The organism is Arthrobacter roseus, assembly GCF_016907875.1.
Classification (GTDB): Bacteria; Actinomycetota; Actinomycetes; order Actinomycetales; family Micrococcaceae; genus Arthrobacter_J; species Arthrobacter_J roseus.
The window spans coordinates 1,247,604-1,362,946 of record NZ_JAFBCU010000001.1; the positions used below are offsets into that span (position 1 = coordinate 1,247,604).

General features: G+C 60.7%; 98 protein-coding genes and 1 pseudogene (2 of these 99 cut by a window edge). 65 read left to right on the top strand and 34 right to left on the bottom strand.

Features of this window, described 5'->3' with window-relative positions:
* The 5 genes in view from JOE65_RS06265 to JOE65_RS06285 are tightly spaced (at most 14 nt apart) and all read left to right on the top strand, a layout consistent with a single transcriptional unit that may run on beyond the window.
* Positions 1-1,780: the 3' end of a PKD domain-containing protein gene (locus JOE65_RS06265; protein ID WP_205162408.1), read on the top strand. 3,677 nt of this gene lie to the left of the window's left edge; the window shows 1,780 of its 5,457 coding nt (coding positions 3,678-5,457); the start codon falls outside the window, past its left edge; its stop codon occupies positions 1,778-1,780.
* A 14-nt stretch (positions 1,781-1,794) separates the two neighbouring features.
* Complete coding sequence (locus tag JOE65_RS06270) at positions 1,795-3,078, top strand: DUF1972 domain-containing protein (protein WP_205162409.1); 1,284 nt, start codon at positions 1,795-1,797, stop codon at positions 3,076-3,078.
* A 2-nt stretch (positions 3,079-3,080) separates the two neighbouring features.
* Positions 3,081-3,824, top strand: a complete 744-nt coding sequence (locus tag JOE65_RS06275; RefSeq protein ID WP_205162410.1) for a CDP-alcohol phosphatidyltransferase family protein — start codon at positions 3,081-3,083, stop codon at positions 3,822-3,824.
* Positions 3,815-5,155, top strand: coding sequence for a Wzz/FepE/Etk N-terminal domain-containing protein (locus JOE65_RS06280; protein ID WP_205162411.1), 1,341 nt, complete (start codon positions 3,815-3,817; stop codon positions 5,153-5,155). The genes JOE65_RS06275 and JOE65_RS06280 overlap by 10 nt, the downstream gene beginning before the upstream one ends.
* On the top strand, positions 5,155-6,435 hold the full coding sequence (locus JOE65_RS06285) for an O-antigen ligase family protein (RefSeq protein WP_205162412.1): 1,281 nt from the start codon (positions 5,155-5,157) through the stop codon (positions 6,433-6,435). The genes JOE65_RS06280 and JOE65_RS06285 overlap by 1 nt, the downstream gene beginning before the upstream one ends.
* Here the strand turns inward: JOE65_RS06285 and JOE65_RS15460 are convergent.
* Entirely contained in the window at positions 6,411-8,942 is a 2,532-nt protein-coding gene (locus JOE65_RS15460) for a right-handed parallel beta-helix repeat-containing protein (RefSeq protein WP_205162413.1), read from the bottom strand. The genes JOE65_RS06285 and JOE65_RS15460 overlap by 25 nt on opposite strands.
* 148 nt (positions 8,943-9,090) lie before the next feature.
* Between JOE65_RS15460 and JOE65_RS06295 the strand changes: the two genes are divergently transcribed.
* The 7 genes from JOE65_RS06295 (at position 9,091) to sufU (ending at position 15,070) form a co-directional block, all read left to right on the top strand.
* On the top strand, positions 9,091-9,555 hold the full coding sequence (locus tag JOE65_RS06295) for an FAD synthase family protein (protein WP_205162414.1): 465 nt from the start codon (positions 9,091-9,093) through the stop codon (positions 9,553-9,555).
* On the top strand, positions 9,552-10,736 hold the full coding sequence (locus tag JOE65_RS06300) for a glycosyltransferase family 4 protein (protein ID WP_205162415.1): 1,185 nt from the start codon (positions 9,552-9,554) through the stop codon (positions 10,734-10,736). The genes JOE65_RS06295 and JOE65_RS06300 overlap by 4 nt, the downstream gene beginning before the upstream one ends.
* Entirely contained in the window at positions 10,733-11,002 is a 270-nt protein-coding gene (locus tag JOE65_RS06305; RefSeq protein ID WP_205162416.1) for an acyltransferase family protein, read from the top strand. The genes JOE65_RS06300 and JOE65_RS06305 overlap by 4 nt, the downstream gene beginning before the upstream one ends.
* 101 nt (positions 11,003-11,103) lie before the next feature.
* A complete protein-coding gene (locus JOE65_RS06310) occupies positions 11,104-12,153 on the top strand; it encodes an SGNH hydrolase domain-containing protein (protein WP_205162417.1) in 1,050 nt (349 codons plus the stop codon).
* Positions 12,150-13,061, top strand: a complete 912-nt coding sequence (rfbA, locus tag JOE65_RS06315; RefSeq protein ID WP_205162418.1) for a glucose-1-phosphate thymidylyltransferase RfbA — start codon at positions 12,150-12,152, stop codon at positions 13,059-13,061. Before JOE65_RS06310 ends, rfbA begins: the two co-directional genes overlap by 4 nt.
* Positions 13,062-13,301: 240 nt before the next feature.
* The gene (locus JOE65_RS06320) at positions 13,302-14,618 is read left to right on the top strand and encodes a SufS family cysteine desulfurase (RefSeq protein ID WP_205162419.1); all 1,317 of its coding nucleotides are present in this window, start codon (positions 13,302-13,304) and stop codon (positions 14,616-14,618) included.
* Between the two features lie 5 nt (positions 14,619-14,623).
* Entirely contained in the window at positions 14,624-15,070 is a 447-nt protein-coding gene (sufU, locus tag JOE65_RS06325) for a Fe-S cluster assembly sulfur transfer protein SufU (RefSeq protein ID WP_205162420.1), read from the top strand.
* Here the strand turns inward: sufU and JOE65_RS06330 are convergent.
* The 4 genes from JOE65_RS06330 to JOE65_RS06345 all read right to left on the bottom strand — a co-directional run bounded on the left by JOE65_RS06330 (position 15,067) and on the right by JOE65_RS06345 (position 17,798).
* On the bottom strand, positions 15,067-15,528 hold the full coding sequence (locus JOE65_RS06330) for a VanZ family protein (RefSeq protein WP_205162421.1): 462 nt from the start codon (positions 15,526-15,528) through the stop codon (positions 15,067-15,069). The two genes, sufU and JOE65_RS06330, sit on opposite strands and share 4 nt — an antisense overlap.
* A gap of 6 nt (positions 15,529-15,534) precedes the next feature.
* Positions 15,535-16,893: a Na+/H+ antiporter NhaA gene (gene nhaA / locus JOE65_RS06335; RefSeq protein ID WP_205162422.1), complete on the bottom strand. Its 1,359-nt coding sequence runs from the start codon at positions 16,891-16,893 to the stop codon at positions 15,535-15,537.
* A 146-nt stretch (positions 16,894-17,039) separates the two neighbouring features.
* The gene (locus JOE65_RS06340; protein ID WP_205162423.1) at positions 17,040-17,261 is read right to left on the bottom strand and encodes an SCO4848 family membrane protein; all 222 of its coding nucleotides are present in this window, start codon (positions 17,259-17,261) and stop codon (positions 17,040-17,042) included.
* Positions 17,262-17,300: 39 nt separating this feature from the next.
* Complete coding sequence (locus JOE65_RS06345) at positions 17,301-17,798, bottom strand: DUF2505 domain-containing protein (RefSeq protein WP_205162424.1); 498 nt, start codon at positions 17,796-17,798, stop codon at positions 17,301-17,303.
* Positions 17,799-18,069: 271 nt separating this feature from the next.
* Here JOE65_RS06345 and mfd point away from each other — a divergent pair, with 271 nt between their 5' ends.
* On the top strand, positions 18,070-21,669 hold the full coding sequence (gene mfd, locus JOE65_RS06350) for a transcription-repair coupling factor (protein ID WP_205162425.1): 3,600 nt from the start codon (positions 18,070-18,072) through the stop codon (positions 21,667-21,669).
* A 7-nt stretch (positions 21,670-21,676) separates the two neighbouring features.
* On the opposite strand, the gene JOE65_RS06355 is transcribed toward mfd, so the two are convergent.
* Genes JOE65_RS06355 through JOE65_RS06370 form a run of 4 tightly spaced genes read right to left on the bottom strand, consistent with a single transcriptional unit; the run spans position 21,677 to position 25,252 of the window.
* Positions 21,677-21,931, bottom strand: a complete 255-nt coding sequence (locus JOE65_RS06355; protein WP_205162426.1) for a hypothetical protein — start codon at positions 21,929-21,931, stop codon at positions 21,677-21,679.
* A 26-nt stretch (positions 21,932-21,957) separates the two neighbouring features.
* The gene (gene deoC / locus JOE65_RS06360; protein WP_205162427.1) at positions 21,958-22,635 is read right to left on the bottom strand and encodes a deoxyribose-phosphate aldolase; all 678 of its coding nucleotides are present in this window, start codon (positions 22,633-22,635) and stop codon (positions 21,958-21,960) included.
* A gap of 28 nt (positions 22,636-22,663) precedes the next feature.
* Positions 22,664-24,415 (bottom strand): phospho-sugar mutase, encoded by a 1,752-nt coding sequence (locus tag JOE65_RS06365; RefSeq protein ID WP_205162428.1) that lies wholly within the window; start codon positions 24,413-24,415, stop codon positions 22,664-22,666.
* 36 nt (positions 24,416-24,451) lie between these two features.
* Positions 24,452-25,252, bottom strand: a complete 801-nt coding sequence (locus tag JOE65_RS06370; RefSeq protein ID WP_338021562.1) for a purine-nucleoside phosphorylase — start codon at positions 25,250-25,252, stop codon at positions 24,452-24,454.
* 57 nt (positions 25,253-25,309) lie between these two features.
* Here JOE65_RS06370 and JOE65_RS06375 point away from each other — a divergent pair, with 57 nt between their 5' ends.
* On the top strand, positions 25,310-26,710 hold the full coding sequence (locus JOE65_RS06375) for an NAD(P)H-quinone dehydrogenase (protein ID WP_205162430.1): 1,401 nt from the start codon (positions 25,310-25,312) through the stop codon (positions 26,708-26,710).
* Positions 26,711-26,764: 54 nt separating this feature from the next.
* Here the strand turns inward: JOE65_RS06375 and JOE65_RS06380 are convergent, their stop codons facing one another.
* Positions 26,765-28,534, bottom strand: coding sequence for an acetyl/propionyl/methylcrotonyl-CoA carboxylase subunit alpha (locus JOE65_RS06380; RefSeq protein WP_205162431.1), 1,770 nt, complete (start codon positions 28,532-28,534; stop codon positions 26,765-26,767).
* Positions 28,535-28,875: 341 nt separating this feature from the next.
* Here JOE65_RS06380 and JOE65_RS06385 point away from each other — a divergent pair, with 341 nt between their 5' ends.
* Positions 28,876-29,808: a hypothetical protein gene (locus tag JOE65_RS06385; RefSeq protein WP_239536637.1), complete on the top strand. Its 933-nt coding sequence runs from the start codon at positions 28,876-28,878 to the stop codon at positions 29,806-29,808.
* A 237-nt stretch (positions 29,809-30,045) separates the two neighbouring features.
* Here JOE65_RS06385 and JOE65_RS06390 read toward each other — a convergent pair whose 3' ends face one another.
* The 5 genes from JOE65_RS06390 to JOE65_RS06410 form a co-directional block, all read right to left on the bottom strand.
* Positions 30,046-30,696: a Maf family protein gene (locus JOE65_RS06390; RefSeq protein ID WP_205162432.1), complete on the bottom strand. Its 651-nt coding sequence runs from the start codon at positions 30,694-30,696 to the stop codon at positions 30,046-30,048.
* A 68-nt stretch (positions 30,697-30,764) separates the two neighbouring features.
* Positions 30,765-32,150: a dicarboxylate/amino acid:cation symporter gene (locus tag JOE65_RS06395; RefSeq protein WP_205164057.1), complete on the bottom strand. Its 1,386-nt coding sequence runs from the start codon at positions 32,148-32,150 to the stop codon at positions 30,765-30,767.
* 199 nt (positions 32,151-32,349) lie between these two features.
* Positions 32,350-34,068 carry a DUF885 domain-containing protein gene (locus tag JOE65_RS06400; RefSeq protein ID WP_338021563.1) on the bottom strand — a complete coding sequence of 573 codons (1,719 nt, stop codon included), beginning with the start codon at positions 34,066-34,068 and terminating at the stop codon, positions 32,350-32,352.
* Positions 34,069-34,145: 77 nt separating this feature from the next.
* Positions 34,146-34,373, bottom strand: a complete 228-nt coding sequence (locus tag JOE65_RS06405; RefSeq protein WP_205162433.1) for an acyl-CoA carboxylase subunit epsilon — start codon at positions 34,371-34,373, stop codon at positions 34,146-34,148.
* Complete coding sequence (locus tag JOE65_RS06410) at positions 34,370-35,965, bottom strand: acyl-CoA carboxylase subunit beta (protein WP_205162434.1); 1,596 nt, start codon at positions 35,963-35,965, stop codon at positions 34,370-34,372. Before JOE65_RS06410 ends, JOE65_RS06405 begins: the two co-directional genes overlap by 4 nt.
* 196 nt (positions 35,966-36,161) lie before the next feature.
* On the opposite strand from JOE65_RS06410, the gene JOE65_RS06415 reads away from it, so the two are divergent.
* From JOE65_RS06415 to JOE65_RS06490, 16 genes are all read left to right on the top strand, one after another.
* Positions 36,162-37,028: an SDR family oxidoreductase gene (locus JOE65_RS06415; RefSeq protein ID WP_205162435.1), complete on the top strand. Its 867-nt coding sequence runs from the start codon at positions 36,162-36,164 to the stop codon at positions 37,026-37,028.
* A gap of 22 nt (positions 37,029-37,050) precedes the next feature.
* A complete protein-coding gene (locus JOE65_RS06420; protein ID WP_205162436.1) occupies positions 37,051-37,935 on the top strand; it encodes a biotin--[acetyl-CoA-carboxylase] ligase in 885 nt (294 codons plus the stop codon).
* Between the two features lie 64 nt (positions 37,936-37,999).
* Complete coding sequence (locus JOE65_RS06425) at positions 38,000-38,575, top strand: PH domain-containing protein (protein ID WP_205162437.1); 576 nt, start codon at positions 38,000-38,002, stop codon at positions 38,573-38,575.
* Positions 38,559-39,692 (top strand): adenylate/guanylate cyclase domain-containing protein, encoded by a 1,134-nt coding sequence (locus tag JOE65_RS06430; protein ID WP_205162438.1) that lies wholly within the window; start codon positions 38,559-38,561, stop codon positions 39,690-39,692. The genes JOE65_RS06425 and JOE65_RS06430 overlap by 17 nt, the downstream gene beginning before the upstream one ends.
* 65 nt (positions 39,693-39,757) lie before the next feature.
* A complete protein-coding gene (locus tag JOE65_RS06435; RefSeq protein ID WP_205162439.1) occupies positions 39,758-45,946 on the top strand; it encodes an Ig-like domain-containing protein in 6,189 nt (2,062 codons plus the stop codon).
* A gap of 105 nt (positions 45,947-46,051) precedes the next feature.
* Positions 46,052-52,162, top strand: a complete 6,111-nt coding sequence (locus JOE65_RS06440; protein ID WP_205162440.1) for an Ig-like domain-containing protein — start codon at positions 46,052-46,054, stop codon at positions 52,160-52,162.
* A 108-nt stretch (positions 52,163-52,270) separates the two neighbouring features.
* Positions 52,271-53,242: an AAA family ATPase gene (locus tag JOE65_RS06445; RefSeq protein WP_205162441.1), complete on the top strand. Its 972-nt coding sequence runs from the start codon at positions 52,271-52,273 to the stop codon at positions 53,240-53,242.
* Positions 53,243-53,260: 18 nt separating this feature from the next.
* Entirely contained in the window at positions 53,261-54,544 is a 1,284-nt protein-coding gene (locus JOE65_RS06450; protein ID WP_205162442.1) for a DUF58 domain-containing protein, read from the top strand.
* Positions 54,541-56,994: a transglutaminaseTgpA domain-containing protein gene (locus tag JOE65_RS06455; RefSeq protein ID WP_205162443.1), complete on the top strand. Its 2,454-nt coding sequence runs from the start codon at positions 54,541-54,543 to the stop codon at positions 56,992-56,994. Before JOE65_RS06450 ends, JOE65_RS06455 begins: the two co-directional genes overlap by 4 nt.
* A 101-nt stretch (positions 56,995-57,095) precedes the next feature.
* Positions 57,096-58,280, top strand: a complete 1,185-nt coding sequence (locus JOE65_RS06460) for an RDD family protein (protein WP_205162444.1) — start codon at positions 57,096-57,098, stop codon at positions 58,278-58,280.
* The gene (locus JOE65_RS06465) at positions 58,277-59,173 is read left to right on the top strand and encodes a PP2C family protein-serine/threonine phosphatase (RefSeq protein WP_205162445.1); all 897 of its coding nucleotides are present in this window, start codon (positions 58,277-58,279) and stop codon (positions 59,171-59,173) included. The genes JOE65_RS06460 and JOE65_RS06465 overlap by 4 nt, the downstream gene beginning before the upstream one ends.
* Positions 59,170-60,669 carry an FHA domain-containing protein gene (locus tag JOE65_RS06470; protein WP_205162446.1) on the top strand — a complete coding sequence of 500 codons (1,500 nt, stop codon included), beginning with the start codon at positions 59,170-59,172 and terminating at the stop codon, positions 60,667-60,669. The genes JOE65_RS06465 and JOE65_RS06470 overlap by 4 nt, the downstream gene beginning before the upstream one ends.
* Positions 60,666-62,306, top strand: a complete 1,641-nt coding sequence (locus tag JOE65_RS06475) for a serine/threonine-protein kinase (RefSeq protein WP_205162447.1) — start codon at positions 60,666-60,668, stop codon at positions 62,304-62,306. The genes JOE65_RS06470 and JOE65_RS06475 overlap by 4 nt, the downstream gene beginning before the upstream one ends.
* A 58-nt stretch (positions 62,307-62,364) precedes the next feature.
* On the top strand, positions 62,365-63,069 hold the full coding sequence (locus JOE65_RS06480) for a hypothetical protein (protein WP_205162448.1): 705 nt from the start codon (positions 62,365-62,367) through the stop codon (positions 63,067-63,069).
* Positions 63,066-67,499 carry an FtsK/SpoIIIE domain-containing protein gene (locus JOE65_RS06485; RefSeq protein WP_205162449.1) on the top strand — a complete coding sequence of 1,478 codons (4,434 nt, stop codon included), beginning with the start codon at positions 63,066-63,068 and terminating at the stop codon, positions 67,497-67,499. Before JOE65_RS06480 ends, JOE65_RS06485 begins: the two co-directional genes overlap by 4 nt.
* Before the next feature lie 141 nt (positions 67,500-67,640).
* A complete protein-coding gene (locus JOE65_RS06490; RefSeq protein ID WP_205162450.1) occupies positions 67,641-67,910 on the top strand; it encodes a WXG100 family type VII secretion target in 270 nt (89 codons plus the stop codon).
* A 55-nt stretch (positions 67,911-67,965) separates the two neighbouring features.
* Here JOE65_RS06490 and JOE65_RS06495 read toward each other — a convergent pair whose 3' ends face one another.
* Together JOE65_RS06495 and JOE65_RS06500 are read right to left on the bottom strand one after the other, a co-directional pair.
* Positions 67,966-68,505, bottom strand: coding sequence for a GNAT family N-acetyltransferase (locus JOE65_RS06495; protein ID WP_205162451.1), 540 nt, complete (start codon positions 68,503-68,505; stop codon positions 67,966-67,968).
* Between the two features lie 275 nt (positions 68,506-68,780).
* Entirely contained in the window at positions 68,781-69,284 is a 504-nt protein-coding gene (locus JOE65_RS06500; protein ID WP_338021564.1) for a formylglycine-generating enzyme family protein, read from the bottom strand.
* Between the two features lie 493 nt (positions 69,285-69,777).
* On the opposite strand from JOE65_RS06500, the gene JOE65_RS06505 reads away from it, so the two are divergent.
* Both JOE65_RS06505 and JOE65_RS06510 read left to right on the top strand, forming a co-directional pair.
* Complete coding sequence (locus tag JOE65_RS06505) at positions 69,778-70,662, top strand: ABC transporter ATP-binding protein (RefSeq protein ID WP_239536638.1); 885 nt, start codon at positions 69,778-69,780, stop codon at positions 70,660-70,662.
* The gene (locus JOE65_RS06510; RefSeq protein ID WP_205162453.1) at positions 70,659-71,537 is read left to right on the top strand and encodes an ABC transporter permease; all 879 of its coding nucleotides are present in this window, start codon (positions 70,659-70,661) and stop codon (positions 71,535-71,537) included. Before JOE65_RS06505 ends, JOE65_RS06510 begins: the two co-directional genes overlap by 4 nt.
* Here JOE65_RS06510 and JOE65_RS06515 read toward each other — a convergent pair whose 3' ends face one another.
* Positions 71,538-72,470, bottom strand: coding sequence for a cupin domain-containing protein (locus JOE65_RS06515; RefSeq protein ID WP_205162454.1), 933 nt, complete (start codon positions 72,468-72,470; stop codon positions 71,538-71,540).
* An 81-nt stretch (positions 72,471-72,551) separates the two neighbouring features.
* Between JOE65_RS06515 and JOE65_RS06520 the strand changes: the two genes are divergently transcribed.
* The 3 genes from JOE65_RS06520 to JOE65_RS06530 are packed head-to-tail and all read left to right on the top strand — an operon-like array spanning position 72,552 to position 74,674.
* Positions 72,552-73,358, top strand: coding sequence for a Rossmann-fold NAD(P)-binding domain-containing protein (locus tag JOE65_RS06520; protein ID WP_205162455.1), 807 nt, complete (start codon positions 72,552-72,554; stop codon positions 73,356-73,358).
* Positions 73,355-73,774: an anthrone oxygenase family protein gene (locus tag JOE65_RS06525; protein ID WP_205162456.1), complete on the top strand. Its 420-nt coding sequence runs from the start codon at positions 73,355-73,357 to the stop codon at positions 73,772-73,774. The genes JOE65_RS06520 and JOE65_RS06525 overlap by 4 nt, the downstream gene beginning before the upstream one ends.
* A gap of 42 nt (positions 73,775-73,816) precedes the next feature.
* Complete coding sequence (locus tag JOE65_RS06530) at positions 73,817-74,674, top strand: GNAT family protein (RefSeq protein WP_205162457.1); 858 nt, start codon at positions 73,817-73,819, stop codon at positions 74,672-74,674.
* Here the strand turns inward: JOE65_RS06530 and JOE65_RS06535 are convergent.
* Positions 74,643-75,389 (bottom strand): WYL domain-containing protein, encoded by a 747-nt coding sequence (locus tag JOE65_RS06535; protein ID WP_205162458.1) that lies wholly within the window; start codon positions 75,387-75,389, stop codon positions 74,643-74,645. The genes JOE65_RS06530 and JOE65_RS06535 overlap by 32 nt on opposite strands.
* 29 nt (positions 75,390-75,418) lie before the next feature.
* On the bottom strand, positions 75,419-75,631 hold the full coding sequence (locus tag JOE65_RS06540) for an HTH domain-containing protein (RefSeq protein WP_205162459.1): 213 nt from the start codon (positions 75,629-75,631) through the stop codon (positions 75,419-75,421).
* Between the two features lie 92 nt (positions 75,632-75,723).
* Between JOE65_RS06540 and JOE65_RS06545 the strand changes: the two genes are divergently transcribed.
* The 5 genes from JOE65_RS06545 (at position 75,724) to JOE65_RS06565 (ending at position 79,635) form a co-directional block, all read left to right on the top strand.
* Positions 75,724-76,725, top strand: a complete 1,002-nt coding sequence (locus tag JOE65_RS06545) for an MDR family NADP-dependent oxidoreductase (protein WP_205162460.1) — start codon at positions 75,724-75,726, stop codon at positions 76,723-76,725.
* Positions 76,726-76,822: 97 nt separating this feature from the next.
* Positions 76,823-77,863, top strand: coding sequence for a hypothetical protein (locus JOE65_RS06550; RefSeq protein WP_205162461.1), 1,041 nt, complete (start codon positions 76,823-76,825; stop codon positions 77,861-77,863).
* Positions 77,864-77,940: 77 nt separating this feature from the next.
* Positions 77,941-78,522: a hypothetical protein gene (locus tag JOE65_RS06555; protein WP_205162462.1), complete on the top strand. Its 582-nt coding sequence runs from the start codon at positions 77,941-77,943 to the stop codon at positions 78,520-78,522.
* Between the two features lie 50 nt (positions 78,523-78,572).
* Complete coding sequence (locus JOE65_RS06560) at positions 78,573-79,067, top strand: GNAT family N-acetyltransferase (RefSeq protein ID WP_205162463.1); 495 nt, start codon at positions 78,573-78,575, stop codon at positions 79,065-79,067.
* A gap of 211 nt (positions 79,068-79,278) precedes the next feature.
* Complete coding sequence (locus JOE65_RS06565) at positions 79,279-79,635, top strand: GrpB family protein (RefSeq protein WP_205162464.1); 357 nt, start codon at positions 79,279-79,281, stop codon at positions 79,633-79,635.
* A 41-nt stretch (positions 79,636-79,676) separates the two neighbouring features.
* Here the strand turns inward: JOE65_RS06565 and JOE65_RS06570 are convergent, their stop codons facing one another.
* Entirely contained in the window at positions 79,677-80,267 is a 591-nt protein-coding gene (locus JOE65_RS06570) for a DinB family protein (RefSeq protein WP_205162465.1), read from the bottom strand.
* Positions 80,268-80,633: 366 nt separating this feature from the next.
* Between JOE65_RS06570 and JOE65_RS06575 the strand changes: the two genes are divergently transcribed.
* The 5 genes and pseudogenes from JOE65_RS06575 to JOE65_RS06590 all read left to right on the top strand — a co-directional run bounded on the left by JOE65_RS06575 (position 80,634) and on the right by JOE65_RS06590 (position 84,419).
* Positions 80,634-80,888, top strand: a complete 255-nt coding sequence (locus JOE65_RS06575) for a VOC family protein (protein ID WP_205162466.1) — start codon at positions 80,634-80,636, stop codon at positions 80,886-80,888.
* 109 nt (positions 80,889-80,997) lie between these two features.
* Complete coding sequence (locus JOE65_RS15105) at positions 80,998-81,252, top strand: VanW family protein (protein ID WP_239536641.1); 255 nt, start codon at positions 80,998-81,000, stop codon at positions 81,250-81,252.
* Positions 81,253-81,270: 18 nt separating this feature from the next.
* Positions 81,271-81,804 (top strand): annotated as a pseudogene (locus JOE65_RS15110) (VanW family protein); the annotation flags it as partial.
* 652 nt (positions 81,805-82,456) lie between these two features.
* Entirely contained in the window at positions 82,457-82,876 is a 420-nt protein-coding gene (locus tag JOE65_RS06585; RefSeq protein WP_205162467.1) for a hypothetical protein, read from the top strand.
* 148 nt (positions 82,877-83,024) lie between these two features.
* Positions 83,025-84,419, top strand: coding sequence for an IS1380 family transposase (locus JOE65_RS06590; RefSeq protein ID WP_205162468.1), 1,395 nt, complete (start codon positions 83,025-83,027; stop codon positions 84,417-84,419).
* Positions 84,420-84,631: 212 nt separating this feature from the next.
* On the opposite strand, the gene JOE65_RS06595 is transcribed toward JOE65_RS06590, so the two are convergent.
* Positions 84,632-85,936, bottom strand: coding sequence for a hypothetical protein (locus JOE65_RS06595; protein WP_205162469.1), 1,305 nt, complete (start codon positions 85,934-85,936; stop codon positions 84,632-84,634).
* A gap of 249 nt (positions 85,937-86,185) precedes the next feature.
* Complete coding sequence (locus tag JOE65_RS06600) at positions 86,186-86,698, bottom strand: GNAT family N-acetyltransferase (protein WP_205162470.1); 513 nt, start codon at positions 86,696-86,698, stop codon at positions 86,186-86,188.
* Between the two features lie 139 nt (positions 86,699-86,837).
* Between JOE65_RS06600 and JOE65_RS15605 the strand changes: the two genes are divergently transcribed.
* A complete protein-coding gene (locus JOE65_RS15605; RefSeq protein WP_420827519.1) occupies positions 86,838-87,083 on the top strand; it encodes a maltokinase N-terminal cap-like domain-containing protein in 246 nt (81 codons plus the stop codon).
* A gap of 757 nt (positions 87,084-87,840) precedes the next feature.
* Here JOE65_RS15605 and JOE65_RS06610 read toward each other — a convergent pair.
* On the bottom strand, positions 87,841-88,479 hold the full coding sequence (locus tag JOE65_RS06610; RefSeq protein WP_205162472.1) for a hypothetical protein: 639 nt from the start codon (positions 88,477-88,479) through the stop codon (positions 87,841-87,843).
* A 250-nt stretch (positions 88,480-88,729) separates the two neighbouring features.
* On the opposite strand from JOE65_RS06610, the gene JOE65_RS06615 reads away from it, so the two are divergent.
* A complete protein-coding gene (locus JOE65_RS06615) occupies positions 88,730-89,065 on the top strand; it encodes a hypothetical protein (protein WP_205162473.1) in 336 nt (111 codons plus the stop codon).
* 109 nt (positions 89,066-89,174) lie between these two features.
* On the opposite strand, the gene JOE65_RS06620 is transcribed toward JOE65_RS06615, so the two are convergent.
* The 4 genes from JOE65_RS06620 to JOE65_RS06635 form a co-directional block, all read right to left on the bottom strand.
* Positions 89,175-89,558, bottom strand: coding sequence for a hypothetical protein (locus JOE65_RS06620; protein WP_205162474.1), 384 nt, complete (start codon positions 89,556-89,558; stop codon positions 89,175-89,177).
* A 227-nt stretch (positions 89,559-89,785) separates the two neighbouring features.
* On the bottom strand, positions 89,786-90,211 hold the full coding sequence (locus JOE65_RS06625) for a hypothetical protein (protein ID WP_205162475.1): 426 nt from the start codon (positions 90,209-90,211) through the stop codon (positions 89,786-89,788).
* 119 nt (positions 90,212-90,330) lie between these two features.
* Positions 90,331-90,771, bottom strand: coding sequence for an MFS transporter (locus JOE65_RS06630; RefSeq protein WP_205162476.1), 441 nt, complete (start codon positions 90,769-90,771; stop codon positions 90,331-90,333).
* Positions 90,772-90,795: 24 nt separating this feature from the next.
* Positions 90,796-91,425, bottom strand: a complete 630-nt coding sequence (locus JOE65_RS06635) for a hypothetical protein (RefSeq protein ID WP_205162477.1) — start codon at positions 91,423-91,425, stop codon at positions 90,796-90,798.
* A gap of 84 nt (positions 91,426-91,509) precedes the next feature.
* Between JOE65_RS06635 and JOE65_RS06640 the strand changes: the two genes are divergently transcribed.
* From JOE65_RS06640 to JOE65_RS06655, 4 genes are all read left to right on the top strand, one after another.
* Positions 91,510-92,403 carry a CPBP family intramembrane glutamic endopeptidase gene (locus tag JOE65_RS06640; protein ID WP_420827490.1) on the top strand — a complete coding sequence of 298 codons (894 nt, stop codon included), beginning with the start codon at positions 91,510-91,512 and terminating at the stop codon, positions 92,401-92,403.
* 22 nt (positions 92,404-92,425) lie between these two features.
* Entirely contained in the window at positions 92,426-94,216 is a 1,791-nt protein-coding gene (locus JOE65_RS06645) for a glycoside hydrolase family 15 protein (protein ID WP_239536643.1), read from the top strand.
* A 144-nt stretch (positions 94,217-94,360) separates the two neighbouring features.
* Positions 94,361-95,161 carry an SDR family NAD(P)-dependent oxidoreductase gene (locus JOE65_RS06650; protein WP_205162478.1) on the top strand — a complete coding sequence of 267 codons (801 nt, stop codon included), beginning with the start codon at positions 94,361-94,363 and terminating at the stop codon, positions 95,159-95,161.
* An 11-nt stretch (positions 95,162-95,172) separates the two neighbouring features.
* Complete coding sequence (locus tag JOE65_RS06655; protein WP_205162479.1) at positions 95,173-96,069, top strand: SDR family oxidoreductase; 897 nt, start codon at positions 95,173-95,175, stop codon at positions 96,067-96,069.
* A gap of 303 nt (positions 96,070-96,372) precedes the next feature.
* Here the strand turns inward: JOE65_RS06655 and JOE65_RS06665 are convergent, their stop codons facing one another.
* Positions 96,373-96,702 (bottom strand): hypothetical protein, encoded by a 330-nt coding sequence (locus JOE65_RS06665; RefSeq protein ID WP_205162481.1) that lies wholly within the window; start codon positions 96,700-96,702, stop codon positions 96,373-96,375.
* A 130-nt stretch (positions 96,703-96,832) separates the two neighbouring features.
* On the opposite strand from JOE65_RS06665, the gene JOE65_RS06670 reads away from it, so the two are divergent.
* Both JOE65_RS06670 and JOE65_RS06675 read left to right on the top strand, forming a co-directional pair.
* Positions 96,833-98,050, top strand: a complete 1,218-nt coding sequence (locus JOE65_RS06670; RefSeq protein ID WP_205162482.1) for an integrase catalytic domain-containing protein — start codon at positions 96,833-96,835, stop codon at positions 98,048-98,050.
* Between the two features lie 40 nt (positions 98,051-98,090).
* Entirely contained in the window at positions 98,091-98,663 is a 573-nt protein-coding gene (locus JOE65_RS06675) for a hypothetical protein (RefSeq protein WP_338021565.1), read from the top strand.
* Positions 98,664-98,665: 2 nt separating this feature from the next.
* Here JOE65_RS06675 and JOE65_RS06680 read toward each other — a convergent pair whose 3' ends face one another.
* From JOE65_RS06680 to JOE65_RS06695, 4 genes are all read right to left on the bottom strand, one after another.
* Positions 98,666-99,208: a putative immunity protein gene (locus JOE65_RS06680; RefSeq protein ID WP_205162483.1), complete on the bottom strand. Its 543-nt coding sequence runs from the start codon at positions 99,206-99,208 to the stop codon at positions 98,666-98,668.
* A gap of 82 nt (positions 99,209-99,290) precedes the next feature.
* Positions 99,291-99,644 (bottom strand): VOC family protein, encoded by a 354-nt coding sequence (locus tag JOE65_RS06685; protein WP_205162484.1) that lies wholly within the window; start codon positions 99,642-99,644, stop codon positions 99,291-99,293.
* 29 nt (positions 99,645-99,673) lie between these two features.
* Complete coding sequence (locus tag JOE65_RS06690; RefSeq protein ID WP_205162485.1) at positions 99,674-99,979, bottom strand: NUDIX hydrolase; 306 nt, start codon at positions 99,977-99,979, stop codon at positions 99,674-99,676.
* A 66-nt stretch (positions 99,980-100,045) separates the two neighbouring features.
* A complete protein-coding gene (locus JOE65_RS06695) occupies positions 100,046-101,107 on the bottom strand; it encodes a S66 family peptidase (protein ID WP_338021566.1) in 1,062 nt (353 codons plus the stop codon).
* A 105-nt stretch (positions 101,108-101,212) separates the two neighbouring features.
* On the opposite strand from JOE65_RS06695, the gene ligA reads away from it, so the two are divergent.
* From ligA to JOE65_RS06735, 8 genes are all read left to right on the top strand, one after another.
* Complete coding sequence (gene ligA / locus JOE65_RS06700; protein WP_205162486.1) at positions 101,213-103,438, top strand: NAD-dependent DNA ligase LigA; 2,226 nt, start codon at positions 101,213-101,215, stop codon at positions 103,436-103,438.
* Between the two features lie 64 nt (positions 103,439-103,502).
* Positions 103,503-104,000 carry a GNAT family N-acetyltransferase gene (locus JOE65_RS06705; protein WP_205162487.1) on the top strand — a complete coding sequence of 166 codons (498 nt, stop codon included), beginning with the start codon at positions 103,503-103,505 and terminating at the stop codon, positions 103,998-104,000.
* A gap of 77 nt (positions 104,001-104,077) precedes the next feature.
* Positions 104,078-104,374: an Asp-tRNA(Asn)/Glu-tRNA(Gln) amidotransferase subunit GatC gene (gene gatC, locus JOE65_RS06710; protein ID WP_205162488.1), complete on the top strand. Its 297-nt coding sequence runs from the start codon at positions 104,078-104,080 to the stop codon at positions 104,372-104,374.
* 4 nt (positions 104,375-104,378) lie between these two features.
* The gene (gene gatA, locus JOE65_RS06715) at positions 104,379-105,917 is read left to right on the top strand and encodes an Asp-tRNA(Asn)/Glu-tRNA(Gln) amidotransferase subunit GatA (RefSeq protein WP_205162489.1); all 1,539 of its coding nucleotides are present in this window, start codon (positions 104,379-104,381) and stop codon (positions 105,915-105,917) included.
* Positions 105,914-107,416 carry an Asp-tRNA(Asn)/Glu-tRNA(Gln) amidotransferase subunit GatB gene (gene gatB / locus JOE65_RS06720; RefSeq protein WP_205162490.1) on the top strand — a complete coding sequence of 501 codons (1,503 nt, stop codon included), beginning with the start codon at positions 105,914-105,916 and terminating at the stop codon, positions 107,414-107,416. Before gatA ends, gatB begins: the two co-directional genes overlap by 4 nt.
* An 80-nt stretch (positions 107,417-107,496) precedes the next feature.
* On the top strand, positions 107,497-108,543 hold the full coding sequence (gene tdh, locus JOE65_RS06725; RefSeq protein ID WP_205162491.1) for an L-threonine 3-dehydrogenase: 1,047 nt from the start codon (positions 107,497-107,499) through the stop codon (positions 108,541-108,543).
* Between the two features lie 9 nt (positions 108,544-108,552).
* On the top strand, positions 108,553-109,749 hold the full coding sequence (locus JOE65_RS06730) for a glycine C-acetyltransferase (RefSeq protein WP_205162492.1): 1,197 nt from the start codon (positions 108,553-108,555) through the stop codon (positions 109,747-109,749).
* A gap of 29 nt (positions 109,750-109,778) precedes the next feature.
* A complete protein-coding gene (locus JOE65_RS06735; RefSeq protein ID WP_205162493.1) occupies positions 109,779-110,825 on the top strand; it encodes an NAD(P)/FAD-dependent oxidoreductase in 1,047 nt (348 codons plus the stop codon).
* A 51-nt stretch (positions 110,826-110,876) separates the two neighbouring features.
* On the opposite strand, the gene hutH is transcribed toward JOE65_RS06735, so the two are convergent.
* Positions 110,877-112,439 (bottom strand): histidine ammonia-lyase, encoded by a 1,563-nt coding sequence (hutH, locus tag JOE65_RS06740; RefSeq protein WP_205162494.1) that lies wholly within the window; start codon positions 112,437-112,439, stop codon positions 110,877-110,879.
* Positions 112,440-112,539: 100 nt separating this feature from the next.
* On the opposite strand from hutH, the gene JOE65_RS06745 reads away from it, so the two are divergent.
* The 3 genes from JOE65_RS06745 to JOE65_RS06755 form a co-directional block, all read left to right on the top strand.
* The gene (locus JOE65_RS06745; protein ID WP_205162495.1) at positions 112,540-113,217 is read left to right on the top strand and encodes an IclR family transcriptional regulator; all 678 of its coding nucleotides are present in this window, start codon (positions 112,540-112,542) and stop codon (positions 113,215-113,217) included.
* Between the two features lie 50 nt (positions 113,218-113,267).
* Positions 113,268-114,956 carry a urocanate hydratase gene (gene hutU, locus JOE65_RS06750; protein WP_205162496.1) on the top strand — a complete coding sequence of 563 codons (1,689 nt, stop codon included), beginning with the start codon at positions 113,268-113,270 and terminating at the stop codon, positions 114,954-114,956.
* Between the two features lie 109 nt (positions 114,957-115,065).
* On the top strand, positions 115,066-115,343 hold the 5' portion of the coding sequence (locus JOE65_RS06755; RefSeq protein WP_205162497.1) for an allantoate amidohydrolase. 997 nt of this gene lie beyond the right edge of the window; the window shows 278 of its 1,275 coding nt (coding positions 1-278); it begins with the start codon at positions 115,066-115,068; its stop codon lies beyond the right edge, outside the window.

A 115,343-nucleotide genomic window follows, 5' to 3' on the forward strand; every position in this document is an offset into this window, starting at 1 on the left:
AACCACGGGCACGGGTAAGACAGCGAATCATGTGTACGCGGCTGCCGGAACGTATGAGGTCGCCCTGACGGTCACAGATGCACTGGGGGCCACGGGCTCAACGACCACCAGTATCACTGTTGACGCCGCCAACCAGGGGCCGGCAGCAGCATTCACGTCGGAGGTTCAGGATCTGGCCGTTACCGTGGATGCGGCGGGGTCGACCGATCCTGACGGAACGATCGAAAGTTACGCCTGGAACTTCGGTGATGGGGCAACGGCTACGTCGGTAACGGCGTCGCACACCTACGCTGACGCCGGAACCTTTTCAGTGACCCTGACGGTAACGGACAACCGAGGCGCTTCGGCAACCAACACTGTTGACGTCACGGTGACCGCCCCTGCGCCTGAGCTACCTTCAGCGGCATTCACTTCTTCGGTGAATGGCACTACAGCCGTATTCGATGCCAGCGGTTCTAGTGCACCAGCAGGCAATATCGCCGCTTACGAATGGGATTTCGGTGATGGGACTGCCGGCACCGGCGTCACACCATCGCATGCGTACGCGGAAGCTGGCCAGTTCACCGTCACTCTGACGGTCACCGATAACGTTGGTGGCAAGGGGACAGTCAGCCAGGAAGTGGTGGTGGAGAGCGTCAGCGCACCAGTAGCCAGCATCGAAACCGTCGTCACTGGACGATCCATCGCTGTCGACGGTAGCGGATCCACCTCCGGCAACGGCAACATCACCTCCTACGAGTGGGACTTCGGCGACGGCACCACAGCATCGGGCGCGACGGCGGACCACACCTATGGTGAGGACGGAACCTACACGGTGCAACTCACCGTGACTGACGCCAGTGGAGCGACATCAACAACAAGTTCGCCCATCGAAATCAGCAATGCACTACCGGCTGCGGAATTTACCTCCACCGTCAACGGACTCAAGGTCACCTTCGATGCTGCGGCTAGTAGTGATCCGGACGGCACAGTAACCGGATATACCTGGAGCTTCGGTGACGGGGCTACCGCCACGGGAGCAACGGCAGCACATACATATGCGGGAGCCGGAGACCAAGAAGTAAGCCTCACCGTCACCGATAACTCCGGTGGTACCAACTCCATCACTCGAACCGTCACAGTGGCAGACCCCGATCCGGAGCCGTTGGCCTACGTGAAGGACTCCTTTACGAGAACGGCTACAAACGGCTGGGCGTCGGCGGAAACGGGCGGCGCATACGGCTACTTCGGATCGTCGTCGACGTTCACAGTAGACGGCGGCGTGGGCCGAATCCGCATGGCCAGTCCAGGATCCGGACCATCGGCGTACCTGAACTCGGTCTCTTCGACGGACACCGAAATTCGGGTGGGGCTGGGCAATGACAAGGCGGCCACCGGAGGCGGAATTTACGATTACGTGATGGTCCGCGATGTGACCGGAGAGGGTGCCTATCTAGCCAAAGTTCGTTTTCGGGCCAACGGCGACATTGCGATCAGCCTCAATCGGGGCGAGACGTACCTGACCAACGAGACGGTCATCTCCGGTCTGGGCTACCAGCCGGGCGACCAGCTGACTCTTCGGGTCCAGGCCGTGGGCACTTCACCAACAACGCTGCGCGCAAAGATCTGGAAAGCAGGAGCCGCAGAGCCTGTTCAATGGCAGCTGACAGCCTCGGATAACACATCTGCAATGCAGGCTCCTGGCCGGATTCGTTTCAAGTCATATCTGTCCGGCAGCTCAACCAACGCCCCCGTGCACTCCCTCTGGGACAACGTGTGGGCCGGTCGGACGCAACCATGAACAGGGGACACACAATGAAGAATATCCTTCTGCGAAGGAGAGCCCGTCAGGCAAAAGCCAGTCCGCTGCGGATTGCCATGGTGGGCACCCGAGGGGTGCCCGCGCAGTATGGCGGATTCGAAACCGCCGTGGAGGAGATCGGGCAGCGCCTTGTCTCTCAAGGGGCAGAGGTCACCGTCTACTGCCGCAACGCTTCGGGGCAACGAAGCCGTGAATATCTGGGCATGACGTTGGTGCACCTGCCTGCTCTTCGCTTCAAAGCAGCTGAAACGCTGAGTCACACAGCGCTCTCGGTTCTGCATCTGCTTGTCGGACGCCGCTATGACGCAATTTTCATGTTCAATGCGGCGAATGCTCCTTTCATCCCGCTGTGCCGGCTTCGGCGTACCCCGGTGGCTGTGCACGTCGACGGGTTGGAATGGCGCCGGACTAAATGGGGCGGAAAGGGACGCAAGTACTACCGGAAGGCCGAGGAACTAGCGGTGCGTTGGGCTGACTCCCTGATAGCCGACGCCACTGGAATCGCCGACTACTACTCGAGCGAATTCGGAGCGGGCACAACACTGCTCACGTACGGGGCGCCAGTACTGCCCCCGCAGTCCTCGCACAAGCTCCAGGAACACGGGCTGGAAGCCGATAGCTTCCACTTGGTCGTGGCCCGATTCGAACCAGAGAATCACGTTGACGTGATTCTCGAAGGATACATTCGCAGCGAAGCCACGCTGCCCCTGGTCGTCGTGGGGTCAGCGCCCTACGCCGAGGAACACAGCGCCCGTATCAGGGCGCTAGCGGAACAGGATTCGCGTGTGCGGCTCCTGGGTGGTGTATGGGATCAAGAGCTGCTCAACCAGCTTTACGGCCATGCACGTACGTACCTTCACGGCCATTCAGTTGGGGGAACCAATCCCTCGCTGCTGAGGGCCATGGGTGCCGGGACTGCCGTTATTGCCTATGACGTGGTGTTCAACCGGGAAGTTTTGGGCAAGGGCTCCGGAGCGTACTTCCGGGATGCGGCAACGGTTGTTGGGCCGCTCGAAGCGTTGGACGCCGACCCGCAGCTGGCCGCCGATCGCGGACTGAAGCTGCAGGAACGGGCGCGTGAGACGTACCGCTGGGACGAGGTCGCCGCAGGCTACCTCCAGCTGGCCAAATCATTGGTCAGTGGCACCTCCACTCGAAACCCGTCCGCGCGCAGGCGCCCAGAATCCGCATGGTCAGCGGAACCAGTCATCGAACCGTCACCGGTTGCCGTCCCCGTAAAGGGTCGGCAGCTGGCAGGAAATCAACGAAAGGAATAACCATGTCCACGAGAGCTGGGGCTCCGCCAATGTACCGACAGGCACTACTGGATCTTGGCGGTTCGCAAAAGACTTCCAAGGGCGCGCCTGCATACTCACGGTACGTTAATCGAAGGCTGGGCCGGTATCTTGCCGCAGCGGCCTACGCCCGCGGGATGACACCAAACCAGGTGACGTTCCTTAGTGCGGTGTGTACGTTCTCAGCGATCCTCCTACTCGCGCTGCACACCCCTGAACTCTGGACGGGCCTCGTCATCGCGGTGTTGTTGGCCCTCGGCTACGCTTTGGATTCAGCGGACGGACAACTCGCCCGGCTCACCGGGACTGGATCTCCGGCTGGTGAGTGGCTGGACCACGTGGTGGACGCCGTGAAAATCGCCACGCTCCATGTGGCTGTGCTGCTGTGCTGGTGGCAGCACTACGACGTCGGGGACCTGTGGCTACTGGTTCCGCTGCTCTTTCAGTCCGTGGTCACAGTCCAATTCTTCGCCATGATTCTCACCGATCAGCTGCGGCGTGGCCGACGGCGCGATCATGGGACGCTGCTGCAGGGCGACGGAAATTCATCGCCCCTCTACGCGCTCACAGTGCTCCCGACGGACTTTGGCCTCATGTGCCTACTATTTGTGTTGCTCTGGCTTCCGCCAGCCTTCATCACCGTCTACACATTGCTTGCTCTCGCGAACACGGCATTCCTGGTTCTGGCGCTTGGCAAGTGGTACAGGGAGGTGCGGGCATGGAACTAACTGACTACCTTCAGGCCTTCCGCAGGCACTGGCTCCTGATTGCTTTCATCATTTTTCTCGCCGTGGATGCAGCTGCGCTGGTGAATTGGAAGATGCCTAAAATCTACGAAGCCAACGCCATGGTTTTCATCACGGCGGATTCGCGCACCAGCTCATCCTACGAGAACTCGCAGTTCAGCATGCAGCGGGTGAAGTCTTACCCTGACCTCGTCTATAGTCCTGAAGTTCTGAATCCGGTGGAAGCCAACCGTGAGTTGAACATGTCGCAGAGCGAGATCCGGGCAAGCGTCAGTGCCACCAACCCCACGGAAACCGTTTATGTCAAGGTGACAGCAGACGCCAACGACGCCGACAAAGCAGCGCTGCTTGCCAATCTTGTCGCCAGCAGCCTGGTTAACCACATCAAGGATGTAGAGTCCTCGGGCTCGTCGCAGACCACCGCGGTACTGCCCGTGGTCGCTGTCCCCGCGGTTGCCTCCAGCTGGGCTAAATCTCCGAACATCGCTGTCAATCTGGCGCTCGGTGCTCTGGCTGGATTGTCCGTAGGCATGCTAGTGGCACTTGCACGTTCGCGGTATAGCAGGCGAATTTGCTCACCCTCAGATGTAGAGAGTGCCACTGGGCTACCGGTTCTGGCACAAATAGCTGAAGAGCCGGTTAATCGCAGAGTTACTAAACATCAAGACACCAACGAACTGGCCTATCGGGAGCTGTGGACTTCCGTCCTCTTGCGGACATCGGGTCAGCTGCCGCGGGTGATGCTGCTGACCTCGGCGGGAGACAGTCCTTCGGACGGGAGCGGCCCGGTGCTGCGCGGTGCGTCACGGTTCCTTGCCTCGACTGGACGCAGTGTATGCGCTTTGGATCTGGATTCGACCGGAGAGCCAGCCTTTCCCGGACATGTTGACCACTTGGGCTTCACTGAAGTTCTTGCCGAGAAGGCGGCACTACCCGAGGCCTCCTACAAGGTCGACGACGGACCGTTGACCGTGGTCCCCAGGGGAATCCACACCATCAGCCCAGGAGACACCCACATCACACGACGGGCCGGCACCGTCGTCAAAGAAATTGCCGACAACTTTGAAATCGTTATCACTCACGCTGGCTACTACCCGAACCCCATCGGCATGGCGCTGGTGGCCCCAGTGGCCGACGGCGTATTGATTCTTGCCAGTTACGGGGTCACAACATCCACCCAACTGGGCCGGGCATCCCTGGAGCTCAAAGCCCTCGGGGTAACTCCCCTTGGCGTCGTCCTCATCGACGTGCCCCTGCGGCAGCGGACCTACGGAATGCCGCCGGTCGGACAGCACAAGCAGGCGGCGCACTAATGAGTACGGGGGAAAGTAGAACACCGGCGAGGCTGTACGTGGTGTGGCTGCTCATTGTCGCGAGTCTTGTTTCGTGGCGACAGGGCGTCTTCTACGATGGCGGTGCTGATCTTGTGGTGATCGCGAAAGCGGCATGCCAGATGACTGCCCTGTACCTTGCGGTTCGAGCACTGCTGCGAAGCCCGGTACGCCAGCCCATGGGCGGTGCTGTCCTGTTGCTTATCGGTGCGATCATCGCCATCTCCTGCGTCGGAGCCCTAGCGGCCGGAGACACCGGAGCCTCCTGGGTGCTTTCCGTCCGCGTAGTGCTGCTGACCCTGACAACAGCAGCACTCATTCGGACCTATCCGGCGGACCTGGTCATCCGGGCGCTGCTCACCATCATGGGCGGCATTGGGCTCCTTTCCGCGACAAGCGGGATCGGAGAGTGGGCTGCAGGAGGCAGATTGGCCGGCGTCGTGCCTCCGTTGAGTCCCAATGCAATTGCCATGCTTTGTGCACTGCCAGCACTGGCGTGCCTGCATTCGATCCTGCTCGGACGGATGCGTTTACGGACCACTGTGGCGTTCGCTCTGCTGACACTAATTTTACTGGCCACAGGCTCCAGAACGGCTTTAGCGGCAACGTTGGTGGCTTCCCTTATGGTGTTCCTGCATATGCGGCGATTGAAAGTATCCGTGGCGGTATGGCTCATCACTCTGGCTCCGGTGCTGTTCGCGGTCCTCATGTTCAGCAACGTGGTGCAGGATCTAGCCATCCGGCAGGACGGCGCGTCCATCAGCACCCTGAACTCACGCACCATCGCCTGGTCTGCCGTACTGAACACACCTGGAGACACCTGGCAGTGGTGGATCGGTGCCGGTCTCGCCGTCAAAACGGTGGCAGTGAAAGGTCAGTACTGGGAGGAACAGGTTCTCGATTCGAGCTGGATTTCCATGCTTGCGCAATCTGGCGCACTTGGAGCCTCGCTGCTTGTCCTGCTGTGCCTGTTGGTGGTCCTGCGCAGCCTCGGGGCTCGAGACTTACGATCACTGACGACACCAATTCTGGTGTTCGTGTTGGCCCGCAGCGTCCTTGAGAACGGACTGATCGGCGACAACGTGATGTTCGTCGTGTTCCTCACGGTTGCCCTCGCCGTCGAACGCCCGCCGGCGGCCAGATACGGTTTAGGGACTCATGAAGACAGCCAACTGGCGGCGCACTCTGAACCGGCCGCTTCCGGCCGTCTCGGCCCGTGGGCCGAGACGGATATGTCCTACCGGGAGAAGGCCCCGAGATGACGTACACCGGATGTCAAAGCGGCCAGGTGCGCGAGCGACGCGGGCAGTGGCACTGCGACGGACGCGGCTTTGGAGCGCACAGCCGTCGATGGGGTGTATCCGGGGCCGACCGGACTCTGTCCGGTCATTTCCAGAAAACTTCCGCCCTGGCCTGTGGCTCGCCTGAATTCGGCGGCCGTGGTGTAAACGGACGGGTTGCCTGCTCCGTTGGACCAGACCACGCTCCATCTCGGAGCCGAGTTGGATGCCCGGTGATAGACGTTGCCCTGGGCAGTGACATTCATTTGTTCGGCGGAGAACTCGTGCGAGTAATCCTCCACGCACAGCAGGCAGTTCGCGGATGCCTTGGCATCGGCCATGATGTTGTTTCGTACTGTGGCGGGACCATTGAGCCAGGTCATGGTTGGATCGGGGAACGCCTGACGCGGGTCGTGGCCGGGCGTGCTGCGGTTCGCTGCTCGTCGGTCATCCTGAACAATATTGAGGGCGCGACCGTTGGCGGCGAACGTGTTGTTCCATACCTGCACGTCACTGGTGTTGTTGATCTTGGCTCCGTGGCCAGCGTTGCCGGCAATAACGTTATTGATGAGCACCGCCTTTGCGGAGATCTCCACAGAGACACCGTGGCTGCTGTTCTCCAACATGTTGTTCCCGCTGATCTGCATGTTGTAGACGGACTCGTCGAACCAGAGGCCGGTGCCGTCGTTTTTGACGAACTCGCTTCCGCTGATATTCACTCCGCGGGTTCGGGCCACTTTCAGCCCTCCCGCCACAGGGGAAGAATTGAAGTGTTCGCGGTTGTTTTCGGTGGCACTGAGCCCTCGGACTTTCAGGTTGTCGGCATAAGTGGCGGTAGCACCGAGCATCCCGTTGCGTGCCACAGTCACGTTTGTCACCGTGTTATTCGCGGCTCCAACGGCAAAACCAGTGGTCGCGTTGTCCGTGATGACAAGGTTCTCCAGCGTGATGCCGGACTGCTCTGCGGTCAGAGTTCCCATGTGGGGGACCGACGGAGCATAGCGGCGAATCCCGATCCCGCGGACCGTGGTGCCTGCCGATCGGATGCTCATGGCTTTCTCCAGAGTGCTGGCACTTACCGTCTTTCCTGCCGGGTTGCTACCCAGATACAGTCGGTCGGAGGCATTGTCGACGAAGAATGTTCCAGAGGCGACTTTGTCCCGGGCAGAGACCTGCCGCTGGGCAGCCCCGTCGATCCACACCTGGTCAGGGTGGGCAGCCATTGGATACTTCGGGTTGACAAACGTCCAGCCATTTTCGTGCCCATCGCCGGCGCCCCACGTGTAGGTGGGGCTCGGATCGAACTCATGTTTCCAGCCATTGACAACAAACGCCGAGCCGGTTCTGGTGAATCCATCGACCACGCTGCTGCCGTCCAGCCAGACCGCCTCGCGAGGGTAGGGCTGAATGGTCAGGCGCTTCCCGTCAGGAATTGTGACCTTCTCGTGGTAAGTCCCAGCGCGAAGGACGATCGTTTGTCCGGATGTTGCAGCACTGACTGCGTGGGCCAAGGAACGGTACGGCGAGGCAGCCGAGCCCTTGCCTGCGTCGCTCCCCTTGGGAGAAACCACGACGGCACCGGACGGTACTGCGTACGCGGTGGAACCGACTGGCGCCGATCCTGCCTTCAACTCCCTCGGTGCGGGGGCCGGTGTTGGTTTGGGCGCCGGGACCGGTTGAACCACGGTCTTCGGTTTGTACGTGCGTACGTCGAGATTGTCGTAGGCCACGGTGGCAGCCTGACTACCGGAGGACACATAGGTGCTGATTCGGGTAGTTCCGGGTTTAGTCACGCGTTGCCGCGAGCTATCGCGGGCAGTGACTTGCCAATCGGGCTTCGTGGTTCCGGTCACCCAAGCGCGGGCTTTGAGCCCCACACTCGACGTACCAAATGCTTCGAACTCCACCGAAACGTTTTGACCAGCACGGACGCGAAGAGGCAGCAACGTATCCGCGAGCACTGTATCGGTTCCTCCGGATACACGGGTGACGAGCAGACCGAGTTTGCCTCCGGGCATGAAACGCAACCGGCTCTGATAGTACGCATTGCCATGAGTGCGCAGCTGCAGCGAGGAGTAGATACCTCCACCCGAGGTCGGAATGTTTTTTGTCCTGGTACTCACACTGGCCCGCACATCGACTGCTGGTGCGGTGGATGCCGAAATGGTGCGCGAGGTTCCGGGCTTGAAGATCTCCACGATGCCGGTACCCGATGCCACGGAAAGCGCGGGATTCCAGCTGGAGGTATAGCGGACTCCGTTGGGGGCCTTTCCCCAACCGGAGCGGACGTTTCGGGTCATCGGGTCACGGAGCAGGACACCGGACTCGGTCCATGTGGTTCGTGTACTGGCCGTTTCAGCGTCCTGAACGGTCGAGGCAGGTTCCGCCGGCGGCTGCGAGTAGGCCGGAGGAGCGGCTCCCAGAATGAGGGCCCCCACAACAGAGGCAATCGGGAGGAACCGGCGCAGAGGCGGCAGTCGGTGGGACACGGGGGCAGTCAATGGACGCATGGGATGGCTCTCAAAACACGGTTGCCGTCAACAGACAGCAATCACTGGGGCGGATTCAGTTGAGACCGCGCATAAGTAAATCACACCACACTTTTGTTTCAAAATCGTTATCAACGGAGGAAATTCAATGTCCGCGCATCGTGTAGGTTACGCCGCAGGCGCATTTGACCTGTTCCACATTGGCCACCTGAACGTCCTGCGACAGGCCAAAAGCCGCTGTGATTATCTCATTGCAGGGGTAGTCTCTGACGAACTATGCGCCCAGACCAAGGGCACCAGGCCCATGATTCCGCTCGCCGAACGCCTTGAAATAGTCCGCAGCATCAACTGTGTGGACCAAGCCGTCGCCGAAGACGTGCCCGACAAGCTCCAGATGTGGGAACAGCTCCAATTCAACCTGTTCTTCAAGGGTGATGACTGGCGCGGAACCCCCAAAGGACTGGCTCTGGAGGAACGCTTCAGCGCTGTCGGCGTCGAAGTCATCTACTTCCCGTACACCATTCACACCTCGAGCACGGCGCTCCGCCAAGCACTCAGCATGATATCCGTCCGCCAGCCCTCAGTAGATGCTGTGGCAGGGGCCCAGCGATGAGCATCCACACCATCCTCGTTGCCCACCCCTCAGCAGACCTCTACGGTTCCGACCGGATGCTGCTCGAAAGCGTTGAAGGCCTTGTTGGAACGGGCGCACATGTGGTCGTGACCATGCCCGGAACAGGACCCCTCACCGCCGAACTCGAAGCCCGCGGAGCCCAGGTCCGCATCTGCCCCAGCCCTGTGCTGCGCAAAAGTCACCTGACGCCCTCAGGCCTCATCGGTCTCATCGGCCAGAGCGCGACGGCCGCGGTGAAATCCCTGCGACTACTCGCTGCCCTGCAACCCGACGCCGTCTACGTCAACACCGTAACCATCCCCCTCTGGCCTGTCCTGGCCCGTCTGACCGGACGCCGCGTGGTCATCCATGTCCACGAATCCGAAGCCCAATCTCCACGCATCCTCCGCAGGGCGCTTAACCTGCCGCTCTTCGCCGCCCACCGAATCCTTATCAACAGCCGCTACAGTTCGCGAACTCTCGTGGGTAGCTGGAAAAAACTTCACGGCAGGGACACCCTCATTTACAACGGCATACCCGGGCCAGCTATCCATACACCCCCGCGCGACACTGTGCGCGACGGCATCCGGCTGCTGTACGTGGGCAGGCTCTCCCACCGCAAGGGCGTGGCTGTAGCCATCGAGGCGCTCGCCGAACTCAAACAGCGCGGAGTCAGTGCTCAACTGGACATCGTCGGAGCCGTTTACCCCGGCAATGAAGAGTTCGAAATGGGGCTGAAGCAGGCCGTCCTGGACCACGGGCTTGAGCGCAACGTTACGTTCCACGGATTTCAGTCTCCAGTGTGGCCGTTCCTGGCAACCTCGGACATCGTTCTTATCCCTTCACGCTTTGACGAACCGTTTGGCAACACAGCCGTCGAGGGAATTCTCGCAGCACGGCCAGTCATTGTGAGCAACACCTCTGGCCTGCGGGAGGCCGCGGGTCCCTACGGTTGTACACGGTTCGTGCCGCCGTCGGACGTCCACGGACTGGCCGACGCCGTCCAGGAAGTGAGCGAGCAATGGTCCCGGTACAGCGCGCTCGCCGTCACCGACGCCGAAACGGCTGCCGTACGGCACGATCCGGCCGTCTACCGGCGCCGGATAGCCCGCGCGGTGCTGAGAAAACCGGACGAGGCGCTACCGGCAACCTTGAGAAGTACCCGGAGCGCAGGATCATGACCTCCGTCCCTACCCAGAGCAGGACCCATCAACGTCGGGATGTGCAGGGGTTGAGGGCTGTCGCGGTCATCGCCGTCGTCCTGACGCACCTGTTTGCCTGGCCGACCGGCGGCTTTGTGGGCGTGGACGTATTCTTCGTCATCAGCGGGTTCCTCATTACCGGACTGCTCTTGCGCGAGTTTCGAGCCACCGGGCGAATCAGTTTTTCTACCTTTTACCCGCGTTCTTCCCGGAGCGTGGAACGTTGTACGCGATGGTGGCGCTGACCGTGATGACAGGACTATCGGTGGCGTCTTTCCATTGGGTCGAGGATCCGATCAGACGGTCTCATTGGCTCGAGAAGTCGCTGCCAGCCCAAGGATCTTGGATGAGTCGAAACCGTAGGCCATTGCGTCGGCTCGGCTATGTGGGCATAGCGGTCCATGGCGGGTTGACTCTGGTGGTGGTGACCGCACTGGCGATCAACCCCAGTGGGAATTTACCAACGGCAAAGACCGTAGCGGGAGTCGTGGCCTCTGCAGGTGAGCCGGACGTTCAGGGGACTGCCGATGCAGATTCCCTCGGCGCTGCCATCAAAACGGCCCTTGCAGCCCAAGACTTTCCTGACCTGAGTCCCTCGGTGGATGAGCTGGGCACCGAATCATGGATTGGGAAAGTCAACGAGACCGGTTGTGCAGACGTCAGCGCAGAGACTGCTGCGCAATGCATCACGGGGCCGAAGGATGCCAAAAAGACAGCGGCTGTCCTTGGCGACTCCTTCGCCATCGCCTGGATGCCAGGTATCCGAGCCGCACTGGAACCCGCGGGATATCGAGTTCAGGCGCTCACACGGGGACAGTGTCCAGCGGCAAACGTGACCGTGACCAAAGATGGCGGTACTGCCTTCCCCGGATGCGGAGACCATCGGCAATGGGCACTGAAAACCATCAACGACATGAAGCCGGAACTCGTGGTCCTCGCCGATGCCGATAACACACTCGACCGACTGGCGTCGGGTGACGGAGGGGAAGCCGGGGCCAAGGCCGTGGGAGCGGGTTTGAGCGCCACAATCGCCGAGATCGAAGCAAGCGGCAGCCGCGTCGTCGTCCTTGCCCCGCCGCCGGAGGGCAAGAACCTGCAGGAATGCGTCACCAACTTTGGATCGCCGTCGGACTGTACGCGTGGGGTGTCACCGCGCTGGCAACTGTTCCACGAGGCCTCGAGGGCCGCGGCCGTTGAGGCTGGTGCAGAGTACGTAGACACCCTGAACTGGTTCTGTAGCCCGTCGGGAGAGTGCCCTGGATTTGTGAAAAGCATCCCTGTCCGGACGGATACCAGCCACCTGACCATCGACTATTCAACGTTCCTGGCTCCACACATCGCCCAGGTACTTGTCCCGAAAGACGCGTCACCAGAGGAAGAGGAGAAAGACTCATGAAGGGCATCATCCTGGCCGGCGGGACCGGCTCCCGGCTCCACCCCATTACCCACGGCGTCAGCAAGCAGCTTGTCCCTGTCTACGACAAACCGATGATCTATTATCCCTTGTCCACGCTGATCCTCGCGGGCATCCACGACATCCTGGTGATCACCACCCCCCAGGATGCCGATCAGTTTGAACGACTTCTGGGCGACGGTTCACGGTTCGGAATCTCGTTGACCTATGTGCAGCAGCCGGCGCCGGAGGGACTTGCCCAAGCATTCGTTCTGGGCGCCGACCACATTGGTTCTGGTCCGGTGGCGTTGGTCCTGGGGGACAACATTTTTTATGGTCCAGGCATGGGCACGCAGCTGAGCCGGTTCGGCGGGATCAACGGAGCCGCGGTGTTTGGCTATCAGGTAGCTGATCCTTCCGCCTACGGCGTGATTGAATTCGATGAGCTCGGTATGGCCGTTTCCCTGGAAGAAAAACCTGTCCGGCCCAAGAGCAATTTCGCGGTTCCGGGGCTCTATTTTTATGACAACGACGTCGTGGAGATTGCCCACAATCTGCGACCCTCGCCACGTGGCGAACTCGAAATCACTGATGTGAACATGGCATATCTGAACGCAGGCAAGCTGCATGTGGAAATCCTTCCCCGCGGCACAGCATGGCTGGATACCGGTACCTTCGACAGCTTGTTGGATGCCTCGGACTTCATTCGCACGGTGCAGAAACGACAAGGGCTCTCCATCGGCTGCCCAGAGGAAACCGCGTGGCGTCAGGGTTTTCTGGACGACGACGGTCTACAAACCGCTGCCGCAGCCTACGCGAAAAGCGGGTACGGCGATTACCTGCTGGGCTTGCTGGCCGATGCGCCAAAGCCGCAGTTGGGCCGGCTCATCCTGCAGACTTCGGATCTCTAGCTGGCAGCCTGCCGGGCTCATCGTGCCGTCGCGTCACGGATCCCGTCCCACTATGGGAGGGGTCGACGGCGTGTCACCCGGCTGACAAGGCATGATGCCGATGCTGTCCTTCAAATGTGGTCAGGCTCCGCGGCCCACGGAGCACGAAGCGAAGGCTTTTGGCGGGCGTGAAACAATTGAGTGTCGCTCACTTCACGCGGGCGACGACGAATTGTGTCCCTGACGCGCTAGGAGCGCCTTGTGTCCGTGATCGGAACTCCTGTTAACCTCCAGCGGGCTGTGCCTGCCCTCGGCAATGACGAGGTGCTGCGAATCCGTAATGATTTCCCGATTCTTGACAGATCGGTCAATGACCGTCCGCTCATTTATCTGGATTCCGGCGCAACATCGCAGAAACCGATCAGCGTGCTCGAAGCTGAGCAGGAGTTCTACGAACAGCGCAACGCAGCGGTGCATCGGGGCGCGCACCTCCTTGCCGTGGAGGCAACCGACGCCTTCGAAGATGCCCGCGAGACCGTGGCCGCGTTCATCGGGTGCGCCAGCAACGAACTCGTCTGGACGTCCAACGCCACGGAAGCTATCAACCTGGTCGCCTATGCGTTTTCCAATGCCTCCCTGGGCCGTGGGGGAGATGCAGCGAGACGTTTCGTCATTGGCCCGGGTGAGAACATTGTTGTCACCGAGATGGAGCACCATGCCAACCTGGTTCCCTGGCAGGAATTGGCGTTCCGCACGGGCGCGCAGCTGCGCTACCTGCCAGTCACGGATGACGGCCGTCTGGATCTCTCCGCAGCTGAAGAAACGATTGACGCCAACACAAGAGTCGTCGCGTTCACGCACGCGTCCAACGTGCTCGGTACCATCAACCCGGTTCAGGAGTTGACCGAACTGGCTCACCGTAAGGGCGCCGTCGTCGTTCTGGACGCCTGTCAGTCCGTGCCGCATTTTCCGGTGAACGTGAAGGAGCTCGACGTCGATTTCTTGGCGTTCTCCGGCCACAAAATGCTTGGTCCCACCGGGATTGGGGCACTTTTTGGCAGGCAGGAACTCCTTGATGCCATGCCGCCGTTCCTCACTGGCGGATCCATGATCACCACTGTCACCATGGAGCGCTCTGAGTACCTGCCCGCACCACAGCGTTTCGAAGCCGGTACGCAACGGATCTCTCAGGCCGTGGCGCTTGCTGCTGCCGCCAACTATCTCAGCGAGACGGGCATGGAGCGCGTTGCCGATTGGGAAGCGAAGCTGGGGGAGAGGCTTGTTGCGGGGCTGGAACAGCTTCCGGGCATCCGCGTTCTCGGACCGGCTCCGGGCGTGGACCGAATAGGTCTGGCAGCTTTCGACGTCGCCGGCGTTCATGCCCACGACGTCGGCCAGTTCCTGGACGCGGAAGGGATTGCTGTACGTGTTGGACACCACTGCGCGCAACCTCTGCACCGGCGGCTTGGGCTGAGCGCCACTACGCGCGCCAGCACGTACCTTTACAACACGAGCGACGACGTCGACGCTTTTCTGGCAGGCGTTGCAGCCGTTCGACCCTATTTTGGAGTTAACTAAGACGTATGGCACAACTCGACCAGCTTTATCAGCAGATCATCCTCGATCACGCGAAGGAACGTCACGGCAGGGGGCTGATTGATCCTGAGCCCGGGCACCGCCACGGGGAATCCCACCAGCTGAATCCTGTATGTGGCGATGAAATCACGTTGCGCACCTGTTTGGACCACGGGACCATCACCTCCCTCACGTGGGAGGGCGACGGCTGCGCTATTTCGCAGGCATCCGCCTCGATCCTCGCGGACTTGGGGCCAGGGCTGACCCGCGATGATCTTATTGTTCGCGTCGACGCTTTCCGGGACCTCATGCGATCCCGTGGCAAGGGTGAAGCAGATGAAGAACTGCTCGGAGACGCGGCTGCACTGACAGGAGTGTCCCGGTTTCCTGCACGCGTAAAATGCGCCATGCTGGCCTGGGTTGCCCTCGAAGAGGCACTTCTGGCAGCGAACTAGTAGGGTCGTGGCTGCGTTGTCCTCTTCCGCTGCAGCCAGGCGTAAACAATGACAACTCCAAGCGCCGCGCCAAAGCCGTTTGCCAACACATCCTGACTGGTCGAGACCCTGTCTGGGAGGAAAAGGCCCTGCCCCACCTCGAACAGGATCGAGATCGCGATGCCGGCTGGCACAGCGAGCCACTTCCATTGCAGCGGGAGCGAGGCTGCCACGAGTAGCCCGAACGGGAGGAAGAGAGCAACGTTCGACAGTGACTCGATGAGCGCGTAATTGATCCAAGCCAGCCCTCCATTGTCGTGTAACCAAAGGAGAGCAGTGTCTATGGTCTGTGCGCCAACAGCGTCCACGGGACTGGGCCAGTACGCGATCAGCAAGAGGGCAACGCCATACATGGCGAGTAGCCCCTGCGGAATCCAGGACCGCCGCGGTCCTCGAATTATAGAGTCGCGGTCATCCAAGTTGTCCTAGCGTCCCTCGTAAACATCGGGGATGCCGTCCTCGTCGCTGTCCACTTTTTCCTCTTCCTGAATACGTCGGTAGTGCCTGTTACGTATCCGCAGGATGATGGTGGCGAAAATGGCCGAGATCAATGATCCGGCGAGAATGCCCAGCTTGGCATGGTTGTTGTGCTCTGTTCCCTGCGCAAAGCTGAGGTCGTTGACCAACAATGAAACGGTGAAACCGACACCAGCCAGTACGCCAACACCGAGAATATCCACCCACTTCAGGTTGGGGTCGAGATTGGCGCGCGTGGTTTTTGTCAGCGTCCACGTGGTTGCCATGATGCCTATGGGCTTGCCCAGGACCAGGCCCGCTACAATACCGATGGTCACCGGATCCGTGGCCGCCTTGATCATGCCTTCAACCCCGCCGAGGACAACACCGGCGGAGAAGAATGCGAACAGCGGAATAGCGATCCCGGTTGAGAGGGGACGGAACCGGTGCTCGAAGACTTCCGCGAGACCCGGCTTATTAGGCCTGGGTGTGACTGCACGACCGTCTTTCCGGCGCAATACCGGAATCATGAAACCGAGTAAAACCCCAGCAACAGTGGAGTGAACGCCGGAGGCGTGCATAAGTCCCCAGACAACCATGCCGATGGGCAGCAGGATGAACCAGGCAGCGGAGATACGTTTTCCAAAGAATTTTGGATTTTTCTGAGCCAGGAAGGCAAAGAGTGCCAACGGTAGCAGCATCCATAGTAGGTAGACCAGCTCAACGTCCTCGGAATAGAAGAACGCGATGATCGCGATGGCAATCAGATCGTCCATGACAGCCAGCGTGAGCAGGAAGATCCGCAGGGCGCTTGGCAGATGCGAGCTGATGACGGCAAGAACGGCCAGCGCAAAGGCGATATCCGTTGCCGTGGGGATGGCCCAGCCGCGCAGTGTCTCCGGTGAGGTCAGGTTGACGATCACGTAGAAGATCGCCGGGACCATGACGCCGCCGAAGGCAGCGGCCACGGGAACAATGGCCCGGCTGATGCGGCGCAGGTCCCCGGCGATGAATTCACGCTTGAGTTCAAGGCCTGTGAGGAAGAAGAAGATCGCGAGGAGTCCATCCGCAGCCCACTCGCCCACGCTGAGCTTCAAATGCCACGGTTCATACCCAAACTCGAAGTCCCGGATGGCGAAATAGCTGTCCGCTACCGGTGAATTGGCCCATGCAAGCGCGAGCACCGTAACAATGAGCAGTAAGATCCCGCCAACGGTTTCCTTGCGCAGGATCTCGTTGATCCGCAGCGTTTCACCATAGCTGCCCCTGGACAAAGTGGTGTTGCCTGGACCGGCTCCGGTGCCAGCGGGCGGATCTTCCTTGGCCATTGAGGGCTCCTTACGCTTCTGGGGCGCGGCCCGGGGCACGGCATGCCCGGTCTTCCCAGTACCGGTTGCCCACTTTACCGGTGAGCGGTGTCACATGGGAAAAGCGGGCCCTATGGGACCCGCTTTTAAGCCGTGCCCGGTCGTGCTCAGCCCATGAGGGCACGGACGCCGATGACGGCCGTTGCCACCCCGAGGATGATCGACGTGCTGATCAGCATCAGGTGAATCGTCATGAATCGAGTTGGCTGGCCGTTCTCGTTGCGTGCGCGCGGATCCTTGAGGATCCTGCGAAGGAACGCCGGCCACACAATGATGGTCCAGATCCCGTTCAGAATGAGGATCAGGGCCAATGGGGTTGGCATGGACATGGTGTTACCTCTGCAATCTTAATGGGACGGACGCATGCCCTAGCGGGACTCGAGCCACTTTTCGGCTTCAGCGGCCTGAATGTTCAGTGCTTTGCCAATCATAGGTTCAGCGGCGTCCGCAATTTTTCCACCGAGGAACGGAATGGAGGACGTGACCTTGCCATCAACCTCGACGCGGGTGCTTTCGCCGTCGGCCACCAGCTTCTGGACGGCATTGACGTTGATTGGAACGCCACCAACGGAAAGCTCAACGGTGGCCTGCCGGGAGCCGTCCTCAGCGGGAGCGGACCAGTTTTCTTTCTGGGTCACGGTCAGCGTCGCGCCAACGAACTTCTTGGCGATGTCCGGGAGCCGATCGGTGGGAAGCGTGCGCACAACGGTCAGACGGAACGGACCGTCAGTGGCGCCCTCGACCTCCAACGACTGCAGCTCACCGCCCACATGCTCGCTGGTGTGCTTCAGGAAGGCTTCGTCCGTGAAGACTCCGGTAATGGTGGCGGGGCTGTACGGCAGGGTGGTTGAGGCGTTCAATGCCATGGGGATCCTCCGGTGGTGGTCTGGGGCTGGCTAGGGACTGGCTTGGGGCTGGCTTGGGGTTGGCCCGGCGGCGCTCTGCGCGCGGGGGCCACTGAACATTCTAGGCGTTGGGAGCCCACCGAATACGTCGTCGTAACCATCCCGCTATCTGCCGGTAAGCTGGACATGCGGCCCGGAGTTCACCAGAACTTCGGGTAAATGCATTGCGCTGTGTCGTGCCCGATTCCCGGTTGGGCGAGACCAGAAGCCAAGGAAATCAAGGAGAGCGTACATGAGCCTCAACGGACTGCGCACAGCCCTTGCCGAGGATCCGTCCTACCAGCGGGTCCGCGCCTACGCCTCTCGGCCAGTAGATTCGCGCGCTGACGATCTCCAGGTATCGGCCCCACCCGGCATGAGGGCGGCACTCCTTGCCGAGATGATCGATGGCTTGAGAACTCACACCCACGACGACGGCGCCGCGCTGCCTGTCGTGCTGGCTGTCACCGCCACGGGACGTGAGGCAGAAGATCTGGCCGCGGCATTGCGAAGCTATGTGCCGTTGTCAGGCATCGAGGAATTCCCCAGTTGGGAGACGCTTCCGCACGAGCGCTTGTCCCCGAGGTCAGACACCGTTGGACGACGACTTTCCGTCCTCAGGCGCTTGAACCACCCCGGCAGTAGCCCCATCGACATCATCATTGCTCCGGTCCGGTCCGTGGTTCAACCCATCGTCTCTGGACTCGGTGATCTCAGTCCGGTATCGCTGAAGGTGGGACAGGAAGTACCGTTCACCGACGTCGTGCGTTCCCTGGCAGAAGCGGCCTATGCCCGCGTGGACATGGTGACGCACCGTGGCGAGTTCGCGGTCCGCGGAGGCATTCTTGATGTCTTCCCGCCCACCGAGGATCATGCGTTGCGCATTGAGTTCTTTGGTGACGAAGTGGAGCAGATGCGTTGGTTCTCCGTGGCAGACCAGCGCTCGCTGGACACAGCCAATGAGAACCCGCCGCAGGAACTCTACGCGCCGCCGTGCCGCGAACTCCTGATCACGCCCTCGGTCATGTCCAGGGCCGCCCGGCTGAAAGACCAGATGCCCGCGGCCGCAGACATGCTCGAGAAGATCGCGGGAGGCAACGCCGTCGAAGGCATGGAATCGTTGGCCCCGGTTCTGGTTGATCAGATGGTTCCGTTTCTGGAGGAGCTACCGAAGGGCTCGATCGCCGTGGTGATCGAGCCGGAAAAGGTCCGCGCCCGAGCCCATGACCTGGAGACCACCAACGAGGAATTCCTCGCCGCCGCATGGTCAACGGCGTCGGACGGAACGGCAGCACCGGTGGACCTGGCGCTTCAGGGGGACCTGGAGACGGCCAGTTTCCGGTCCATCGCAGAGACCCGCACTGTTGCACAGGCGCACGGAGTCTCCTGGTGGTCCATCACCACCTTCGCCCAGGACGACGAACTGGTGTTGGACATCGATTCCTTGACCGTGAACGCGCGCGAACCGCGCGGTTATCAGGGCGACGTCGCGGAGATGATGGAATTCATCGGCAGCCGCATCCGGGACCAGTGGCGCGTGGTCGTGGCCACTGAGGGCCCCGGCCCAGCCCAGCGACTGGCCGAACTCTTCCACGATTCAGACATCCCCGCTGCGCGCGTTGACGAGCTGAAAGACTCGCCGCAGCCGGGCATCATTGAAATCACGACGGCGACTGCCGGCCGCGGATTTGTCCTCGACGGACTGAAACTGGGCTTACTCACCGAGGCAGATCTACTGGGACGAACCAGTGCCGGCTCTACCCGCGACATGCGGCGCATGCCCTCCCGCCGCCGAAACGCCGTCGACCCCCTCCAGCTACACGAGGGCGATTCCGTGGTGCACGAACAGCATGGTGTGGGCCGGTTCGTGGAGCTGATCCAGCGGACCACCGGCGCCGGTACCGCAAAGGTGCTGCGCGAATACCTGGTCCTTGAGTACGCGCCCTCCAAGCGCGGCGCACCAGGGGACCGGCTTTTTGTGCCCACCGATCAACTCGACCAGGTCACCCGTTACGTGGGAGGGGACGCGCCTGCCCTGTCCAAGATGGGCGGCTCGGACTGGTCCAGAACCAAGAACCAGGCCCGTAAGGCTGTTAAAGAGATCGCCGGAGAGCTGATCCGCCTCTACTCGGCGCGCATGTCCTCCCGCGGTCACGCCTTTGGCCCAGACACACCATGGCAGCGCGAGCTCGAAGAAGCTTTCCCCTATGTGGAGACGCCGGATCAGTTGACCACTATCAACGAGGTCAAGGCAGACATGGAACGAGAAGTCCCCATGGACCGCCTGATCTCCGGAGACGTTGGGTACGGAAAGACCGAGATTGGTGTTCGCGCCGCGTTCAAAGCCGTGCAGGACGGCAAACAGGTGGCGGTACTGGTGCCCACCACACTCCTGTCGCAACAGCACTACGAAACGTTTTCAGAACGGTTCTCCGGATTCCCCGTCCGCATTCGGGCACTGTCGCGCTTTCAGAATGCCAAAGAAGTCCGTGAGACCGTTCAGGGTCTCAAAGAAGGAAGCGTGGACGTCGTCATCGGGACGCACCGCCTCCTGTCCAAGGAGATGGAGTTCAAGGACCTGGGCCTGGTGATCGTCGACGAGGAACAACGTTTTGGTGTCGAACACAAGGAAGCGCTCAAGAAGATGCGCACCAACGTCGACGTCCTGGCCATGAGCGCAACCCCCATTCCACGAACACTCGAAATGTCGCTCACGGGCATCCGCGAAACCTCCACTCTGGCGACGCCGCCCGAAGAACGACACCCGGTCCTGACTTACGTGGGCCCGTACACCGACAAACAGGTATCCGCCGCAGTCCGCCGCGAACTCATGCGCGAAGGGCAGGTGTTCTTTGTCCACAACAGGGTGTCCTCCATCGACAGGACCGCAGCAACCCTGCGAGAGCTTGTCCCCGAGGCACGGATTGAAGTGGCCCACGGACAAATGAGCGAGGCACGGCTCGAACAGATCATCGTGGACTTCTGGGAAAAACGTTTCGATGTTCTGGTGTGCACCACCATCATTGAAACGGGCCTGGACATCTCCAACGCCAATACCCTCATCGTGGACCGGGCCAATAACTTTGGGCTGTCCCAGCTTCACCAGCTGCGCGGACGCGTGGGTCGCGGCCGCGAACGTGCGTACGCCTACTTCCTGTATGCGGTGGACAAGCCGCTCAACGAAGTGGCTCTGGAGCGGCTCAAGGCTGTGGCCTCACACAACGAACTTGGTGCGGGGATGCAGTTGGCGTTGAAGGACCTCGAGATTCGTGGCGCCGGAAATATGCTCGGTGGCGAACAGTCAGGGCACATTGCCGGCGTCGGCTTTGACCTCTACCTGAGGCTCGTTGGGGAAGCAGTGGCTGATTACCGCGGCGAAACCGAGGAAAAGGTCGCGGAGATGAAGATCGAGTTGCCGGTCAACGCTCATCTTCCGCACGACTACGTGCCGGGGGAGAGGCTGCGCCTGGAGGCTTATCGCAAACTCGCCTCAGCGGTAACGTATGCGGCCATTGATGAAGTGGTCGAGGAGCTCAACGACCGCTACGGCGAGCCACCTCAGACCGTCATGAACCTGATCAACGTAGCCCGTTTCCGTGTCCGCGCACGCGCTGCAGGCCTCACCGATGTTGCCCTGCAAGGCAATTTCGTCAAGTTTGCCCCGGCCGCAGACCTGCCCGAATCCCGTGCCATGCGGCTACAGCGTATGTACCCGGGTTCGCAGGTCAAAGCCACGCTCAACGCGGTGATGGTACCCAAACCGAAAACCGCCCGGGTTGGTGGGCGCGACCTCACGGACGCTGCCGTCCTTGACTGGGCGCAAGGCGTCCTTGATGCGGTTTTCGGCGAGTGAGTATCGACTAAATACGGTTTAGCCCGCCGCCGGAAGAATCGCGGCCCATCATAGTGTCCGAGCGCCCCAAGATGGTCTGGGGAATCCAGAACGCCAGGCCAAACAGGACCAGCGCGAGCGCCCACGGCCATACATTGGTCAAGGTCCCGAAACTCAGAGCCCAGAGGGAACCCAGGAAGAGCGCGAACATGAGGATGAAAACCAGGAGGTTTCCCACGAGGAAGCCTTCGCCGGAGTGGGTTGGGTGAGTGGGACGGGGCATGATGATTCTCCTTGTGTCGTGACCAGCTAGTACGCTGACGTTCCTTGTTCACCCTTAACAATAGCGATACCGGAGCTGGCCCCGATACGTGTGGCGCCGGCGTCGATCATTGCCATGGCATCCTCTACTGAACGAACGCCGCCGGAGGCCTTCACCCCAACGTCCGGACCCACGGTCTGACGCATCAGGGCTACGTCCTCAACGGTGGCTCCGCCGCCGTTGAACCCGGTGGACGTCTTCACAAAATCGGCCCCTGCAGCGACAGCCGCTTGGCACGCGAGTACTTTTTCCTCGCCGTTGAGCAGTGATGTTTCGATGATGACTTTGAGGATCGCGCCACTCTCGTGTACTGCCTTCGCTACGGCCGCAATGTCCGCGCTCAGGCGCTCGCTATCCCCGGCGCGTGCAGCCGCGATGTTGATGACCATGTCGATCTCGTCCGCGCCGTCAGCAACAGCTCCCCGGGCCTCGAACACTTTGACCTCGGTGGGCGTGGCACCCAACGGGAACCCGATGACCGAACACGTGAGCACTCCGCTGCCCTTGAGCTCATTGCGGACGGTACTGACCCATACGGGGTTCACGCACACAGCTTTGAACCGGTATTCCGCAGCCTCGCGGCACACCGTGAGAATGTCCTCACGGCTTGCCTCGGGCTTCAGGAGCGTGTGGTCGATGTAGGAGGCGATCGGCTGTGCCGTCATGTTCAGGGGTCCTTTCGTGGAGGCTGTACTACTGTGCGGGGTTGGTGAGCCCAAGGGCGGCGCGGACGTCCGCGAGCGCGGTGTCCATGGTGTTACGGGCGCGGCTTCGTGCCGCACCGACGTCGCCGTCGGCCGTGTTTTCGATGACTTCGAGGTAGCACTTGAGTTTTGGCTCGGTGCCGCTGGGACGGACAATGACGCGGGTGCGGTTCTGGGTCAGGTACAGCATGCCGTCGGTCGGCGGTAGCTGCGCAGTTCCTGCGACCAGGTCCACCACGTTTTCCACCGGTGATCCAGCGAACGACGACGGCGGTTCGTTGCGCAGACGATCCATCATGGTGCCGAGCAGGTCCACATCCTCCACGCGCACGGAGAGCTGGTCACTCAGGTGCAGACCGTGGCTGAGCGCCAGGTCATCCAGCAGGTCGAACAGGGTGCGCCCCGCGGCGTGAGTGTGGGCGGCGAGTTCCGCGATGAGCAGTGCAGCGGAGATGCCATCCTTGTCCTTGACGAGGTCCGGTGCCACACAGTAACCGAGTGCTTCCTCGTAGCCATAGGACAGGTGCGGGACACGGGAGATCCATTTGAAGCCCGTCAGGGTTTCCACATGCGCGTAACCAGCTTCCGCGGCGATCGACGCCAACAGTCTGGACGAGACGATCGAGTTCGCGAACACCGGCACAGCTGAGCCGGGTTCGTTGCCGAGCCTGGCGACCATATGCGCTCCCAGCAGGGCACCTACTTCATCGCCGCGCAGCATGCGCCAGGTGGCGGTGGCCGTGTCAAGGGCTGCCACCGCTGCACGGTCGGCGTCCGGGTCATTGGCCAGGACGATGTCCGCGCCCACATCCGCGGCGGCTTTCAGGGCCAGGTCCAAGGCCCCTGGTTCTTCCGGGTTGGGGAAATCCACGGTAGGGAAGTCCGGATCAGGGTCAGCTTGCTCGGCCACCAGTAGGACGTCGTCGAACCCGGCTGACTCCAAGACCTGTATGGCTGTTGCACCGCCCACCCCGTGCAGGGGTGTGAGCACAATTTTCAGGTCGCGTTCGGGATAAAGGGCCGGACGGGCGAGCGCGGTCACTGATGCCACGTAGTCGGTGACGATGACGTCAGGGAGAACTGTCCAGCCGTCGTCGGCCAGTTCAATGCTGCCGCCGTCGCGTGCATCCTGAATACAAACCGCTATTCGGGCGTCGTAGGGCGAAACGATCTGAGATCCTCGCCCCGACTCCTCCACCGCACGGCCGCCGAGGTAGACCTTGTACCCGTTGTCCTGTGGCGGATTGTGGCTGGCGGTGACCATGACACCGCCGTCGCAGTCCAGTGCCCGCACCGCATAGGCCAGCACCGGCGTCGGCAAGGCAGAAGGGAGGAGGAAAGTGGTAATGCCCGCAGCCGCAAACACGGCCGCCGTGTCCAGGGCAAACACATCCGAGTTGTGACGGGCATCGAATCCAATCACAGCCCGCGGCGGCCCACCTTCGCGAACAGCGTCGGTCAGAAAACGGGCAACACCGGAGGCAGTGTGGCGTACCACCACACGATTCATCCTCATGGGCCCCGCACCCAAGGGTGCCCTGAGGCCCGCCGTACCGAACTCAAGGGTCCCGCTGAACCTGTCCTCGATGTCCAGCAGGGCGACCGCGCTCGCAGGGCCGGCGTCGCTGACTTGGACCAGAAGATCCAGTAGTTCCTGTTGGGTTGCCGGGTCCGGATCGGCCTCAGCCCACTGCTGGGCGGCAGCGAGAATCGCGGAGTCGTGGCTAGCGCTCGAAGACATGCCTCAAACCTACCGCGTACATGAGGACAAAAGCCGTTAGAGCCTTCCCAAGATGTCCGCGAGAAGCCGTGAAATCCGGTCTCCGGCAGTCTGTCCAGCCTCGATGACTTCGGCGTGGCTCAGGGGGCTGTCGCTGATGCCGGCTGCCAGGTTCGTGACCAGCGACATGCCGAAGACCTCCATGCCCGCATGGCGCGCTGCGATGGCCTCCAGCGCTGTCGACATACCGACGAGATCGGCGCCTATGGTCCGCGCATAGCGCACCTCGGCAGGAGTTTCGTAGTGCGGACCGGTGAACTGCGCGTACACACCCTCATCCAACGAGGAGTCCGCCGTGCGCGCAATGTCACGGATGCGCGACGAGTACAGATTCGTCAGGTCCACGAAGGTGGCACCTTCCAGAGGCGAAGCCGTCGTCAGATTGATGTGATCGCTGATGAGGACCGGCGTACCCGGTGTCCAGAGTGGGTTCAAACCGCCACAACCGTTGGTCAGCACCATGATGCCGGCGCCGGTGGCAGCAGCGGTACGCACTCCATGGACGACCGAACGCACACCGCGGCCCTCATAGAAATGGGTTCTCGCCCCCAACACCAGAACGCGCTTGCCCTGCGGGGTAAGGATAGAGCGGATGGTGCCTACATGACCCTCAACGGCTGGCGCCGAGAATCCAGGGATGTCCGTGGCGTTGAGCGTGTGCGTGGTTTCGCCAATGAGGTCGGCGGCGCCACCCCAGCCGGAGCCGAGCACCAGTGCGATGTCGTGCGACGGTACGCCGGTCAGCTCCGAGATCGTTGAAGCGGCCTGCTCTGCAAGGTCAAAAGGTTCGATAGTCACTCGCATACCGTACCCGCCTCTTTGATGCATTGGGCGCAATGGGCGAGAATTGAGTACGTGAGTAATCAAATTGACTTCCATGCCCTCAAGCTCGCCATTCTGGGAGGTGGACCTGGTGGCTATGAGGCTGCCATGGTTGCCTCCGCCCTTGGGGCTGAGGTCACCATCGTTGAGGACAAGGGGCTCGGTGGTTCGGCTGTCCTGACCGACGTCGTGCCATCCAAAACGCTCATTGCGACAGCGGACACCATGGACGGGGTGGCCAGTGCACACACCCTTGGAGTGAAGTTTGACAACCCGAATGCGGCCTTCGCTGATATGGGGCAGGTCCACCAACGACTGCTGGGCCTTGCACGCGAACAGTCCGCGGATATCACGCAGGTTCTGGAACGATCAGGTGTGCGGATCATCATTGGCCGCGGACGGCTCACCGACAATTACGGCCTTGAGGTGGAGACGGAGACCGGGACGGAAACGGTGGAGGCCGACGCCGTTCTGCTGGCGGTCGGCTCTCATCCGCGGGAATTGCCCACGGCAGTTCCGGACGGCGAGCGGATTTTTAACTGGACACAGATCTACAACATCACCGAGGTCCCCGAGCATCTGATCGTCATTGGCTCAGGCGTTACCGGGGCGGAGTTCGCCTCCGCCTACAACGGACTCGGCGCCAAGGTAACCCTGGTGTCCAGCCGTGAGCGGGTCCTACCCGGGGAGGACGTGGATGCAGCCGAAGTTCTGGAGAAGGTTTTCCGCGACAGCGGAATGACTGTGCTCTCTCGTTCGCGGGCGGCAGGCGTGGAAAGAACGGCCGATGGCGTCCGCGTCACGCTGGACGATGGGAAAACGGTTGACGGCTCACATGCACTGATCGCCGTCGGTGCCATTCCCAACACGCAAGACATCGGACTGGAGGAGGCTGGAGTTGCCCTCACCGAGTCCGGTCACATCAAGGTCGACGGCGTCTCCCGCACCACTGCGCCCAATGTTTACGCCGCCGGTGACTGTACCGGCGTGTTCGCCCTTGCTTCTGTTGCTGCCATGCAGGGACGAATCGCGATTGCCCACCTTCTGGGCGACAGCGTGAAACCGCTGAAGCTGAACCAGGTGGCATCCAACATTTTCACGTCACCGGAAATCGCGTCCGTGGGAGTTTCCGAGGCCGACGTCGAATCAGGCAAGTTTCAGGGCGACATCATCAAGTTGAGCCTTCACACCAATGCTCGCGCGAAAATGATGGGTGTGCGTGATGGTTTCGTGAAGATCATTGCGCGTAAGGGATCGGGAACTGTGATCGGAGGAGTTGTTGTTGGTCCTCGGGCTTCGGAACTGATTTTTCCCGTGGCCATTGCCGTGACGCATAAACTGCACGTCGACGATCTAGCGAACACTTTCACGGTCTACCCGTCATTGACGGGCTCCATTTCCGAAGCGGCGCGAAGGCTTCACGTCCACCTCTAAGGTGTCCACGTACTGGGTCACGACAACGTTTCGACGGTCCCCACAAGGGCTCTGCTAGTCAAGGATCGCGGCGATGACAGCGCCAGCCGACACCGTTGCCCCTGCGGTTGCCATCAACCCTGAGATAGTGCCAGACTTATGTGCTGTCAGCGGCTGCTCCATCTTCATGGCTTCCAGAACCACCACCAGATCGCCCTCGGCAACTGTGTCGCCGTCGGACACGGCAACTTTGACAATGGTTCCCTGCATGGGCGAGGTCAGGTCGTCGCCGTTCGCGGCAGCCGCTGCAGCCCGGCCACGGCCCTTCTTGGGCTTCCGGCCGTTCTTGGCCGGCGAAGCACCCAACCCGGCGGGTAGCACCACTTCGAGGCGCTTGCCGCTCACTTCTACCGTGATGCGCTGACGCTCACCGTTTGAGCTGTCTGCTGATGCGGCAGGCTCAAATGGGGCAATGGTGTTCTCAAACTCCGTCTCGATCCAGCGGGTGTGAATACTGAACGGCCCACTGACCGGGGCGAACGCCACATCGGAGACGACTGCTTGGTGAAAGGGCAGAACCGTGGGCATGCCGTCAATTTTCATTTCGGCCAGTGCGCGCCGGGACCGCTGAAGAGCTTGCTCGCGGGTTGACCCCGTGATGATGAGCTTGGCCAGCATGGAGTCGAAGTTGCCGCCGATGACCTCGCCTGCCTCAACGCCCGAATCCACGCGTACCCCGGGACCGGTAGGAAGTTTGAGAGTCTCGACAACGCCGGGAGCCGGCATGAAGTTGCGGCCGGCATCTTCGCCATTGATACGGAACTCAAAAGCGTGGCCGCGAACCTCCGGATCGGTATAGCCGAGCTCCTCACCGCGGGCCAGTCGGAACTGCTCACGGACCAGATCGATCCCCGTGACTTCTTCAGAGACAGGGTGTTCCACCTGCAACCGTGTGTTGACCTCGAGGAACGAAATCACACCATCCTGACCAACCAGGAATTCACAGGTGCCCGCGCCTTGGTACTTGGCCTCACGCAGGATCGCCTTGGACGCTTCGTACAGTCGCCGGTTCTGGTCATCGCTGAGGAATGGCGCCGGAGCCTCCTCCACAAGTTTCTGGTTGCGGCGCTGCAGGGAGCAGTCGCGGGTGGAAACCACCACTACGTTGCCGCGCGCGTCCGCCAGGCACTGAGTTTCAACGTGACGGGGCGCATCGAGGAAGCGTTCAATGAAGCACTCACCGCGACCAAATGCCGCCGTGGCCTCACGGACAGCCGATTCGTACAGTTCTGGGATTTCTTCGCGGTTCCGGGCAACCTTGATGCCGCGGCCTCCTCCACCAAAAGCGGCCTTGATAGCCACCGGTAGACCGAATTCGTCCGCGAAGACCAAAACTTCCTCGGCGGACTGCACGGGATCGGCGGTACCCGGTACCAGTGGGGCGCCAACCTTTTCCGCAATGTGGCGCGCCTGCACCTTATCGCCGAGCTGACTGATAGCCGATGCAGACGGACCAATCCAGGTGAGGCCGGAATCGACGACTTTCTGCGCGAACTCGGCGTTCTCGGAGAGGAACCCATAGCCGGGATGAACCGCATCCGCTCCACAACGAAGAGCGACGTCCAAGATTTTGTCCATGACAAGGTATGAGTCCGCGGCAGTCTCGCCGCCGAGCGCATAGGCTTCGTCCGCGAGCCGAACATGCAGCGCGTCTCGATCCGGGTCGGCATAGACCGCGACAGAGGTGATCCCCTCATCGCGCGCGGCTCTGATAACTCGGACGGCAATCTCGCCGCGGTTGGCGATCAGGACCTTGGTCATGGAAGCGGGGCTGCTATGGCTCATGGGTGTGCGTGTGCTCCTTTGTGTCCTTTGGAGCCTAGCGCGCTTTTGTTGTGTCCGCCCATGATCTATGCCGGTTCTGCGGGACATCGGCTAAATTTTTGTAGAGTTGCTACAACGTGCGTGGGTGGCCCTCGCCGTCGACCCTCCCGTTTGTTGTGCAGGTCAGGGGCTCTGTGGTCAAAAGACAACCCTTGACCTGCACGACAGACATACTGCTAGGTCCGCGATCTGCACGACAGACATACTGCTAGGCCCGCGATCTGCACGACAGAATAGGGCCCCTCTGCTCAGGCTGTGGATAACTTCTGCACCCCGGGTCCGTTTCTGACCTAATAGGTAGGGTGACTGCCGCCAAACCGCTACCGAATGGCCTGGAAACCTCGCCGTTCATCCTCGAACACGCCATGTCCATGGGAGTGTCCAGGGACAGGTTGCGCGCCGGTGATCTCAGATCACCCAGTAGGTCCGTGCGAGTGTCAGTGCATAGCGCCTTCGACTTGGCCGCAAGCTGCAGTCCCTACGTGCAATTACTGCCGGGTAGCGTCATCAGTCACGGAACGGCCGGCCGTTTGCACAAGTTGGTGTTGCCCCAAGAGGTCGACGACGAACCGCGCCTTCACCTGGCGCGAAGTCCTGGGCAGGCAGTACCGAGGCGGAAACACATTATTGGGCACCGTTTGGCGCTGGAGCAGGATGAAGTGGTGCTGGTGAAGGGAGTTCGAGTGACGTCTATAGCCAGGACGTGGCTGGATCTGTCCTCGCAGCTGTCGCTGGACGAACTTGTCGTTGCCGGGGACCAGATCGTCAGTGAGCATCAGCGGAATTTTGGCCGTCGGCGCACCCCGAAAGTCTCGATGGAAGACCTCAACGCCTACATTGCCAGCAAGTCAGCCACTTCCGGGTTGTCCAAGGCACGGAAAGCGCTGGCCCTGATGCGGTTGGGCGTGGACTCGCCGCCCGAAACTCGTCTGCGGCTCATCCTGCAGCGCCAAGGACTTCCCGAATTTGTGCCGAACACCCCGATCTTTGATGAAACCGGCGATCCACAGATCTGGACCGATCTGGGGTGTCCGGCGTTCCGCATCTGCATTGAGTACGAGGGCGCGCACCATCTCACCACCGCGCAGCAAAGCCGCGACCACGAGCGGGACTACACAACAGCGCAGCTTGGGTGGATCCAGGTGAAGATCAATAAGGACGACATGGGTTCAGGTGAAAATTGGGTGACCGCCAAGGTGCAGCGCGCTCTGAAACGGCGTGGTTGGCAGGGGTAGCGCGGACCGGCGTCGCACCCTAGCTCGTCTGTTGTGCAGGTCAGGGGCTCTGACGGCAAAAGATAGCCCTTGACCTGCACAACATTTGAGGCTGCAGTCCTTGATGTGCACAACAGGCGTGGTGGGAGCCCCTGATCTCCACGGAAGAGGGGCGCCGGGCACTGAACAGGCGTGGTGGGAGCCACTGATCTCCACGGAAGAGGGTGCAGCGCGAAAAAAGGTGACGCCCCGTCCGGACTAAACCCAGAGGTCGACGATGGAGAGCCCGGTCTTGCCGAGTAGGTCCCTCAGGGTCGAGATGGAGAGGCCGACGACGGCGTGGGGGTCCCCGTCCACGCCCGTGATGAATGCGCCTCCGCGTCCGTCGATGGTGAATCCACCGGCGCAGGGCAGGGGCTCACCGGTGGCAACGTAGGCGTCAATCTCCTCATCGCTCACCTGGGCGAAACTGACACTGGCTGAGGCTACAGCGCCGATGGTGGCACCCGAACCAGCCGATAGCCCGGCCCCGCCTGAATCCGCGTCGCGGTTATCGATCAGCCAGTGGCCGGTGTGAAGCACACCGGTTTGGCCACGCATGTGCGTCCAGCGTTCGCGGGCGACGTCGGGCTCGTACGGTTTTCCATAAGCAACGCCGCCGAGTTCAAAGACGGAGTCGCAGCCGAGCACCACTGCTCCCTCGGCTTCTGGCCGGGCGGCGACGGACTCCGCCTTGGCCCGCGCCAGCAGCAGCGCTAGTTCGTGGGGCTCGGGCGTCCCATAGTGGGTTGCCACGGCAGCTTCGTCGACGTCTGAGACGAGCACATCGAAGCCGATGCTGGCGTCGGCCAGCAATTTTGCGCGTCCGGGGGAGGCTGAGGCCAGGATCAGGAGAGGGGAATCGGTCATGAGACCCAGCCTAACGAAGAGGAGCCGCACACCATGATGGCATGCGGCTCCTCCTGCCCTGGATTGCCTCAGGCGTCTCGAGTGCCTGAACCAGAGCCGACCAGAGCAGGCACGGCGCCGGATTCTTCCATAGGAACGGCATGTTCGACTGGTGCTGAATCATCGGCGAACGGGTCGCCGGTGCGCTCCGCGTTGTAGAGGCCGTGATCCAGGATGCCTTCGCGCTTGGCAACGATGGTGGGTATGAGCGCTTGCCCGGCCACGTTCACGGCGGTGCGTCCCATGTCCAGGATCGGGTCAACGGCGAGCAGCAACCCGACGCCGGCCAACGGCAGTCCCAGCGTGGATAGCGTGAGGGTGAGCATGACGACGGCGCCGGTGGTTCCGGCGGTCGCGGCAGAGCCAAGCACTGACACAAGGGCAATGAGCAGGTAGTGCACGAGTTCGAGGTCCACACCGAAGAACTGGGCCACGAAGATCGCAGAAATTGCGGGGTAAATTGCCGCGCAACCATCCATCTTGGTGGTCGCGCCGAGGGGGACAGCGAAGGATGCGTAGGCACGCGGTACTCCGAGGTTGCGCTCTGCGACGCGCTGCGTCAGTGGAAGCGTTCCCACGGAGGAGCGTGAAACAAAAGCCAGTTGGATGGCGGGCCAAGCGCCCGAGAAGTACTGCTTCACTGATAGGCCGTGCATTCGGATCAGGATGGGGTAGACCACAAAGAGCACGAGGGCGAGACCAACGTAGATGGCCAGGGTGAATTTTCCGAGGGAGCCGATGGTGTCCCAGCCATAGGTGGCGACGGCGCGTCCAATCAACCCAACGGTTCCCAGCGGTGCCAGCCGGATGATCCACCAGAGGACTTTCTGAATGACGGCCAGAGCGGAGGCGTTGAAGGCCAGGAACGGTTCGGCTGGCTTGCCGACCTTCAGGGCGGCTATGCCGATGGCGGCGGCGACGACAAGAACCTGCAGCACGTTGAAGCTCAAGGATGTGGTGAGGTCACCGGTGTCGACGGCTTGCGTTGAAGCTTCGAGACCAAGGAAGTTCGCGGGAATCAGTCCCTCGAGGAATGCCCACCAGCTGCCGGTGCCGCCCGTGTAGTCCTCGGGCGGGGTAGCCGAGGAGTTCGCTCCCGGCTGCAGGACGGTGCCGAGCACCATGCCGATACTTACGGCGATCAATGCGGTGATCCCGAACCACAGCAGGGTTTGTCCTGCCAAGCGCGCCGCGTTGGTGACCTCCCGCAGGTTAGCGATGGAACTGACGACGGCGGTGAAGATGAGCGGGACAACAGCTGCCTTGAGCAGAGTGACGTAGCTCGAACCGATAGTCGAGAGAGTGGTGCCGAGGGCATTGGGGGTCTCAGTTGTGTGACCGGTGTACTTGGCGATCAGTCCAAGGACGAGGCCAAGGAGTAGTCCGGCGATGATCTGGGGGCCGAAGGAAGTCATCCACCGGGGAATTTTCCTGCGCGTTGGCTGGGGGCTGATGTTTGTGCTCACTTGGAAACCGTAAAGGTGAACATTTAGCAAGAAAACTCTAGATTGAGAAATGTTACGCGGACGCTCATGTTGGTGAACAGTAATATAGCTGCGGGATGAGCGTAAATGTCCGTCATCTCGCAGCTATAGGTGGTAGAAAGCCCTTGCATCAGTCCAGAAGTGCACGCCTGAGTGTGTCCAGTCCCACAGATCCCATATTCAGTGCACGGCTGTGGAAAGCCTTGAGGTCAAAGCTGCTGCCCTCGCGCTCGCGAAGTTCGTCGCGGATCTGCTCCCAGAGACGCTGGCCAATCTTGTAGGACGGTGCTTGGCCTGGCCAGCCGAGGTAGCGGGTGAACTCAAACTTCAGTTGCCCCTCGCTGATCGCGATGTTCTTCCGCAGGAATTCATAGCCTGACTCCGGTGTCCAGGTGCCATGGCCCCAACGCTCAGGGATATCGAGTTCCAGATGGACGCCGATGTCGAAGACAACGCGGGCGGCGCGCATGCGCTGGGCATCGAGCATGCCCATCCGGTCGCCGGGATCTTTCAGATAGCCCAGTTCTTCCATGAGCCGTTCCGCATAGAGCGCCCAGCCTTCACCGTGACCGGAGGTCCAGCACATGTTGCGCCGCCAGTTGTTGAGGATATCGCGGCGGTAGGTGGCCGTGGCAACCTGCAGATGGTGTCCCGGAACACCCTCGTGGTAGACGGTGCTGGTTTCGTTCCAGGTGGTGAAAGTTTCCTCGCCGGCTGGAATGGACCACCACATACGTCCGGGCCGGGAGAAATCGTCTGTTGGCCCGGTGTAGTAGATGCCGCCTTCATCGGTGGGCGCGATCATGCATTCGATGGTGCGCATGATGTCGGGGATGTCGAAGTGGACGCCAGCGAGCTCCGATACGGCTTTGTCCGAGAGTTTCTGCATCCACTGCTGGAGTTCTTCCTTGCTGTGCAGCTGCCGCGAGGGATCCTCGTTGAGGATCTTCATGGCCTCTTCGACGGTGGCGCCGTCCTTGATTTCGTTGGCAACCTGCTCCTGCTCCGCAATAATGCGGGCCAGCTCTTCAACGCCCCAGGTGTAGGTTTCCTCGAGGTTGACCTCGGATCCGAGGAAGCGGCGGGACATCAGCGAGTAGTGTTCGCGTCCCACGGCGTCCTTTGCCGGTGCCACGGGCAGGAGTTCCTGTTCGAGGAAGTCAGCGAGTGAGTTGTAGGCGTTCCTGGCGGATTCTGCACCGGATGCAAGATCTGCCCGGGATACATCGTTCAGTTCGCCCTCAGCAGCTGAAGCCTCAGCCACCATGGTGGCAAAAAAGCCGTCCGCGGCTGCGTAGCGGCGGGTCTGTTCAATGACGATCTGAACCTGGCGGGTAGCGGAGACGATACCGCGGTCGCGGGCTTCGCGAAGCGAGGTGATGTAGCCGCCCAGAGCTTCCGTCACGTTGGCCAGGCGCCCAGCGATATGGCCCCACTGCTCCGCCGTGTCGGTGGGCATGAGGTCGAAGATCGCCCGGATGTCCTGCGCAGGGCAGGCAATGTTGTTAAGGTCCGCGAGGTTGAGGCCAGTTTCGTGGATCTCGAGTTCCAGACCAAGACGTTCACGCATCGCGTCAAGGGTGACGGCATCGACGTCGTCACTGGGCTGAAGGTCCGACAGCCGCCGAAGAGTCTCACTGGTCACTTCCGCGAAGGCTTCGTGGCCGGCGGGGGAGTAATCCCGGTATTCGGTCTCACGGCCCGGCATACCCATGCTGGTGGCGAACCCAGGATCGAGTTCCAGGGCGGATTCCGCGTAGGCGTCTGCCACTGCGTCAATGGCCGTTTTAGGCCGGGCAGAGTCATCCGCTAGGTCGGTCAGAGGCGTAAAATCTGTTTCGTAGGTCACACCCAAAGCCTAACCGCAACGTGGCCTTTGATTCCAAGCCGAGCAGGACGTTCGTGCTGCTGAGCAGGAAATGTTACCTAGTGAGCGCCGCGTTTCCACGCTCCACGGCCGGGTGAAAGCCGTCGTCGTGCCAGCTCCCGCCTACCCCACGTTCGCGGGTTTCCCGCCGGTGTCGAGTCTTCCGGCACTGAACCCAAACCGGCGACGACGGCGGTCAAGGCAGCTAATTCCTCTGGCGTCGGGTGGCCGGAAACCACCTGCAGCAGCGGTTCTGGGCGGTCGCCGTCGTCCTCTAGCGTGGTCATAGCGGAATGTTCCCGTGCTTCTTGACTGGTAGCGAAGCGCGTTTTTCGCGCAGCGCCCTCAGCCCGCGCACAATCTGTAGGCGCGTATCCGACGGGGCGATCACGGCGTCAATATAGCCAAGTTCGGCAGCCTGGTACGGGTTCAGGAGTTCATCTTCGTAGTGACGGACCAGCTCTGCCCGCTTCTGCTCAACGTCCTCACCATTTTCTGCGGCAGCGACGAGGTCCCGGCGGTAGAGAATATTGACGGCTCCCTGAGCGCCCATGACGCCAATCTGCGCGGTGGGCCAGGCAAGGTTGATGTCCGCGCCGAGCTTCTTGGAGCCCATCACAATGTACGCACCGCCGTACGCCTTGCGTGTGATAACCGTTAGTTTGGGCACTGTCGCCTCGGCGTAGGCAAACAGCAGCTTGGCACCCCGGCGGATGATCCCGTTGAATTCCTGGTCCTTGCCAGGCAGGAAACCCGGCACATCGACCAGGGTCAGGAGGGGAATGTTGAAGGCGTCGCAGTGACGAACAAAGCGTGCTGCTTTCTCGGAGGCACTGATGTCCAGTGTCCCGGCGAACTGCATGGGCTGGTTCGCGACGATCCCCACGGTATGACCCTCCACGCGTGCGTATCCCACTACAACGTTGGGTGCGTAGAGCGCGTGCATTTCCAGGAAGTGGCCGTCATCGGCAATGTTCTCAATGACCTTGTGCATGTCATAAGGCTGGTTGGCGGAGTCGGGGATGAGTGTGTCCAGCGCCCGGTCTTCGTCCGTGATCTCGAGCTCTTCGTCAAACTCTGCCGGAGGAGCTTCAGCGAGGTTGTTCGAGGGAAGGAAGTCCAGAAGCTCACGGACAAACTCGATGGCGTCGCGCTCATCGGAGGCAAGATAGGTGGACGTCCCCGTAGTCGTGCTGTGTTGCCGGGCACCACCGAGAGTTTCCATGTCGACGTCCTCACCCGTGACGGTCTTGATGACGTCTGGTCCGGTGATGAACATGTGTGAGCTCTTGTCCACCATCACCACGTAATCCGTCAGCGCCGGTGAGTACGCTGCGCCACCGGCGCACGGACCCATGATGAGAGAGATCTGCGGGACCACTCCCGAGGCATGGACGTTATTACGGAAGATATCAGCGAACATCGCCAGGGAGGCAACGCCCTCTTGGATCCGGGCGCCTCCGCCATCGTTGATGCCCACGACGGGGCAGCCATTGCGCAGCGCAAATTCCTGGACCTTGACAATTTTCTCGCCGTTGACCTTGCTCAATGACCCGCCATAGACGCTGAAGTCTTGAGCGTAAACAGCGATCAGACGCCCGTCGACCGTCGCGTAACCGGAGACGACGCCGTCGCCCAGGGGTTTTTTGCGTTCCATACCAAAGGAGGTGGACCGGTGAACGGCAAGGGCATCGAACTCCACAAACGATCCCGGATCCGCGAGCATGTCAATGCGCTCGCGGGCGGTGTTCCTGCCACGGCTGTGCTGTTTCTCTATGGCAGCGGCGCCCGAGGGTTGCAGGGACTCCGCCTCCCGCCGGCGAAAGTCCGCGATTCTTCCCGCAGTGGTGGAAAGGTCAATCGCCTGTTCGCTGCTCATCAATTCTCCGGATCGCGGTTGCTAGTTTCGGGACTTAAGTAGGTTATCTACAACAATCCCGGTGTCCAGTTCAGTCTAGTGGGCTCTTTATGTCGTTTAGCTGTGGAGACCCTACAAGGTCGGTCGATATGAGTTGGCCCGAATTGCATATTACTGACGGGTAACATAATAAATGACCCTGGTTTAGGCTGGTGTCATGACAACAGATGCGCTCACGTCAACCGCCCAAAGCCACTCGGGGCGTTCCCTTCAGGGACGCACTATCCTCATGTCCGGTGGAAGCCGCGGAATCGGGTTGGCCATTGCCTTACGCGCGGCCCGCGACGGCGCCAACGTTGCCATCATGGCCAAGACGGGGGAGCCACATCCCAAGCTCGAAGGCACCGTGCACACCGCGGCGGCAGCTATTGAGCAGGCCGGCGGCCGTGCTCTGGCAATCGTGGGGGACGTCCGCAACGACGACGACGTCGTGGGCGCCGTTGAACGCACCGTCAAGGAATTCGGCGGGATCGACATTGTGGTCAACAACGCTTCGGCTATCGACCTCTCCTCCACGAGCGAGGTATCGATGAAGCGCTATGACCTGATGCACGACATCAACGTCCGCGGGACACTCATGCTGTCCAAGTTCTCCATCGAGGCCTTGAAGAACTCGACGGCGGCGCACATCTTGACTCTGTCACCACCGCTGAATCTGGACCCGAAGTGGGCGGGTTCGCATCTTCCTTACACCATGGCTAAGTATGGGATGAGCCTGACAACGCTTGGTCTAGCCGAGGAGCTGCGTCCGGACGGCATTGGCGTGAATTCGTTGTGGCCCTGCACCCTCATTGATACTGCGGCGATCCGTAATATGCCTGGCGGCCAGAAGATGGTCCAGGCCGCCCGCAGCGCGGACATCGTTGCCGATGCTGCACACGCAATTCTTACCCGTGACCCGCGCAGCTGTACCGGAAACTTCTACACCGATGAGCAGGCACTCGGCGAGGAAGGCGTCAGTGACTTCACCACCTACAGTCTGGGCGCGCCGGAGGACCAGCTGGTCCGCGACATGTTCCTCTAGAGTCCCGCCTAGGATTGAGCTCATGAGCCATCGTTATTCCAATCTGGAACGTCCGGGCCTAAATGAACGTGAGCTGGTTGAGGCTCTGTGTGCTCCCCGGGGACCGTTTTCCCGCCTTGAGCTGGTGAATGAAACGGGGTCCACGAATACGGATCTGGTTGCCCATGCGCTGGAGGGCCGGGAGGTTTGGCCCGATCTCAGTGTCCTGACCGCGGAAATGCAGACGGCCGGCCGTGGCCGTTTGGAGCGCACCTGGACCGCCCCTGAGCGCAGCTCGATCATTGTCAGCGTCCTGCTGCGTCCGGCGAATGCGGACCAGATTCCCGTTCCCACCCGTAGCTATTCGTGGCTCTCGCTGCTGGCTGCGCTCTCACTTGTTGACGCTGTCCGTGACCGTGCGCAGGTGCCGGCGACCATCAAATGGCCCAATGATGTTCAGGTGGATGACCGTAAGCTCGCAGGTCTGCTGGCGCAGATGGTGCACAGCCCGGACGGCACGCCGCCAGCCGTCGTCGTCGGTGCCGGAGTGAACGTTTGCCTGACCGACGACGAGCTGCCGGTGACCAGCGCAACCTCCCTATTGTTGGAGTATGCGACGACGACAGACCGAAACATTCTCCTCAAGGCCTATCTGCGTGCCCTGGCGCGTAACTACCGCAGCTTCTGCGATGTCGGCGGTGACGCGTTCACACCATGGCCGGACGGTACCTCGCTGGCCGCGAAGATTGCTGCTGTCATGAACACGATCGGAGAGCACGTCCGTGCGGAGCTTCCTGGAGGTGAACAGGTGGTGGGCTATGCCACCGGTCTCGACCGGGATGGTTGCCTGCAGATTCGAGATAACCAGAACGTCATGCACACAGTGTCAGCCGGCGACGTGGTCCATCTGAGACGGACCGGACCCTAGCCACCGGTAATCTGGTGGTGGCTGGATATTGGTCAGCGAAACTCTACCGGGCAGGAGGCACACCATGCGGTTGCGCTTACATGCCGGTGAGCACGTCATTGTCGCTGCCCGGCCGCAGGGTCGGTGTTTGTTGTGGCCGGTCCTGCTGGGGCTGATTCTCACTGGTGCGGCGGCATATTGGTTGGGCTGGGCGGGCCGCTCGGCCCACCCCTCGGGGCTTGCGCAGTGGCTTCCGGTGCTGGTGCCGACCGTTCTGGTGGTGCTGATGCTGATGTTCCTGCGATGGGTGTTCTACCCGTTGCTGGCGTGGTTATTCACGAGGTTTGTCTTGACCAATAGGCGGCTGATTTTCAGGCGAGGCATCCTGAGCCGGCGTGAACATGACCTGCCACTGCCGGTGATTTATCAGCTGGATAGTTCCCAGTCCCTGACGGACCGGATGTTCGGTGGCGGGACGCTGAGCGTGGATCTGGGCCGGGACCGCAGCGTGCAGTATCGGGACGTGCCGCATATTCACGCGTTCAAGGAGTATGTTGTGGGAGCCGTTGAGGAACTTCCCATGACCGTGATGTTTGATGGTGTAGATATGGACGTGGAACTCGGACGCGAAACGGAATGGATCGATGATGACCGGCGGTAGTGACGGGTGGGATGAACTGCCCCAGACGCCGCATGGTGGTTCGGCGGATGAGCCTGCCGAGCAGGAGTCCACGGAAGACGTCAACCGACGCACCATCCGCGACCTGGAAATTGAACTTCTAGGCTCAGAGCGCACCCTTAAGCGACGCGAAGTCGCAGCCGGCGCAGGGGTGTCCCTGTTGTCTGCCCGCAAATTCTGGCGTGCTATGGGTTTCGCGAACCTCGGGGACGAGGACGTCGCGTTCACCCCGAATGACCAGGAGGCGTTGACAACCATGGTGGGCATGGTCCGCACAGAGCAGCTCACGGAGGAAGCTGTCATCTCGATTGCCCGGTCGATCGGTCAGATGACGGACCGCATGGTGGTGTGGCAGGTCGAGGCCCTCGTGGAGGAATTGGTGGACCAGCACCAGCTCACCGATGTGGACGCGCGCAAGCGGCTCGTGGCTGGGTTGCCTGCTCTCATCGAACCGCTGGAGAAAACGCTGGTCTACGCATGGCGGCGCCAGTTGAATGCCGCGGTGCAGCGGCTGGCACTGCGCGCGGAGGCGGGTCTGGTCACAGAGGGTGATGTCCCGTCCACGCCGGACGACGACGCCCCGTTGCCCTTGGCCCGCGCGGTGGGATTCGCAGATCTGGTGTCCTACACGAGTTTGTCCCGGCAGATGAATGAAAAGACGCTCGCCCAGTTGGTGCAGCGGTTCGAGAATATGTGCGCGGAGATCATTGCGGTCGGTGGTGGGCGCCTGGTGAAAACGATCGGCGATGAAGTCCTCTACATCGCGGATACGCCGGTGGAGGGTGCGCAAATTTCGCTCGCCCTGGCCAAGGCGTTCACCGAAGATGAGCTTCTGCCTTCGGCGCGTGTGTCGATGGTGTGGGGGAGGATCCTTTCCCGGTTGGGCGATATCTACGGCCCTACCGTCAATCTGGCAGCACGGTTGACGGCCCTGGCGGAGCCGGGAACGGTGCTTGTGGATGCTTCAACTGCCGTGACTCTGCAGGACAATGACAGGTTTGTGTTGGTGCCTGGGGAAGTAAAGTCCGTTCGGGGTTTCGGTGAGATCTACCCGGTGACGGTGTATCAGGGAACGGGTTCCGGACTCGTCGTGGACTGACGGTATGACTGTCTGATTCGAGGGGAGTTCTGCCCATGTCAAGGGGTTGGCCGGACGGACCCCGCATGGCATTCTTAGAGGGGACTTTTTTGTCCGCCTCCACTATCCCTCGAATCGCCTGGATCTCCTCTGTGAAGTTTTTCAGTCAAGGCCTGCTGGCTCTTCGCCAACGACGTCGTGTCCTCACCACCGCCGGTGTCTCCGCGCTGTCCGTTGCCCTGGTTGCCGGTGCTGTGCTGTACCCGGGATTCGCCACCGCGGATGTTGAACTGAACGACGGCGGCGTGTGGGTCACCAATCAGAACCTGGGCATGGTGGGTCACCTCAATTATCAGTCGCAACTCATCGACGGCGGCTACACGGCTAACAGCGACGGTTTCGATGTGGCGCAGGCTGGGCGGAACGTGTTGAACCTGAACACGGATCAGGCGATGGTCTCTCCCGTGGACATCGCCAATGTGATGCGCGGTACGGAGACACAGCTTCCAGGCTCGGCGGATATCGCGATGGGCTCAGACGTTGTGGCCATCACGGAGAAAGCCACCGGAACAATCTGGATCACGAAGGCTGGGGAGATCGGGGGATTCAGTGACAAGACGGAGAATCCGGTCCTCAAAGAATCCCCTGGGGCCGTGGCCGCTGTGTCGTCCACGGACACCGTGGTGGTCGCGGATCCGTCGGCGTCTTCCATTTTCACGTATACCGTGGCCGACGACGGCAGCTGGCCGAAACCTTCTGTCATTAAGGCTGAGCAATTATCGGACTTCGGTAACGCGCAGATCGCCGCTGTGGGGAATCAGCCCGTGGTTTTCGACAGTGAGTCCGGCGTCCTGATTCTGCCCGACGGTCAAGCCGTGACAGTGGCGAATTCCCGGGACGCCCGGTTGCAGCAAAGCGGCGCCGCGTCGGATCACGTGGCGGTGGCCACCACTGACGGGCTTGTCAAGCAACCACTCGACGGCGGAGAGCCGGTTGTCACAGACCTCGACGTACCGGGGCCTCCCGCCGCTCCAGTCCAGCAGGGAGATTGCATCTATGCAGCGTGGGCCAGCGCCCGCTACATTCGTGACTGCGCGGATGATTCCAGTGACCGTCAAGAGGAAATCAAGGGCATTGGCGGAAGCGCGGATCTGGTTTTTCGCGTGAACAGGGACGTTGTGGTCCTCAACGACATGAACGCCGGTGATATCTGGCTTGTGAACCAGAACATGCTGCTGGTCAACAACTGGGGCGACATCATGCCTCCTCAGGACGAGGCAGATAACGAAGAGGATGAATCTGCCAACGAGTCCCTCGTGACGACGCTCCCAGACAGGACCAAGGAGAACCGGCCGCCAGTAGCCGAAGACGATTCATTCGGTGCCCGCGCCGGGCAGACCACCATCCTCACCGTCCTGGACAATGACACAGACCCTGACGGCGACCTTCTCAGAGCCAAGCTGGTGGGGGACGCGCCGGAGGGCATGGGCGTACAACCGGTGTACGACGGTGGCGGCCTGCAGGTGGTTGTGCCCGAAAATGCTTCACCGGGTCAGAAGCAGTTCAGCTATGAGGTGGGTGACGGCCGCGGTGGCAAAGCCACCGCTAACGTGACGGTGCGGATCAAGGGCATCGACAGTAACGAACCGCCCAAGGCCAAGCGTGCCACCACCATTTTGGTGGAAGAGGGCAAAAGCGTCAGCCAGAATATCCTCAGCAACTGGACGGACCCAGACGGCGACGACCTCTTCCTTGTTGGTGCTGAACCAACCGATGTTGGCGACCAGGTGCGGAGCCGGTATGATGGCATGCTGACTTTTCGTGATATCGGGAAAACGCTGGGACCCAAAGAGGTCAGGATTGAGGTCTCGGATGGCCGAGAGACGACGTCGGGCGTAGTCACCATGGACGTTCAGGCGATTGGGTTACTGCCGCCGGTGGTCAATTTCGACCACGTGAGCGCGACAGTGGGACAACAGGCAGAAATCGCACCGCTGAAGAACGATATTGACGCCACCGGTGGCGAACTCCGGTTGGCGAAGGTGACCTTCACCGGGGACGCGAAAGCTGTTCCGGACTACGAGACTGGAACCGTGAAGTTCACCCCGACCAAGGCTGGTACCTACTACATCGAGTATCTGGCCACCAATGGGCCTAAGAGCGCCAGCGGTCTGATCAGAGTGGACGCGGAAGCTGACGCCGACGCCGGTGCACCGATTGCGGTGCGTGACGTGGCACTGCTGCCTGGACACGGCGCGGTGTTGGTAGACGTTCTGGGAAATGATTCCGATTCAGCAGGCGGAATTCTGGTGGTTCAGTCGGTCGAGGTGGCAGCTGGTTCGCCCCTGAAGGTTGCTGTCTTGGAACACAATGTTCTGCGCATCCACGACGTCGGTGACCTGGCCGGCCAGGAAACCATCAAATACACGGTCTCCAACGGTAAAACGTCGGCTACCGGTGAGGTCAACGTCCTCTCCATCGAGAGCGAGGCGGAGATCCTTCCACCTCGAGCCGAAGCGGACACGGCCATTGTCAGGAGCGGCGATGTGGTGAACATCCCTGTACTGGATAACGACACTCACCCCAATGGCGACGAACTGGCACTTGACCCGATCATCGCCCAGGACGTGGCCACTAAGGATGGGCAACTGTTTGTCTCCGAGAACACGCTGCGTTTCGTTGCCGGTGATACAGCCAAGACTGTTTACGCCATCTACGAGGTGGTGGACAGCGCCGGCCAGAAGGACTCAGCCGAGGTCCGCATCACCATTCGACCCAAGGACGGGCGGAACACGCCACCAACGCCCAGCAACGTCGACGCGCGGGTGATCGCCGGATCCACCGTCCGTATTCCCATTCCGCTCTCGGGCTTGGATGCAGACGGCGACTCCGTGTCTCTGACGGGTATCGACCAAGCCCCTGAGCTTGGCGCAGCCGTTGCAGGGCCCCACTACATTGACTACACGGCCTCCGCTACAGCCGGTGGAACGGACTCCTTCACCTACGCGGTACAGGACAGGCTGGGCGCAGTTGCCACCGCAACTGTCCAGGTGGGCATTGCCCCGCTCGCTGAGAAGAATCAGAAACCCGTCGCTGTGGATGATGGTGTCGCCCTGAGACCGGGTCGAGCCATCGCCGTTGACGCTCTGCGCAACGATTCAGACCCCGACGGCGACCCCATCGCTTTGGTCGGAGAAGGCGTTGCAGCCACACCGGAAACCATGGCCGTAGAAGTGAAGAAGGGCAGAGTGCTCTTCACCGCGCCCGAGCAGGGCGGTACCTACAACGTGCGTTACATGGTGAAGGACAGTCGTGGCGCGGACGCGGTGGGTAATATTCGGGTCTCCGTGGACAAGAACGCCCCTCTGATTGCTCCCATTGCCCGGGATGATCGGGTGGAACCGGCTGAAACGATGGGCCGCGAAGCCGTGGACGTCCCGGTGCTCGAAAACGACGAAGACCCGGATGGCGTGGCCGAGGACCTGGCCATCACCGTGGACACGGCCAAGTACCAGGGCGTCAGCGTCGTTGGCGGGGTTGTCAAAGTGGAGCTCGCCGATGGCCCGCGCACCATCCCCTACACCGTGGAGGACATCGACGGCGGCCTCGGAACGGCACTGATCTGGGTACCAGGGCGTGGACAACAGCACCCTGTCCTGACGGAAAAGGGCCCCATCGACGTCACTGCCGGACAGGAACTCACCCTCGAACTTGCCGACTACGTCCGTGTGCGCGAGGGCCGTACGCCACGGATCACCGTGCAGGACAACGTTTCAGCCATCGGCACCTCTACCAAAGATTGGGTTTCCGACGAAAACACGTTGAGCTACAAGGCCGACATCGACTACGCAGGCACCGGATCCATCACCTTCGAGGTCACGGACGGATCTGGACCTGACGATCCCGAGGGCCTGAAATCCACTCTCACAGTGCTCACGAACGTCATCCCCGATAAGGACCGTAACTTCCCGCCCACGTTCACGTCCGGCTCACTCGAGGTTGCCAAGGCCGAATCCGCCGTATCCCTTGACCTTCGCGCGCTCGCAGATGATCCCAACCCGGATGACGCGGACAAGCTGGAGTTCGCCTTGGAAGGTGAACTGCCGAATGGATTCCGGGGTTCGTTGGACGGGTCCACGCTGAGTATTGAGGCTGACTCGGACACTGCAGTGGGTGCCACGGGCAAAGTGTCGGTGTCCGTCACGGATGGCCGCAGCGCAAAGGTGACCTCCTCCGTAGATCTGGTTGTTCTGGCCTCCTCTCGTCCGCTTCCAGTGGCCAACGAAGACACAGTTCCAGAGGCAGTGCAGGGTAAATCCGTCCCGGTGGATGTGCTCGCTAATGACGTCAATCCGTTCCCGGATTCGCCGCTGGAGATTGTTGATGTCGTGGCGGACGGGAATGGGACGGCGTCGAAGGATGGCGACCGCATCGTCGTCACTCCGGCAGAGACCTTCGTGGGAAGCATGAGCGTGACCTACACGGTCCGCGACAAGACCCAGGAAGATTCCAGACGGGTTTCTGCGCAGATTCTGCTGACTGTGGAGGGAAAACCCGGTGTTCCCAGCACACCCGCGGTGGAAAGCGTGCGGAATCAGACGGTGGTGATGGCCTGGGATCCACCGGCGAGTAACGGCTCGGCCATCACGTCCTATGAAGTGACGAGCAACCGCGGCTTCAGCCAGGAGTGCGCCACGACCACGTGCACTCTTACGGGCCTGACCAACAACACCGAGTACATTTTCCGTGTAGCCGCTGTCAACGAGCACGGGACCTCGGATCCATCGCCGGAATCGGCTCCCGCCAGGCCAGATGCAAAACCTGAGCAGCCCCAGCCGCCGGCCCTGACCTTTGGCGACGGCGAACTGGCTGTGAAGTGGACTCCGCCCGCGAACGAGGGCTCACCGATCGAAAAGTACACGCTGCAGATTTCTCCGGCCCCGGCCAGCGGCGCCAGCCAGAAGACCTCAACGGGCACCATGGTGACCTGGACTGGGCTACAGAACGGCACCGCATACAAGGTGCGGGTCCAGGCACAGAACAAGGCTCCGGATCCCTCCGACTGGAGTGATTACTCCGCTGCGGAGATTCCTGCGGGGAAGCCGGCGGTACCTGCGGCACCAAATACACAGCGCGTGGAGTCGGTTGGCTCACAGAGTCAATTGAGCGTGGACTGGAACGACGTCGCCAACAACGGCGCAGCGGTAGCTGCTTACGAGGTGCGTGAGTACGTGGGCAATACGCTGCGGCGCACTCTGCCGGTGACCAGCGTTTCAGAGCAGACCATCACGGTTCCCAATGCTGAGCAGGACTATACCTACGACGTCCGGGCCAAGAACAAGGCCGGCTGGAGTGAATACGGTGCCCAGTCAGCACCGCGGCGCGCGGTCGGAGCACCGGCTGCACCGGCTGCCCCACAACTGAAGCCCACTCATACTGGTGGTGCCGGAGAAAGCGTGTCGATCACGTTCAGCGCGCTCGCTGCGGCGCAACGCAACGGGGCACGCGCCGGAGAAGTCAGCTATCAGGCCAGCTTCAACGGCGGCGGATGGCGCGGGATCAACTCGGGTGATGTTGTGGGTGGCTTCGCCAACGGCAGCAACGTTTCAGCGACAGTGCGCGCAGTTGTGAACAGTGACGGCGCAAAGATGAACGGGGCCCCCAGCGGCGGCTCCAATGCGGTGGTCCCGTACGGACGGCCTCACGTACCGAATGCTTCCTCTGGTACCAGCAAACGGGGGGATAAGAGGGTGTACTTCACATGGTCAGCACCTTCGCCCAACGGACGGGCTGTGGACTATGTTCGCTACCGACACCTAGCGCCAACCAAGGAATGGATCAACGGCGGCACATCGGGGAAAGCGGATTTCCCTGCTGATAATTACGGAAAATCCGTCACCCTCGAGTTCCAGACCTGCGACGTCACGGGGCAATGCTCCGGTGGAAAGCAGGTGAGCGGTCTTGCCGGAGACCGCGACCAGTGGACTACTCAGCTCAACACGGGAATGGAACGAAGCTGCACAGATCCCGCCAATCGTGCCACCTACGACACCAAACGGTTCACCTGCGAAGGAAAAGGTGGAAACCAACCGCCTTGGTTCTACGCTGGCCAAAAGATCGTCGTCCAGTGCTGGATCGATCATAAAGACGGGTATGGGGTCAAGGGACCCTGGTACCGGGTTGAACCAGGGTCATCAAGGAATGTGGGCCGTTATGTCGACGCCGGCCACACATCCATTGGCCGGCCACAGTCAAGCGGTGCCCCACGTTGCTGACGTCACTGCCAGCGTCCGGACCCGCGGAGCCTGTGTTGACTCGTCCGGCTAGACTGGATCCGGTCCGTCGTCCGCGGACTCGTTAGGTGTTGCTGAGGGGCATTCTTGGGGATTAGGTTCACATGGGGTAGGTCTCGCGCGGTCTCGGCGCTGGCCTTTGGTGCTGCCGCCAGTGTGGCCGTGACCGGTGCCGTGCTGTATCCAGGGTTCAAAACGGCCGAGCTGGAGCTGCACGACGGCGGCGTCTGGGTGACGAATAACGCGGCTGGCATGGTCGGTCACCTCAATTACCAGTCCAAGGTGCTCGACGGCGGCTTCGTCGCCAAAGCGGCTTCCTTCGACGTCATACAGGACGATGCAACCGTTTTCATGACGGATCAGGAACAGTCCGGCATCAGCACCGTGGACGTTGCCACCGTGACCCAGAGCCAGCCCACCGGAGTTCCCGGTGGTTCAGACATCGATCTGGGAACAGAAACCGTAGCGATCACTGATCCGGTCTCCGGTTCTCTCTGGGCGGTTACCACCGACACCCTTGCCTCATTTTCACCCGAAAGCATCGAACCGTTGGTCAAGGATGCCAAGGGGCTCGTGACTGCGGTCGGGGAAGATGACACGATTTACACTGTTTCCCCGGAAACGGGTCAACTCACCACATTCGTGCGCGAGGACGACGGAAGCTACACCAAATCTTCGAAGAACGGGTTGTCCGGCTTCGAACAAGCTAGCGAATTGCAGATAGCGGCCGCCGGCGACACTCCCGTGGTGCTCGATGCCGACGCCGGGCGGCTGTACCTGCCCGGTGAATCCGCCGTCGAACTAGAGGGAACGGCCCTTACCCTGCAGCTGAGCAGTCGCGGCGAATCCATCAACGTGGCTGTGGCCGGTGCCGACGCCCTGTTCACGGTGCCGCTGGACGGCGGAGATGTTCGCCGGATTGACGCACCCGGGGGAGGCCAGCCCGCAGCTCCTGCGGTTGTGGACCAGTGCGTCCACTCCGCCTGGGCAGGCAGCCAGACCTACATCCGCTCCTGCGCGGACCCTTCGCAGGACAAGAACGAGCCCATCCCGTCCCTGGGAGCACAGTCTGAACTATCGTTCCGCGTCAACCGCGACGTCGTCGTCCTCAATGACATGAACGGCGGCAGCATCTGGTTGGTCACAGACCAGATGCAGGTGGTGGATAACTGGGATGACCTGATTCCGCCCCCCGGTGAGGATGACAAGAAGTCCGAGGAAGAGTCCAACGAGATCAGCCGTGAGACTGCGCTGCCGGACCGCACCAAAGAAAACCGCAAGCCCGTTGCCGAAGACGACGAATTTGGCGTCAGACCCGGACGAACCACGGTTCTGCCCATCTTGTTCAACGATTCCGATCCCGACGGCGACCTCCTGACCGCGAAACTCGACAAAGACCAACCAAAAATCGGAACGGTCCAATCCATCTACAACAAGACGGGTCTGCAGATCGTTGTGCCACCGGACGCTGAAGGGTCCGAGACCATCAGCTATACGGTCGACGACGGCCGCGGCGGAGAGGATACCGCGAGCGTCCGCCTCCGGGTGGTGGGCGCGGAGAGTAACGGGGCGCCGGTTCAGGAGCGCAAGTCCGTCATCACTGTCGAGCAGGGTGGAGAGATCACCCAGAACATCCTGACCGACTGGGTTGACCCGGATAGCGATCCACTTCAGCTTGTGGGCGCCGCTGTTGAGAACCAGCAAGACATTGTCCGGACCAGGGCGGACGGCGTTCTGACGTTCCAGGATGTTGGGCTCAGTCTGGGTGAGAAAACGGTTGCGGTGACGGTGTCGGACGGCCGCGAACGAACGACGTCGAACATGACGTTCAAGGTGGAACCGGCCGGGAAGCTGCCGCCGGTGGCGAACGCCGACCACGTGCGGGTGAGCGTCGGGGAGGACGCCACGATCTCGCCGTTGAAGAATGACACGAGCCCAACGGATGCCCGTCTGCGTCTGGCCCAGGTTGACCAGGTGGAGGATGCCACGGTCACTATGAACTCGGACGTCGGCACGATCACGTTCCGCTCTGCAGCCGTGGGCACCTTTTACCTCACGTATCTGGTCAGCAACGGTCCGGCCAGCGCCACGGGACTGATTCGGGTGGACGTCGAAGCGGCGAACGAAGACGACGGCGCCCCTGTCGCGGTCCACGACACAGCCTTGCTGCCGGCCGGTGGGGAAACGCTTGTTGATGTGCTCGGCAATGACTCGGACCCGTCCGGCGGAGTGCTGGTGGTCCAGTCGGTGACGCAGCCAAGCGAAAAGGCGATCACCGTCTCCGTGGTGGATCACAGCGTCCTGCGTATTACGGACACACGTGGTCTCGCGGCTCCTGCGGTGGTGAAGTACACGGTCTCAAACGGCCTGGAAAGTTCAGTCGGTGAGGTCTCGATAGTTCCCGTGCCGCGGCCAGCGAAGCTACAGCCTCCTCGCGCCAACCCGGACGAGGTCACGGTCCGCGTCAATGATGTCGTCACTATCCCGGTCCTTGCCAATGACGAACATCCCAACGGTGCTCCCATCACGCTGGTTCCGGAGCTGGTGGAGACCGTGGACGACGCCGACGGTCTGCTGGCCATGTCCGGGGAGGAACTTCGGTTCCGCGCCGGTTCCGAGCCCAAGACGGTGCGAGCGATTTATGCCGTGGCCGGCCCGGACGGACAGGAGTCATCCGCCCAGGTCACCATCCACATCCAGCCACTGAATGTTGAAGATAACTCTCCTCCGCAGCCCAAGAGCCTCACGGGGCGTGTCTTTGAAGGTCAGAGCACCCGTATTGCTGTTCCGCTGGACAGCATTGATCCCGACGGCGATTCGGTCACCCTGATCGGCATCGAGCAGTCGCCGGCGAAGGGCGCGGCGAAGGTCGGGGCGTCGTATATTGACTACACGGCGGGCGGAAACACGGGGGGAACGGACACGTTCAGCTATGTTGTGTCGGACCGTCTTGGGGTGCGTTCCACCGCCACTGTGTCAGTGGGAATTGCACCAAAGGCCAACAACAACCAGCCTCCCGTGGCACTGGATGACTCCACCATCATTCGCCCTGGCCGCACTGTTGCGGTGGATGTCCTCAAAAATGATACCGATGCCGACGGTGACCGGATTGTCTTCGCGCCGGGTGGGCTGGAAGCCGATGAGTCGGTTCCTGTAAGCATCGAAAAGGGCAAGGTCCTGGTCACGGCGCCAGAAATTCCCGGCCACACCGTGGTTCGCTATACCGCCTCTGATGGAAGGGGTGGAACCGATACAGCCACCCTCACCGTTGATGCGCGCGCTGACGCACCCCTGCTGGCACCCATCGCCCGCGATGACCGTTTCCCGTTCCCCGAGACCGTGGGCGAGACAGAGGTCACTGTACCGTTTTTGAAGAACGACGAGGACCCGGACGGCGTCGTTGCCGACGTGAGCGCAAGCCTTCCCGGTACCCCGGACAATGTCTCATTGGGAGAGGACGGCACGGCCGTTGTCCAGCTAACGGCCAAAGCCCAGATCATTCCCTACACGTTGACGGACCTGGACGGATTGAGTGCTACCGCGTTCATGATGGTCCCTGGGTCCGCTGAGCCACATCCCACCCTGAAGGATTTCGCTCCGCTGGAGGTTCAGTCGGGTGAGAAACTGACCCTTGAACTCGATGACCTGGTCAAGGTCCGGAACGGCCGAGCCCCTCGTTTGACCGCGGCCGACGGCGTCACAGCCGTGGGTGGCGAGGTGTCCGCCACTGACGCGGATACCATGGTCTTCACCTCGGCTGAGGGTTACTCCGGTCCCGCATCGGTGGTCTTTGAAGTCACCGACGGCTCCGGACCCGATGATCCCGACGGTCTGAAATCGACGCTGAGCGCAGGCATCACTGTTCTGCCGGATCCCGAAGAGAACCTGCCGCCCACCCTTGCAGGCAACACCCTGGAGGCCGCGCAGGGGGAAGCCGCGGCCACACTGGACCTGCGGCAGGCGGCGTCGGACCCTAACCCTGAGGACGTTCCGAATCTCGAATTTGCCCTTACCAAGTCCACCATCGACGGTGTGCAGGTATCTCTGAACGGCAGCGTTCTGAGCGCGAAGGCTGATGCCGATGCTCCGAAGGGCAACGCTGGATCCGTGACCGTATCCGTGTCCGATGGAACCAATGAGCCGGTTTCAGCGGTGGTCGACATCATTGTCCTGGCCACAGACCGCCCGCTGCCGGTGGCCAATGACGACGTCGTTCCGGAGGCCGAATCCGGAAAGCCCGTGACGGTGAACGTGCTGGAGAACGACGTCAACCCGTTCCCGGATGAGCCGTTGAAGATCATTTCAGCCGCAACGAGCACCGGTCAGGGATCAACGTCCGTGAATGGTTCGTCCATTGAGATCACGCCGGCGCAGGAATTCGTTGGCACCATGACGGTGACCTACCGGGTCCAGGACCGCACCGGTGATCCTGAGCGTGAAGTGGATGGACAGGTGCTGCTCACGGTCAAGAGCACCCCCGATGCGCCGCTGACCCCGGTGGTGGAACGGACCGGTGATCAGCTGGTGGTGCTCTCCTGGGACCCACCGGCGAACAACGGTTCAGCCATCACCGGCTACACCGTCACGGCCGCAAACTTTAGCCAGCAATGTTCATCGACCACCTGTGAGCTCAAAGGCTTGACCAACAACGTTGAGTACACGTTCACCGTGGTCGCGGCCAACGCGCTGGGTGAGTCCGAGCCGTCGTCGCCATCGGCCGTTGCCCGCCCGGACGTTCGCCCGGAGGCGCCAGCGGCGCCGGTCCTGACATTGGGCGATAGCAAGATCGCTGTCAGCTGGAACGTCCCCGTATCCAAGGGGTCGCCGGTCAAGGCGTACAACCTGGAGATTTCTCCCGCGCCGGCCAATGGAGTCACCCAGAAAACCGGTGTCACCGGGACATCTGTTTCGTGGGGCGGGCTGACCAACGGTACGGCCTACCAGATCAGGGCTCAGGCTGTTAACGATGCGTCCGAACCGTCAGATTGGAGCCCGGTCTCTGCCGCCGAAACTCCCGCCGGGCCGCCTGCGGCGCCACTGGCACCGCGAGCAGACCGCAATACGGATGCCGTCAATGGTGGTTCCATTGTGGTCTCCTGGAAGGCGCCCGCCAACAACGGGGCACCGCTCCAGAGCTACGATGTGCGTGTCTACCGGGATGGAAGCCTGGATTCCGGTCAGTCGCGCAGCGTCGCTGCTGGCAATACCGGCCTCACACTCACGGGTTTGAACAAGAGCTCCAATTACCGCTTTGCTGTTCTTGCCAAGAACAAGGCCGGAGCATCCGGGGCGAGTGCGCAGTCAGGGGCAGTGGTTCCCTTCGGCATTCCCGGCGCAGTGGGTCAGGTATCGGCGAAGGCCACGGGCGAGGACGGTCGCGCGAAACTGAATTTTAGCGCCCCAGCGGCCAATGGCAGTGCTATCAGGGATTACCAGGTCAGTGTCAACGGCGGTAGCTGGCAAGGCTATGGCGGTCCGGGGAGTGCGGTCAATGGCCTGTCCAACGGCAACTCGTACTCGTTCCGGGTCCGTGCGAGAAACGAAGCGGGACCTGGGCCGGCCAGCGGCCCCTCCAATGCGGTGACCCCGTTCGGTCCCCTTCGTAATGCCTCGAATATCGGCAGCTCCGTCAACGGGTTCAAGGTGACATTCACCTGGGAGAAGAACGGATCTGCGTATGCCAACGGAAAACCTGGCGGCGCCACCGTCAAGGTAAGCGTCGATGGCAACTCTGTAACGAACTCGGGCTCCTGGTCCGGGGGTAATAGCCCCGAGGATCGACACGACATTCGGATCGACGTCTGCCGCGGTGGTGGTGACTGCCGGACTTTCACTGCCTCTGAGCGCTCGGCATCACCTACGTTGACCCTGAAACAGGGGAAGGACACTGGGTACATCATGCGACCGAATCCCGACGGCGACCCCGTCTGTGGCGACAGTAAGTGCAACTACTACCACATGGTGGCGGAGCTCCTTCCGCCAAACACCATGGTCACTTTCCATTGCTACACGGAAGGGACCGGAGACATCGGTGCTGACCGTACAGTGAAAACCAGTTCGCGTGGCTATGCCGAAATCGGTTCCGGTTGTCTCATCGAGCGGGAAGACTCGGAGAACTACAACGAGGACTGGAATGGATTCTTCTTCAGGGTAACCACCGGAGACCGGTCCTGGGAGTCGAACCATAGGATTTGGTAGGAGACAACTGCCCATCGAGGAGTAGGTGTTTACTCGCTAGAATACTCAAGGCCCTATTGTGGCCGGGCGCGGGCCCGGCCGCATCGAAGACGTGAAGGAACAAACACTATGGCGATGACCGCTGAGCAGGCTACCTGGTTTGCCGGAACCTTTGACAAGCTAGTGGGCAACGTTGGCCAAGCCATTTTGGGGAAGTCACACGTGATACGCCTCATCCTCACAGCCATGCTCACGGACGGCCACGTCCTGCTCGAGGACGCCCCCGGGACCGGTAAAACCATGCTGGCCCGGTCCCTCGCCGCCACGGTTCAGGGATCACATTCCCGCATCCAGTTCACCCCTGACCTGCTGCCGTCGGACGTCACGGGCATCACCGTGTATGACCAGAAGACTCAGGTGTTCGAGTTTCACAAGGGCCCGATCTTCGCGAACATCGTGCTGGCCGATGAAATCAACCGTGCGTCGCCCAAAACACAGTCGGCGCTGCTGGAGGTCATGGAGGAATCCCGGGTCACCGTGGACGGTGTCACCCATTCCAACCCGCGTCCCTTCATGGTCATCGCCACCCAGAACCCGATCGAGCAGGCGGGAACCTACCGCCTCCCCGAGGCGCAGCTGGACCGCTTCCTCATCAAGACGCACATCGGCTACCCGGACCACGCCTCAACCGTAGAGCTCCTCGGTGGTGCCGCTACGCGTGACCGCTCACTGGCACTGACGCCCATCATCACCACGCAGGCGGTCAACGACATGGCTGACCTCGCGGCCACCACTCACGTGGACCCGGCCATTCTCGAATACATCTCCCGGCTCACCGAAGAAACCCGCAACGCTCCCGAGAGCCGCCTCGGCGTCAGCGTCCGTGGTGCCCTGGCCATGGTCCGTGCAGCGAAGGTATGGGCTGCCAGCCAAGACCGCAACTATGTCCTGCCAGATGACGTGAAGGAACTGGCGCCCTACGTCTGGACTCACCGATTCGTCATGGACCCCGAGGCCGAATTTGCCGGTGCTACCGCCGAAGCTGTCCTCAAGAGAGTTCTGGCGGACGTCTCAGCTCCGCAGCAGCGCGCTGGCGTCTAGGCCGAGCACCAACACACCATGAGTACTTCAACGGATACACGGCGCCGGTTTCACCCCTCGTCCCTGTGGGCGGAGGGCGCCGGTGTTGCGAGGGAATACCTGCAGCCTGCGGGCACCAGAGCGTCCGCTATCTGGACTAGACGACTCCAACCGTTCATCGGCGTCGTCAGCCCCCTGGGATGGGTATTGATTGCCGTTGTCCTCATTCTTGGTGTTCCCGGGCTGATCTTCACCTGGGCGGAAGCGATCGCCGTGGCCGTCATTAGTGTCTCACTGCTGATCCTTGCCGTGGTTTTCATCATCGGCCGGTCCTCCTACGGTGTGGACCTGGATCTGGCACGCACCCGTGTGGCCGTGGGCGACCATGCGGTAGGCAGCGTCTCGGTGTCAAACACCTCCAATAAAGCACTGCTCCCGGCCTCTCTCGAACTGCCGGTAGGCGGCGCAACCGCTATCTTTCACCTGCCGCGGATGAAACCGGAACAGGTCCACGAAGACCTGTTCACCATTCCCACGCAACGCCGCGCCGTCATTGTCGTTGGCCCGGTCCGCTCCGTGCGCTCGGATCCCTTGAGCCTGATGCGACGGCAGGTCCGGTGGACGGAACCGACGGACCTCTTTGTTCACCCCCGTACCACGCCACTTGGGGGTTCGGCAGCCGGTTTCATCAAGGACCTGGAGGGTTTACCCACGCGCGAACTCTCCAGTGCCGACGTCTCATTCCATGCCCTGCGCGACTACGTCCCAGGCGATGATCGCAGGCACATTCACTGGAAAACGACGGCTCGCACCAACAAGCTCATGGTCCGCCAGTTCGAGGAGACGCGAAGGTCCCATCTCGCCGTCGCGCTGTCCACCCAACCCGCAGAATATGACGACGCAGCAGAATTTGAGCTCGCCGTATCAGTGGCCGGATCGATCGGGCTGCAGGCTATCCGTGAGCAGCGGAACCTCAACGTGCTGACGCAGGGCGGCCCCCTGCGCTCCGAAACCGGTAGGAATCTTCTTGACGAGCTGACCCGAGTGGACGGGCACACCGGCCGCACCACCGCGGTGGATCTGGCCCGAATGACAGCCGATGCCGTGCCGAATGCGTCCGTCGTGTTTTTCGTCTTGGGTCCGCAGGTCACGCCCAGACAGCTGCGCAGCGCTGCGGCGTCCGTACCTCCAGGAATTCGCTGTATCGCCGTCCGCTGCAAAAGTGGACAGGAACCGGCGCGGGCCAGCATCGGAGACCTCACGGTCGTTTCACTCGGCGAACTCGATGATCTTGCTCTGGTTTTGCGGAAGGCGGCCGCATGAGTGCCACGCGCGCCCCGGAAAAGCAGACCAGCCGGCGTTCTGAGCGAACGGGCAGGCGGCGCACCAGCAGTAGACAACAGCTGATCGACACCGGCGTGCTGATCCTCGCACTCAGCCTAGGTGTCCTTGGTTTTGGAACCGCCTTCGGTTCAGATGCGCGCTATCTGCTCGCCGGCATGGGCGGCGTCGTCATGGGGCTTGCCATCGCGTGGACTTCCGCCCGATTCCGGCTGGGTCTGTGGAGTACTGCTGGCATCGTCTGTGGAACTTACCTGCTGCTGGGTAATGCTCTGGCAGCGCCGTCGGAATCATTCCTCGGCTTTCTGCCCACTCTGGAGTCTTTGCGGGTTCTCATCCTCGGTGTCGTCACCTCGTGGAAAGACATCTTGACCGTGGCCGCGCCCGTGGGCATATCGCGGGGGATGCTGATCGTGCCCTTCCTGAGCGCGCTGCTGACCTCCGTCGTCGCCGGTCTCCTGGCGTGGAGGGTGCGCACCCCATACTGGGTGCTCCTGCCGGTCATCGCGCTGTTCGGTGCCAGCATCATTTTCGGAACCAACCGCGCCAGTCTGCCCGAGCTTCGGGGCATCATGCTCATCGTGGCCATGCTCGCCTGGCTCGCCTACCGTCGCGACATCGCCAGAACGGACAACGGCACGCGCGTATCGGGGAATCCGGCATCCAGCGACGCCACGGCCACCCGAAGTGGAACGGTCCGCCGGCTCGGCTACGGTGCCGCGATGGTGGCCGGCGCAACGGCCATCACCGTTCTGGCCGTCCCGCTCCTCACCTCCCATGGCCAACGGCAAGTGCTGCGCGACGTCGTCGTTCCTCCCGTTGAACTCTTTGACTATCCCAGCCCGCTCATGGATTTCCGGCAGTACGTGAAGACCAACGAGGACAAGACGCTGTTCACCGTGGACGGTCTGCCAGAGGGCGAAAGAGTTCGCCTCGCCGCGCTGGACGCTTACAACGGCGTCGTCTACAACGTGAACCCCCAGGCGGCGGGCAATTTTGCGCGGGTCGGTGATGCTCAGCAGCTTGGGGCCTCCAACCGCGCCACCGATGGCACCAGCGCCACACTGGACATCAACATTAAGGAGTACGACGGCGTGTGGCTACCTTCCGGTGGTCAGTTGGAGGGCATCGCCCTCAGCGGTCCGCGCGAAGGGTCCTTGGAAAAGGCCCTCTATTACAACGACGACGCTCGCACAGCCCTGTCCACGATCGGTTTGCAGGAGGGCGACAGCTACCAGGTCAACGTGACTTTCCCTGATTTTCCGACGGACGAGCAGCTCGCTCAGTATGACTTCGCGGGCTTGAACCTTCCGCGGGTGGAGAGCGAGCCACCGATCATTGCCAGCCGTGCCACGGAGTACGTTGGTGCTGCCTCCAAGCCTATTGAGCGGGTGCGCCGGCTGCAGCAGGTGCTACATTCGCAGGGGTATTTCAGCAACGGTAAGGACGGCGAGCCGCCCTCGCTTCCCGGACACGGTGCCAAACGTATGACCACCCTGCTCGATGCCGAACAGATGGTGGGCGATGACGAACAGTACGCCGTCGCCATGGCTCTGATGGCCCGAAAACTGAATATTCCTGCTCGCGTGGTGATGGGCTTCTATCCAGATTGGGACGACGTGAAGAACCCTGGCGGCACCATTGCCATCAAGGGTAAGGACGTCCACGCGTGGGTTGAAGTTGCCTTCGATGACGCGGGCTGGATTCCCTTTGACCCGACGCCGGATGAGGACAACGAGCCGATCCCGCCGCAGCAGCAACCGAAGTCCACGCCCAAACCCCAGGTTCTGCAGCCGCCACCGCCGCCTCAGGAACCGGCCGAATTGCCGCCGGACTCGGCTCCCGAGCCACAGGACGCCGACAAGAACGACAAGGATTTCTGGGCCATCTGGGGTCCTCTGGTGCGGCTGATCGGTATTGCCATGATCCCTGTGGGGATTATTCTGATCCCGCTGCTGCTGATCCTTTTGCTCAAAACCCGACGTCGCAAGAGGCGTTCTCGGGAGGGCATGCCGTCCCAGCGTGTGGGAGGCGGTTGGAAGGAAGTTCTCAGTTTCGCCACGGACATGGGCGCCAGCGTTAATACGAAGGCCACCCGCCGGGAGAGCGCACGGAACCTCAAGGAATCCTTCCCTGCCAGTTCTGTCGTCACCACCAGATTGGCTCACCGCGCGGACGCGGGGATCTTTGGTGCGAGTGAGCCCTCCGAGGCCGAAGTCCAAGAGTTCTGGCAGCACGTTGAATCATCCCTGGACGAGATGAGCGGTACGGTCGGATTCTGGAAGCGTCAGCGTGCCAGGTATTCTCCGCGTTCGCTGTTTCAAGACGCCCGGAACAGGACGGTCCGCGGACGACGGCCAACGTCGGCGCGTCGTCGTGACCGGTCGGCCAGGGGCGACGCCGGGAAGCCAACTGGGGAGGATGAACAGTGACGCTGGAGGTCGAATGCCCGCGGTGCCGTACTACAGTGGCTGCAAAGGCACCCTATTGTGTAGCATGCGGTGCACAGCTCCCACGGCGAGGAAACGCTGATGTGATTCCCCATGATCAGGAAGGCGATGCGCGGATGAACCACATGCTGGGCAACGCTTCGGCGGGTAAGCGTCTGCTGGCCAAGATCCTGGATTCAGTGCCACCAACGGTGATCATGGTGATCTTCATGGGCATCGGCGTTTCGTCGATTTCCACCACTCAGACCTCCGCGGCGTATGCCACGGTTGATCTGACGTTATTTCTGGTCATGTCCGGTCTGACCAGCCTTCTGGTTCTGGGGTACTGGATCTGGATGTGGGGATGGGAAGCAAAAGCCGGAAAGACTCTCGGCAACCTGATCATGGGCATCAAAACGGCTAACGAAAAGGGCCTGCCCGCAGGCTGGGGCTCCATTTTTGTTCGCAATCTCATCATTGGGCTCAGCGGAGTTGTTCCGGTGGTCGGATTTACTCTGATCATGATCTCCAATCTCTGGGATCCCAACAACAAACGGCAGGGCTGGCACGACCGCATCGCCCGCACACTCGTTTTCGACGTCCGCAACGGCAGAGACCCGCTCACCACTGGGGGAGCAGAAGGACCAGCTTCCTTTGCGCCGGTTCAGCCAACTTCACCACCGCTGCAGCACGTGGGCTCACCCATTGCAGGCGCTGTTCACGAGCCGAGGAGGACCTCCGCCGTCACCGAAAGCGTGACAACGCCGGACCCAGCGTCACTCACCACGGACCCAGAACCACCGTCAGACGGGGCTGGCAAACACCATGGGACGCCGTCGACTTCCGTGATCAGCAGTGTGCCAGGATTCGGCCCGCCGCCGGAGCCCCAGCCCACAGCGGAGGCTCATCCCGACGACGACGTCGATGCCACGCGCGTATCCTCGAAAAGACCGGCTCCAAGTGCCCTCGTGCTCGTGTTCGATGATGGAGATGATGTCGAAGTGGCAGCCGAGGCGCTTATCGGCCGCAATCCATCGAATCAAGGCGGGGAAAGTGTCGGGCAACTCATTGCCGTGGCTGATCAGGGGCGGTCAGTCTCCAAGACGCACGTACATCTTCGACGTGAGGGGAGCGGAGTCTGGGTGACAGACCGCAATTCCACCAACGGTACGTCCATTAGCGGTACCGACGGCATCCGTAATCAAGTCCCTGGAGGGGAGACGCTCATGGCTGAAGTAGGATCCACAGTGCACTTTGGTGACCGCAGTTTTGTGGTGGGCCCCCGATGAGTACTGACGTGAGTGTTTCCAAACGCCGGGTGCCATCGCTGACTTATGGCTACGGTACGGACCGGGGGCTGAAGCGGGAACTGAACGAGGATTCGCTGATCGCCTCGGATCCGGTCTTTGCTGTTGCGGACGGCATGGGCGGTCATGAGGCAGGCGAGGTCGCGAGCGGAATCTGCGTACGTACGCTCGGGGACAGCCCGGTGGTGGGGACACGGTGTCCGCAGTTCTCGGCAGCGGACATCCATGACCTACTGCAGCTTGCCGATCAGCGCATCCGTGAGGCAACGGGAGGCCGCGCAGGCACCACGGTGTCCGGTGTCATGCTTGTCGAGGAATCTGAGAGTCCGTACTGGCTTTTCTTCAACGTCGGTGATTCTCGGACCTACCGGCTCAGCCAAGGTGTCTTTGAGCAGGTCACGGTGGATCACTCGGAAGTCCAGGAGCTGGTGGACATCGGACGAATCACGGAGGCTGAGGCGCAGATCCACCCGAGGAGACACGTGGTCACCCGCGCGCTGGGTACGGGGAGCGAGACGGAGCCGGACTTCTGGCTGATGCCCGTTGAGGAAGGCGACCGCATCATGGTCTGCTCGGATGGGCTCACCGGTGAGGTCAGCGCTGAACATATTCGGGACCTGCTGAGCAATATCGGCGACCCACAGATGACCACGGACTCGCTGATTGACGCCGCGCTTCGTTCTGGTGCACGCGATAATGTGAGTGTCATTGTCATTGACGCCTCTGGGATTGACCGGGATCCTGCGATCACGGCCAGAACGGATGATGACTCAGAGGACACTATCCCGAGAAGGCCTTCGACGCCGAAGGTTTCCTCCGCGGATCAGCCCACGGAGTCCGGTACCGCGTCCAATGACGCCGGAGACCGCCGATGAGCCTGCTCTCCTATGCTTCCGGGCCGTGGTACTGCCTGGTCCGCACGGAGACGGTGGTCTTGCTTCCACCCGAGACCGGCCGTGACATGGTGAATACGGTGTGGGAGGCGCTCGCTCATGGTTCAGGGGTGGAGCGCGTCCTCTCTGTTCTGTCTGGTGATTTCAGCAATGGTTGGTCTGCTGTGCCGCCCTTCGCCGTCGTCTCCTATACCGGCGGGCTCCACGTCCTACTCAGGGGCGCAGTGCAACTCACTGCTAACGCCGGGACCATTCAGGCGAATGTCTCGGGCCAGGGCGTCTCGACCTGGAGTGAGCGGGTTCTCGACCCTCAGGACAGCTGGACGTTGCACCTACCTGGTGCGGCGTCGTCCACCGGGGAAGAACCGTTGCCGCTCGTGGCAGGGGTCGTGATGGCTTCAGCGGTCATGGCTGTGTCAGACGCCGACGCCGACGCCGACGCCGAGGCTGATGCCGACGCCGACGCCGGTGAAGAAACGATTCATCCGGGTCTCTTTACAGCCGCGCCCGCCGAAGAGCCGGCAGAGGTTTCCGACGAAGAGCCAGCAGAGGTTTCCAATGCGGTGGAGAACACCTCCGGTTATGACCATCTGTGGGACCAGACGGTCATGCGCCGCGTCGAGGATGCTGCTGTGCGTCCCGAAGATGAAAACGAAACCGAAGACGACGACGTGGAGCCGGCGGGGGAGCGCACCGACTCGGAGGACAACGGCGCTGTGGAACCAGAACCGGATCTCGTTGCGGGCGCACCGGCTGCTTCGGTAGCACCGGCAATTGCGGCGCCGGTTGCAGGCCTGTCCACCGGTCTCATCGACTCCGTACCGTGGGCGCGCCGCCCTGAAAGCACGCCGCAGGAGTCACCTTCGTCCCGTCCCCCGAAGGACACTGGGGCTGTGCCGACGTCGGACCTGCTGGGTGATCACGACGGCGAAACTGTTATGAAAAGGGACCTCCCCACAGACCAGGGCGACGACGCATCTGGGCACTCTGCGGAGCAGAAAGAATCTCGGCCGGCCACCGGGCCCACCGTTCTGGCACGCCTATGCCCGGCCGGACATGCGAACGCACCCACCGTTTCGATCTGCAGCATATGCGGGCGGACGGTAGACGGTGACACCAGCCAGGTCAGGCGTCCAAGCCTGGGACGGATGCGGGCATCCACGGGTGAGGTCTACGAGCTGGATTCCTCCTTGATCGTGGGCCGTCAACCATCGGTTTCCCGTGTTCAGGGCAGCGTGATGCCTCGTCTGGTTCAGGTCACCAGCGAATCGGGGGACATCTCACGCTCCCATGTGGAAATCCGTCTTGAGGGTTGGCACGTCATGCTGTGCGATCTGCGTGCCACCAACGGCACCGTCCTCATCCGGTCGGGTCAGCCGCCACGGCGTCTGGGTGAAGGGGAGATGGCGATTTTGCTCGACGGCGACGTCGCTCAGCTAGGCCAAGACGTTTCGCTGCGGTTTGAGGATCTTCGATGAGTCGAAAACGCTCAGCAGCACCGCCGCCGGGAATCCCAGGATTCCGCTATATCAGCTTGCTCGGATCCGGCGGTTTCGCAGATGTGTACCTGTATGAACAGGACCGTCCACGTCGTCGAGTAGCCGTCAAGGTACTGATCTCGGACCTGCGGACCGAGGGCGCGCGTAAAGCGTTTGAGTCCGAAGCAAACCTCATGGCGCAGCTATCCTCACACCCCTACATCGTGACGATTTTCCAGGCTGACGTTACCGATGATGGGCACTCGTATCTGGCCATGGAGTATTGCTCCCGGCCCAGCCTGGACCTGCGGTATCGCAAGGCGCGGCTCAGCGTGGCTGAAGCCCTGACCGTCGGCATTCAGGTAGCCTCTGCCGTCGAATCAGCCCATCGTGCCGGCATCGTCCACCGGGATATCAAGCCTGCTAATATCCTGGTCACTGACTACAATCGGCCGGCCCTGACGGACTTCGGTATCTCTGGAACCACGGACTCGGCGGTGGACGAGGACCACGGAATGTCCATTCCCTGGTCTCCACCGGAGGCGTTTCGCGGCGGCGGTGCAAATGGCATCAGTATGGATGTCTGGGCACTGGGCGCCACTATCTACACCCTGTTGGCTGGACGGTCACCCTTTGTGTTCCCCGGTATGGACAATTCTCAGCGCACCCTGGTGGACCGCATTGCGACCATGCCGCTGCAGAACACCGGCCGTGATGACGTTCCCCAGTCTTTTGAGTTGGCTCTGTCCACGGCCATGACAAAGTCACCGGATTCCCGGTATTCATCAGCGCACGCCTTTGCGCTGGCACTTCAACGTATCCAGTCGGAGTGTGGCATGTCCGTCACACCGTTCGAGGTGCTTGACGACGCTCCGTACCTGGAAGACCGCGACGACGACGACGAGGACATGACCCGGGTACGGCGCATCACCTCTATTGACCCTGACTCGACAACGTTCGCCCCTACCTTTCCCAAAGCAAACTTCCCTGATCGAAGCGCCGCTCCTGCCCGCAACGAACCAACCGCGCAGGCACAGCCCACTGCGGAGAACACCGCATCCCGCCCAGGATCGGCTACACCAATACCAGAGGATGGCTGGTCCGAGCGGACCGTCATGCGCGGGGGCGACGCCGAATCGGATTCGGTCCGGCTCGACACCACGATCAATCGTCCGGAAAGACAGGACGGGGTCGAAGAGGTCTCATCATCTGAGCGAAAGAAGCGCAACCCAGCTCTGATCGCCGCGGCATCCGTTGCTGTGCTGGCCGCCGTCGTTGTTGGTGTCCTGGCCGTGGTCAATGGCCAGGGTGAGCCCACCCCGGAGGCAACCACAGCTTTTGCTCAGGACCCTTCAGATCCGTTGGTCGGGCTCGAAGGTAACGTTCCACCCGTGGAAGAGCTTAAAGGGGCTATCCAGAAGAACGGTTCTGTATTGTTCACGTGGAAGAACCCCGACCCGCGCGATGGAGACATTTTTCGGTACCGCACGGTTTCAGTCACGGAGTCCGGGAAGTGGGTCAGAACGGACAAACCGCGTGCGGAGGTGCGCCAGAGTCCCGAAGGACAAACGTGCGTCGAGGTACAGGTAACTCGCCGCGACGGCCCAGCTTCCGAACCGGCGCCACAGTGTCTCTAAAACGTGGTTCGGATCGACAGGCTGCAGCGCGCGGCCCGAAAGAAAGAAGGGGTAAGGCATGGGGGAACTAGCCATTGACTACTGTGGGGAATGGTACGAGCCACAGGAAGAGTCAGTCTTTGACATCGGGCGCGAGGGGGAGCTCGAGGTCGATGACAACCCATATTTACACCGCAAGTTCCTCCAGATTGAACGTCAGAACGGCATTTGGTGGCTGAGTAATGTCGGGTCGATGCTCTCCGCAACTGTTGCCGACGTCTCGGGCGGCATGCAGGCCTGGGTTGCCCCCGGTTCTCGGATTCCGCTGGTCTTCGGCCAGACACGTGTGGTTTTCACGGCCGGTCCCACGACGTATGAGTTTGACGTCCACTTGAAGACGCCGGCTTTCAGGCAGGACAGCCCGAACAAGGATGGCGGCGGCGAGACCACCATTGGGCCGGTCCAGTTCACCGATTCTCAGAAGGCGCTGATTGTGGCCTTGGCTGAACCCATGTTGCAACGCGACGGCACCGGCTTCACCTCCATTCCGTCCTCCGCTGCGGCGGCGAAACGGCTGGGATGGGCCCTGACCCGGTTCAACCGCAAGTTAGACAATGTGTGCGACAAACTGGACCGCGTCGGCGTCGCCGGACTGCGTGGCGGCGGGGGCAAGCTCGCCACCAACAGGCGAGCGCGTCTGGTGGAGCATGCGGTCACATCCCAGCTGATTACATCTGAAGACCTCCACCTGCTGGACACCATGAAGGGCGTCGACGAAGGATGAAAATTCGCCTCACGCTCCGCCGTGAGCCGCAGGAACCCAAAGATCTCGCCGTCACCGTTGACGGAATGGCGACTGTGGGAGACGTTGCGCACGAGCTGTACACCGCGGATCCGGGGCGAAGCTCAACATCGGTTCCGGGAAGGCTGTCACTGAGCGTCGAGGAGGCGTACGTGGCAGGCGGCATGAAGGGCCGCACGCTCGACGCGGATATGAGTCTGTTTGATTCGGGCCTGCGCCCCGGGTCAACGGTAACTATCAGTCAGGTCAGCGACCAGTTCAACGTCCCCGGTCAGGACCGTGGCCCGGTGGTTGCCACGCTGCGCGTAGTCTCCGGCCCGGACGCTGGCAAGGAGTTTTCCTTGCCAGCTGGTTCGAGCTACCTCGGGCGGGACCGCAGCGCCGATATCCGCTTCCATGACCCCATGATGTCCAAGCGCCATGCCCGCATCAACATTGGCGAATCCATCGAGATCATCGACACCGGCTCTGCTAACGGTCTGCTCATGGGAGGCACGCGGATCAGCCGGGTTGCCCTGACCTCATCAGATGAAATCACCCTGGGCGACACCGTGATCAGCGTGGTCGCCCTGAGCCGGTCCGGCGCCTCCGCGAGTACCAACCCACTGGTGGAATTCAACCGTTCACCCCGTGTGATCCGCAACTTCCCACTTCGGGCCCGCCAGCTGCCCGAGGGTCCTAAACGACCGCAGAAGCAGAACTTCCCGCTGATCATGATGTTTGTGCCGCTCCTCATGGGCGGTGTGATGTTCGCGGTGACGGGGAGTCTGTTCGCCATGATTTTCATGCTCATGATGCCCCTGATGTACATCGGCATGTATATGGACCAGAAGCGGCAGGCAAAGATCGCGCTGCGCGAGGCCATTGAGCAGTTTGAGGGCGCCATGGAGTTCTTCACTCATGACATGGAGCGGTTGCAGAAAGTTGAACGCGCGGTCCGGCTGACTGAGGCACCGTCTGTGTCTGAAACTGTCGACGCGATCTATAAACTGGGACCTCTGTTGTGGACGCACCGGCCCGAGCACGAGGGGTTCCTCGGCGTCCGATTTGGTCTGGGCACTGCACTGTCACGAACCCCCATAGAGGCTGCCGCGAGCAACGACACCGTTCCCGAGTACATGGAGCGGCTACAGGCAGCAGCCGAGAGGTTCCGAATCATCCACGACGTGCCGATTGTTTCGCAGCTGCGCAGCTCCGGGGCCCTCGGTATTGCCGGTCCCCGAGGAGCCGTCGACGATGTCGCTCGCGGTCTCGTGGTCCAACTCGTGGGTTTGCACTCGCCGGCCGAACTTGTCGTCACCTCGATGACAAGCGTGGAATCGCGCAAACGGTGGGACTGGCTACAGTGGCTCCCGCACGCTGGTTCCGTGCACAGCCCGATCGACGGCGACCACCTCGCTGCTGGTCCAGCAGCATCCGCCGCACTACTGTCGCGGCTGGAAGACCTCATCGAATCGCGGGGCCGCAGTATTGAATCTCGGGGCGTGCTCCGTGGCAAGGCTGGCCCTGAATCCCCGCTCAAGATCCCTGCGCCGGTGTTGCCCTCAGTGCTGGTGATCGTCGAGGACGACGTCAGCGTGGACCGGCCGCGTCTAACTCGCATGACAGAGGTTGGGGCCGACGTCGGAATCCACGTGGTGTGGGTCGCAACGAGTGTTGCGTCGTTGCCGGCCTGCTGCCGCGATTTCATGAGTGTAGACGGCGAGAACGGAACAACCACCGGACAGGTTCGCATCGGTGAACTGACCTATCCGGTCAGCTGCGAAAGCGTAGACGCGGACGTGGCCGCGCAGCTGGCACGCATGCTGGCGCCGGTTACAGACATCGGACATCCTGTTGCGGACGATTCGGACCTTCCCCGGGCGGTGTCCTACGTGACCCTTGCCGGGCACGACATCATCGAAACAACCTCCCATGTGGCGGATCGCTGGCACGAGAACAACTCGGTGGCGGCAACAGCGGTTGCCAACCGGAAACATCAGGGTTCCCTCAGGGCACTGGTGGGCTCGCGCGGTGTGGAACCGATGTATCTGGACCTCAAATTGGAAGGCCCACACGCGTTGGTCGGCGGGACCACGGGCGCCGGTAAATCCGAGTTTCTGCAATCGTGGGTGCTGGGGATGGCCGCCGCCTACAGCCCGGACCGTCTGACCTTTCTCTTTGTGGATTACAAGGGCGGTGCCGCGTTTGCCGACTGCGTACAGCTCCCGCATACCGTAGGACTCGTGACGGACCTGTCCCCGCACCTGGTTCGTCGCGCTCTGACGTCCCTGCGCGCGGAACTTCACTACCGGGAACATCTGCTCAACCGTAAAAAAGCCAAAGACCTGCTCGCCATGGAACGTGAAGCGGATCCTGAGACCCCGCCCTCGCTGGTCATCGTGGTCGATGAGTTCGCCGCTCTGGCCAATGAAGTCCCCGAATTTGTGGACGGCGTGGTTGACGTTGCTGCCCGTGGACGTTCTCTGGGACTGCATCTGATCCTCGCCACTCAGCGCCCCTCCGGAGTTATCAAGGACAACCTGCGGGCCAACACCAACATGCGCATTGCCCTACGTATGGCCGACGCCGATGATTCCGAGGACATCCTCGGGGACAAGATGGCTGCCTACTTCAGCCCGGGGATACCCGGCCGCGGCGCGGCAAAGACGGGACCGGGTCGCATCCAGGGGTTTCAGACCGGCTACGCCGGTGGTTGGACCACCAAGACGCCACCGCGGCCGCGAATTGACGTGGTCGAAATGAACTTCGGATCCGGTCAACAGTGGGAACCGCAGGTGATGGCAGCTTCTGACGATGAGCCGGGAGGCCCCAACGACATTGCCCGGATCGTGGACAACGTGTCCATGGCCGCCGTCGAACTCGGGATTAGGAAGCCAAGGAAACCGTGGTTGGAAGAGCTGGCGGACACCTACGATCTCGCGAAACTGCCTAATCCACGGACTGACGAAAAACTCTTGCTCGGTGTTGTCGACGACCCGGCGCATCAGGACCAGCCAACGGTCTACTACGAGCCGGACGCGCAGGGAAACATGGCCGTCGTCGGCGCTTCGGGTTCGGGTAAATCCGCTGTCCTGCGCACCGTCGCGGTTGCCGCCGCGGCTACCGTACGGGGTGGGCCAATCGAGATCTACGGCATCGACTGCGCCTCCAACGGCCTGCAAATGCTCGAGGAACTTCCACACGTTGGTGCGATCCTGAATGGGGACGACGACGAGCGGATCGGAAGGCTGCTGCGGCACATCAAGGGCATTATCGACGAGCGTGCCGATACCTTTGCCCAGGTCAAGGCATCCACGATCGGCGAGTATCGCCAGGCCGCTGGCAGACCGGACGAGCCGCGCATCCTGATTCTCGTGGACGGGCTCGGGGCGTTCCGGGAAAAGTACGAGTTCCGCAGTGGTATGAACCACATGGACGTGCTGCAGCAGATCGCCACCGATGGCCGGCCTATGGGCGTCCATATTGTTGCTGCCGGTGACAGGCCCAACGCCATCCCGGCGTCGTTGTCCGCCACCATTCAGTGTCGTGTGGTGCTGCGCATGGCCAAGCCGGATGACTACATGATGATGGATCAGCCCGACGACGTCCTAAACAGTTCATCACCGCCCGGACGAGCGTTGTTGGGCAAGCAGGAAATGCAGATGGCCATCCTCGGCGGTAACGCCAACCTCGCGGTCCAGGCCCGGGAAGTGCACAAATTACGGGATGCGATGATCCGTCGAGGCGTTCCGGAAGCAGCTGGCGTTCTCAGTCTCCCAGAGTCGGTGAACGTGGACGTACTGCCCGTGGGGAAGCCAGGCCACCCAGTCATTGGTGTGGACGATTACAACCTTGAACCGGCTTCCGTTGCCGCTACTGGTGCGTTTATGCTCACAGGGCCTCCCGGCTCGGGACGAACCGTTGCCCTCGTCACCATGGCCGCCGCGCTCAAGGCCTGTTCGCCTGGAACTAAGCGAATCTATCTGGGTTCGCGTAAATCGGGTATTGCGTCACTGCCGGTCTGGGATGAGGCCTATGCGGGCACAGACGCGGTGGAGGAAGCATTGGAGCGAATCAAGAAGTACACGGAATTAGCGCCCGACGGCGCCGCCTACTTCATTGAGGGCCTCACCGAATTCACTGACACCGGCGCAGAAATGGACCTCAACTCTCTGGTGAGTCAGGCGGTCAAAGCGAACCAGTGGATTGTTGGCGAGGCCGAGACCTCCACGTGGTCGAGCGCTTGGACTCTTGCGGGTGCCTTCAAATCAGGTAGGCGTGGGCTCATGCTCAACCCGGGGGAGCTGGACTCGGACACGCTGCTCAACACGTCCGTGGGCAGGGTCAACCCACTCTTTGTCCCGGGCCGCGGTTACCTCATTGGCCGGGGAAAGGCCGTCAAACTGCAGGTCGCAACCACGTCTGTTTGAGGCGTCGCACCATGGCCAGTTCTGCATGGGTGGCCCTGCATGGGTAGGGCTGCCCATCGACGGAACGGCCCAGCAGGGATAGATTTTTATTAGAAGCGCGGTTGGAAATGCTAACCGGCAGTCCGAAAGGCGGCGATAGATATGGCTAACATCACTCACGGTAATAACCCGGAACAGATGGCTCAGCTGAGCCAGCAGCTCAACAAGGGCGAGCAGGACATCAACTCCCTGGTCAAGACCCTCACGAGCCAGCTGAACCAGACCGCTTGGGAAGGCCCTGACGCCAAGAACTTCCGTAGCGACTGGGAAGGTCACCGCAGCTCGTTGACGCAGATCGCCAACAAACTCAGTGAAGTTTCCAAGATCGTCATGAAGAACAAGCAGCAGCAGGAACAGACTTCCGGCGCCTAGTCTCGGGTTTTACCGGAGAAAGGGCTCGCAGCATGGCTGCGGGCCCTTTCTACTTTTAAGGACGTAGCTGCGAGTACATATACATGTCCTGCCGCTTCCCACCGACGTCTTGCCAACTGTGCAACAGCCCTTCCCGGAGAAAGCCGCAAGTCTCGGCTGCCCGCCACGACCCTTCATTCCATGGCTCGACGTACAGCTCCAACCGATGCACACCTGCCTGGTCCAGTGCCCAATTGGTCAGTCCGCTCAGGGCATGCGTGACAGCGCCCTTGCGACGTTGGCTGGGCGCAACCCAGTAGCCAATGTTTGCCCGCCCTTGATCAAGGTCCTTCAGCCACAGGCCAATCTGTCCGATGGCCTTGTCGGAAACTGCTTCGGCTATGGCGAATGAATAACCTGACCCGTCAGTGAGCCGCTGGTGCTGCCGCTTGATGAAAGCCAGTGCTTCCGCTTCAGAGCCGTTGGTGGGGACTGAGGTGATCAATGGAATCAGCGGGTCGCTGGATACTTCCTGAATAAGCGGGATATCGAATGAAGTAAACGATCGCAGCCGATAGGATCCGGCATCTATTTCGGGGAGGTCCAGAGTTCTCACATTTCGACACTACAAGAAGAAGTAGCCGTCACAACGTCGTGTTCGCGCCACCCCGCGGATCTGTGGTTCGCTAGGCAGGCTGATGGGCGCACAGAGTTGGATGTCACAGTGCGTGCCGTTGCCTGCCTCTCGATCGACAAATTGAGGAATCAGCGCCAGGTACATAATGGCTGCCTTCGTATTCAGCAGGTTCGTCACGAGCCCTCGGGCGCCATAAAATCAGTCATGTGCAAATCGTAGCTGGCAGCACCGACAGCCACCGCGGTTCACATCGTTTACCGCTCACTATCGGGGTTTCCTCCACGCCCAGATTCTTTCAGTGGCGTCCATCCCGACGGCAGCGCTGTTCCCATGTCACTACGCGCGGTGTCGGCCTCAGCAGACCAGCCCTGGACGACGCCGGTGTGAGTGAAGCCACCGCGGGCGATGCGAAAACCAACATCGGGATGGCTCATGCCGGGGGCGCCGCCGCGTCGGGTGGACGCTCGGACGCTCCATACAGGGTCCGCGTATCCTCCACCACGGAATACTCGATAATCGCCATATCGGGCGGGGTCCAAGAAATCCCAGCACCATTCCCACACATTTCCGAGAGTGTCGTAGAGGCCAAATGGATTCGCCACCTTCGAGCCCACCTCCTGTGCACGGTCCACCTCATCCAGTGCCGTCCACGCCACCTGGTTGAGCGGGCCGTAATGCGGGCCAGAGACCCCAGCACGACACGCATATTCCCACTCGGCCTCTGTGGGCAGTCGATAACCGGATGAAGAGTGCGCCACGTCACCTGACTCTCCTCGAGAGTGTAGGCGGGCGACAGCCCATCGTTCTGCGACGCCGCATTGCAGAACTGGATCGCTTCTAACCAGCTAATGTCCCCTGCTGGGCGTCGTGAATCACACCCCTCACGGTCAACAACGCTTGCATAGTGCGCCTCAGTGACAGGGATGACACATAGCTCGAATGGATTGAGCTCCACTGTCCACCGGCGACGACGACGAGCGTCATGCATCTCGACACAGCCAGCGGGAAGGGGTTGAAGGTCGAAGAGGGCCACCCGACCATTCTGCCATCGTGCCCTTCCCTGGGCAGGCACGACAACGTGTCCTGGCACAGTGCAGGCTCGCGTTCGGTCGTTTGCTGCCCTGTATGCTCTGACTCGGAACTTCCAATCGATGAAGTTTGAAAATGGGCTTGCCATCCTGCAGTAGATGCAGAGCTTTTTGGAGCCATTAGGCGTGTTCGGGGGATACCTTCTTGATTCGCGTTGCGGGCTTGAAAAAGACTTATCAAAACATCACGGCGGTTGACAGTCTCTCCATGGAGATCCCTACAGGTAGTGTCTTCGCCTTTCTTGGCACCAATGGCGCAGGAAAAAGCACCACGATTTCCTGCATGACTACAAATCTTCCCTTTGACGAGGGATCTATAGTCATCAACGGGAACACCGTCAGAACAGACGATGAGAGGATTCGTCGAGACATCGGCGTCGTCTTTCAGCAGTCCGTTCTGGATCCGTTGGCCACGCCCATCGAAAATCTTCGAATGCGGGCTGGCCTTTATGGCCTGGGGAACAGCACCGAGTCGCGAATTCGGGTGCTCACCGACCTAGTGGATCTGGGGGACTTCTCCGGTCGTCGTTACGGTTTGCTCTCCGGGGGACAAAAACGCCGGGTCGACATTGCCCGAGCACTCCTTCACAGCCCCTCCGTCCTGTTTCTGGACGAACCCACTGCAGGACTTGACCCGCAGAGCCGTGAGCAGGTGTGGGCCGCCATCGATACTCTGAGGGAGGAGCAGGGCCTCACCGTCTTCCTCACCACGCACTACATGCAGGAAACGGAAAACGCGGATGAAGTCGTCATTATCGACAAGGGTCGGCAGGTAGCGACCGGGACTCCTTCCGAGCTTCGGGCACGTTACAGCAGGAGTGTTCTGACCATCAAGACCGAAGCGCACGAACGCCTTGCACGAACCCTAACCAACCTAGGACTTAGTTTCGCAGCGAAAACTGATGTCTTCGAAATCGGCGTCGCCAGTACCGCCGACGCACTCAACGTCATCGATGCCCACCGCGAGTACATGTGCGACTTCGAATTACGACACGGGACCATGGATGATGTTTTCTTGGCGCTGACTTCAGATGGAAAGTCGACATGAGGATAATTAGGCTTTTAGTGGCAAGAAATCTTACTCTGTTCTTTCGGGACAGAATGGGATTTTTTCTGTCCCTACTCTCTCCGATCATTCTTTTCGCCCTGTATGCCCTCTTCCTGGGCAATCTGCAGATCGAGAATCTTCAGGATAATTTTCCCGCGGCAAGCTCAGACGATATTCAAGGATTCGTCGACTCGTGGGTGTTGGCTGGGATCATCATGATCACGACCCTCACAACCGGCCTGTCCGCGCTAAACGTGTTCGTGGAGGACCGAACGTCCGGCCGCTTCAAGGACTTTTTGGTCTCTCCGGTGCGGCGAGGGCATCTTGTTGGCGGATATCTTCTGTCGAGCTTTGTCATAGCAGTGCTCGTGAGCACAGTCATTCTCATCGTCGGACAGGTTTACTTGATCGTTGCGGGCCACCTTCCCGCTGCATGGGCTGACCTGTTCAAGAGTTTTGGCTATATCTGTCTGCTCTCCGCGTCCTTTTCAGCGATTAGTTCGTTCACCGTGACCTTCATCAAAAGTTCAGGGGCTTTCTCCTCTCTTGGAACGATCGTCGGAACGATTATTGGTTTCTTGGCAGGGGCCTACATCCCTCTGGGGACCCTCCCGATCACGGTGACGAATGCCATCAATGTGCTGCCGTTTTCGCAGGCAGCCATGCTTGTCAGGGGTCCGCTAACCGAGCAGAGCATCAGCACTTTAGCCGACGGAGAAAGTCAGGCGGTTTCGGCCATGGATAAGTTCTACGGAGTGGATATCTCCGTGGCTGATTTCGCTATAACTGTGCCGATGGCAATAGCTGCGATGGTAGTGGTTCTCATCGTCTTCGCTGCCTTGGGAATGCTCCGGATCCGCACCCACATCCGGTAGTCAATTTTTTCTCTGCGGCTGCCGTTGGCGCCATTCGGTTGGCGTCATCCCCACGTTTCGTTTGAAGGCGTTGCTGAAAGCGAAAGCATCGTGGTAGCCCACGCGGCGAGCGGTTGTCGTCACCGTGGAACCTGGCGTCAAGAGGAGATCACCAGCGAGCGTCATTCGCCATCGGGTGAGGTAGGCCATTGGAGGCTCGCCTACACCTTCGCGGAATCGCGCGGCTAGTGATGCCCGTGAAATGTGAAGGCGCTCGGCCAGCGCTTTCACTGTCCATGACGCAGCTGGTTCCGCGTGCAGGTGCTCGAGTGCCTGCACGATCAATGGGTCGGAGCAGGTGAGCCAGGTGGCTTCGTGTGTGCTCTGAGAGTCGTTCAGCCAGTGTCGGACGCTACTGATGACGAGCATGTCGAGTAGACGATCGATCATGACTTGGGCTGCGGGGTCGCCTTTTGATACTTCGCGCGTGAGCAGATCCACCAAGCCGATGTCGGTGTGCTGGCTCGGTACGTTTATGGTGCGTGGCAGCGCGCGGGAGACCAGGCCGCCTATTTCGTCAGGTCGTTCGTAGATAGCGACGAGGAGTGATGTGTCTCCTTTGGAGGCGTTGCCCCATCGACGAATTCCGCGACGAAATTCGTCCCGGAGATCGCGTCCATCCAGGCTCGTACAGCACTGCCCGGCATCGATCCGGATCGATGGAGCACTACCCGCTGCGTCCGAAACCAGGTACGGCTCTGGCCCACGCACCACAGTCAAGTCACCCGCTTCCAGCAGGTGGCCGTCCACTCGGGCTTGCCCGTGGGTGACGGCGAGTACCGTCAGGGCTGCGCCGTCGGCCACGTCCAGGCCCCAGGGCGACGCCATTTCGAGCGCCACCGCAAATGCTCGCGTCGCGCGAGGCCCATCCAGAAAGTGCGTTATCGGATCCACCCTCAACAGCTTAGAGCTTCACAAAGGCAATGTGGCGTTCTACCTATTCTCCGTCTCATGCCGCTCGGGTGTACTTGACTCATGACTTACCTCATTATTGGAGGCGCCGGCCGCACAGGCTCCCGTGTCCTTGATCGCCTGACAACTGCTACCTTGCCTGTCCGTTCGGCGTCACGCCGCACGGGTTTCGACTGGGACGACGACGAGACGTGGGGTGGCACTTTTCGTGATGTCACCGCCGCGTATGTTTGCTTCACCCCAGACCTGGCGTTCCCAGGGGTGCCAGAGAAGTTGGCAGCACTCGGACGGTTGGCTGCCGCCAGCGGTGTGGAGCGACTTGTTCTACTTTCGGGGCGAGGCGAGGAAGGTGCGCGCGCCAGTGAAGCAGCGCTTCGCGAAGGTGGGGTGCCAACTAACGTGCTGAGATGCTCGTGGTTCCAGCAGAACTTCTCCGAACACTTTCTCGCAGGTCCGGTTCAGCGCGGGTGCCTACGCCTACCTGCCCCCGACGTCCCCGAAGCTTTCGTCGACCTCGACGACGTCGCGGACGCGGCCTTCGTTGCCTTGACACGAGGTGGGCCTGGCAACGCAACCTACGAGCTTTCTGGGCCTGAGCTTCTTTCTTTTGCCGACGCTGCAGCGATTTTGAGCGAAGCCCGCGGAGTCCCCGCGAGATTCGAAGCCGTCGATGTCTCCACTTTCGTGGAAGATCTGGCCACTGACGGAATACCGGCGGAGGAAGCCGAACCCCTTGCACACCTTTTTACCGACATCTTGGACGGCCGTAATGCACATCTAGTGCATGGGGTTGAGCAGTTATTAGCACGGCCAGCTTCATCCTTGAGCTCATATGCACGACGAGCCGCCGCAGCAGGGGCCTGGTCGTGATTTTCACCATCGCGATCGTAGGCGCTGGACTGCTCGCCGGTGTCTACGCATCTTTTTCAGTAATGGTGATGCCAGCACTCAGTCGTCTTAGCGACCGAGAAGCGACAACCGCAATGGCGGGGATAAATCGAGCAGCAGAACGAGGACCCTTCCTAGCGCTGTTTACGTTGACTGCACTCGCGGCGGTAGGACTCGTCATCGAGGCTGCTCCACGAGGAGATGCTCGCGAACTCATCGCGGCTGGAGCATCTCTTGCAAGTACAGCAGTGACCGTCCTGGTGAATGTGCCCCTGAACCGCCAGCTCGACCGCGTGGGCCAGAGCTCTTGGCCCACTTACCGACGCCGGTGGACAGTTTGGAACACCGTTCGCGCAGGGATGGCCACCGCCGCAGTCATCGTCGCTGTCGCATTCTAATGGAGTAGATTCGCAACATCCATCGCGAGATAAGCTTCAAATATGCCGCGAACCGTCAAAGAGAATGTCGAAGCTGCGGAGTTGGCGGTATTCGCGCGCAAGGAGCTTTCTTTGGGTGCGGCGGCAGAGGCGGGTTTGACGGGCAGATTCGAATCAATCCGCACGGGAGGGTTGCGGGCAAGCATCGCAACCGCCGATCACTATGGTTTCCTCAACACCATTGAAGGCGTCACCGATCAATCAGCCGAAGCTCTGCCGGATGTGCTCAGAAGGTTTCCGGACTCGCACGAGCCAGTCATCATCGCAACGTTTCCATCTCGGAACCTCGTTGAGTGGCTGCTTGACGAGGGTTACGAACAGGCCCCCGTTCGGCCTATTGCCTACCTATGCTCGGGTGCTGACTTCAACGCTGTGGAATTAAGCGCTGAGCAGTGGCAGATACGTGAAGTCTCAACCGAAACGGACGCTGCAGTCTTTAGGGATCTAATCGACGCCGGTTACGGAGCGTCAAGGGAAGTGGGTGCATTGATCCGGACGGAGCACGCCCTTCCGGCCATTCGTGGTTTTATCGCCTCGCGCAATGGGCAACCCCTGGCTGCGGCTGCCATGTCCCTGCACGCCGTGGGAGCCGTACTTGGCGGCGCTGCCACGCTCCCGGAAGCGCGAGGCGCGGGAGCACAGACTGCACTCCTTACGCATCGGCTCCGATTAGCGGAAGATATGGGCATGCCGTTGTCCACGGCAACCGCAGCTCCCGGAACGCCGAGCATTCGGAACCTGGCACAACTAGGCCTGACCGTCGTCGAACGAACAGCCTGGCGTTGCAGCCGTGCGATAAGGGTGCCGCCGGACGAGCGTGAAGCTTCGGTCACGGGGCGTCAATCGCATCGGCCGGGTTGATGATTGCTGCCTCGAGAAGTCTGTGACCTGATTCCTTCATCTTGAGGCGCATTGCTTCCGGCGAGCGAATGAAGAATGGAATATCCGCAGCCAGTAAATACACAGCCACCGTTTCGTAGGTATCCGCTCCTGTGTGAACGACGCAAGAGTGCTCATCCAGAGGCTCAACGTAGACTGCGTCGATCGGAAACCGTTGCGCCACGTCGGAAGCCGGCGCCTTGAAGACCGCTTCAACGCGGTATGCGTATGGTGCGGTGGCAATGCTGTTGGCTGTGTATTGGGCCATGTCGATTCCGGGAGGCTGACGAGGCACAAAGTGCCTCGTCGTCGGTGAGTAGGTGCCGATACGGTCAATGCGTAGAGTCTGCCATTCACCGGCGTCTTGATTCCAGGCCACGAGGTACCAGAGGTAGTCATTCTGAATGACCTGGTGAGGCTCCAATATCTGAGCAGGTTGCGTGTGGCCATGTGCCGACTCAGTGATTTTGACTTGAAGTCGCAGGCGACAGTACTTCGCGAGGTCTCGTATGGTCCGGGCCGACGTCGTCGGAATGGCGGACTGGTACGAGGCGACGTAGTTGTTGATGTCGTCCACCGCAGCCTTGTGCCTAGCGGGGAGCAGCCGGGAGAGTTTTTGGGCGAGCAACTCACGGTCAACTGACGATGGTTGCATCGACATAGCCGCCGACGACGACAATCCTGCCAAAAGTGCCACAACTTCGGCCTCGGTTGGCAGCAGCGGCGCTACCCTTCTGCCGGGACCAAGCTGGTATCCGCCGTGTGGGCCGGGGACGGATTCGATTCCGAAGCCGCTCTCTCTCTCAACGCGGAAATGAGCCTTCGAATGCTGCGGTCATTGACCCCTAGGCGATCCGCGAGTTCGCGTGAGCCAACCGGAACAGTGGTGCGTTGGAGTACCTCGAGCAGCTCAAAACTTCGCGCCAAGTATTCAGTCACGACCTCACTCTAGTAATAGACCCGGACGATCCGCCGCCGCATCTGTTGTTAACGTGGCGATACTGCCACCCCGATCTCGTAATGAGGAACACATGAAAGCAACACAAATATGCCTTGCCAGCCGCCCGACCGAGCAGGTCAGGCTTGATCATTTTCAAGTAGATGATGTTGAGCTGCCTGCGCTCACCGATGGGACGGTGCTGGTCAAGAACACGGCCATGCAGCTGACATCGGTCATGGCCGATCTGATACGCGGCGAGGAGCTCCCCATGCCCCCTTACTCCGTTGGGCAGCCGCTGTGGGGCGCGGCAGTCGGCGTCGTTGAGCAAAGCAAAAGTCCTCGGTTCGCCCCAGGTGACGCGGTTCAAAGCATGAATGGATGGAGGACTCGCTTCGTGGCTCAGGCCGACGAGCTGTTTCCCGTCTCGACCAGTCACTTCCCGGGCCCGGAGGTGTTGCTCTGTCAGGGCCCGACTGCCTATCACGGGATGGTCGATATCGCAGGGGTCGGACCGGGGGATACGGTGTTCGTTACCGGGGCTGCTGGCGGTGTTGGTTCACTTGCCGGCCAGATTGCGCGCAAGCGTGGAGCCCATCGGGTTGTGGGGACGGCGGGCTCCGATGAGAAAGTCGCATGGCTCGTTGATGAGCTGGGTTTCGATGCAGCCTTCAACTACAAAACCCCCGGCATCGAGGAGTGGCTCACGGACCAGTTCCCTACGGGGTTCAGCGTCTTCTTCGACACCGTAGGTGGTGCGCAGTTTGAGATGGCGGTCCGTCATGCCGGCCAGAATGCGCGATTCGCCCTTTGCGGCACGCTCTCCGAGCAATTCGCCAAAAATGGGGCGGATCAACGGCCCCGATTCGACATCATGACGGGGATTCGCAAGCAACTGCAGATTCTTCCGTTCAGCACGTACCACACGCCAGAACAGATACACGCGTGGTCCCTGCATTACGCACAGTGGTTAGCCGAGGGCGATTTTCATTTTCCCCACACAACCATTGAGGGTGGGTTGTCCGCTGCTCGGGAAGCCCTCATCTCACTCATGCAGAGTAAGTACCGCGGAAATGTGATCGTCGAACTCAGCTAAATCAGTATTGACCACTACGTCGCCACACACCACAACGGGGGATGAGAAGCGCACTGATGCGTCGAGCGCAGCAAGAGCAAGCCCGTAGGGTGTAGTGATGACGGCACGTATAGATAAGGCCCGACGTCTCTCCGACGTGCTCGCTGGGCTCGATGATGCCGGCGTGCGGAGGCTCATCGATGCTGCTGAGCCGATGGGCGTAGGCATTGGGGGAACGACCAAGACAGCCCGCATCGATGAAACGACTGTCTTTGTGAAACTGCTTCCACTGACAAGCATCGAAGAGGCGAATCTAACCGCCACTGCTAGTCGAGTCCAGCTTCCCTTTACCTCCCACTATGGGATCGGAAGCCCTACCCACGCAGTCGGGCGAGAATTGGCGGCACATCAGGTGACCTCCGAGTGGGTTCAGATGGGAGCGGTGGATTTCTTCCCGCTTCTGCTCGGGTGGCGAGTCGTCGATCTGAAGTGTGAGGCAGACCTTAGCGAGTTCGACGGCGATGCTTCTCCACTCCAGTGGGGTGCATATTGGCCTCAGGTTCAGAGCAAACTCGCGGCGATGAGGGACGCGTCGAAAAGCATGGTGTTTTTCCTTGAGTACGTGCCCGAAACGCTGGGCGCATGGGTGCGCAGGAGTGTAGCTGGTGGCACTGGGGCAATCGTCTTCCCTGATGTGGTCGATCAGCTCCTTGAAGCCACAGCATGGATGAACAGCCAAGGGTTTCAGCACTTCGATGTACATCCGGGGAACATCCTCCTACGAGAGGGCAGACTGCTCTTCACGGACTTTGGCCTGGCGCTTCATCGCGAGTTCGACCTCACTCCGGAGGAAGAAGTATCCATGCTCACCCATGATGGCTTCGACCGTGATACTGCCCTGATGCATCTGTTCCACTGGACGCTGTTCGAACTCGGCTATACCTCCGGTCCGCAGCGCCTGGCACTGTTGCGTGCTGCCGCCGCTGACCCTGTTACACCAGCGCTGGATCCAGTTCGTGTGGTACTTGGCCGGGGTGCTGACCTGATTGCTCAACATGCGAATGTCGCTGTCTATATAACCGAGATGTTCGGCGCCCTCATGCAGGATGCGTCCGCTACGCGGTACGACAGCTCTGGCTACAGGAACATTCAGCGATAACTACGTAACTGGTTGTGATGTGGTTCTATCAGTTGCGGTGAATTCGGACAGCGGCGAGTGCCACTAGCGTTGTCGAAATGAACGAACGTTGGGATATGGAACAGGCAATCCTCCAAGGGCGAGCGATGCACCTACGCGACCAGCTTGGAATCGACGAGGAGCTTCGTCGCCTGGGCGAGCCAATGTTGACCGGCAGCGCCGCGTTGCATGTAATGGTGGCGCGCGACATAGACGTGATAATTGCGGTACCTCGGCTCGACGCGGAAACGCGGGGCGCCGTCGTAGCCATCGGGGCAAGGCTCTCCGTACGCCCTGATGTACGCGAAGTCATCTTCCGCAACGACACAGGGAAATGGAACACCGAGCCGACATATCCCGACGGCCTGTATCTGCGCCTTGAGTGCACCGATGAGCGGGGCGAGCTCTGGACAATGGATCTATGGTTCGTCGATGAACCCGCGCGGCAGCCGGATATTCAACATCTTGAGAGCATCGGAGCGTGGATCACTCCCGTAACGCAAGCCCATATTTTGGCCATCAAGAGGGCGACTCTCGGAATCCGGGACGATGGATCGCGGCTCCCGAGCTATGACGTGTATAAAGCCGTTCTCGATGAGGGTATCCGTACCCCGGAGGAGTTCGCTCGGAGAGTCCGTTGAGCAGGTCTCCTCCCGGCTCCTGAGGTATCCCGAATCGCTAGTGTTGTCTCATGCCTGAACTGATTGCCCCGACGCCCACGCTTCAGGAAGCTTGGCTCCAGGCACACGAAGAATGGGGAGTCGGCAATCACGAAGATGGTTTCGGGCTGTCGTCAGCCGACGACGTCAACACGTCGGCCGGGTTCGACGCCTGGATCAGACGGTTAATGAATGAATCGGCCCAGTGCACTTATCGCTGGATTGTGGAGAACGGCGAAGTACATGGAGGGATTGCGCTACGACATGGTTATACCGACTTCATCAAGGTCGCCGGTCATATCGGGTATGGCATCAAACCTTCCGCGCGAAGGCGAGGCTTTGCGTCGTGGGCACTCGAAAAAATGTTGACTGCCGCGAATAATCTTGGCATGAAGCGAGTTCTCCTCGTATGCGAAGTCGATAATCGAGCTTCCGCCGGGATGATAGAAAGCCGAGGTGGAGTACTAGAGAACGAGTCTGGCACACCGAATCCGAAGGTCAGAAGGTACTGGATCGAGCTCGCATAGCTTTATCACAACGGTCCCCTTGCGGCACGAGGGCATGGCGCCCGCGGATGCCGTCCCGCAGGAAGAGCGACTCACGACTCGACATCAAGCGATAGGCTAAGCCGATGCCTACCCGGCCAGAATCCAAGCCCCGTCGTCCCGATGTGACCGAAACCGAACTTGTAGGCGGCATCGAAAAACGCAGGCCCAACGTCGTGGAGTATGACTCAAATTGCCATCCATTTTTGACCTACAGCTGGTTCGCATTGAACGAGCATTGGGCAACGAAGCTTTATCAATTGAACATGCCGGATCGACGTCGGTCCCAGGGCTGGCGGCAAAACCCATTATTGACATTCTCGCGACGGTCGCAGACATCACCGCAGAGGAAGATTATCTCAATCCCCTTCTGAAAGCTGGATATGAGCTACGAGACGAACCCGCGGACAGAGAGCTCTATGCTCGGACCAAACGTGAACTCCTAACCCATGACTGGACTGATATGAATGCCTACGCTGCGGCCAAGACCGAAGTGATCGAAGGCATGCTCTCACGCGCCGGCGCCGCTCTTTTCCGGGCAACGACCTAGCCCGTCGAATGCGGTGCGCGGGTTAGTCTCGGTAGGCGCTCTCACGACTCCCTAAACCCCTGCGCTATATCCTCGACCTGTTCACTGTACGACTTCCACCAAGTCGAGTCTCCTGGTGCCATGTTGTCGTTGCCATTTCGCAGTCCAGCGGTCCCATCGATGAGCTCGCGGACTATATCGGCATGTCCGGTATGCCTATGAGTTTCAGCGATCACGTGTATCAGGATCTGGTGCAGTGTGACCTCTTTACGGGCATCGCTCCACCACGGCACGTGACCAGCGGAGTCCAATGACAGCGCCTTGATGGTGGCGTCGGAATGCGCCCAGATGCGGCGATATAGGTCCACGACCCAGTCACGGGATTGATCACGAGTTGCCCACATGTCAGAGTTCGTGTCGGCATCGTCATCTGTCCAAGGCAGCAGCTCATCGAACGGTCGTCCGAAAGTCTCGCCGAAATATCCAGCTTCGACGCCAGCCAAGTGCTTAATCAAACCGAGCAAATTGGTGCCAGTTTGAACTAGGGGACGCCGGAGGTCATACTCCGAAAGCCCTTCGAGCTTCCACAATGCATCCTCCCGGCCACTCTGTAGGTATCGATGAAGGTCTGCCTTCGGATTGGAGTCGATCATGTTGGACAGCTTTCCAGAGGCAACATGGCTGGCGCAAGACGCCTGACTGCTCGCCGCACGTCGAATGTGCGGAAGGAACATGGTTGCCGCAGGTGAGTTTCTGGTAGCCGCCGAAGGCGTTCCCAGACCTGGTGCGTGCACGGTCAGCAATGGTTGACAGGGTTGCAAGCTCAGCCGAAGCGTGAATGCATGGCTTCTTTCGAATCTCCCTATGGCATGACCCTTTAACTCCAAGTAGGGAATGTTGAGCAGGCGCGCCGGTACTACAGTTCTCTTCTTGGGAGAGAGCCTCTGTTTGAGCCGCACGATGACTTTCTGGAATGGCCGGTGGTCGCGGGCTCGGAGGTCTGGATCCAAGCCGTTCGCGTGACAGGCGAAGTCCGGCCGCTTTTGAACCGGATCCGTTTCAGCGTCCGCGATGTCCGGGCAGCGCACGCTAGTCTCGTCGAGAACGACGTCGAGGTTACTTCCGTGACGTCCCTGCCTGGCGTAGTTGCTTTCGTTGATTTAGCTGACCCCTGGGGAAACCAGCTTGGATATTACGAAGACTTGGCTCCCTCCAGTGAGCAACCGATCGCCGGAGGCAGCGTTCACGACGAGTCCCTTTTCGTTACCGACTGACCGCTCTACGCCTGCCCTCGTTAAAGCTGCGTAGATGGTCTTTGTACCGGCGTAGTATCAAAACAGGGGGGGGCGCATGGTACGGAGGCTGTTCGGTGAGATATCGCCAATGACGCACCGGATCGCGTCAGAACGGATGATCCTGCAGCGGCATGTGCAGAACTTCGCGTCCAGACGGAGGACGGCTCTACGGCGGGCGCAGTCATCCCTTCCTGTTCTGGTGTCCAGCCACAACAGCCTCATTCGACGTCGTCTTGGCGCTGTGGATCCCGCGCTCCAAGACAACAAAGCCATCAGCCTCGGACTAACCGCACCGAAGATCGACGGCATCCTTATCCGGCCTGGAGAAGTCTTCTCGTTCTGAGCCCTTGCCGGTCGCTGCTCGAAAAAGGAGGGATACCGCGAGGGCATGACAATCAGCACCGGCGCACCGGCGCGCGGCATGGGTGGGGGCATGTGCCAGTTCACGAACCTGCTGCACTGGATGGTGCTGCACAGTCCACTCACCGTCGTCGAGCATCATCACCACAACGGTCTGGATCTCTTCCCAGACTTCAACCGTCAGATCCCTTGGGGCACCGGGACGTCCATCGTCTTCAATTATCTGGATTATCAGGTAAAGAACTCCACCCCGTATACGTTTCAGTTCCGGGTTCACACCACGCACGAACACCTGTGTGGCGAATTACGGGTTGACGCGGAACTTCCGACGAAGTTCCATATCAGCGAAGACGACGCCTATTTCTACGAGCGCGACGGCGACGTGTATCGCCACAATTGCATCTACAGGACGCAGCGGGATAAACGCACCGGAAACGCTCTAGCCCGTGAGCTTCTGCTCGAGAACGAGGGCAAGGTCGCCTACGACCGCTCGCTGGTTACTGGAGATATCCTTTCTGAGCGACCAAGCCGATAACCAGCCAGCAGGCGGCAGATATCCCAGCCGGTTCAAGCGACGCTAATGAGGCCAACCTAGACCCGGAGCGCAACCGCGCAAGGAGGTGGCCCCACGATCGTGCTCGGAAAGCGCTTGATGAATATGCCCGACTCTGGGAAGCATCTCTAGCGCATCGCTCTAGTCCTGTGCTCTATGGGCGCATGATATGTGAAGACGGGAAGGGTGTAACTGCCTATTGGTCACTTCTGCTGTCGTCAGGGCAGGATTCCTTCGAGGTCAGGACCAGCGACGCAAATGTCAGTTACGAAGCGAAGATGGTCTACGAGAAGAAGTAGCAGGATGGTAATTAGGTGCCCCGCTGTCGCTTTGAGCCAGCAAGGGACTTGTGGATTTTGTGACTTATCGAAAAGGCTGGAATCTATGGTCGCCGCGTTCAAGTCGGCAGCATCGCACCGATCGTTGTTCGCTCGCCACCACGCCCAGTCCTCAACGGAGAGGACACCGGAGCGAGCAAGCGTGTTGGCGGGACCAAAGGTACCCGGCATGATGCTCCTGGCGACATGTCGGGCCGTTTCCGCACCGATGTCGGTCTCCTCATCCTTTTAGAAGCGCCTCGTGAGTCGCTTGCCATAACCTTTGCATCACGCAATTCCAACTCGAAGGATGATCTATGAGATCCGCCCGCAAGTACCGCCTCAGCAGGACCCAGTTCACACTCGCGGTCGTTGGCTTTATCGTCCTCAGCGCAGGGCTGTGGTGGGGCTGGTTCGCTTGGGATAACCAGTATGTTGTTGATCCGGTAACGGGTTCGTCCTCGGGGCCCTACGAGCTTTGGCAGGTTATTGGATGTGCTGCATCGTGGATCGTGCTCGGTTGGATCGGCAATAAGTTGCTGCAACCCTTGTTGGTCATCATCATTATGCCGGCGGCATTCACTACGGCTTTTGCCATTACGGCGGCACGCATGGATGATTCCGGCCTCTGGCCAGTGGGTGCGATTCTGATGGCGCTCGGGACCCTCGCCGGGACAGCCGTGCTCGTGGCCATCCTGAATTGGCGCTTGGGCATGACTGGGAAGCGCACAAAGTAAATTAGTTCTGTACTGCGTTGACCACTCTAACCTCGAAATTTCATGAGGGTGTGTGCGCGTCGGCGTTTTAAAGCCTGAAGGGTGCTCCGACGTGGGAAAATGTAGTTACGACACAGCATTTTCTAGAGACATCAGGAGCACCCTGCAGGTGAACTACTTTACCGGTTTTTATCCCTCTGTCAGAGTTGATTCCGCCGGGGATGGCGTAGTGTCGCAGGGCGGCGGTGCGATCCTGACGTCGATGGCGAAGGGTTCTGGACTCGCGGCTGGCTTGTCGGAGGCTTTGGAGCCGTGGCGAAAACCGTTCGCTACCCATGAGCCGGGCAAGATCTTGACCGATCTGGCGCTCTCGTTGGCGACGGGCGGGGACTGCGTATCCGATGTTGACCGGCTCCGTAACCAGCCAGAGGTTTACGGTTTGGTGGCCTCGGATCCTACGATCAGCCGGCTATTCACCACGCTCTCGCAGGTGAAGTCGGCCAAGGCGTTGGCAGCGATCAACAGTGCCCGTGCCGCGGCGCGGGCCCATGTTTGGACTCAAGCCGGCAAGGACTCACCCCTGCACGGGGTCAGTGATGAGAACCCACTGGTCGTTGACCTTGATGCGTCATTGTTGAATTCCCACTCGGAGAAGGAAGACGCACGCCCTACCTGGAAGAAGGGCTTCGGATTTCACCCACTGATGTCCTTCATTGTTCACGGCCTCGACGGTACCGGGGAACCTTTGGCGGTCCTGCTGCGGCCCGGCAATTCTGGATCCAACACTGTTTCCGAGCACATCCAAGTCGTGAAGGACTCCGTGAAGCAACTCCCGAAAGGGTACCGCTCCGGGCGCAAGATCATGATCCGCACGGACTCTGCCGGTGGCACGCACGGCTTCCTGGACTGGCTGAGCGCCCGGCACCGTAACTTCTCCTACTCTGTCGGGTTCCCGATTCACGGCGCCGTCGCGGATGTGCTGCCGTTGGTTCCCAAGGAAGGCTGGAGTAAGGCCTACGACAGTGACGGGTTCGAACGCGATGGTGCGTGGGTCGCCGATATCACCGGCATGCTGAACCTTTCGTCTTGGCCGGCCGGGATGCGGGTCATCGTCGGCAAAGAAGTCCCGCACGTGGGCGCGCAGTTGCGCATCACCGATATCGACGGGCACCGATACACAGCGATCGCCACCAACCAAAAAAAGGGGCAGCTCTCCGTGCTCGAGGTCCGCCACCGGCTCCGGGCCCGTTGTGAGGACAGGATCCGCAACGCCAAAGACACCGGCTTGGCGAACCTGCCCTTTCACGTCTTCGCTGGCAATGAGCTCTGGTGTCACGTGGTCATGCTCGCAGCCGAGATCATGGCCTGGACCCAAATGGTTGCCCTCACAGGCACGAAGGCCAGGGTCTGGGAACCGAAGAAACTCCGGGCAAGACTATTTGAAATCGGCGGCCGAATCGCTATCCATGCCCGCCGGACAACCCTGCACCTAGCCGCTACAGCACCGGAGGTGCAACTGCTGCTCAAAGGGATGAAACGTGTCGCGGCACTGAGCCCGCCATAGCCGAAACGGCCACCTGACCGCACTCAACCAGAAAGCAAAAACAGCATCGCCGTGACCGGCGTGGAACCCGTCACCGAGAACCGCCACCAAGCTAGCGGACACAATGTCACACCCACATGCCACAATCAGAACACTCAGGCAGCCGGTCAGCCCTGACCCAGAAGAAACCCCGCCTCATGAAAGTTCGAGGTTAGTGCACCTCATTGTGGTGTCTAAATGTCGAGAACGCCGTTGAGAGCGGTGGAGTGGGGCGGGATATTGCCCGTGTTGAGGTCCTCATCTAGCTGAACGGTGACGTGGGCCCAGGCACGTGGATGTCCTGCGTCATCGAACACTCGGTAGCTCCGGCGCAGGCGGAGGCTGGGTACAGTGCGGTGTTCGAACGACAGGACGATGACCGTCGCGGGCCAGGTCCCCTCTTCTGTGATTTTCACGTTCCGATAGTCGCTTTTCTTTCGGCGAAGTGTTGGGTGGTCTCTCGTCCATACGATGCTTGGGATCTCGAGGTCGTTGAATTGGGTGCGGAGCTTCCCGATAGCTATAGTGCGGGTCGCATCGGTCAAGTGCGCCAGAGGCCACTCGGTGCTGTTGACTCCGTCTAGGTCGAGGCGGTCCTGCCACACCGCGATCGCGCTCCGCTGCCGCTCATATTCGTACTCGCACGCGTCCTCATCCTCGGGGATCACGGGTTGTGATGGGAGCTGTTCCGTCTCGACGGTGTCAGGTAGCCCGTTGCTAACATCGATGGTGACTTGGCGAGCTTCGTACAAGACGATCCAGCCGAGCCTTTGATCATCGAGGACCTGCCGTGGTCCAGTGGGGTAGTAGTGTAGCGTGAGCTGCGTTCCGTCGAGGTCCACTCGGTGTACGAGGTGATCGACGAGGATCACAGAGCGTCCGCCGTCGGCATGGATTTGTACGAGTTCGGTTGCAGGGGTTGGCAACGGCAGAGCGGGCTCAACCTCATCCATCTGATCGTCACCGGCGCCACCGGTTTCCGCGCCATCGTCATCAGTACTACGTCTATGGGCAGGAAAGTCGCCAGGCCAGAACGGCTCTGAAGTCATCCACTCCAAATCGTCGGGATTCAGATGCTCGAAGTCGATGATTTCCGTGGATTTCTCAGGAGGATCCGGTGCTTCCATCCAGGTCGACGCGTCTCGCGGGTCACCAAGCCACAAGCCGCCAGAATCGGCGCCTACAGGGCGGCGTGCGCTTAGATCGCAGGCCACGGTGACGCCGTGAGGTGTGACAAACACAGCTGATCGCTGAACCACGTCGTCGGGTTCTTCTGAGTCTTCGGTCTCGTAGATGACCCAAGCCCCCCTCGGCGCCGGCCAAAGGCTCGCATGGCCGATTGCACGCTCAGGCAGCGGAGCTGTGGGCCATACAGCCCACCTGACTGTCGAGTCGTCGTCGATTATCGCAGCGACTGGCCGGGTAGCATCCGGGACTATTGTGCTCGTGCCGACGACTAAGGCATCAAGGGGAATGAGCGGTTTCGTATGTTTCGACACGGTCCTAGGCTACAACTACACCCGTCTGGATCCTCCACCCTTCACCATGTTGAATGTGGTGCCTCAAGACGGCTCTCAGTAGCCACTGCGCCCAGCCCCGAACAGGGACTCAACTCATTTCCATCGATCAAAGGCCCGATACCGGAACTCTTAGCGTCCGGTGTGGGATCGTTCTTCGCGCCATGCGAAAGCGCACAGGGTCCAGCGACGGATCGGCGAATTTAGACCATCGGTTTACGGGGCCCGCGGCTACGCTGTCGTCAACACTTTTTTCATGACTACGCGCGGCCAGGCATCCAAACCATGGGCACTTTCTACTTGCACCATCTGACGGATACCCTGCGACCACTGGTATTCGGGCACCCGAACGAATCCTAAGCGGGTGTAGTAAGGGGCGTTCCACGGAACTTCTTCGAAGGTCGTTAACGTCATACCCTCGAGTCCTTGTGCCACAGCCCAGCGCGCCACTTCTTCGATGAGTAACCGGCCAAGTCCCTGGCGGGCATGCATTGGGTGGACGGTCACCTGCTCGATGTGGGCGTGTCGGTCAACGTCGTCAACCAGAATGTAAGCTACCGATTCATTGCCCGAATCCGTAGCGACCCATGATCTGCCTTCTCGCTGGTACACGTCTAGGTCAGCCAAGTCTGGTGGCGAGTCGTTAGCGATGGCTGTCATGTTGATGGTTCGAAATGCTTCGCCTGCTGCGACTTCGATGTCCCGAATTCTAGGGAGGCCCTCTCCCCGCGCTTCCCTGATCACACGACTAGTCAATCAGAGGCCACCCGCCAGGGACCGACAATTTACAAAGTGGCGTATGAAGCCGACGGCGCCGGAGTCGTCTGGCCATAGGCTGGGCGGCATGGCAATCGTTCATAGAGCTACGTTGATTCCGTCGAAAATGAAACTCCTCGCACATTGGCTGCCCAATCAACCGTGGTTCAGGAAGAGCGGTCCAACAAACCTAGGGCGTGTCGGCTCCTTCCGTTTTGATGATCCAGACGGTGAGGTCGGCATCGAAACACTCATCCTTAAAAGTGAGAGCGCAGTTTTTCAGGTTCCGCTGACGTATAGAAGTTGCCCTCTTGAAGATGCCGACCCGTGTCTGATTGGCACTCTGGAGCACTCGTTCCTTGGAAAGAGATAGGTTTATGATGCCACCGGTGACCCTGTATATGCGTCCGCGTTGGCCGCCGCCATCCTGACCGGCCAGCCACAGGCCCACCAATCCTTCGAGCGCGACGGGAGACTCGAAGCAATTCCTGAATCCGTTCACCTGCAGAGCATGGGAACGTCCGGGACTAGCATTCCCATCATTTGCTCGGTAGTTTCCGACAGCGACGACGGCGTCACAACCATCTGTGCAGGGGAACTTGACCTATCGGTTAGTCGGGCACTCAATCTCGTCAGAGAGCCTTCTGGGCAGAGGCTCTTGACTGCCACGTGGGATGGGCAGACCATTCAGGTGCAATTCGCTTCTGTGGTCAGAGTCAGACATAGCGATGGTGCCTGCCCAAGAACTCACTAGTTTGACTAGTTTGCTTGGGCCGGTGCATATTCGTCGAGATCAGGATGTCGGTCCTCGATTGGCCTTAACCCCTGTCCGCCATCCGGGGTCAAGGCCAGTTCCAATCGGGTTTTCATTGTTCTTGCCGTCTGACCCAGACCCAGGATTCTGGCTCGAACTAGGCCAGGATTGGATATCGCGTGGGCCCTCGACCTTGGTTGGAATCTCGATCGCTATCTTCGGTATCTTGCCGTTCCTGCTGCGACGCCGGAAGCGCCAAGCGAAGGACGAGGATCTGAAGAGCTAAAGATTAGGACTGACGACGGACTGTCAAAGCAAATCGCGAACGAAGCCGATCGGCCCTGGTGAAGGTTGTCGTGCTGAAAATTATTCTTGATCAGATACTCTGCTCGCTGGCTTGGTCTGCTGTGTTCACAAGGAAGCGACCGGGTTGCCGAAATTCATGCATAAGCACCGCTATGGCAACGAAATTGAAGAAGACCAGGTAGGCCATTAGCCACCAGATGGAACTACTTTCCGGTAAAGCTTGAGCGATGAAGGCCAGTTGTAGCGACGATATGATAACAAGCTGAGTAGCAGCGTTCTTTCTCTGTTGAACTGCAACGCCATGGGTGACTTCAAGGTGTTTCGCCTCGACCGGACTCTTGCCTGATATCTGTCTCCTCACCTGCTTTTGTTCGTGGCTTTCAAGCGGCATCAGGACACTTACGCTTCCTATGTTGGCTGCCGGAGCGACCTTTTTTGCGTTGTAGATCAGTCCGACAACAAGAACGCCCACGGCGGCAATGATCATCCCGAATCGCAGGTTCTGCAGATTCATCCAAGAGTGACCGAAAGCAAGCGCCCCCGCTGTCGCGCCAAGCGGAATGAGGACGACGATTCCGATCGGGAAGTAAAGCAAATAATAAACCTTCATTGCTGTGCCCAAGCCGTTGTCAGCTATACCTTGTGCCAATCGAGTTGCTTTACCCCACCGGTCGTTGGATTCCGCCATAAGGTCTTCGATTCCACTCATAGTCTGATCTCCCCCGGTCGAGTATTCACTGCACCGATACCCTACAGGTAGCGATCCGTTCCGTACCGATGCCAATACAACCGCCAGGGTATGTCCATCGCTGGCAGCCTGCGGAACGATGGGCTAGCACTTCATACCTGCGGCCGAGCCCATCAAATAGGTGACCGGTGGGGGACTCCGCTGCGGGACGCTTATCTGGTGATGATCAATCTGCTGTTAGTAGAATCGACTGATGATTCCTTAAGATTGGGTGCCGTACCACCGAGATGACGATGGGGAGCTTCTTGGATACCTTGTGCCGGAGGGCAACGCGTACAGTCCTGTGTCTGTGTGCGGTTATCCATTCGATGATGCGGCAAGTGAAGACGACGCCGCTCAAGTTCTGGAAAACATTGGACTGAGCTACCTCGCAGATACTTGGCTGTTGTCCCTTGAGGAGCGGGACGAGCCGATTAATGTGCAGATTGTCGAGGCGAGCCCCAGGGTGTTGCGAGTGAAGAGCGTGGATTACGGGTGGGAGCAGGATTACGGCACGATGATCGATTTACCCGTTCTGGAGACAGGCAGACTCCGACGCCGACAGTAAAGACTGACGCTACGTCAGGGTCAACCACCGGCTAAGGGGCACCATCGTTGGGCCAGCCAATATGGACGTGTACCGGCCTTGCACGCCCTCAATTTTGCGACAGTGACAATCAGGGGACTGAAGACGCCTGATAGGTGCGAATCTTCGTGATGGCCGCAGTCTTGGCGGTGTTTGCGAACCGAAGTACGTGACAGAAGTTTACGATGTGACCGTCGTCGTACCGGACTGCACATTCGATACTCGCTTCCCTTCCGTGCGTAATCACCGAGACAACCCGAAGTTCGATAGCTGCGGAAGTTGATGCCGCATGTTCGAGAATCGCAGGAATGCCGTTGCACGGCACTTCTCCAAGAACGTTCCATTCCGCGTCGGCAGATAACAGCGATTCAAGTTCTGTGGCGTCAATGCTTGCCAGTGCGACGGCGAGGCGGCGGCTGATTTCGTGGCGAGGCGCATTGCCGCAGTTCTGTTCGGTAAGTACTCGGATTGCCATAAGACTAGTGTTGACTGTCCGCGGGGGTGAATGTCAACAAGTCGCTCATCAGTACAAGCCGATCCTTGGTGATGCAATTAGGGAACTGTTCAGAGGCAACGGGCTGTAGATTCGCGGTAACAAATTTTGATCGCAAACCTCTGTGGCACCCCTACTCGTGTTCAGTGACGGATTGAACTACGAACCTGTGCTCTAGGGCACCGTTGAGGGCGAATCGTTGTCTGCTACTAGCCGACAACCGCGTACTCGCCATTCAGCTCCTCAGCTAGGCGTTCGATGTCCCACCCTGTCGGCTCGCCTGTCACCGCGCCAGTGACGTCCACAACCAACCAATTCTTGCCCCACACGAGATGAACTTCGCCCTGACTCGAATCCGCCCAGATCTTGTAGCTCTCCTGAAGAGACTTCTTATCCGGGTAAAGGTCTACCTGTACATTCTCGGAGCAGAGCCTCTGCTCAGACGTCAGTTGGCCGGTTTCCCCCATCGGTACGATCGGCTCGCCGACGGGATCGGCTTCACAGTCGAGAAATTGATCGACGGCTTCGTAAACTCCGTCTATAGAACTGAATGCTGACAGGTTCTCGCTCCCCGGCTGATCCTGAGTGCTGCATCCTGTGAGCAAGACTGCTGCAAGGAGGACGGCAACTGCCATCCCTCGCGAACGTCTATATTCCATCGCTTTCCACCCCCATGTTGACCGTTGATGCCACTCTTCCATAGGCGCGTCCCTGATGTCGGTCTAAAACCGGACCCGCGTCGCAGCGGTTTCAACTAAGAATTCGGAATTGTTGCGGGTTGCTCGGTCGGGATGTTTTGTACGCCCAGCCGGCGGATGGCCCATGGGCCGAGGATTGCTCCGGAGAGAATGATTGCCCCGGCTATCAGGCATGCTGCCTGCCAGGAACTGAACTCGTACAAAAGTCCTGCGGCAAAAGCACCTATGGCGGCACCGACTAGCCCGGCGGCGGTGTATATGCCCATAGCCCCGCCCACCTGTTCGGGGGCCGCTTCCGTAATCACCGATTGCTCTATCGGCATCAGCACCGCCCAAGCGACTCCGCATAGGATCCATAGCCCGGCGATCACCACCGGATTCGGTGCCAAGGCAAGTGATAGTGCGAAGACGCCGCTGAACACTGAGGCTGCGATCATCGCCTGGCGCCGGCCGATCCGCAGGACCGCTTTGTGCAGGAAGGGCGGGAGTACTCCCATGGCAATCGCCCCGGGTAGGAATACTTAGGCAGTTTGAATGACTCCAAGGCCGAATCCGCGTTGTAGATGCAGCAGAAGCAAGATGGCTACTGCCGATTCGGCCAACGCGGTGATCACAACGGTGATAAGCATTGGCCGTAGCCGTAGCCGTAGCCGTAGCCGTAGCCGTAGCCGTAGCCGTAGCCGTAGCCGTAGCCGCAGCCGTAGCCGTAGCCGTAGCCGCAGCGCCAAGGCGCGGGAACGTTCGCCGCTCAACCCGGTTGCTTCCCGGCCGGATTCAGCATTGACTGCCCGTGGCGGGCTGATCAACAACGCAAGGGCGCCAATGACGCAGGCTACCCCACACGCCAGAAACACAGTCGTGAAGAGGTCGGTTTGTGCCAGTAGAAGGAGGCCGACGACGAAGGCCACCCATGTGCCCGTCTCCTGCACCGACATCATGCGGGCGAAAACTCCGGAATCCGAGTCGAGGCGCTCGCTGATGATGGCACGAAGTGAAACCCAAAGCAGGGCTCCTCCCACACCTCCAAGTACAGCGGCCGCATAGGCGATAGCCATGGAGTCGGCAACCGGCCGTGCCAGAACTGACACGATCAGCCCAGCCGCTACTGCGGTGCCAACGTCAAAGGCCTCCCCGAGACATTGCTTCATCATAGGTCAGCGTCCACTGCCCCGAGCTAAGCTATTGAGGACGTGCGACGATGCGCCCCGACAGGCTCAGACGAAGGATGCCGAGAAATGAGAAGAGGCGGTCCGATGGCTCAAGATCAGCAACCGGTCTCCACTGGTATCAACGAACCTGCGGCTTCGCGGATAGTTTCTGACGGTTCGACCGCCAGCGGGCCGGTGACTGTGCTGAAACTGACCGCTGCGATTTTGGTCTCCGCGGCCGGGTTTGCCCTCTTTGCTCTGCAAATGCCGATTCTGGGCTACAGCATGCTCGGCGCCGCGTTGGTGCTCGCCGGTATCGCGGACCGGGCTCTGCTGCGGGATCTGGCTCTCATCGCGTTTGGGGTCACGGTGATGAGCTTGGTGCCCATCACCACGGACATCGCGATGTCGCACATGTTAATTATGGGCACTGCGATGACGCTCGCCGTCGCAGTGCCGTACCTGGTCTCACGTTATGGCTACGGTGACCACGCAATTCGGTTCCCAGTCCGTACAGGGCAGCGTTGGACGCGGTTGGAGAAGTGGTATCTGCCCGCCGTCGTCGTCATTGGCTACCTTCTTCTGCCCGTCTACATGATCAATACTGGCGTCTATGAGAATTGGCCGGCAGTTTCCGAGCCCGACGGCGTCGCCCGACTTTTCTTGGGCACCAACGTGCTGGGTATCTGGGACGAGCTGTTCTTCATTTGCACAACTTTCGCGCTGCTGCGCCGCCATTTTCCCGATTGGCTGGCCAATGTGCTGCAGGCCGTGCTTTTCACCTCGTTCTTGTGGGAGCTGGGCTTTCACAGCTGGGGTCCGGCCTTCATCTACCTTTTTGCTTTGGTGCAGGGCTACATCTTTAAACTCACCAAGTCGCTGTCCTACATTGTGTGTGTGCACCTCCTGTTCGACTTCGTCTTATTCCTGGTGCTGATTCATGCGCATAACCGATCTTGGCTAGACATTTTCATCTACTAGGGAAACGACCGAGGGAGACAAGATGGGTGAGCTCATGGACGATCAGGAACGTCGTAATGGTTATGTGGTGCTTCGGTCGTACGCTGCAATCGGCGACGGGCGCACAGTTGCGCTTGTTGCACTGGATGGTTCCATCGACTGGCTGCCCATCCCTGACCTCGACTCAACGCCTGTGTTCGCACGCTTGCTGGATGCAGCGGCAGGCGGTTCCATTGAACTCGCACCGGTGGACGCGTTCACGCTCACGCGCCGTTACCTGCCGCAGACCAACGTGCTGGAAACGACCTACACGACTGCTGGAGGGGTCGCACGTGTGACGGATGCCCTTGTCACTGGTCTTGCAGGCGAGTTGCCCTGGGTAGAACTGGCTCGTCGAGTTGATGGCATTGCGGGCTCCGTGGAATTACGTTGGCAGGTTACTGCAGGCACATGCTTCGCCACGACCTCTCCGCGGGTGGAAATGACCACCCACGGCAAGATTATCCGGGCCGGTGAACTCATGCTCGCGGTGGAGGGCAGCAACCACGGACCAGCAGAAGGTGAGAGCAACCTCGCCGGCACTTTTACCGCGTCAGCGAACTCACACCACATGCTGGTCGTTGCGGGCACCAGAAACGAGCCGTTGCACTTGCCCATCCCGGATCTGACCGCCATCGGCCTCGGACGCACCATTGATACTTGGCGGCAATGGTCAACGGACTTCAGCTACGACGGCCCCTGGGCAGAAGCAGTGCAGCGCAGCGCCCTTGCACTGAAACTTTTGATCCACAGTCGCAGTGGCGCGATAGCCGCCGCCGCAACAACGTCGTTGCCGGAGAACATGCAGGGTGGAAAGAACTGGGATTATCGGTTCGCGTGGGTGCGTGACCTCACGTTCACAGTTCATGCTCTGGTGCGCTTTGGTCTGCGCGAGGAAACCCATCAGGCCATCTCCTGGCTCATCCAAGCGATCCAAGAGAACGATTCGAAGGTGCATATTTTCTATCGTCTTGATGGTTCAACTCCTGACGCGGAGGAGGCTCAGGATTTGCCGGGCTGGCGTGGAATCGGCCCAGTCGTCGTCGGCAATGACGCGAGGACGCAGCTTCAACTTGGGATTTTTGGCGACCTGATGAACGTCATGCGCGTCTATGTTGAAGCAGGTAACGTGCTCGACATGCACACGCGCAACATGCTGGCGGCAGTTGCGGATCACGTGTGCGAGGTATGGCAAGAGTTTGACTCTGGCCTGTGGGAGCTACCTGATTTGCACCACTACACCGCTTCAAAAATGGGGTGCTGGCAGGCGCTGGACAGCGCTCTGCGCCTCTGCGAGCTTGGCCAAATCAGCGGCGAACCGGCTCGTTGGAGTTCTGTCTGCGAGCGCATCAAAACATGGGTGGAGGAGAACTGTTGGTCTGAGGCAAGACAAAGCTATGTCACCCACCCTGGAAGTGATGAGCTGGACGCAGCCGTCCTGCTGCATGCCACTAGTGGTTTCGACCGTGGGCCGCGCATGTCGGCGACTATCGATGCTATTCGCATAGAGCTTGGCAGAGGCGCATTGCTATATCGATACACCGGCATGGAGGCGGAGGAGGGAGCGTTTGTCGCGTGCTCGTTCTGGATGGCGTCCGCTCTTGCCTGCGTCGGCAGGCACGACGAGGCGGTCGAGATGATGGACGAACTCATAGGTCTGGCGAATGACGTAGGGCTCTACTCGGAAATGATCGATCCGGCAGACCTCTCTTTTCTCGGCAACTTCCCACAGGGGCTGAGCCACCTTGCACTGGTTAACGCAGCAATCACAATCGACGAGCTCGCGCCTCGGTGAATCTCACCCATCACAGCTGAAAATGTTTGGCAGCCGTCCAATGACCACTCCAAACCATTCGCGGCCGTGACGCCGTCACGGAGATCTCTTACCGCGAGTAACAGGGTCTTCTAAACTTTGGACCTTCGCCATAGTGTGGATGGTATGGATTTGGGAATTGAGGGTAGGAAAGCATTGGTCTCCGGCGCAGATTCTGGGATCGGGTGGCACACGGCCAGGCTGCTGCTGGATGAAGGTGCCACGGTCGTCATCAGCAGCCGGGACCAGGAGAAGTTGAACGATGCGGCTGAGAAGCTGGAGGCGAAGCCTGGCCGGTTGCATGCTTTCGCAGCCGATATCACCAGTGTCGAATCACTTGCCGCCCTGCATGCGAGTGTCCACAAAGCCGTCGGTGATATCGATATCCTGGTGCAATCGGCAGGCATTACCGGCGCCCAAGGTCTGTTCCACGAGATCAGCGATGAAGGGTGGACAAACACGATCCTCGTGGATCTGATCGGTCCCGTTCGTCTGGTTCGGGAATTTCTGCCCGATCTTCGCACTGGTGGTTGGGGCCGGTTGGTTCTGATGACGTCGGAAGACGCCGTACAACCCTATGATGACGAATTGCCATATTGTGCAGCAAAGGCTGGTGTGCTGGCGTTCGCCAAAGGTCTTTCCCGGACCTATGCCCTGGAGGGGCTGCTCGTGAACACAGTGTCTCCTGCTTTCATCCACACACCGATGACGGATGCGATGATGCAAAAAAGAGCCGATGAGCTCGGCGTCAGCATTCAGCAAGCGATCGAGAGCTTTTTGACCGAGAAGCGCCCGAACATCGAATTACGCCGCCGAGGGGAACCGGATGAAGTCGCCAATGTCATTGGGTTTCTCTGCTCTGACCGCGCGAGTTTTGTCAACGGTTCAAATTACCGGGTCGACGCCGGTTCAGTAGCCACAATCTGAGAGGAATCACGATGACCCACGACCAGTATGCATTCAATGACCCGAGAACCCGCTACCCATCAATCTCCCCGCCTGTGCAACAGCAGCAGGAACCAGGCATCCAGTCGAAGATGGACCCTGTACCCGATCTCGGCGAAACGACCTATCGTGGCTCGGGACGCCTGACCGGTCGTAAAGCGCTCATCACGGGAGGGGATTCCGGAATCGGTGGAGCGGTCGCCATCGCCTTCGCCCGAGAGGGCGCGGATGTGGCTATCTCCTACCTTCCTGAGGAAGAAGAGGATGCCCAGCATATCGTCTCGCAGATCGAGAACGCAGGCCGTAAGGCAGTCGCTTTTCCGGGTGATCTCAAGGACAAGGATTATTGCCTGGCTCTAGTTGACGCTGCCGTCAAGGGGCTCGAGGGCCTGGATATTGTCGTGAGCAACGCTGGCAAGCAAGTGTACGTCGAGAAGATTGAGGATCTCAGCGATGAGCAATTCGAAGAGACCTTCCAGACCAACGTCTTTGCCATGTTCTGGATCATTAAGGCCGCCGTCCCACACCTGAAACCAGGGTCCACGATTATCGCGACCGCGTCGCTGGAGGCTTACCACCAGTTGCCCTTCCTGCTCGATTATGCAACGACAAAAGGAGCGATCAATAACTTTTCGAAGGCTTTGGCCCAACAACTTGCGCCACGTGGTATCCGGGTGAACGCGGTCGCACCAGGGCCAACGTGGAGTGCGTTGCAGGTGACCCAAGGGTATCCACCAGATAAACTTCCCGAATTTGGGAAAGACGCCCCGCTTGGCCGCTCCGGACAGCCGGCGGAACTCGCTCCCGCCTATGTCTTTCTCGCTTCGGGTGAATCAAGTTTCGTTGTCGGAGAGACACTCAACGTGAACGGCGGCACTCCAACACCATAACGAGGATGACTGACTCCGTGCGATGCTGAACAGCTCACGGTGGCTGAGCTCTCGTCGCGAGTGACGACGCTCTACGCCACGCTTGAACGACTGGAACAGGATGGGAGCGTTCGCCGAGTCGGCGAAGAAATCGTCGACGGAAGCGCACGCCGCTACTACGAATCTAGGGTTGGTCGGCGCTCTTTATCTGGTCAATGACTCGACTTTCCAGACAAAGGACACAATCAAGCGTGTAAACCCTGTTACGCATCGTGGGAACCCTATATCCGGCAAGGCCTCGCCACTGTCTGAAGCGAGTTCAGGTCAGGGAGCCGTATGCATCCGCCGACGCTCAATTGCCTCCACGAGTTTGTCCGGAGCGGATGATGAGACGAGTACCGCTGAACTGCCAGTAGTGATGCGCACTGATGGACCGCCAACCAAGTATCCGGTTGTGCTGTTCGGAAGTATGCGCAATCTCATCCTCTCAACGATTCCAGTCTCTTTCGCAGAAGCAACCTCAGAGATATCGCCGTAGGAAATCGTCGTCGAAAAGACGCCAGCAACCCTGATGCGAGCGCGGAACGTTGTACCGACAGACTCTTGGCGCACATCCATGACTTCATCATCGGGAGCTGACTGGCGTTTGTCCAACTACGCGCGTTGACTCACAGAAGATGCCCGCGTAGCTGCTATCGAAGAATCATTCGAGAAGGTCCGCGTAGCGGTGTGTCTGCCGGGCCGGGAACCGCCGTCCCGGGCCCTGTGAGCTATGGAGCTGACATTGAGCGAACGCAGGGTCTTTACGAAAGCAACCGCCACCCGCTACGGACGGTCGGATCGGGCGGGTAAGAAGATCATTCTGGATGAGTTATGCGCATCGACCGGCTGGCACCGCGATCACGCCCGCCGGGTATTGCGGCAGTCGCTGGTGCTCAGAGCCGTCAAAGCACGGCCACCGCGGCCACCGGTCTACGGGGATGCGGTCATCGACGCCTTACGGTTCTGCTGGGCGGTGCAGGGAACCGCCTGCGGTCGGTTGCTGGCGGCGGCGCTGCCGGACGTGGTGCCAAGGTCGCGCCGGCTCGGAGAGCTTGACGTTGATGATGCCACGGCGGCTGCGTTGCTGCGGATTTCCCCGGCCACGATCGACCGGCGGCTCAAAGCCGACCGGGCGAAAATGGATCCGCGAGGCCGGTCCCATACCAAGCCCGGCACGCTTTTGAAGGACTCGATCCCGATGCGGACCTGGGCCGAATGGAACGATGCCGTGCCGGGATTTGTCGAGATTGACTTGGTCGGTCACGAAGGCGGAAATTCGAAGGGAGAGTTCTGTTTCACGCTGGACATTACTGACATCGCCACCGGCTGGACCGAAACCCGCTCAGTGCGCAATAAGGCGCAGAAATGGGTCTTCGCAGCGATCAAAGACGCCACCGCCGCGTTCCCGTTTCCGATCCTCGGACTCGATTCTGACAACGGGAGCGAATTCATCAACTGGGAGCTGTTGCGCTGGTGCGAGCAGGAGAAACTGACCTTCACCAGGTCCCGGTCAGGGAACAAGAACGATGGCGCGCATTTGGAGCAGAAGAACTGGCACATCGTCCGCCAGACCGTAGGTTACCACCGCTATGATACCGCCGGGGAACTGGACCTGCTGAACCGGATCTGGATGCTGCAGCGGCTGGCGACCAACCATTTCGCGCCCCAGCAGAAACTCATCTCGAAGGAACGCCACGGCTCGAAGCTCACCAAGAAGTACGACAAGCCCTCCACCCCGTACCAGCGCGTCCTCGCTGATAAAGGCACCGTTCTGAAGAAGACCAAAACGAAGCTGACACGGGAAAACAAACCACTGAACCCGGCAGCGATTCAACGACAAATCCAAGCGCTCACAGCTGAACTTCTCACCCTGACCACCTCAAAAAGAGGACCAAAAACGCAACTAGCTATCCGGACAGAATCAAATGATTCCGCGAATCAACTCAGCCGGACCTCTTGACATGATTCCTCGGGACGACCCTGTTCAAACGTTGTCTCACGTGACGATTAGCGGACTGTTGGGTCAGACTGTCCTCATGGAGCGGACGCGTGTAAAGGATTGGCTGATCGGTGCTATTGGGATGCTCCTTGTCCTGGGGCTCGTGGTTGGAATTCTTTGGTGGGTGGTGAGTGACCCGGCTGGTAGGGGAGAGTCGGGGCCTGTCCCGCCGTCGCCGACGGTCGGTGCTGAGCGCCCGCATGACGTAGAGCCGCCAGCCACGCTTGGTAAGGACGAGGTATGGCTCGCCGACCTTGAGCTAGACGCGGGGACAGTCATGACTGAGAGCTCGACGCTCCGTGACGTCCGGTCGGTCGGGCAGGGCGTGTCCACGGGGCCGGACGGGCTGGTCGCTGCACAGCTCGTTGTGGATGCGACGGTACCGTTCGCGGTCGTTGCCGACGAGCTCGGTAATGGGACTGTAGTCAGCGACGCCGACGTCGTGCGTAAGCTCGTCACCATCGAGCACGACATCGAGGGGTTGCCAGAGGGTTTAGTGCTCCAGAGTGTCACTGTCCAGAGCGATGGCTTCCGTGCCAACTTCGTGGGTGAAAACGTCAAGATCGTCCCGTAACTTCATCCACCCGGACCGTTTACGTCGGTTTGAATATCGCGGATGATCGACGCAAGGATGCCTGAGGTGAAAAGCCCAGGACCGAGTGGACCTGATGAATTTTCGCCAAGCAGCGGTAAGAGTCGAAGTGCGGACCGGACACGCACAGTCATGTGTTCAAGTTGCCAGCACACTTCATCTCCTACCGCCGCGGGATCATCGTGAGCCGCCAGCCCAGCTGCTTTCGCAGCATACGCAGCCGCGCCAAGAGCGTGTGCCCCCATATGAGCGACGGCAGCGGCTTGGGCGGCAGCCTCGGCAGCGGACACGGCTGCAGGAGAAGTCGCTGCTTGCGCGGCACGGACCGCTACAAAGCGCTGGCGGATCTCGTCTGCGGCTCCGCGCTCACCACGAGCAAAGCCCCGGGCCCGCTCAATGGCATCACGCGGTCGCCGATCTGCCGGAGCCTCTGACTCGAACATGTGGACAACTCGCTCTGCGCAGTCCGCTGCCCAAGCTGCTACGGCACGGCGATCGGCCTCGTTCAATGCTTGCGGAGAAATCATGCCATCACCCTCCCATACCCGGTTCATGCACGGAATCATCATCTGTTGGCGCTGCGCGATGCTGTCCACCGGAGGAGACCATCTAGAGCGGGCGACCGCTGAGGATGCAGAACTCGTTACCCTCGGGATCGAGCAAGACCACCCAGGGTTGCTCGCCCTGGCCAACGTCGCCTCGGCGTGCGCCCATCGCCAGCAGTCTTTCCACCTCGGCTTCTTGATCCTGAGGCCGAAAATCGGGATGTACCCGATTCTTTGCTGCCTTGACATCCTCGACCGGTGCGAAAATCATCCCCGGCATCGAATCCGCCGTCGGGCGAATCTCGAATTCTTCATGGCTGTCGATAGTGACAACCCAGTCCAGGGCTTTAACCCACCAGCGTCCGAGGGCCTGAGGATTTCTCGAATCAACGACTACCTGTTCCCAATTAAGCGGCATCTCCTGATCGTAGTCCCCAGCGCCGGTTGCTAGTTGGCCTGGAAATTTCCCGTCTGCCGGTACAGCTCAAAGAGTCGAAGCACTTCCAGGGTTGGCTTGTGAGTGGGCGCCGGGACGGCGTCGAGGGGAAAGAATTCGATCTCCGCGACTTCGGAAGCTTCGGGCGTCACGGTTCCCTCCCAGACGGGGAGGTAGAAGCACATGGCGAAGGCGTGAGTCAGGTCTCCATTGGGATAGCGCAAAGTGTGCAGATTCGGATCAGAGAGGCTTCCAAAAGGTACTAGAACGTTGGAACAATGCGTGTCCATCGGTGCGCAGGACAAGAACCTGGGCACCTGGCAAGAGTAGGAGGCGGGATCCAAGGTGCTGACGTAGCTGCCAAACGTACGATCCTACGTAACTCATAGGAGTGTTTGCTCGAGGAATTGGTCTTGCTCATTGAACACCAGATGCCCGAGGGCCCCGTTGACGATGGGTAGGCGCGGCGGAACGTGCCCGCATTCCACATTGCCGATGATGGGTACACCAAGCGTTCCCAGCGCATCGAGTACAGCCTCGGACTGCGTGAGCGTTGGAGAGTCGGGGGCTCCGGTGCGGCCAACAAGGATGGCTTTGGCGCCGTCAAAGAATCCTGCCAGGCGCATCCCGTGAAGGTGACGACAAATCATTGTTGCTTCGGCCCCAGAAGCTTCAATATAGACGATCAACGTTTCATCGGCGCTGCCACGGAGTCGCATGGTGTCAAGGTAGGGAGTTCCCGCGAGATTGGTCAGTGTCTCTATGCACCCACCGATCAAGCGACCGGTAACGTCCACTTCGTCTTGCCCCTGGTCGAGACGTTCCCACGTACCTTCGCCGTTCCACGAGTGTTGTGTAACGCCGGGTGTGGTTTCCCAAGGGTTCCAATCATTGACACGGTAAACGCCAGGTGAGGACTGTCGGAAGGATGATCCTGCAGGCATCGAAGCAATATCAATCCATGACATCAGCGACTCGGGCACCTTGTATGGGGTGTCCATCAGATTACTTCCGTGGATCGTCGCCATCCCTGTCCGGAGTGTGATGGGTGTGAGCAGCGTCGAAATATCGGAGTATCCGATGAACCACGTCGGTTCGGCGTTAGCCAGCGCATCGAAATCAAGATGCGGAATGATGTCGATGGCCGTCGCGCCTCCCCACGGAGGAAGGACAGCTCGAATGTGGGGATCCAGCAGCATGCGCATGAGTTCCGCTGCGCGTTGTTCAACGGGTGCGCTGACGTGCCTCGCACCGTCCATGCATACACCAACTTCCACTTGGAAGCCGCGATCACGTAGTAGTTGTGTCGCAAAGTCCAGACGTCCTTGGTGTTTTTCACTGATACCGCTCGACGGCGATGTAACGCCCACGGTATCGCCGAGTGTTAACGGTCGGGGGTAGCGGATATCCATGAGTTCATACTCACATGGGTTCTCACTACCCACGAAAGCAGACTCCGACGTCGCGCAAGAATCAAAGTCCGGATCTCGTTCGCCCCAGGACGCCAACCTTAGGGACATAATGTCGACGGCATATAGCAAGATAGTCCTGTGACTAAAGTCAGGGACAACAGCAGCGAGAGTTCAGCCGGGGCCGACGTCGAGCTTCCCGCCGAGGATCAGCCGAGTGCTGACCTGCAGGCCGAGTATGCGGACCTTGTGGAGAATGTGCGGCGCTACAGGTTCGCGTACTACAACGAGGACTCGCCGCTGGTTGCCGACGCCGAGTTTGACCGGTTGTACCAGCGGCTTGAAGAGATCGAGGCGCAACACCTTGCACTTGTTGCCAATGACTCGCCGACCCGGGAGGTTGGCGGTGAAGTCTCAGTCGTGTTTTCGCCGGTAAAGCACCTGGCGCGGATGTATAGCCTGGAGGACGTCTTTTCGCTGGACGAGCTGAAAGCATGGGTTGACCGGGCACAGGCCAGCGTGGAGAACATACGCCCCGGGACGAAAGTTCACTGGCTCACCGAACTGAAAATCGACGGGCTGGCTGTGAACCTGCTTTACCGCGACGGCGTACTGGTCCGGGCGGCTACGAGGGGCGACGGCACCACGGGGGAGGACATTACCCACAACGTCCTCACGATCGACGGCGTGCCCCGCACCCTCAAGGGCAAGAATCTTCCCTCCGAGGTTGAGATCCGCGGTGAGGTGTTCATCCCGTCCGAGGAATTCATCAAGCTCAACGAGAGGATGCTGGCGGATGGCAAGCCGCCTTTCGCCAACCCGCGCAACTCGGCCGCGGGGTCCCTGCGTCAGAAAGACCCGGCGGTGACTGCGTCGCGCCCCTTGAGCGTCTACGTTCACGGCATCGGGGCACGCACAGGGCTCGACGCCGAAAGCCAGTCAGCTACGTACGCACTGCTGGAGCAATGGGGCCTGCCCATATCGCCGTATTTCAAAGTGTTGGAAAGCCACGAGGAGGTGCTCGATTTCATCTCTTACTACGGCGAGCATCGGCACGGCTTGCTGCACGAAATCGACGGCATCGTGGTCAAAGTGGACAGTTTTGACCTGCAGCGAGCGCTCGGCCACACATCGCGGGTTCCGCGCTGGTCCGTTGCCTACAAGTACCCTCCCGAGGAAGTGCACACCAAGCTGCTGGATATCCAGGTCAACGTGGGACGCACGGGACGTGTCACGCCGTTCGGATTATTGGAACCGATCAAGGTTGCTGGCTCCACGGTAGGAATGGCCACGCTGCACAACCAAGACGTGGTCAAGGCCAAGGGCGTGAAAATCGGCGACATCGTGGTCCTGCGGAAGGCGGGCGACGTCATCCCGGAAATTGTGGGTCCAGTCATGGCCCTGCGCGATCAGCAGGACCCGCCGGTCCGGGACTTCGTGATGCCCACCAATTGTCCGTCCTGCGGTACTCCGCTGGCGCCTTCTAAAGAAGGGGACGTGGACCTCCGGTGCCCGAACGCGCGTTCCTGTCCCTCCCAACTGCGCGAACGCGTGTTTCACCTGTCCGGGCGCGGAGGGTTCGACATTGAGGCCCTCGGGTGGGAAGCCGCCGTCGCACTTACCTCACCGGCAGAACCAGACGAGCCGCCCTTGACCACTGAAGCAGGACTGTTTGATCTCACCCCTGAGGATCTGGCGAACGTGCGTATTCTGCGCGATGTCAAAAAGAACGGTGAAGTTACCGGGCAGCAGCTCGTGCCCTACTTCTACAGCCGGGGAACGGAGAAAAAACCCTCAGAACCCAACGCCAACACCCGCAAACTGTTTCGGGAACTAGAGAAAGCCAAGGCCCAGCCGCTTTGGCGGGTTCTGGTCGCCCTCTCGATCCGACATGTCGGGCCGACGGCATCGCGCGCCCTCGCCGGGGCCTTCGGCTCCATGGACCGCATCCGTGCGGCGAGCGAGGAAGACCTGGCCAACGTCGACGGCGTCGGCTCCACCATCGCGGCGGCAGCCAGAGACTGGTTTGCCGAGGACTGGCATATCGAGATCCTGGACCGCTGGGCAGCCGCGGGTGTGCGGATGGAAGACGAGGTGGACGAGTCGACTCCCAAAACCCTGGAGGGCCTGACCATCGTCGTCACCGGGACATTGACCGATTTCAGCCGTGACGAAGCCAAAGAAGCCATCATCCGCCGCGGGGGTAAGGCATCGGGGTCTGTGTCCAAGAAAACAGACTATGTCGTCGCTGGCGAGAACGCAGGCACCAAACGGGACAAGGCCGAGCAGCTGGGCCTAAAGATTCTCGACGAGGATGACTTCCGCACGCTGCTGAAGAGCGGGCCTGTAAAATCGGCCGAGGACTAAGCGTCCGCAGCCCCAGCCTCATCCACCATCAGCCGGTTCACAAGCAACACGGAAGGGCACCACTATGTCCCTGACTATCCGCCCGGCCCGCGACGGCGACTATGACACGATCGGTCGCATCACTGTGGAGGCCTACCTTCACGGTGGCTACTTCGAAACCGCCGACCATCCCTACCTGCTGCAGATCCGAGACGCAGCGCATCGTGCTGAACACGCCCTCATCTGGGTAGCCGAACGCGGCAATCGCATCATCGCCTCCGTAACCCTGGCAAAGGCAGGGGAGCGCTACGCCGAGGTTGCCTATGAGGATGAACTTGAGTTTCGGATGCTCGTGGTGGATCCAGAAGTACAGCGCAGCGGGGCGGGCCGGGCACTGGTTGAGGCCATCTTGGGTCATGCCCGTGGACTCGAAGGTGTCAACGCCGTCAGCCTCTCCACGGGAAAGACCTGGGAGAGCGCTCACGCGCTGTACCGGGCGCTCAATTTCACCAGGGTCCCGGAACGTGACTGGAACGTCCCTGGCACCTCGATCGAGCTGGTCGTCTACCGCTACGCCGTCTAGCTGCTCCTGCCTCCGGGAAAACGGGAGCGAAGCCGTAGACTGGATACCGAAACCCAAACCATCTGCAGGGGAGTTGTATGTCTGCCATCGACCGTCAGGACGTCGCGCATCTGGCGCGGCTGGCCCATATTGAGATGAGTGCCGAAGAGCTGGAAAAAATGGCGGGGGAGCTCGGCGTCATCGTGGACGCCATCAAGTCCGTCAGCGAAGTTGCGGGCGAGGATATCCCGGCCACCTCACACCCCATTCCCCTGAATAACGTGTTCCGAGAAGACGTGGTGGGAGAAACCCTGACCGCAGAAGAGGCCCTCTCAGGAGCGCCCGATTCCGCCGACGGACGATTCAAGGTTCCCGCGATTCTGGATCAGGAGTAAACGCATGTCATCATCCAAACTCACGCGGCACACCGCCGCGGTCCTCGCTGAAAAGCTCGCGGCTGGAGAAGTCACCGCAGTCGAAGTGACCCAGGCCCACCTGGACCGCATCGCAGCCGTCGACGGTTCACTCAACGCCTTTCTGCACGTCAACACTGACGACGCGCTCGCCGTCGCCGCAGACGTTGACCGTGCCCGCGCCGCCGGGGAGGAACTGCACCCTCTGGCCGGTGTACCCATTGCTGTCAAGGACCTCATCGTCACCAAGGGCCAGCCCACCACCGCTGGGTCAAAGATGCTTGAAGGATGGATGAGCCCCTACGACGCAACCGTGGTCCGCAAGATCCGCGCTGCTCGCATGCCCATCCTCGGCAAGACCAATCTGGACGAATTCGCGATGGGTTCCTCCACGGAACACTCCGCTTTTGGTCCCACCCGCAACCCCTGGGACCTGGACCGCATCCCGGGTGGATCAGGTGGAGGTTCCGCGGCCGCCGTCGCCGCTTTCGAAGCACCACTGGCACTCGGCACTGATACCGGTGGCTCCATCCGCCAGCCTGGCGCTGTCACCGGAACCGTCGGCGTCAAGCCAACGTACGGCGGCGTCTCACGCTATGGCGCCATCGCCATGGCGTCGTCGCTCGATCAGATCGGCCCTGTTTCAAGGTCTGTTCTGGACTCCGCGCTGCTACAGGAAGTCATCGGCGGCCATGATCCGGCCGATTCAACCTCGCTCCAGGACCCAGTGGGAGAACTGGCTGAGGCAGCAAGGAACGGCAACGTCAACGGAATGAAGATTGGCGTTATCAAGGAACTACAGGGGGAGGGTTATCAGGAAGGTGTCCAGGCACGCTTCAACGAAACCCTGGACCTCCTGCGCGATGCCGGTGCGGAAATCGTGGAAGTATCCTGCCCCAGCTTCCAGTACGCCCTCGGCGCCTACTACCTGATCATGCCCTCGGAAGCGTCGTCGAACCTCGCCAAGTACGACGGCGTGCGGTTCGGCACGCGCGAACTGCCAGCAGATGGACCGCTCACCATTGAACGTGTCATGGCCGCGACCCGAGCAGCCGGGTTCGGTGAGGAAGTCAAGCGACGCATCATCCTGGGGACGTACGCCCTCAGCGCGGGCTACTACGACGCCTACTATGGCTCGGCGCAGAAGGTCCGCACTCTGATCCAGCGCGATTTCGATGCCGCCTTCGCTCAGGCAGACGTCCTCATTTCGCCCACTTCGCCCAACACGGCGTTCAAGCTGGGAGAGAAGCTGGACGATCCTCTGGCCATGTACCTCAATGACATCGCCACTATTCCGGCAAACCTTGCCGGTATTCCGGGCATCACCGTTCCGGGTGGCCTGTCCGAGGGGCTGCCGGTCGGCATCCAGTTCCTGGCACCTGCCCGAGAAGACGCACGCCTTTACCGCGCAGGAGCAGCGCTCGAAGCACTGCTCGAGAACACCTGGGGTGGGCCGCTGCTGAACCAGGCACCGCCGTTGCAGGAGCAGACTCCCGTCCAGACTTCCGGAGGTACACACTCATGACAGAACTGGTCCCCTTCGAGAAGGCCATAGAACAGTATGATCCAGTGCTCGGCTTCGAAGTCCATGTGGAGTTGAACACCAAAACCAAGATGTTCTCGGCAGCGCCCAACGCTTTCGGTGATGATCCCAACACCAACGTGACGCCGGTATGTCTTGGACTTCCCGGCGTCCTGCCCGTGGTGAACGGGACCGCGGTCGAGTATTCGATCCTCATCGGGCTCGCGCTCGGGTGCAAGATTGCCGAGTCCTGCACCTTTGCCCGCAAGCAGTACTTCTATCCGGATACGCCGAAGAACTTTCAGACGTCCCAGTACGAGGACCCGATTGCCTACGACGGTTCCATCGACATCGAGCTGGAAGACGGAACAGTTTTCACAGTAGAGATCGAACGCGCCCACATGGAGGAAGACGCAGGCAAGCTCACGCACATGGGTGGCGCCAGCGGCCGCATCCAGGGCGCGGATTTCTCCCTCGTGGACTACAACCGCTCCGGGGTTCCGCTAGTGGAGATCGTCACCAAACCCATTCAGGGCGTGGGAAACAGAGCTCCTGAACTGGCGAAGGCGTACGTCGCCGCTGTCCGCGAGATTGTGAAAAATCTCGGTGTCTCGGACGCACGGATGGAGCGCGGCAATGTGCGCTGCGACGCCAACGTGTCGCTGCGGCCTTACGGTCAGGAGAAGTTCGGAACGCGAACCGAGACCAAGAACGTCAACTCGCTGCGCGCCGTGGACCACGCGGTCCGGTCCGAAATCGAGCGGCAGGCCGGCCTCCTCAACGCAGGGCTGACCATTACTCAGGAAACCCGTCACTGGCACGAGGACACCCGGACCACCACATCCGGACGTCCCAAGTCCGACGCCGATGATTACCGGTACTTCCCAGAACCTGACCTGGTGCCCATGGTCACTACCACCGAGTGGATCGAGGAACTGCGCAGCCGTCTGCCGGAGCCTCCAGCCGAACACCGCAAGCGGTTGAAGTCCGAGTGGGGTTATTCGGATGCCGAGTTCCGCGACGTCGTCAACGCTGGCGTTCTTGAAGCCCTCGGTGAAACTATTGCCGCCGGTGTTTCACCGTCTGTGGCGCGTAAGTGGTGGATGGGCGAAATCTCCCGCCGTGCCAAGGTAGCCGACGTCGATCCCGTAGATGCTGGGGTGACTCCAGCAATGATCGTGGAGATCAACGCGCTCATCGAGGCGGGCAAGATCAACGACAAGCTCTCCCGCGAAGTTCTCGACGGCGTTCTTGCCGGCGAAGGCTCGCCCGCAGAGGTTGTCGAGCAGCGTGGACTGGCTGTCGTGTCCGACGACGGACCGCTCCTTGAAGCGATCGACGCCGCACTGGCAGCTCAGCCCGAGGTTGCTGACAAGATCCGTGGCGGCAAAGTTCAGGCCGTTGGGGCAATTGTGGGTGGTGTCATGAAGGCCACCCGTGGTCAGGCAGACGCCGGTCGCGTCCGGGAGCTGATCCTGGAGCGCCTCGACGTCAACGCCTAGTCGGCCGACGTCGGCTCTTTACTACAGTTGGTGGATAACGGCCGCGGCATCCCGGGGCCCAGTGCGGAAGGAACACTGCAGTGAAAGCACTCTACAAATCCGGGGCACACCCCGGCTTCGAGTTGGTAGACCGTCCCACACCGCAACCCGGTTTCGGTGACGTGTTGATCAGAGTCATGACCACCGGCATCTGTGGAACGGACCTTCACATCCAGTCCTGGGATTCATGGGCGCAGGGCATGATCGAGGCTCCACTGATTCCCGGGCACGAGTTCTACGGCGAAGTGTTGGAGCTCGGCGAGGGCGTGCACGATGTCAAAGTCGGTGACAGGGTCTCTGGCGAAGGGCATATTGTCTGCGGCACCTGCCGTAACTGCCGTGCCGGGCGCCGCCAGATGTGCATCCGCACAGTGTCGGTCGGAGTCCAGCGCGACGGCGCCTTCGCTGAATACGTGACCATCCCGGAAACAAATGTGTGGGTGCATCACGACGCTGGTATCACCCCCGAACTCGGTGCCATCTTCGATCCGTTCGGCAACGCTGTACATACGGCGTTGAGTTTTCCGTTGGTGGGCGAGGACGTCCTCATCACCGGAGCCGGGCCAATTGGACTGATGGCGATCGCCGTCGCCCGCCACGCTGGTGCCCGCCACATTGCGATCACCGACGTATCGGCTCCTCGACTGGAACTCGCCAGAAGCCTCGGCGTGGATCTGGCCATCGACGTCTCGAAAACCAGAGTGCGCGAAGCGCAGCAGCACCTGGGCATGCTGGAAGGGTTCGACGTCGGCATGGAAATGTCCGGTCATCCCACCGCGCTGCCCGAGATGATCGAGAACATGAACCATGGCGGGCAGATTGCGATGCTCGGTCTGCCCAGTGATGACATCACCATTGACTGGGCCAAGGTCGTCACCCACATGCTCACCCTCAAGGGTATTTACGGCCGCGAAATGTATGAGACCTGGTACGCCATGAGCGCCATGCTGCAGTCGAACAAGGAGCTGCACCGGTCAATTTCCAGCATCATCACCGATAAGCTGCCCGCCACTCGGTGGGAAGAAGGGTTCGACGCCGCGCGTTCGGGCTCAGGCGGCAAAGTTGTCCTCGACTGGACTGAAATCTAAGGAGTTTCCATGTACAGCAGCATGAAGGAACAGCTCAGTGCAGAGCTGGACGACATCAAATCTGCCGGCCTGTTCAAGCATGAACGCCGCATCGACTCACCGCAGTCCAACCGCATCACGGCTGGCGCGCTGGGGCAGGAGGGAAAGTCTGTCCTGAACTTCTGCGCCAACAATTACCTCGGCCTGGCGGACCACCCAGATATCATTGCGACGGCCAAGACAGCTCTGGATGAGCGCGGATTCGGCATGGCGTCGGTACGGTTCATCTGCGGCACGCAGGATCTGCACCTGGAGCTGGAGAAGCGAGTCTCGACGTTCCTGGGAACCGAGGACACCATCCTGTTCTCGTCCTGCTTTGATGCCAACGGCGGTGTTTTTGAGTCGCTGTTCACGGCCGAGGACGCCGTCATCTCTGACGCGCTGAACCACGCGTCCATCATTGATGGGATCCGTCTGTGCAAGGCCCGTCGCCTGCGGTACGCCAACCGCGACATGGCAGAACTTGAAGCACGGCTGCGGGAAGCATCAGATGCGCGTCGGCGGGTCATCGTCACCGACGGAGTGTTCTCCATGGACGGTTTCCTCGCCCCGTTGGAGGCAATCTGCGATCTTGCCGAGAAATACGATGCCCTCGTCATGGTGGATGATTCCCACGCCGTGGGCTTCATGGGAGACACCGGCGCTGGAACGCCGGAACATGCTGGGGTGTCGGACCGCATCGACATCTACACCGGAACCTTTGGTAAGGCCCTTGGCGGTGCATCGGGCGGCTACGTCGCCGGACATGCCGAGATCGTCGCCATGCTTCGGCAGCGTGCACGGCCGTACCTGTTCTCGAACTCCCTGGCACCGGCGATCGTCGCGGCAACGCTGAAGGCTCTGGACCTCGTGGAAAACAGCGCCGACCTCCGAGCCACGCTATTCGAGAATGCTGCCCTGTTCCGTCGTCGTATGGCAGAGGAAGGTTTTGACCTGCTCGACGGCGAACACGCCATCGTCCCGGTGATGTTCGGCGATGCCGCCCTTGCGGGGAAAATGGCGGACCAGATGCTCGAACGCGGCGTCTATGTCACCGCGTTCAGCTACCCGGTGGTGCCGAAGGAACAGGCCCGCATTCGGGTTCAGCTCTCCGCCGCGCACAACGCCGAGGATGTCGAAGCCTGCGTGCGAGCGTTCGTTGATTCACGGGCTGCTGTAGCCAACTGAGGCCACGGGCGTAACTGTACGATGGCGTCATGGCTATGAACTGTGATGTCCTCATTGTCGGTGGTGGGATTGCCGGGTTGTCGCTCGCGTCGGAGCTGGCGTCGTCTTGCAGCGTTGTGCTCGTGGAAGCGGAGCAGCGGCTTGGCTATCACACGTCGTCACGTTCGGCCCGGCAGCTGATTCCCAGTTATGGTCCCGCGGTGGTGCAGAAACTGACCCGACGGACGCTGGAGCTCCTTGATGCCCAGCTTCCGGAGGTGCTGAAACCCCGCAGTTTCATGTTGGTCGGAACGCACGACGACGTCGCAGGGCGTTTCAGCGACGACATGGAGTGGCTCAGCCACGCTGAGGCGCTGGAACTCGGCCCGCAGCTGCGCGGTGAGAGTTTTGAAGCTGCCGGCATCGACCGTTCGGCGGTGGGGGTGGATACCGATGCGCTCCTTGAATATCACCGTCGACGTGCGAGCGACGCTGGGGCGCAGATTTTCACCGGTGCTGGCGTCCACACTGCTCAGCAGCTGGGTGCCGGTTGGAGCATCGGCGCAGGCTCCCATGCGTTTGAGGCGAGAATAGTGGTGAATGCCGCTGGTGCTTGGGCGGACAGTCTGGCCGTCATTGCCGGTGTCGGAATTCAGGGCCTGCGTCCGTATCGCAGGAGCGCCGCCGTCGTCCGTGCCGAGAACCTACCCGACGACGGCGCCCCCATGGTGGCGGCCGCGGATGAGAGCTTCTACTTCCGGCGTGAAGGTGACGATTTGCTGATTTCTCCGGCCGAGTCCGTCCCCAGTGTCCCTGAGGACGCGCAACCGAACGTGGCAGAGATTCAGGCGCTCATCACCAGGATCAATGCCCTGACCACTCTGGGGATCACCACCGTACAGCGCGCCTGGACCGGTCTGCGGACTCAGAATGCTTCGGGCGTCCCCGTGGTCGGGTTCGATCCTGAGGCGCAGGGCTTCTTCTGGCTCGCAGGTCAGGGTGGTTATGGCTTCCAGACATCGTCGGGCATTGCCGAACTTGCCGCTGGCATCATCTCGGGAAACACAGACGCGGTTCCTGAGCTGCAGCCTTCCTGACCTCACCGCCACACCCCACCTCGCTCAGCCCCAAATGGGACATCTCTGCCTCTAGGCCACAGAGGATCTCAATGCCGATTCCGCGGCAGTCAGCAGCGAACCGTTGTCCACCAGCACGCGGACGGCTTCGATCTCGGGCGCCAGGTAACGGTCCGTTGCCGGGCCCTCGACCACCTTGCGGATCTCCCGCCGAACCGCGGTGATGGCAACGGCGCTCTGGGACGTTTCCACGCCGCCGTCGCGCATGTCCAGCGCACGGGCGTTGGTCAGCAGTTCGATGGCGAGTACCCGCGTCAGTCCGTCGATGGCCTTGCGCAGTTTCAGACCAGCCGACCAGCCCATGGACACGTGGTCCTCCTGCATGGCCGAGCTGGGGATGGAGTCCACGGACGCCGGGTTGGCCAGACGTTTCAGCTCGGAGACAATGCCGGCCTGGGTGTACTGAGCAATCATGTGGCCGGAGTCCACACCTGGATCGTCGGCGAGGAACGCGTTCAGGCCGTGGTTACGGGAGTGGTCCAGGAAACGGTCGGTGCGGCGTTCGCTCATGGAGGCCACATCGGCGACGGCGATGGCCAGGAAGTCGAGGGCGTAACCCACTGGGGCGCCGTGGAAGTTGCCGTTGGATTCAACGCGGCCGTCCACCATGACCACGGGATTGTCGATGGCAGAACCGAGTTCAATGCTCGCAACGGACTCCACGTGGGCCAGTGTTGAGCGGGCTGCCCCGTGGACCTGGGGCGCGCAGCGCAGCGAGTAGGCGTCCTGGACGCGGGTGAAGGCGTGGTCCCCAGTTTTTTGTGCTTCAATGAGCGGCGATCCGGCCAGAATATTGCGGATGTTAGCCGCTGAGGTGATCTGTCCCGGGTGGGGGCGCAGAGCGTGAATGTCCTGGGCGAAGACTGCATCCGTGCCGAGCAGCCCCTCAACGCTCATGGCGGCCGAGAGGTCTGCGGTGCGAAGAAGCTTGTGCAGGTCCGCGGAGGCCAGAATCAGCATCCCCAGCATGCCGTCAGTGCCGTTGATCAGCGCCAGGCCTTCCTTTTCGCGCAGTTCTACCGGCTCGAGACCGGCGGCGGCTAGGGCATCGGCGGCCGGGACCAGCTCTCCGGCAGAGTTGCGGACTTCGCCCTCGCCCATCATCGCCAACGCGCAATGCGAGAGGGGAGCAAGATCGCCTGAGCAGCCCAGGGAACCGTATTCGCCAACCACGGGAGTGATGCCCGCGTTGAGCATCGCGGCATAGGTCTGTGCCACGAGGGTCCGGATGCCGGTGCGGCCGGTTGCCATGGTGGAGAGGCGGTTGAGCATGAGGCCGCGGACCACTTCGCGATCCACCTCGGCCCCGGACGACGCCGCATGGCTGCGGATCAGTGAGCGCTGCAGTTGAGAGCGCAGTTCCACGGGAATGTGTTTGGTGGCCAGAGCGCCAAAGCCGGTGGACACACCGTAGTGCGGCTTGTCGTCATTGACGAGCGCATCGATGGTGGCCCGCGAGTCTTCCATGGCCTTCAACGAGTCAGCGCTGAGTTCCAGCTGCGCTCCGTTACGGGCAATAGCAACGACCTCCTCGGGGGCTAGCGGGCCAGTGCCGACGGTAATTTTCTGTTCCATGGAGACCTCGTTCTGTCGATGGTGTTGCCAAGTGGTGAAAAGCGCGTTTCAATAAGTGAAATACAAATCAACCCGGTATGCAAGACCGAAAGGCGTGGATATGGCCCAGGCTGCCTCACGGACAGACACGTCGACCCGCACTGTGGAACGCGCGCTGGCACTGCTCGGCGTCGTCTGTGACGGTGGCGCAGTCTCCCTGACGGATGCCTCCCGCGAAGCCGGTCTTTCCACCTCCACTGCGCTGAGACTGCTGCGCACCATGGAAGCGTCCGGATTCGTTCGCAAGGACGACGACGGCTACCGGCCTGGAATGCGCATCGTCCAGCTAGGTGCCCTGGCGCTCAGTAACGAATCCCTCGTGCCACTGGCCGCAGAGTCGATGAAACGGCTCGTGGCACAAACCGGCGAGTCGGCGTACCTGAACGTACCGGCGTCGGGCGGTCCGGACTCAGGGCACGGGATTTACATTGCAGTTCAGGAGGGGACACATTCGGTCCGGCACACCAGCTGGGTGGGCCGGAGCATCGAACTCCGCGGCACCGCTGCTGGTCAAGTCCTCCATGGACAGACTCCGTCTGCCGGCTACGTGGTGGTCAGCAACGGTGTTGAACCGGACGTCACGGCGGTTGCAGCACCCGTTCTGGTGGGGGGCCAGGTGGTCGCAGCACTGAGCGTTGTGGCCCCCAGCTACCGGATTTCCGACGACGAAGCGCACCGTATCGGCGCACTGGTCGCAGCGGAGGCAGAAACCATTCTTTCCACCCGGCCGGCTGCCTGAACGGTCAGCGCCAGCATCGCTCACGACACATCATCGAACAAGGAGACACCTTGACTTTCACCCAGCACGATCCCTCCCGTAGCATCCGGGCAGCCCGGGGGACCAAACTCACTGCGAAGTCATGGCAGACCGAGGCACCCATGCGGATGCTCATGAACAACCTGGACCCGGAGGTCGCCGAGCGTCCCGAGGATCTGGTGGTCTACGGCGGGACAGGCCGAGCAGCGCGCAGCTGGGAGGCGTTCGACGCGATCGTCAAGACGCTGGAAACCCTCGCCGACGACGAGACGCTGCTGGTGCAGTCCGGCAAGCCCGTCGGCGTGTTTCGGACCCACGAATGGGCACCGCGTGTCCTCATCGCCAACTCGAATCTGGTGGGGGACTGGGCCAACTGGCCGGAATTCCGCAAGCTCGAAGCTGAAGGCCTGATGATGTACGGGCAGATGACCGCCGGTTCGTGGATCTACATCGGTACGCAGGGCATCCTGCAGGGCACGTTTGAAACGTTCGCCGCCATTGCGCGCAAACTGTTCAACGACGAGAACGCAACCCTCGCCGGCACACTGACCTTGACCGGTGGTTGTGGCGGGATGGGTGGCGCCCAGCCGTTGGCCGTAACCCTCAACGGCGGAGCCGTGCTGATTGTCGACGTCGACGAGGCACGCCTCCGTCGTCGGGCCAGTAAGCGCTACCTGGATGAGGTCGAGACGGACCTCGACGCCGCCATCGCCAAGGTCAAGGCAGTCAAGAAGGAAAAGCGTGCGCTCTCAGTGGGGCTAGTGGGTAACGCCGCCGAGGTCTTTGAGGAGTTGCTCCGCCGGCATCGCGCAGGTGAGGTCACCTTCGATATCGTCACCGACCAGACATCCGCGCACGATCCGCTGAGCTACCTACCCACCGAGTTCGCCCTGGATCAGTGGGACGCCGAGGCGAAGGGTGATCCCGAGGGCTTCACCAAGAAAGCCCGCGAATCAATGGCACGCCAGGTACAGGCCATGGTGGAGTTCCAGGACGCTGGAGCGGAGGTGTTCGACTACGGAAACTCCATCCGTGACGAGGCGCGCCACGGTGGCTACGCTCGAGCATTCGAGTTCCCCGGCTTCGTCCCGGCCTACATTCGCCCGCTGTTCTGCGAGGGTATGGGCCCTTTCCGCTGGGTTGCACTCTCCGGTGACCCCAAGGATATTGAGGTCACCGATCAGGCCATCAAGGAGCTCTTTCCGGAGAACAAGCACCTGCACCGCTGGATCAACGCGGCCGCAGAGCACGTGGAGTTCGAAGGCCTGCCTGCACGTATTTGCTGGCTCGGCTACGGCGACCGTGCCAAAGCCGGTGTGCTGTTCAACCAGTTGGTGGCCGACGGACAGGTCTCCGCGCCCCTCGTTATCGGACGCGACCACCTGGACTCCGGCTCCGTGGCCTCCCCGTATCGCGAGACCGAATCCATGGCGGACGGCTCGGACGCCATCGCCGACTGGCCCATGCTGAACGCCATGCTCAACACGGCCTCCGGAGCAACCTGGGTCTCGCTGCATCACGGTGGCGGCGTCGGCATCGGGCGCTCCATCCACGCCGGTCAGGTATCTGTGGCCGATGGCACGGACCTCGCCGCGCAGAAACTCGAACGGCTACTCACCAACGACCCGGGAACGGGCGTCATCCGCCACGTCGACGCCGGCTATGAGCGGGCATCCGACGTCGCAGCCGAACGCGGCGTCCGTATCCCCATGACGGAGTAGCTGTGCCCCAGCCGCACCCTTCCGACGCGTCCGCAGTTGTGGTTGGAATAGGGCCAAGAACCGTGCTATTGCAACAATTTCTGCGTACGGGTCTCACAAAGGAGTAACTATGAACACCGTGAACACGCTTCTGGCCGCGATCCAGGGCACCGGCCGTGACGAGCGCCGCGGCGGCTACACGCGCCCCGTCTACTCGAGCGCCGAACTGGACCTCCGCGAGTGGTTCACCGCCGAGGCGCAGCAGCGCGGGCTCGGCGTTGAACAGGACCGCAACGGCATTCTCTGGGCCTGGTGGGACATGCCCGACGACGGCCGCCCCCGCGTGCAAGCACGTCGAGGCGCGCTCGTCACCGGTTCACACCTGGACTCCGTCCCGGGCGGCGGGGC

Excerpts from the sequence above, each read along its gene's own strand:
- JOE65_RS06570 (WP_205162465.1), bottom strand. The coding sequence starts at position 80,267 with ATGATCGACTCCAATCCGAAGGCAGACCTTCATCGATACCTACAGAGT.
- JOE65_RS06465 (WP_205162445.1), top strand. The coding sequence starts at position 58,277 with ATGAGTACTGACGTGAGTGTTTCCAAACGCCGGGTGCCATCGCTGACT.
- mfd (WP_205162425.1), top strand. The coding sequence starts at position 18,070 with ATGAGCCTCAACGGACTGCGCACAGCCCTTGCCGAGGATCCGTCCTAC.
- JOE65_RS06410 (WP_205162434.1), bottom strand. The coding sequence starts at position 35,965 with ATGAGCAGCGAACAGGCGATTGACCTTTCCACCACTGCGGGAAGAATC.
- JOE65_RS06355 (WP_205162426.1), bottom strand. The coding sequence starts at position 21,931 with ATGCCCCGTCCCACTCACCCAACCCACTCCGGCGAAGGCTTCCTCGTG.
- JOE65_RS06475 (WP_205162447.1), top strand. The coding sequence starts at position 60,666 with ATGAGTCGAAAACGCTCAGCAGCACCGCCGCCGGGAATCCCAGGATTC.
- JOE65_RS06730 (WP_205162492.1), top strand. The coding sequence starts at position 108,553 with ATGTACAGCAGCATGAAGGAACAGCTCAGTGCAGAGCTGGACGACATC.
- JOE65_RS06620 (WP_205162474.1), bottom strand. The coding sequence starts at position 89,558 with ATGGCAATCCGAGTACTTACCGAACAGAACTGCGGCAATGCGCCTCGC.
- JOE65_RS06395 (WP_205164057.1), bottom strand. The coding sequence starts at position 32,150 with ATGACTTCCTTCGGCCCCCAGATCATCGCCGGACTACTCCTTGGCCTC.
- JOE65_RS06280 (WP_205162411.1), top strand. The coding sequence starts at position 3,815 with ATGGAACTAACTGACTACCTTCAGGCCTTCCGCAGGCACTGGCTCCTG.
- JOE65_RS06550 (WP_205162461.1), top strand. The coding sequence starts at position 76,823 with ATGACGGCACGTATAGATAAGGCCCGACGTCTCTCCGACGTGCTCGCT.
- rfbA (WP_205162418.1), top strand. The coding sequence starts at position 12,150 with ATGAAGGGCATCATCCTGGCCGGCGGGACCGGCTCCCGGCTCCACCCC.
- JOE65_RS06650 (WP_205162478.1), top strand. The coding sequence starts at position 94,361 with ATGGATTTGGGAATTGAGGGTAGGAAAGCATTGGTCTCCGGCGCAGAT.
- JOE65_RS06640 (WP_420827490.1), top strand. The coding sequence starts at position 91,510 with ATGAGAAGAGGCGGTCCGATGGCTCAAGATCAGCAACCGGTCTCCACT.
- JOE65_RS06450 (WP_205162442.1), top strand. The coding sequence starts at position 53,261 with ATGAGTACTTCAACGGATACACGGCGCCGGTTTCACCCCTCGTCCCTG.
- JOE65_RS06300 (WP_205162415.1), top strand. The coding sequence starts at position 9,552 with ATGAGCATCCACACCATCCTCGTTGCCCACCCCTCAGCAGACCTCTAC.
- JOE65_RS06310 (WP_205162417.1), top strand. The coding sequence starts at position 11,104 with ATGAGTCGAAACCGTAGGCCATTGCGTCGGCTCGGCTATGTGGGCATA.
- JOE65_RS06470 (WP_205162446.1), top strand. The coding sequence starts at position 59,170 with ATGAGCCTGCTCTCCTATGCTTCCGGGCCGTGGTACTGCCTGGTCCGC.
- JOE65_RS06345 (WP_205162424.1), bottom strand. The coding sequence starts at position 17,798 with ATGGCATTGAACGCCTCAACCACCCTGCCGTACAGCCCCGCCACCATT.
- JOE65_RS06480 (WP_205162448.1), top strand. The coding sequence starts at position 62,365 with ATGGGGGAACTAGCCATTGACTACTGTGGGGAATGGTACGAGCCACAG.
- JOE65_RS06545 (WP_205162460.1), top strand. The coding sequence starts at position 75,724 with ATGAAAGCAACACAAATATGCCTTGCCAGCCGCCCGACCGAGCAGGTC.
- JOE65_RS06340 (WP_205162423.1), bottom strand. The coding sequence starts at position 17,261 with ATGTCCATGCCAACCCCATTGGCCCTGATCCTCATTCTGAACGGGATC.
- JOE65_RS06625 (WP_205162475.1), bottom strand. The coding sequence starts at position 90,211 with ATGGCAGTTGCCGTCCTCCTTGCAGCAGTCTTGCTCACAGGATGCAGC.
- nhaA (WP_205162422.1), bottom strand. The coding sequence starts at position 16,893 with ATGGCCAAGGAAGATCCGCCCGCTGGCACCGGAGCCGGTCCAGGCAAC.
- JOE65_RS06455 (WP_205162443.1), top strand. The coding sequence starts at position 54,541 with ATGAGTGCCACGCGCGCCCCGGAAAAGCAGACCAGCCGGCGTTCTGAG.
- JOE65_RS06645 (WP_239536643.1), top strand. The coding sequence starts at position 92,426 with ATGGGTGAGCTCATGGACGATCAGGAACGTCGTAATGGTTATGTGGTG.
- JOE65_RS06520 (WP_205162455.1), top strand. The coding sequence starts at position 72,552 with ATGACTTACCTCATTATTGGAGGCGCCGGCCGCACAGGCTCCCGTGTC.
- JOE65_RS06365 (WP_205162428.1), bottom strand. The coding sequence starts at position 24,415 with ATGTCTTCGAGCGCTAGCCACGACTCCGCGATTCTCGCTGCCGCCCAG.
- JOE65_RS06610 (WP_205162472.1), bottom strand. The coding sequence starts at position 88,479 with ATGAGTGGAATCGAAGACCTTATGGCGGAATCCAACGACCGGTGGGGT.
- gatB (WP_205162490.1), top strand. The coding sequence starts at position 105,914 with ATGACAGAACTGGTCCCCTTCGAGAAGGCCATAGAACAGTATGATCCA.
- JOE65_RS06430 (WP_205162438.1), top strand. The coding sequence starts at position 38,559 with ATGATGACCGGCGGTAGTGACGGGTGGGATGAACTGCCCCAGACGCCG.
- JOE65_RS06295 (WP_205162414.1), top strand. The coding sequence starts at position 9,091 with ATGTCCGCGCATCGTGTAGGTTACGCCGCAGGCGCATTTGACCTGTTC.
- JOE65_RS06685 (WP_205162484.1), bottom strand. The coding sequence starts at position 99,644 with ATGCCGCTTAATTGGGAACAGGTAGTCGTTGATTCGAGAAATCCTCAG.
- JOE65_RS06705 (WP_205162487.1), top strand. The coding sequence starts at position 103,503 with ATGTCCCTGACTATCCGCCCGGCCCGCGACGGCGACTATGACACGATC.
- JOE65_RS06485 (WP_205162449.1), top strand. The coding sequence starts at position 63,066 with ATGAAAATTCGCCTCACGCTCCGCCGTGAGCCGCAGGAACCCAAAGAT.
- JOE65_RS06735 (WP_205162493.1), top strand. The coding sequence starts at position 109,779 with ATGGCTATGAACTGTGATGTCCTCATTGTCGGTGGTGGGATTGCCGGG.
- JOE65_RS06415 (WP_205162435.1), top strand. The coding sequence starts at position 36,162 with ATGACAACAGATGCGCTCACGTCAACCGCCCAAAGCCACTCGGGGCGT.
- deoC (WP_205162427.1), bottom strand. The coding sequence starts at position 22,635 with ATGACGGCACAGCCGATCGCCTCCTACATCGACCACACGCTCCTGAAG.
- JOE65_RS06380 (WP_205162431.1), bottom strand. The coding sequence starts at position 28,534 with ATGAGCCATAGCAGCCCCGCTTCCATGACCAAGGTCCTGATCGCCAAC.
- JOE65_RS06445 (WP_205162441.1), top strand. The coding sequence starts at position 52,271 with ATGGCGATGACCGCTGAGCAGGCTACCTGGTTTGCCGGAACCTTTGAC.
- JOE65_RS06420 (WP_205162436.1), top strand. The coding sequence starts at position 37,051 with ATGAGCCATCGTTATTCCAATCTGGAACGTCCGGGCCTAAATGAACGT.
- JOE65_RS15105 (WP_239536641.1), top strand. The coding sequence starts at position 80,998 with ATGACGCACCGGATCGCGTCAGAACGGATGATCCTGCAGCGGCATGTG.
- JOE65_RS06630 (WP_205162476.1), bottom strand. The coding sequence starts at position 90,771 with ATGGGAGTACTCCCGCCCTTCCTGCACAAAGCGGTCCTGCGGATCGGC.
- hutH (WP_205162494.1), bottom strand. The coding sequence starts at position 112,439 with ATGGAACAGAAAATTACCGTCGGCACTGGCCCGCTAGCCCCCGAGGAG.
- JOE65_RS06270 (WP_205162409.1), top strand. The coding sequence starts at position 1,795 with ATGAAGAATATCCTTCTGCGAAGGAGAGCCCGTCAGGCAAAAGCCAGT.
- sufU (WP_205162420.1), top strand. The coding sequence starts at position 14,624 with ATGGCACAACTCGACCAGCTTTATCAGCAGATCATCCTCGATCACGCG.
- JOE65_RS06585 (WP_205162467.1), top strand. The coding sequence starts at position 82,457 with ATGAGATCCGCCCGCAAGTACCGCCTCAGCAGGACCCAGTTCACACTC.
- JOE65_RS06635 (WP_205162477.1), bottom strand. The coding sequence starts at position 91,425 with ATGATGAAGCAATGTCTCGGGGAGGCCTTTGACGTTGGCACCGCAGTA.
- JOE65_RS06555 (WP_205162462.1), top strand. The coding sequence starts at position 77,941 with ATGAACGAACGTTGGGATATGGAACAGGCAATCCTCCAAGGGCGAGCG.
- JOE65_RS06745 (WP_205162495.1), top strand. The coding sequence starts at position 112,540 with ATGGCCCAGGCTGCCTCACGGACAGACACGTCGACCCGCACTGTGGAA.
- JOE65_RS06285 (WP_205162412.1), top strand. The coding sequence starts at position 5,155 with ATGAGTACGGGGGAAAGTAGAACACCGGCGAGGCTGTACGTGGTGTGG.
- JOE65_RS06530 (WP_205162457.1), top strand. The coding sequence starts at position 73,817 with ATGCCGCGAACCGTCAAAGAGAATGTCGAAGCTGCGGAGTTGGCGGTA.
- JOE65_RS06390 (WP_205162432.1), bottom strand. The coding sequence starts at position 30,696 with ATGACCGATTCCCCTCTCCTGATCCTGGCCTCAGCCTCCCCCGGACGC.
- JOE65_RS06560 (WP_205162463.1), top strand. The coding sequence starts at position 78,573 with ATGCCTGAACTGATTGCCCCGACGCCCACGCTTCAGGAAGCTTGGCTC.
- JOE65_RS06405 (WP_205162433.1), bottom strand. The coding sequence starts at position 34,373 with ATGACCACGCTAGAGGACGACGGCGACCGCCCAGAACCGCTGCTGCAG.
- JOE65_RS06490 (WP_205162450.1), top strand. The coding sequence starts at position 67,641 with ATGGCTAACATCACTCACGGTAATAACCCGGAACAGATGGCTCAGCTG.
- JOE65_RS06275 (WP_205162410.1), top strand. The coding sequence starts at position 3,081 with ATGTCCACGAGAGCTGGGGCTCCGCCAATGTACCGACAGGCACTACTG.
- JOE65_RS06680 (WP_205162483.1), bottom strand. The coding sequence starts at position 99,208 with ATGATTTCTCCGCAAGCATTGAACGAGGCCGATCGCCGTGCCGTAGCA.
- JOE65_RS06305 (WP_205162416.1), top strand. The coding sequence starts at position 10,733 with ATGACCTCCGTCCCTACCCAGAGCAGGACCCATCAACGTCGGGATGTG.
- JOE65_RS06655 (WP_205162479.1), top strand. The coding sequence starts at position 95,173 with ATGACCCACGACCAGTATGCATTCAATGACCCGAGAACCCGCTACCCA.
- gatA (WP_205162489.1), top strand. The coding sequence starts at position 104,379 with ATGTCATCATCCAAACTCACGCGGCACACCGCCGCGGTCCTCGCTGAA.
- JOE65_RS15605 (WP_420827519.1), top strand. The coding sequence starts at position 86,838 with ATGAAACTCCTCGCACATTGGCTGCCCAATCAACCGTGGTTCAGGAAG.
- JOE65_RS06425 (WP_205162437.1), top strand. The coding sequence starts at position 38,000 with ATGCGGTTGCGCTTACATGCCGGTGAGCACGTCATTGTCGCTGCCCGG.
- JOE65_RS06510 (WP_205162453.1), top strand. The coding sequence starts at position 70,659 with ATGAGGATAATTAGGCTTTTAGTGGCAAGAAATCTTACTCTGTTCTTT.
- gatC (WP_205162488.1), top strand. The coding sequence starts at position 104,078 with ATGTCTGCCATCGACCGTCAGGACGTCGCGCATCTGGCGCGGCTGGCC.
- JOE65_RS06435 (WP_205162439.1), top strand. The coding sequence starts at position 39,758 with ATGGCATTCTTAGAGGGGACTTTTTTGTCCGCCTCCACTATCCCTCGA.